The following is a 114219-nucleotide window of genomic DNA, read 5'->3' on the forward strand; positions in this document are numbered from 1 at the left end:
CGCACGAACCGGGCACCTCCGCCCCCGCCCGCGAGCACCGCGGCGACGATCGCGGCGGCGACGGCGATGGTGCGGTGGCGGGCGATCAGGGCACGGATGCCGCGTGGTGCGGCGTCCGCGGCGGCCGGGTCCGCGGCCGGCGCTGCGGCCGGCTCCCCGGCCGGCGCCGCGTCATCCGTCTGATCGGTCACCCGCGGCATTGTACGGACCCGGTCCGGACGGGGCCCGGGAGCCCCCCGCGCGCGGAACGGCCGGCGCGGGATCAGCGCGGTGCGCAGAACCCGTCGATGACGGTCCGCAGGACGGCGACGAGCGTGCGAAGCGAATCGGTCGCGACCCACTCCTCGTCGGCGTGCGCGCCGCCGCCGGCCGGGCCCACCAGCACGACCGGGACGCCCCGCTCGGCGATCAGGCCCGCGTCGGTCCACCACGGATCGCCACGGCGGACGGCCGGGGCCCCGGTGGCGCGCTCGACCGCATCGAGGACGACCCGCGCGATCGGCGCGCCGGGGTCGGCCTCCATGGCGGGTCTGGCGACGAGCGGGACGATCCGGGCTGGGCGCGACGGGGCGAGCATGCTGGCGAGTTCGGCTGCCGGATCGGGCTCGCCCGGCAGGGTACGCCGCTCCACCACGAGCACGCAGCGGTCCGCGACCGTCGCGGCATCCGTCCCTCCCTCGATCGTCGCCACGCGCACGCTGCCGGTGCCGAGCAGCGGATGCCGCGGCCGGGCCGCGAGCTCGGCCCCGAACCCGCGCAGGGCCACCATCCCGTCGAGCGCCCGGTCGATCGCGTCGACGCCGAGCTCGGGCTGCGACCCGTGCGCCGCCGACCCCTCGTACTCGACGCGGTACCAGGCGAACCCGCGATGGGCGAGCGTCACGTCCAGGTCGGTGGGCTCGAGCACGACCGCGCCGTCCGGGCGCGCCGCGTCGAGCTCGGCGAGCAGCTCCTCCATGCCGGCGGAGCCGAACTCCTCATCAGCCGCGAAGCCGAGCACCACGTCACCGGCGACGTCGGCGCCCGCGGCGGCGACCATCGCCGCGGCCAGGCCGCCGGCCATGTCGTACGCCCCGCGGCCCACGACGCGATCGCCGTCGGGCGCGGCATCCGCTCGGCGACCGCCGTCACCCGCACCGCCCACGGTGTCGAGGTGGCCGGCCAGCAGCAGCGTGCGCCCGCCGCCGGCACCCCGTCGCCGGGCCAGCACGCTGGGGCGCGCGGGGTCGGCGCCGACCAGGCGGACGTCGAAGCCGCGGCCGCCCAGCCAGTGACCGATCGCCTCCGCGATCTCGCGCTCGCCCGCGCCGCCGTCGACGAGCGCCGGATTGACGGCGTCGATCGCCACCAGTGCTCGCGTGAGCTCGACGACGTCGTCGGTGCGGATCACGGGACGGCCCCTGGCCCGGTGCCTCGCCGGCTCAGTCCTCGTTCGGGTAGCGGAGCCCGATCTCCGCGCGGATGCGGTCCAGCGTGCCCATGATGGCGACCGATTCCTCCGTCGACAGCACGTCGCCGCCGTCGAGGCGCCCCTCGGCGACGAGCCGCTCGAGCGCGGCCGCCTGGAAGTGCATGCCGCGGCCGTTCACATCGGCCCGGAACTCCTCCAGCACCTGCCCGTCGTGCGCGACCACGCGGAAGCTCGTCGCGGAGTACCAGACCGGATCGATGTCGACGCGCGCCTCGGTCCCGAGCACCGTGGCCGCATTCGGTCCGCGCACGTCGCTCGCCGAGAACGTGGAGGCGATACGGCCGTCCTCGTACCCGAGCTGCACCGCGATCTGCACGTCGGCGCCCGTCGAGCGGAAGACCGCGGTCGATTGGATGCTGGTCGGATCGCCGAAGAGGTCCCATGCGAACGACACCGGGTAGATGCCGAGGTCGAGGAGCGCGCCGCCGCCCAGCTCGAGCGCGTTCAGCCGGTGGGCCGGGTCGTCGGGCAGCTTCTGGGTGTGGTCCGCGATCAGCGTGCGCACGTCGCCGAGCGTGCCGGCCGCGACGATCTCGCGGATGCGCGTCATGTGCGGCAGGTAGCGGGTCCACATCGCCTCGAGCGCGAGCACGCCCCGCTCGCGGGCGGCATCCGCCACGACCCGGGCCTCGGCCTGGTTGAGCGTGAAGGGCTTCTCGATGAGCACGTGCTTGCCGGCCTCGATGGCCAGCAGCGCGGTCGCCGCATGCCACGGATGCGGCGTGGCGATGTAGATCACGTCGACATCCGGGTCGGTCACGAGCTCCTCGTAGCTCCCGTAGGCGGCCGGGATCCCGCGCTCGGCCGCGAAGGCCTCCGCGTTCGCGAGGGTCCGGGAGCCCGCCGCGCGCACGTCGAAGCCGTTGCGGAGCAGGTCGTCGGTGAAGGCGCGGGCGATGCCGCCCGGCGCGAGGATGCCCCAGCGCAGTCCGTCAGTCATGCGCGCCAGCCTAGCGGCGCCCGTCACCGCAGTACCGCTCATCCGGACCGGACCGGACCGGACCGACGGACGCAAGCCCCTCCCCGGGCCGGTGCGTGACGCCTACGGTTGGGCCCATGATGCACGTGACCTTCGCGGACAAGGGCCTGCTCGTCGGCGACCGGGTCGCCGACCTCCTCGTCGAGTACTGCGCCGTCCTCGCGCGCCATGGCGACGCCGACACCGTCCAGCTCAACGCCTACGGCACCGACGGACAGAAGATCGTGGCGAAGTTCGCGCTGAGCGAGGGAGCCGCCCTGCTCGCGGAGTCGACCGAGACCGACCTCCCCGATCCCGACAACGAGGAGGCCGAGCGGTACCTGCTGGCGAGGATCGACCGCCGCACCTCGCCTCCGCCGGCGCGACCGGCGCACGACACGGGCGCTGCCGTGTACGACGAGCTCGGGCTGTGATCGCGGCCGGGTCCGCGTGGTACCGGCCCGGAGACGAAAGGCCCTGATGCGGCGAAGGCCCGGACATCGTCCGGGCCTTCGCGGTGGAGCCGCCTGTGGGAATCGAACCCACGACCTATTCATTACGAGTGAATCGCTCTGCCGACTGAGCTAAGGCGGCGTGGCCTCCGTTGCACTCGGCACCGGACGGCACGAGAGACCATGTTAGCGGATCTCGAGCGTGCTCATGACCACCGGCCGTGCTCCCTCATGGGCGAGCCGATCAGCACTCCGGATCGGCTTCGGGTACCCGGCCGTCGAGCAGGTAGGCCTCCACGGTGGTGTCGATGCACGCGTTCGACTTGCGGTACGCCGTGTGGCCCTCGCCGTCGTAGCTGACGAGCACGCCGCTGTCGAGCTGGTCGGCGAGCGCCACGGCCCACTCGTACGGCGTGGCGGGGTCGCCGGTGGTGCCGACCACGAGGATCGGGGCGGCGCCCTCGGCCGTGATCGCCGCGCGCTCGGACCGGCTCTGCACGGGCCAGACGGCGCAGCCGATGTCGCCGAACCCGAAGTAGGGCCCGATGATCGGCGCCGCCTCGGCCAGCTCGGCGGCTGACTCCCGCATCTCGGCGGGGTCGGCGTCGTAGGTGTAGTCGAGGCAGTTGATGGCCCGGAACGCCTCGGTCGAGTTGTCGAGGTACGTGCCGTCGGTGTCGCGGCCGTAGTACAGGTCGGCGAACGCCAGCGCCGTGTCGGCTTCGCCGAGCATGACCGACTCGAACATGTCGCTCAGGTACGACCACGACTCCGCACTGTAGAGCGGGAAGATGATCGCCGTGACGAGGGAGTCGGCGCCCAGGAAGCGGCCGTCGCTGCCCCGGAGCGGGCTCCGCTCGACGGACGCGAGCAGCCGCGCGACCTCGTCGGCCGCCTCGTCGACGGTGCCCGAGAACGGGCACTCCGAACCGGAGAGGCAGTCGGCGAGGTAGGCGCGCAGGGCCTGCTCGAAGCCGATCGCCTGGGCCTGCGTCACCTCGTGGTTGCTGGCGGACGGGTCGATCGCGCCGTCGAGCACGAGTCGTCCGACCCGCTCGGGGTAGAGCCCGGCGTAGGTCGCGCCGAGGAACGTGCCGTAGGAGTACCCGAGGTAGTGCAGTTGGTCGTCGCCGAGCACCGCCCGCAGCAGGTCGAGGTCGCGCGCGGCGCTCACGGTGTCGACGTTGCCGAGCAGTTCGCCGGTGCCCTCGGCGCACGCCGCGCCGAACTCCTGCGAGGCGGCGCCGACCTCGGCGATCCACGCGTCGGTGCCGCGCTCCGACACGGGGATGCCGTAGAGGAACTCGTCCATCTGCGCATCGTCGAAGCAGGTCACGGCCGTGGACCGCCCGACACCGCGCGGGTCGAAGCCGACGACGTCGTAGCGCTCCTGGACCCGCTTGCCGACGGCGAAGTCGATCGAGTCGGCGATGAAGTCGTACCCCGATCCGCCCGGGCCGCCCGGGTTGACCAGCAGCGAGCCGATCGGGTCGCCGCCGCGGGCGGTCTGCCGGACCAGGGCCAGTTCGGTCTCGCCGGCGCCGGGGTCGCTCCAGTCGAGCGGGGCGGTGGCGGTCGCGCACTGGAACTCGCCGCAGCGCTCCCACTCGAGCACCTGCGAGTAGAACGGCTCGAGCTCGGCATCGACGGACTCGCCGGTCGGCTCGGACCGCTCCGGCTCGGGCTGCAGGAAGCCGGGCACGGTGCACCCGGTCAGGGCGAGCAGGCCGGCCGCGAGCAGTCCGGCGATCGTCACGCGCGTGCGGCTCATGGGCGGGCCGCCCGTGCCGGTTCGGGGCGTCGGATCGCCGAGACGAGCATCGCCTCGAGGGCGAGCGCGGGCTGGACGTTGGCGTCGATGCGGATGCGAGCCTCCTGGATGGCGTCGAGCGTGGCGAGGGTCCGGGCCGGCGTGGCGGATGCCGCGGCGCGGGCGACCTCGTCGGCGATCTCGAGGTTGACGAGCTCGACGCCGGCGCCGAGCTGGGTGACGAGGATGTCGCGGAACAGCGACGCGAGGTCGACGAGGATGCGGTCGATGCCGTCGCGGAGGGTGCGCGTCGCCCGGCGCTTCTGGTCCTCCTCGAGCGCACGCAGTTGCGCCCGGAGCGCGGCCGGCACCGCCTGGCCGGGTGCGACGCCGAGCGACCGCAGCGTGTGCTCGCGCTCCTCGGCGTCGCGGAGCTCGGCGATCGCCTTCGCGTCGTCGCCGGCGATCTCGAGCAGTCGCGCCGCGGTGATGACGGCACCCGGCGTGGAGCGCACCTGCAGCGCGAGGCGGAGGGTCTCGGCGCGGCGGTCGCGCGCCTCGGCGCTCGTGGCGAGCCGGTGCGCCATGCCGATGTGGCTCTGCGCCTCGCGCGCCGCCCGCTCGGCGAGCGCGGGGTCGACGCCGTCGCGGCGCACGAGCAGGTCGGCGACATCCGCCACGCTCGGCACCTGCAGGCGAACCGACCGCACGCGCGAGCGGATGGTGGGGATGAGATCGGCCTCGCTCGGCGCGCACAGGATCCAGACGGTGCGCTCCGGCGGCTCCTCGAGTTCCTTCAGCAGCACGTTCGAGGTCTGCTCGGTCATCCGGTCGGCGTCCTCGACGACGATCACCCGGTGATGGCCGACGGATGGCGCGTAGTGCGAGCGCTCGACGATCTTGCGCACGTCGGCGACCTTGATGATCACGCCCTCGGTCGCGAGGACGTGGAGGTCGGGATGGCTGCGCGCCTCGACCTGGATGCCGGTCGCGCGGTCGCCGTCGGGCTCACCGGAGAGGAGCGCCTCGGCGAAGGCGTAGGCGAGGTTGGACCGACCGGATCCGGGAGGGCCGGTGATGAGCCACGAGTGCGTCATGTCGGCCGAGCTGCGGGAGTCGCGGGCGGCGACCGCGGCGGCGCGCAGCAGCTCGATGGCGGCATCCTGGCCGGTCAGGTCACTCCACACGCTCACGATCCAACGCTACCCTCGACCACCCACGCCGCGCCGGTCACCCCAGCCCCTCGACCAGCTTCCGGATGTCGGCGGCGATCACCTCGACCGGCCGCGAGGCGTCGAGGACCGCGATCCGCGCGGGATCGGCTTCCGCGATCTCGAGGTAGGCGGCCCGGACCCGGTCGTGGAAGGCGGCCGCCTCCGCCTCGAGCCGGTCGTACCGGGTGCGGGCGGTGTCGAGGCGCTCGCGCGCCGCGCGGGGCGTCAGGTCGAGCAGCAGGGTGAGGTCGGGCATGAGGCCCTCGGTCGCCCAGTCGGACAGGCCGCGGATCTCACGGGGATCGAGCACGCGGCCGGCGCCCTGGTACGCCACCGACGAATCCACGTAGCGGTCCTGGATGACGACCTCGCCTCGCTCGAGCGCGGGCCGTACGACGGTCGCCACGTGATGCGCGCGGTCGGCTGCGTAGAGCAGCGCCTCGGCGCGGGGCGCGATGTCGCCGCGGTGGTGCAGGACGATCTCGCGCACGTCCACGCCGACGTCGGTGCCCCCGGGCTCGCGGGTGCGCAGGGTGGTGCGGCCCTGTTCGACGAGCCACCGCTCGAGCAGCTCGGCCTGCGTCGTCTTGCCCGAGCCGTCACCGCCCTCGAGCGTGATGAAGAGCCCTCGGGTCACGACGTCGACTTCTTGGCGCGCGACGTCGTCGAGCGCTTCGCGGCGGGCTTCGCCGTGGACTTCTTGGCGCGCGACGGGGCGGGACCCTTGTCTCGCTTGATCTGCAGCAGCTCGACGGCACGTTCGAAGGTGATGTCCTCGACGGACTCCGCCCGCGGGATCGTCGCGTTCGTGGTGCCGTCGGTGACGTACGGGCCGAAGCGGCCGTCCTTCACCTTGATCGGCTTGCCGCTCACCGGGTCCTCGGGGAACTCCTTGAGGGCGCTCGACGCACGGCGCGCGCCGTACTTGGGCTGTGCCAGCAGCTCGAGCGCTCCGGGCAGGTCGATCTCGAAGATGGCGTCCTCGCTCGGCAGGGTGCGCGTCTCGGATCCCTTCTTCAGGTAGGGGCCGTAGCGACCGTTCTGCGCGGTGATCTCGTCACCGGACTCGGGGTCGGCACCGACCACGCGGGGCAGGTCGAGGAGCTTCAGCGCGGTCGCGAGGTCGACCTCCTCGACCTGCATGCTCTTGAAGAGCGAGGCCGTGCGCGGCTTGACCGCCGCCGCCTTCTTCGCCCCCCGCTTCGGCTTGGCCTCGACGACCTCCCCGGTCGCCGGGTCGACGGATGCCTCGGCCTGCTCCGGCTCGGGCTCGACCTCGGTGACGTACGGCCCGAACCGGCCGTCCTTGACGACGACCTGCTTGCCGTTCTCGGGGTTCACACCGAGCACGCGGTCGCCCTGGACCGGCGCGTCGATGAGCTCCTGCGCCTTCTCGGCGGTGAGCTCGTCCGGCGCGAGGTCCTCCGGGAGGTTGACGCGGCGCGGCGGCGCGTCGGGGCCAGCGTCGGCGTCGACGGTCTCGAGGTAGGGCCCGTACTTGCCGATGCGGAGCGTCACGCCGGGCGCGATCTCCACGGAGTTGATCTCGCGCGCGTCGATCTCGCCGAGGTTGTCGACGACCTGGCGGAGCCCGCGGTGCCGGTCGCTGCCGAAGTAGAACTCGTTCAGCCAGTCGACCCGGTCGGCCTCGCCCGACGCGATGCGGTCGAGGTCGTCCTCCATCTCGGCGGTGAAGTCGTACTCGACGAGATCGCCGAAGTGCTCCTCCAGCAGGCGGACGACCGAGAACGCGACCCAGCTCGGCACGAGGGCCTGGCCGCGCTGGGTGACGTACCCGCGGTCGAGGATCGTCGAGATGATCGACGCGAAGGTCGACGGGCGGCCGATGCCGAGCTCCTCGAGCCGCTTCACGAGGCTCGCCTCCGTGTAGCGGGGCGGCGGGCTGGTCTCGTGGCCCTTCGCCTCGAGCTCGGCGAGGCCCACCGACTGGCCCTCCCTCAGCGGGGGCAGCTTGGCCTCGCCGGGCGTCTCGTCGGCGTTGCGCTCCTCGTCGCGGCTCTCCTCGTACGCGGCGAGGAACCCGCGGAAGGTGATGACCGTGCCGCTCGCGGTGAACTCGGCGGTCGTGCCGCCGATGCGCGTCGTCGCCTCGGCCGGCGCCGCGGCATCCGCGTGGGTCGGCCCCACCTCGATGGTCACCGTCGCGGTCTGCCCCTTGGCGTCGGCCATCTGCGATGCGACGGTGCGCTTCCAGATCAGGTCGTACAGCTTGAATTCGCTGCCGCGCAGGACCCCCTGCAGCTCGGACGGCGTGCGGAAGACCTCGCCCGACGGGCGGATGGCCTCGTGCGCCTCCTGCGCGTTCTTCGACTTACCCGCGTAGACACGGGGCTTGTCGGGGATGCTGTCGGCGCCGTAGAGCTTGGTCGCCTGGGTTCGCGCCGCCTGGACGGCCTGCTGCGAGAGCGACACCGAGTCGGTGCGCATATAGGTGATGTACCCGTTCTCGTACAGCGACTGCGCCACCCGCATGGTGTCGCGGGCCGAGAGCCGGAGCTTGCGCGCCGATTCCTGCTGCAGCGTCGAGGTCGTGAACGGCGCGGCCGGGCGGCGCGAATAGGGCTTCGACTCGACCTTGGCGACGCGACGCGCGACCGTGTCGTCACGCAGCGCGTCGGCGAGCGCGTGCGCCGTCGGCTCGTCGAGCACGACCGCGGAGCCCTTGAGCCGGCCGAGGTCGTCGAAGTCGCGGCCCGTGGCCACGCGCTCGCCGCCGACGCGCACGAGCTTCGCCTCGAATCCGGCGTCGTCGCTCGTGAACCGACCGATGAGGTCCCAGTAACCCGCGGCGACGAAGGCGAGCCGCTCGCGCTCGCGGTCGACGACGAGGCGGGTGGCCGCGGACTGCACGCGACCCGCGGAGAGTCCGGGACCGACCTTCCGCCACAGCACGGGCGAGACCTCGTAGCCGTAGAGCCGGTCGAGGATGCGGCGGGTCTCCTGCGCGTCGACGAGCGACGTGTCGAGCTCGCGCGTGTGGTCCTTGGCCTTCTGGATGGCGTCCTTCGTGATCTCGTGGAACACCATGCGGCGTACGGGCACCTTCGGCTTGAGCTCCTGCAGGAGGTGCCACGCGATGGCCTCGCCCTCGCGGTCCTCATCAGTGGCGAGCAGGAGTTCGTCGGCGTCCTTGAGCGCGCGCTTGAGCTCGGCGACCGTCTTCTTCTTCGAGTCCGAGACGACGTAGTACGGCTCGAAGCCGTTCTCGACGTCGACCGAGAACTTGCCGAGCGAGCCCTTCTTGAGCTCCGGCGGGAGGTTCTTCGGCTCGACGAGGTCGCGGATGTGACCGACGGAGGACAGCACCTCGTAGCCCTCGCCCAGGTATTGGGCGATCGACTTCATCTTCGTCGGCGACTCCACGATCACGAGCTTCTTCGTGCCTGCCACCGGACTCCTCTTGCTTGAAATTCGAGAACGAGAAAACGCACAATGTCGCCGCGCCCCCGAGCGGTGTGCACTGGATCGGCGGATGCCGCCGACAGCCACACCATACACATTCCGACCGTGAGCGCACCCACCGCCGGGGCCGCGACGCACGGGCCGTAGGGCCTTGCGCCTGTGCAGGACAGGAGGACAATGGCGGCATGGACACGTCATCCGGCACCTACACCGCGAAGCTGATCGACGGGCCCCTCGAGGGGAAGACGGTCTCCACCGGCTTCCTCGACTCGGGCGATCCACGGCCGCGGCTCGAACTGCCCGGGGACGGCGGCAAGCGGTACATCTACTCCCGCGGTGCGGGTCTGGAGTTCGACGCTCCGGACGACGATCGCCCCACGGCCGTGGAGTACCGCTTCATCGAGACCGTCTTCGATTGATCCCGCGGGCCGGGGCGGCGCGCTCGTCACCAGCCGCCCCGGCTCCCGGTCGTCAGCGGGCGACCGTGAAGTTGAAGATCGACGTGTCGAACCGGTTGTAGCCCTCGTAGTCGATGAGGTCGTACAGGTCGGCCCGGTGCTGCATCTCCGGCAGCAGGCGGGTGAGGGCACCGGCATCCGTCAACTCGTCGAGCGCACGGCCCGTTGCGCCCATCGCGATGCGCAGCATCGAGACCGGCCAGATGACAAGGTTCATGCCGACGTCGGCGAGCTGCTGCACGGTGAACAGGTCGCTCTTGCCGAACTCGGTCATGTTCGCCAGCAGCGGCACGTCGACGGCCGCGCGGATGGCGGCGAACTCCTCCAGCGAGGCCATCGCCTCGGGGAAGATGGCGTCGGCGCCCGCGTCGACGAGTCGCCTGGCGCGATCGACGGCGGCGTCGAGGCCGTCGACCGCGCGGATGTCGGTGCGCGCCATGATGAGGAAGTTCGGGTCGCGCCGCGCGTCGACGGCGGCGCGGATCCGCTGCAGCGCGGTGTGCTCGTCGACGACCTGCTTGCCGTCGAGGTGGCCGCAGCGCTTGGGGTTGACCTGGTCCTCGATGTGGAGGCCGGCGAGTCCCGCGTCCTCCATCTCCTGGACGGTGCGGGCGACGTTCATCGGCTCGCCGAAGCCCGTGTCGGCGTCGACGATGGCCGGAAGTTCCGTCATCCGCGCGATCTGCTTCGCGCGGCCGGCGACCTCGGTCAGCGTCGTCAGCCCGATGTCGGGCAGCCCGAGGTCGGCCGACAGGACCGCTCCCGAGATGTAGACCCCCTCGAAGCCCTTCCGCTCGATGAGCCGGGCGGAGAGCGGGTTGAACGCGCCGGGGAAGCGGAGCAGTTCGCCGCCGGCGAGGCGCTCGCGGAAGGCGGCGCGCTTGTCGGCGGGCGTGGTCTGGGCGTACAGCATGGGTCCTCCTAGAAGAGGCCGCGCGGGCTCTCGACGTGCGCGAGCACGCCGGGCGCGGCGACGATGGTCAGTCGGCCGAGCTCGTCCGGTCCGAGTTCGGGCAGTCGCTGGGCGAGGTCGAGGAAGCGGTCGATCTCGGTCGGCTCGAGCACGTCGGCGGCGAGGGTGCGGAACTTCTGCACGTACTGCTCGCGCTCGAACGGCCGGGCGCCGAGCGGGTGGGCGTCGGCCACCGCGATCTCGTCGGTGATCGTCTCGCCGTCGTCGAGCGTGATGACGACGCGACCGCCGAACGCCTTCTCGGCGGTGTCGAGCGAGTGGTAGCGCCGGGTCCACTCCGGGTCCTCGACCGTGGTGACCTTGCGCCACAGCTCGACGGTATCGGGGCGACCGGCGCGGTCGGGGGCGTAGGAGTCCGCGTGGTGCCAGGCGCCGTCCTGCAGCGCAACCGTGAAGATGTACGGGATCGAGTGGTCGAGCGTCTCGCGGGAGGCGGTGGGGTCGTACTTCTGCGGGTCGTTCGCACCCGAGCCGATGACGTAGTGCGTGTGGTGCGAGGTGTGGATGACGACGCTCGTGATGCGCGACGGGTCGGCGACCAGGTCGGGGTGCGCGTGGTGCAGCTTCCGTGCGAGATCGATCCACGCCTGCGCCTGGTACTCCGCCGAGTGCTCCTTGGTGTAGGTGTCGAGGATGGCGCGCTTCGCCTCGCCGCGCTCCGGGAGGGGCACCTCGTAGGCGGCGTCGGGCCCGTCGAGCAGCCACGCGATGACGCCGTCCTCGCCCTCGTAGATCGGCGTGGGGCTGGTCTCTCCGCGCAGTGCCCGGTCCACCGCTTCGACCGCCATCTTGCCGGCGAAGGCCGGCGCGTGCGCCTTCCAGCTCGAGATCTCGCCCTTGCGCGACTGGCGGGTGGCGGTCGTCGTGTGGAGCGCCTGGCCGATCGCCTGGAAGATCGTCGGGACGTCGAGCCCGAGCAGCGTGCCGATGCCGGCCGCGGCCGCCGGACCGAGGTGGGCGACGTGGTCGATCTTGTGCTTGTGCAGCGAGATGGCCTTCACCAGGTCCACCTGGATCTCGTAGCCCGTTGCCAGCCCGCGAACGAGGTCGCGTCCGGTGAGCCCTCGGGACGCCGCGAGGTGCTGGGCGACGGCGACGATCGGCGGGATGTTGTCGCCCGGGTGGGAGTAGTCGGCGGCGAGGAAGGTGTCGTGGAAGTCGAGTTCGCGCACGGCGACGCCGTTGGCCCAGGCGGCCCACTCCGGGCTGGTGCGACGCGCGGGGTCCATTCCGAACACGGTGGCGCCATCGCCGCCGATCGACACGGGGTGCGCGAGCGCCTGGCTGCGCGCCGCCACGACCGGGCGACGCGTGAGGGATGCCGCGGCGACGGCGGCGTTGTCGATCACCCGGTTCACGACCATCTCGGCCACGTCGTCGGTCACCTCGACGGGATCGGCCGCCACCTCGGCGATCTTCCAGGCGAGCTGGTCCGCTCGGGCGAGGTTCTCGTCGCTGCGGTGGACACGCACGTGATGGAGCTGCACGGTGGGCCTTTCTGGTCGGGGATGGGGAGGGGGCGGTCGGGTCAGGCGACATCACTCGCGTCCGCCTCGGCCTCCGGAGCCGTGGCGAGCGCGTTCGCGAGGCTGCGGTGGAGGTGGACGTGGGTGGCGTGGGCTGCGAGCTCGGCGTCGCGCGCGAGGATCGCGTCGACGATGAGGAGGTGCTCGCGGGCCGCCTCGAGGAGGCGGTCGGGATTGTGCCGCGAGAGCCTTCGGATGCGCGCCGAGTGCAGCTGCACGCTGCGCAGGGCCGCCCCGAGAAAGCGGTTGGCGGCCGCCTGCTCGATCGCCGCATCGAGGTCATCGACGATCGCGAAGTACTCCGCCAGTCCCGACTCCCCCTCGGACAGGAGTCGCGGCGCGTCGAGCAGTCGGTCCCGAATGGCCCGGAACGGAGCCTCCTCGGCGCGCTTCGCCGCGAGGCCGGCCGCGCGCGATTCGAGCGCCTCACGGAGTTCGTAGAGGGCGGCGATGTCCTCCCGCGACACGGCAGTGACCACGGTCCCGCGACCGGATGCCACCACGAGGCCGTCGGCGGCGAGCTGTCGCAGCGCCTCGCGCACCGGCGTCCGGCTGACGCCGAGCCGTGTCGACTGCTCGACCTCCTGCAGCAGGCTTCCCGGCGGGACGGTTCCGTCGAGGATCTCCGACCGCAGGGTCCGGTACGCCCGATCACTGGCTCGCATCCGACCCCCTCTCGCCCGTTCGCCGCCTTATGTATACACGACGGCCGTCGTGGCGGCAACGCGTCCGCAACCCGCCGCGGCAAGACCACACGGCGTGTATACAACCGTTCATCCGTGCTCGCTCATCCCTCCCACCCGGGAGGACCGGCGCGAGCCTCCGCCGTGACCTCGGCGAACGGGGCTGCGACCGCGACGGCGACGGATGCCGCTGGCCCCGCCAGTTTGCAGTGGACGAGCCGCGCGCCGTTCCGCTCCGCGGCGGTCCTCGCGATGCCGCACGGATCGGCCGGCACGACGCCGGACAGCGCATCGGCTGCGGCGAGCGCTGCCGCATCGGCGGCGTTCGCCGCGACCTGCGAGGCGACGAATCCGCCGAGGACGGCGATGGACGCGGCGGCGAGCGCCACGACCGCGCCGACGATGGCGAGCGCGAGCACCGACGCCGCGCCGCGTTCGGAACCGAGCGGCCCGGGCATCCGGACCCTCGCCCGGCCGGGCGCGACGCCCGGTTGCCGCACCGCGGTCACAGGCCACCCCGAAGCGCGCACGACGATGCGCGGAGCTCGAGGGCGGCGAGCAGGCCGCCCGCGCTGCCCGTGAGCGTCGCGCAGACGAACCGGTCGTCCGCACTCGTGGACAGGCGGGCACCGGCGGCGTTCCGCGCGGCGATCGCGGCGGCGTCGCCCGCGGACTCGCCACGGCCGAGTGCGCGAGCGGCATCGGCCGCGGCATCCGTCAACCGCACCTGCACCGCGGCGACGTGCACCGACGCCATGGCGAGTGCGAGCACCAGTGCGATCGCGGGCAGCGCGACGGCGAATTCCGCCGTCACGCTGCCGCGCTCCGCGTCAGCCCACCGAGAGCGCATTCCGCACGAGATCGGTGAGGATGCCGCGCACCTCGTCGCCCCGCAGGATGACGACGAGGAGGCCGGCGAATCCGACGGCGGCCATCGTCGCGACGGCGTACTCGGCGGTCGCGGCGCCACGCTCGCCCGCGAGGCGGCGTGCGAGCCGGCGCAGCCCCGTGGGCATCGTCGGACGCGGCGAGGGCTCGCCGCCGGATCGGTTCGCGCGGTCGGCGTGGGTCGGGTCGGGGTGCATGTGGTTCCTCTCTTCTGGCCGCGGTCGCGGCGTGATGGCACGAGTCGACGCGCCGTCACGCGGCACCGCCGAGGGTGCCTGTGACGACGGAGATCAGGAGCGGCGCGACGCCGAGGAGCACGAACGCCGGCAGGACGCAGCAGCCGAGCGGGATCATGAGGCGCACGCCGAGCGCTGCGGCACGCATCGCGCCCTCGGCCCGCGCCGTGCCGCGCAGCCGGGCCGCCTCGGCGCGAAGCAGGTCGGCCACGGGCGCTCCGGCGCGTTCGGCGAGGGCGAGCACGGGCGCGGCAGCGCGGGTGCCGTCGATCTCCGGGAGGTGCCGGCGCAGGGCGGCGCCGACGATCTGCTGCGCCCGGTCGAGGGAGGCACCGCTCGACATCGCGACGGCGAGGAGTTCGAGCTCGAGTCCCGGTGCCGGACGGGCGACCGCGGCGCGCGCGATGAGCGCGGCGTTCCATCGCGCGCCGGCCCAGAGCAGCGCCGACCCCGCCAGGAGGCACGCGATGCCGACCGGGTTGCCGAACAGGACGCCCGCCGTGCCGAAGCCGAGCATGGCCCCGAAGCCGAGCGCGATGAGCGGGAGCGCGGCGACGAGCCGGCTGCTCGCGGCCGGGCCCGCGAGGGCGGCCCGAGCCTCGCGTCGCAGCTGTGCCTCGTCGCGGAGCGCCCCGGCGAGGACTGTGAGGCACAGCGCGAGCGGAGATCCGGCCGCCTCGGCGACCGCCCAGGCCGCGGCCAGGACCGACCACGCCGGGCTGGCACTCGGCTGGTCGCGCATCGCCTGCTCGACGGCCGCGGCCACGTCCGCCCCATCGGCCGCCGCCTCGGCCGCGGCGGCGAGCACCGCACGATCGCCGGCCGACACGGTCCGATCGGCCCATCGGAGACGGCGTCCCGTCGTCTCCGGATCATCGAGGCGGACGTTGCCCCACGCCGCCGCGGGCGCGAGGCCGGCGCCGAGCAGGGAGGCGAGACGTTCGGCGACGGCGGCGATGCGATCGATGGCCGCGGCCGGATCGCTGCGCCGGGTGAGCGACTCCGCCAGACGCGCGGCAGCCCTCAGCACGGTTCGACCGCCAGCCGGCCGCCGTCGAGAACGAACCGACCCACCTGCGCCACGCGACGACGCCCGTCGACCCGCTCGAGGTGCACGACGAGGTCGAACGCGCTCACCGCCTGGCGGGCGACCGCCTCGGGCGTCATGCCCGCCGTCGACCCGAGCGCCTCGAGTCGTGAGGGCACGTCGTCGAGCGAGTTGGCGTGGAGCGTGCCGGCCCCGCCGTCGTGCCCCGTGTTCAGCGCCGCCAGCAGCTCGCGCAGTTCGGGGCCGCGGCACTCCCCCACGACGAGCCGATCGGGGCGCATGCGCAGCGCCTCGCGCAGGAGCACGTCGAGCGCGATGCGGCCGCTGCCTTCGAGGTTCGGCTGCCTGGCCTCGAGCGCGACGACGTGCGGATGGTCGAGGCGAAGCTCGGCCACGTCCTCGAGGAGCACGATCCGCTCACGATGCGGGGCCTCGGCGAGGAGGGCACCGAGGAGCGTCGTCTTGCCGGTGCCACCCGCTCCCGAGACGAGCAGGTTCTTCCGCTCGAGCACGGCGCGACGCAGCGCCTGCTCGCGTTCCGCGTCGAGCATGCCCGCCCTCGCCAGTGCGGCGAGCGAGAAGCCGGCCACCCGCGGGATCCGGATCGACAGGAGCGTGCCGCTCGACGACAGGGGCGGCAGCACGGCGTGCACGCGGATGCCGCGGGCCAGGCGCACGTCGACCGCCGGCGTCGCCTCGTCGACGTGACGACCACCCCGCGCGATGAGCCGCACGGCGAGCGCGCGGACCTCGGCCTCGGTGGCCGTCCAGCGCGGATCGCGTTCCGCACCGCCGCCCCGGTCGACCCACAGGCCGGCCTCGCCGTTCACGAAGAGGTCCGTGACGGGCCCGTCGGTCGCGAACTCGGCGAGCGGGCCGAGGGCGTCGAGCTCGTGCGCGGCGACCCCCGCGGCGGGGCGGAGCCGTCCGCCAGCGGCCGGGCCCGACGACGCCCCCGAGGCATCGGGTGCCGCGTCGGGTTCCGGTTCGACGACGTTGCTCGCCGGGCGCGGGGGCACGGGATCGGGCTGCTGCACGACCTGGGAGGCCGCGCCGGCCTCGAGCTCCCACGACGGGACGGCGACGAACGGTGTTGGCATGCCGCCGACGCTAGGCGGCGAGGTAGGGCCGCCGACCGTCGAGACCCCCGGAGACGAATCGAGCCCTCCGCCACGTCGTTGTGGAGGAGGGCTCGACCAGGGGCATCAGCAGACACCCGTTAACGAAGGGGGCGGCACCCATTGGGGGGAACAGGTGCCGCCTCGGCAGCACGACGATTGGGGGGAATCGCAGTGCCGCAGGCCACGAAACGACGTTCGGGCGGTACCCAGTGTATGGGTTGGCGGTTCATGCGCAAGTACTTTTTGTCCTCATTTGTGCGGACACACAGAAATCTCTGCGTGTTCCTCCACCGACGTCGTTGGAAACCCATGAAATCGAACGTGGAGCACCGAGAACTGCACTGATTCCGCAGCCGTCGCGGATCCGAGCATGGCCGTGCGCCCCGCACGACCCGTCATAGCGTACGCCGTCAGACGGCGTCACGGCGACACGACACCCGCCGTGCGAGCGGTATGGTGCTGTGTGGGGCAGGCGACCCACCTTGAAGATCCATTCGCGAAGGAGCGATCGCACCACTATGAACGCGCAGATCGATCACGCGCTCGAGGAGATCCGGCGCTTCCGCCCGAGCCCCGAGTTCGCCGCCCAGGCCGTCGCCGACGAGAGCCTCTACGAATCCGCCCGCGCCGACCGGCTCGGATTCTGGGCCGACCAGGCCCGCACGCTTCTCCAGTGGGAGAAGCCCTTCACCCGCACGCTCGACTGGTCGAACCCGCCCTTCGCGAAGTGGTTCGACGACGGCGAGCTGAACGTCGCCGTCAACTGCCTCGACCGTCACGTCGAGGCCGGCCTCGGCGACCGGGTCGCCTTCTACTGGGAGGGCGAACCCGGCGATTCCCGGATCATCACCTACGCCCAGCTCACCGACGAGGTGAAGCGCGCCGCCAACGCCCTGGCCGACCTCGGCGTACGCGAGGGCGACCGTGTGGCCATCTACCTGCCGATGATCCCCGAGGCGGTCGTGTCGATGCTGGCCGTGGCCCGGCTCGGCGCCATCCACTCGGTCGTCTTCGGCGGGTTCAGCGCCGACAGCCTCGCCTCGCGCATCGACGACGCCGAGGCATCCGTCGTCATCACCGCCGACGGCGGCTACCGCAAGGGGCGGGTGTTCCCCCTCAAGCCGGTGGTCGACGAGGCGCTCGGCAAGGCCGAGGGCGGCACGGTGCGCAACGTGCTCGTCGTCAAGCGCGGCGAGAACGAGGTCGACTGGAACGCCGACCGCGACCTGTGGTGGCACGAGACGGTCGCGACCGCCTCGAACGAGCACGAGGCGCAGGCGTTCGGCGCCGAGCACCCGCTGTTCATCCTCTACACGTCGGGCACGACCGGGAAGCCCAAGGGCATCCTGCACACCTCGGGCGGCTACCTCACCCAGGCCGCGTTCACGCACAAGAACGTGTTCGACCTGCACCCGGAGCGCGACGTCTACTGGTGCACGGCCGATGTCGGCTGGATCACCGGCCACTCGTACGTCGTCTACGGTCCGCTCGCCAACGGCGCGACGCAGGTCATCTACGAGGGCACGCCCGACACGCCGCACCCCGGCCGCTGGTGGGAGATCGTCGAGAAGTACGGCGTCACCATCCTCTACACGGCGCCGACCGCCATCCGCTCGTTCATGAAGCTCGGCCGGCAGATCCCGCACGAGTTCAACCTCCGCACGCTGCGCCTGCTCGGCTCGGTGGGCGAGCCGATCAACCCCGAGGCGTGGATCTGGTACCGCCACGTCATCGGCGGCGGCTCGATCCCCGTGGTCGACACGTGGTGGCAGACCGAGACCGGCGCGATCATGATCTCTGCCCTGCCGGGCATCACCGACCTGAAGCCCGGCGCGGCGCAGGTGCCGGTCCCGGGCATCGAGGTCGCGATCCTCGACGACGACGGCACGCCCGTGCACGGCGAGGGCGGCGGCCTGCTGGTCATCACCGAGCCGTGGCCGTCGATGCTGCGCGGCATCTGGGGCGACCCGGAGCGGTTCAAGGAGACGTACTGGGAGAAGTTCGGCGACAAGTACTTCGCCGGCGACGGCGCCCGCCGCGACGAGGACGGCGACTTCTGGCTGCTCGGCCGGGTCGACGACGTCATGAACGTCTCGGGCCACCGCCTCTCCACCGCCGAGATCGAGTCGTCGCTCGTCGCCCACCCGTGGACGGCCGAGGCCGCCGTGGTCGGCGCGGCCGACGAGACGACGGGTCAGGCGGTCGTGGCGTTCGTCATCCTCAAGCAGAGCCAGGCCGAGGCGGCCTCGACCCTCGAGGACGTCAGCGAGGTGCTCCGCAAGCACGTCGCCTCGCAGATCGGCGCGATCGCCCGCCCGCGGCAGGTGTTCATCGTGAACGAGCTGCCGAAGACGCGCTCGGGCAAGATCATGCGCCGCCTCCTCCGCGACCTGGCCGAGGGGCGCGAGGTCGGCGACACCACCACGCTCGCCGACACCTCGATCATGCAGGTCATCAGCGCCCAGGTGCGCTAGCGCACGAGCAGAGCGGATGCCGCGGCCGGGACGCACCGCCGCGGCATCCGCTCTGCTGCGCCTGCGCCCGGCCTCGCACGAATGAGGACACGTGCCGCGCGCGCAGAAACAGGACGAAGCCCGCAATGTCGGACGATCGCCGTGCGGCGTCGTCCTGCATTGCGGGCTTCGTCCTTCTTTCCCTCGTCAGGAGACGAGGAGGCCGGAGGCGGGGCGGCTAGGCGAACTCGACGACGAGCTCCACCTCGACCGGCGCGTCGAGCGGGAGGACCGCGACGCCGACGGCCGAGCGGGCGTGGCGCCCGGCCTCGCCGAACACCTCGCCCAGCAGTTCGGACGCACCGTTCACGACGCCCGGCTGCCCGGTGAAGTCGGGGGCGGATGCCACGAAGCCGACGAGCTTGACGACCCGGGTGATGCGGTCGAGCGAGCCGAGCTCGGCGCGCACGGCCGCGAGCGCGTTGAGCGCGCAGAGGCGTGCGTACTCCTTCGCGTCGGCCGCGGCGACGAGCCCCTCGCCCTCGCCGACCTTGCCCGACGCGGGCAGCGCGCCGTCGACGAACGGCAGCTGGCCGGACGTGTACACGTACGAGCCCGTGACGACGGCCGGCACGTACGCGGCGACGGGGGCGGCCACGCCGGGCAGCTCGATGCCGAGCTCGGAGAGGCGGGCCTCAGCGGATGCCGCGGCCATCAGGCGTCGCCCTCGAACTGCTTGGCGGCCTGGGCGGCGGCGGCCTGGCCGGCCGATGCCGCGGAGGACGACTCGCCGCCGACCGGGCGCTTGAGGTAGGCCACGAGGCCGCCCTCGGGCCCCTGCACGACCTGCACGAGCTCCCAGCCCTCGGCGCCCCAGTTGTTGAGGATCGCAGCGGTGTTGTGGATCAGCAACGGGGTGGTGATGTACTCCCATGCGGGCATGGCGTCTCCTCGGTATCGGATCGAGCGGCTATTCTGAGGTTCGAGCCGACGGCGCAGCGGCCGTTCGGCATGCCGGATTTTGCCAGCCTTCCTCAGTTAGGCTCCACTCTATGTCTGCCCAAAAACGAACGATGAGCGATGCCGCCGGGGGAATCCTCGGCTTCGTCGGCATGAGCGCGCTGGCGGGCGTGCTGGTCACGGCCGCCGTCACCCCGGCGCTCGCCGTCACGGGCATGGCCGCCAACAACAGCATCACGATGTTCGAGAACCTGCCGGGGTACCTCGAGATCGACGAGCTCGCCGAGAAGTCCACGATCTACGCGATGGTCGACGGCCGTCCCTCGGCCATGGCGAGCTTCTTCGACGAGAACCGCGAGGAGGTGGCGTGGGACTACATCTCGCAGTACCTCAAGGACGCGGCGATCGCGGGTGAGGACCCGCGCTTCTACGACCACGGCGGCGTCGACATCCAGGGCACCGTGCGCGGTGCGCTGAAGACCGTGATCGGCGGCGACACGCAGGGCGGATCGTCGATCACGCAGCAGTACGTCAAGAACGTGCTCATCAACAACGGCGTCTCCGAGGCGACGACCGAGGAGGAGAAGCAGGCCGCGTACGAGGCCGCGACCGAGGTCAGCGCCGAGCGCAAGCTCAAGGAGATCCGCTACGCGATCACCCTCGAGAAGAAGTACTCGAAGGACGAGATCCTCCTCGGCTACCTCAACATCGCCCACTTCGGTGGCCGCGTGTACGGCGTGCAGGCCGCCGCACAGTACTACTTCGGCACGAACGCGCGCGACCTGACGCTCGCACAGGCCGCGAGCCTCATCGCCATCGTCAACCACCCCGAGAAGTTCCGCCTCGACTACCCGAACAGCGAGGCCAACGGGGCCGCGTCGGTCGACGCCGCGGGCAACCCGGTGCCGTACGCCGCCAACAAGGACCGGCGCGACTACATCCTCGGCGAGATGCTGAAGGAGAAGAAGATCACGCAGGAGGAGCACGACGCGGCGATCGCCGAGCCGGTCACGCCGGCCATCACCGAGCCGAGCACCGGCTGCGTGTCGGCCAAGGGCCACGCCTTCTTCTGCGACTACGTCGCGTGGGAGATCAAGAACAAGTTCGACGACGAGTCCACGCCGGATGTCAACGAGGGCCGCGAGATGCTGCAGAAGGGCGGCCTCGACATCTACACGACGCTCGACCTCGGTCTGCAGAACGAGGCGATCAACGCGCTGAACGACAACGTGCCGAAGGTGGCCGAGGGTGTCGACATCGGCGGCACCGTCGTGAGCGTCGAGGTCGGTACGGGCCGCATCCTCGCGATGGCGCAGAACAAGGACTACTCGAACGACCCGGCGGTCCTCGAGTCCGGCCGCAACTACACGGCCGTGAACTACAACTCCGACATCGACTACGGCGGTTCGAGCGGCTTCCAGCCTGGATCGACGTACAAGGTGTTCACGCTCGCCGAGTGGCTGAAGGAGGGTCACGCCCTCAACGAGGCCGTGGACTCGCGCCGTCGCGACAACTGGGGCCAGTTCACGAACTCGTGCGAGGGCAACATGTCCGGCGACGGCTGGAACCCCCGTAACGACGGCGGCGAGGGCGGCGGCTACTGGTCGGCCGTGCAGAACACCGTGAACTCGTACAACACCGGCTTCGTGGCGATGGCCAAGGAGCTCGACCTGTGCGGCATCGCGAAGACCGCCGAGTCGCTCGGCGTGCACCGTGCCGACTACCAGCCGCTGTCGCAGTTCCCGTCGGCCGTGCTCGGCACGAACGAGGTCGCACCGCTCTCGATGGCCACGGCCTTCGCGGGCATCGCCGGCAACGGCGTCGCCTGCACGCCCATCGCGATCGACAAGATCACCGACGCGAAGGGCGAGGAGGTCCAGCCGCCGAAGTCGGAGTGCACCCAGGCGCTCACGCCCGATGTGGCCGCCGGCACGGCGTACGCCATGCAGCGGGTGATGAGCGAGGGCACCGGTCAGAGCTCGGCCTACCGCACCGAGCCGTGGGTCCCGATGATCGGCAAGACCGGTACGACCGACAACGCCGAGGCGACGTGGATGAGCGGCGCATCGTCGAAGGTCTCCACCGTCGTCGGCGTCTTCAACGTCACGGGTCACGTGAACCTGCGCGACACCTACTTCGACTCCGGCCAGGCGGCGCAGTTGCGCCACCAGATCTGGCCCCGGGTCATGTCGTACGCGAACGCCAAGTACGGCGGCGACCCCTTCCCCGAGCCGAAGGGCTCGCTGCTGAACGCCCCGCAGGTGTCGGTTCCCGACGTGATCGGCCTCTCCCCCGAGGCGGCGCAGCAGGCGCTCGAGTCCGCCGGATTCGGCTGGCGCATGGACGGCGAGGTCGACTCGAGCCAGCCGGCCGGCACCATCGGCGCCCAGTCGCCGTCGGGCACGGCGGGTCGTGGCGCGATCATCTCGCTGCAGGTCAGCCGCGGCAACGTGGCGGGTGTCCCGAACGTGGTGGGCATGTCCGCCGACGAGGCCGAGGCCACGCTGTCCGGTGCGGGCTTCCGCGTCGAACGCAAGCAGCAGGATGTCACCGACCAGGCACAGGACGGCATCGTCCTGTCGCAGGACCCGAGCGGCAACGCGAAGCCCGGCGACAAGGTGCAGATCGTGATCGGTCGACTGCAGGGCGGCGGGAACGTCGAGCTTCCCGGCAACGGCAACAACGACTGATGGGTCGTTCCCTGGCGCCCGTCGCCCGCATCGCACTGGCGATCGGCGCGGCGGGCGCCGCCGCGTTCGCGTGGGGATCGCTCGTCGAGCGTCGGCGGTTCACCCTCCGCCAGGTGCAGGTTCCGGTGCTCCCGGAGGGCGCCGAGCCCATCCGAGTGCTCCACATCTCCGACCTGCACATGGCGCCGTGGCAGCGCGACAAGCAGGAGTGGGTGCGCTCGCTCGCGAACCTGCGTCCCGATCTCGTCGTCGACACGGGCGACAACCTGGGACACCGGCGCGGCATCGAGGGCGTCAGGCACGCGCTTGCACCGTTCCGGGGCGTGCCGGGCGTCTTCGTGAACGGGTCGAACGACTACTTCGGTCCGGTGATCAAGAACCCGTTCACGTACTTCGGCGGTCCGTCCGGGCCGGCGTCGAAGGCCGAGCGGCTCGACATCGGCGAACTGCACGACTTCTTCGGCGAGCTCGGCTGGACCGACCTCGACAACACGGCGGCCGCCCTCGAGGTGCGTGGCACGCACCTGGAGTTCTTCGGCGTGGACGACCCGCATCGCGGGTACGACCGGCTCGACCGGGTCGCGGCGGCGATCGACGACCTCCGCGCCGGCGACCCGTTCGCCGATGACGAGTGGCCCGACCGGGAGGGCGGCGTCGAGCGCCGTCCGGCGGTCACGATCGGCGTCGCCCACGCCCCGTACCGGCGCGTGCTCAACTCGTTCGTGAACCACGGCGCCCAGCTGCTGCTCGCCGGTCACACGCACGGCGGCCAGGTGTGCGTGCCCGGCGTCGGCGCGCTCGTCACGAACTGCGACATCCCCCGCGAGCAGGTGAGCGGTCTCAGCGTGTGGCGCCACGGGCTCCGCTCTGCGTACCTGAACGTGTCGGCGGGCCTCGGCACGTCGATCTATGCGCCGGTGCGCTTCGCGTGCCCACCCGAGGCCACGCTGCTCACACTCGTCCCCGCCGCCTGAGGCGCCCGAGCCGCCCGCGCCGCCCGAGCCGTCCGCACCGTCGGGTGGTCAGGAGCATCCGTTTTCTCGGCTATGCTTGTTGAGGCCTTCGGGCCCCCGGGGTGTGGCGCAGCTTGGTAGCGCGCTTCGTTCGGGACGAAGAGGTCGCAGGTTCAAATCCTGTCACCCCGACCGGGTGGTCGATGCGAGAGCATCGGCCGAGAGGCCCCCTCCATGCGAGGGGGCCTTCGTCGTGTCAGGGCGTGCCGTCGATGCGCGCGGCTGCGGCGTCCGTCGGGGTTTCGGCGGTCGCGCGGCGGTGACGGCGTCCGCGTCCGCTCGCCCAGCGCAGCAGCTGTTCGAGCGGGCCGCGACCGACGTAGCGACGCCACAGCCACGCGAACACCATCGATCCGATCGTCAGCCCGATGAGCAGCGGCCACGAGTCGTCGCTGATGAGCCCGTCGGGTCGGCGGTACTTGCCGAGCGAGATGATGACGAGGTGCGCCGTGTAGACGGTGAGGGGCATGGCGCCCATGGCGACGATCGGCGAGAGCAGCACGCCGGCGACGCGTCGCACCCGGGGCCGGGCGAGGGTCGTCAGGGTGACGGCGGCGGCGACGATCACGAGGCCGACGGCGGTGTTGCCGAGGGTCTCGAGCGTGACCCGCACGGGAGCGGCCCACGCGGCCGTCGACGGGTCGAGCGCGGGGTTCCGCGGGTCGGGCAGCGCGTGCGAGAGCGGCAGGGCGACGGATGCGACCAGCGTGCCGACGAGCGCGGACGCGGCGACGACGCGGGGTGCGGCGACGTCGAGCCGGGCGAGGCCGAGCCCGATCAGCATGACGGGTACCCAGATGATGACCGGGTACGCGCCGACGAGGAACCACTCGACGAGGAGGCCGAGCGGCTGGTCGGCGAGCGCGACGGTCTCGGGGTCCCGTTCGGCGATCGTCGCGATGGCGGGCGTCATCGTGAGCAGGGCGGCGCCGAGCCCGACGGCGACGCGTCCGGGGAGGAACAGCAGGGGCAGCATGAGGAGGAACGCGACGCCGTACACGTCGAGGATGACGAACACGAGCGGGGCGAACACCGCGACGACGATGAGTCCCAGCGCGATGAGCAGCAGCGCGCGGATGGCGATCTGCCGGCGCAGCGCCCACCGGGCGGCGCGCTCCACGACCGGCCGGGTGGCGCCGGTGAGCAGGCCGAGGCCGATGCCGGCGGTGAGCGCGAACAGCAGTCGGGGGCGCTCGTCGGCGAGCGCGATGAGTTCCGCGGCGTCGACGGGGACGTCCGCGGGGGCGAGGTGCGCGACGAACATGCCGATGAGGGCGATGCCGCGGGCCGCGTCGACACCATCGACCCGGTCGGGCAGACCGGCGCGTCCCGCCGTGCGGGTGCCTCCGCGGGCGGGGGGCCCGGGCGGCGGCGTCGTGGGCGGAGTGGGCCGGCTCATTCGGGGAGGCAGACGGTGTAGAGGCCGCTCTGCAGCCGGATGTCGCACCGGGGCGGCGGCTCGCCGAACCAGATGCGGGGCAGGTCGGCGGTGACGTCGACGGCGTCGGTGAGCCCCACTCGGGCGCCGGCGAGCACGCCGACGCTCACGGCCGGACCCCACACGGTCGCGACGCGGTCGTAGCCGAGTTCGGCGATGTTACTCGCGGCGGCGCGCTGGTCGGCGAGGGTCTCCCCTGTCGGTCGCGACTGCGTGCCGACGCCGGCGACGCGGCCGCCGATCGACCACGCGAGCACCACGACGGCGATGACGGATGCCGCGGCGGCGGCGATCCGCGCGGGGCGGACCCGCCGTGGGGCGGCCTCGTCGGGGGCCGAACGGTCGCGCGTGCCGAGCAGCACCCGGACCGCGGGCACGACGGCGGCCGCGAGCACCGGGAGGAACGCCAGGACCGCGGGGGCCGGATGCCGCACCCAGGCGGGGGTGTGCCGGGAGACGAGCCACCAGGCGAGGAACGTCGCGAGCGCGAGCCCCGCGGCGAGCACGATCGTGGTGTACTCGGCGGCGGGCTGCGGCATCCGCCTGCGGGCGCGCACGATGACCACGGCGCCGGCGACGACCGCGACGACGCCCAGGAAGGCGACGAGCAGGGCGGGCAGGTTCCAGGAGCCGGCGAGGGTCGCGAGCTTGTCGAGCGGCGACGTGGCGTACCCCTGCTGGCCGCCGGATCGGAGGAACCAGCTGAACTCGCGCAGCAGTTGCCAGTACGCGGCCGGGCCGAGCGCGACCAGCTTGCCGAGCTCGAACAGCACGGTGGGGACGACGGCCGCGCCGGCGGCGGCGAGCACCCGCGGAATGGTGCGGCGCAGGCGCGCCCCCCACGGCCCGGGCGCGTCGAGCAGCACGGCGAGCGCGAACGCGGGCGCGGCGAGCAGGGCGATGAACTTCACCTGGATCGCGAGGCCCAGGAGGAGCCCGGCCAACCAGGGGCGGCGGTGCACGAACAGCAGGGCGGCGGCGAGGAACGCGGCCGCGGTGACCTCGCCGAGGATGTCGGCAGGTGTCTGGATGGGCGAGGGCATCGCCCCGGTCTCGAACGCGAGCGGCACGGCGACCGCGACGAGCGCCGCCCAGCGACCGCCGAGGCGGTGCCCGACGAGCGCGAGCACGGCGAGGAGCCCGGCGTAGCCGAGGGTGGCGACGGCGCGGCCCGCGAGGACCGGGTCGACACCGAGCGCGACGAGCCCGGCGATGGGCAGGAGCATGACGGGCCCGGTGGAGATGCGCACGTCGAACGGGGCGAGTTCGCTGCCCGAGAGGGTGCCGTCGCTGGTGTACCCGAGTCCCTGCACGAGGTTGATGGGCACGGTGAGGTTGAAGGCCTCGTCCTCCCAGAGCCGTACGGTCCCGATGCCGTTCGCGAGCACGACGACGTTCGCCGCGGCGAGGAGGCCCACGGCGAGCCAGAAGGCGATGTCGACGGCGAGGCGGCGTCCGCCGGCGACGCGCCCGCCGCGGCCGCCGCGGCCGACGTCGGTCCCGGCGGGCGCCGCCGTCATCCGGCCGCCCGGGGACGCAGGGAGACCCGCCACAGCTCGGCGGCGGCGTCGCGGGCGAACCGGCGCAGCCGCTTCGGCGGCAGCAGCGGCGGCCGGTCGACGCCCCACATCGTCCCCGTCGGGTTGGAGCCGCGGCGCGGCAGGCTCGCGACCTCGAGGTAGCGCACCCGGAACCCGCGGCGAGCCTCGGCGAGCGAGAAGTGCACGTGCGGCACGAGCGCATCGTCGGGCACGAGCTCGAGCAGCTCGGCGAGCGGCCCCGGGCGGTAGACGCGGAGGGGCGTGTTCACGTCGGGCACGCGGCGGCCGGCGGCGAAGCCGACGACCACGCCGACGATGCCGGTGAGCACGCGGCGGAACCACGGGTCCTCGCGGCCGCGGCGGACGCCGTGGACGACGTCGGCGCGCGTGGCGACCGCGGCGCGCACGGCGCGGGCCAGGTCGATCCCGTGGAACTGCCCGTCGCCGTCGACGTGCACGATCAGGTCGGGGTGGAGCGCGAGTCCGGCGCGGTAGGCGGCGAGGGCGGTGGGACCGTGTCCGCGGTTCGCCTCGGCCTCGATCACGGTGAGGCCCGGGAGGTCGGCGGCGAGTTCGCGCAGCACCGGCACCGTGGCATCCGTCGACCGGTCGTCGACCACGACGAGGTCGAGTCGGCCCGCCAACGGTGACAGGGCCGCATGGAGTTCACGCAGGAACTCCGGCAGACCCTCCGCCTCGTTGTAGGCGGGCATCACGACGGCGAGATGGTCCAGGTCCACGCGGCCTCCCCTGCGGCTGGGCTGCGCGGAAGGGGCGCAGGCTCGTGGAGTAGCGTAGTCGAGGTGTCCCAGCATGCTCGATGGCGTCGTCTCGCCGGTCTCGGCGCACGCTTCCTGACGGTCGGCGCGGTGAGCACCCTCATCGAGATCGTCGTGTTCAACCTGCTGTACCTGGTGGCTGGGGTCGACGTGGTGACGTCGAAGGTCGTCGCGTCGCTGGTCGCCCTCGTGAACGCGTACCTCGGCAACCGCGAGTGGACCTTCCGCGACCGCGGCGGCCACACCCGCACGGTCGAGATCGTCCTGTTCGTGGTGGTGAACGCGGTGTGCACGGCGCTCGGCGCGCTCATCGTGTGGGGCGGTGTGATCGTCGCCTCCGAGCTGCTCGGCCGCGAGGCGGGCCCGTTCGCCGTCAACCTCGTGAACCTCGGCAGCATCGTCGTGGTGGTCGTGGTGCGGTTCCTGCTGTACCACTACGTCGTCTTCCGCGGGGTGCGGCGCCCGCGGGCCGAGCGCGTCGAACGGCTCGACGCCCGCTGACGGCGGCGTCATCCTCCCGAAACGGATGCCGCCTAGGCTGAGCCGATGACGTCCGAGGCGAGTCTGCGCAGGCCCGCCTCGATCCTGCTCGCGATGCACCTCGTGGCCCTCGCGGTGATCGGCGGGTTTCCGACCCCGGTCGATCGAGGTGCGAGTCCGTTCATCGGCTGGTTCGTGCGCTCGGTGCAGGCGGCGGGTGCGCCGTGGTTCTCGTACGACTGGGTCGAGTTCTCGGCGAACGTGGCGCTGTTCGTGCCGCTCGGCGTGCTCGGGGTGATGGTCGTGGGGCGTCGCCGCTGGTGGCTGGCGGTGGCGGGCGGCGTGGCGACGAGCGTGGTGATCGAGGCCGCGCAGTGGATGCTGCTTCCCGAACGCTTCCCGACGCCGTGGGACGTGGTTGCGAATACGCTCGGCGCCGCCGTGGGCGCGGCACTGGGGTACGTGGTGCTGGCGCTGCGGGCGGCCGGCGCGCGGACCGGCCGGTTCGGGGCGAGCCCCGACCGGCCGGTGCCGGAGCAGCCCGGTCAGGGGCGCCCGAGCCCGTGGTAGCGCCATCCGGCCGCTCGCCAGGCTGCCGCGTCGAGCACGTTGCGCCCGTCGATGAGCACCGGGGCGTCGACGAGCTCGGCGGTGGCCGCCGGGTCGAGGTTGCGGTACTCGCGCCATTCGGTGACGAGCACGACGAGCTCGGCGCCGCGCAGCGCCTCGGTGGTGTCGTCGACGTAGTCGAGCTGCGGATGCCGCAGCCGGGCGTTCTCGATGCCCTCGGGGTCGGTCGCCACGACGTGCGCACCGAGGCCCTTGAGCTGCACGGCCACGTCGAGCGCCGGTGAGTCGCGCACGTCGTCGGACTCGGGCTTGAACGTGACGCCGAGCACGGCGATGCGCCGCTGGTTGACGGTGCCGCCGAGCAGCTCGTGGGCGAGGTCGACGACCCGCTGACGACGCCGCAGGTTGATCGCGTCGACCTCGCGGAGGAATGCGACGGATTCGGCGAGGCCGAGCTCTTCGGCGCGTGCGGTGAACGCGCGGATGTCCTTGGGGAGGCATCCGCCGCCGAAGCCGACGCCGGCGTTGAGGAACCGTCGGCCGATGCGGGCGTCGTGGCCGAGCGCGTCGGCCAGCTGCGTGACATCCGCGCCGGTGACCTCGGCGATCTCGGCCATGGCGTTGATGAAGCTGATCTTCGTGGCGAGGAACGCGTTGGCGGCGACCTTCACGAGCTCGGACGTGGCGTAGTCGGTGACCACGCGGGGCGTGCCGGCGGTGATGGCCGTGCGGTAGACGTCGTCGAGCACGGATGCCGCGCGCTCGTCGGCCACGCCGTACACGAGCCGGTCGGGCTCGATGGTGTCCTTCACGGCGTAGCCCTCGCGGAGGAACTCGGGGTTCCAGGCGAGGCTCGCGTGCGGGGCCGCCTCGACGAGGCGATCGGCGAGACGGGCCGCGGTGCCGACCGGCACGGTGGACTTGCCGACGACGAGCGAGCCCTCCCGGAGGTGCGGGATGAGCGCCTCGAACGCCGCGTCGACGAACGTGAGGTCGGCGGCGTCGCGACCGTGCGCCTGCGGCGTGCCGACGGCGATGAAGTGCACCTCGGCGTCCGCGGCATCCGCGATGTCGGTGCTGAACCGCAGGCGGCCGCTGTCGGTCGCGGACCGGAGGATCTCGGGCAGGCCCGGTTCGAAGAACGGGGGCCGTGCCGCGGACAGGTCGGCGATCTTGCGCTCGTCGACGTCGATGCCGACGACGTCGTGGCCGAGTTCGGCCATCGCGGAGGCGTGCACGGCCCCGAGGTAGCCGCATCCGATGACGGAGATCCTCATGCGACGCGTCCTTCCGGGTTGGGGTCGAGCTGGTTCCGGAGCACGGCGACGGTCACGCGTCGATCCCCGCGGCGAGCTGCTTGATCCACGGCCGCAGCTCCGCGCCGAGATCGTCGCGGTCGAGCGCCAGCTGGATGGTGGACTTGATGTAGTCGAGCCGGTCGCCGGTGTCGTAGCGGCGGCCGCGGAACACGACGCCGAGCACCTTGCCCTCCTGGGCGAGCACCTGCAGCGCGTCGGTGAGCTGGATCTCGCCGCCCTTGCCGGGCGGCGTCTCCTCGAGGATGTCGAAGATCTCGGGCTGCAGCACGTAGCGCCCGATGATGGCGAGGTTCGAGGGGGCGTCGGCCGCCGCGGGCTTCTCGACGAGCTGGGTCACCTTCACGACGTCGGGGGTGCCGGTGGGCTCGACGGCGGCGCAGCCGTAGAGGTGGATCTGCGAGGGGTCGACCTGCATGAGGGCGATGACGGTGAGGCCGTGGCCGACGCACTCGTCGAGCATCGGGGTCAGCAGGTCGTCGCGCGCGTCGATGAGGTCGTCGCCGAGGAGCACGGCGAACGGTTCGTCGCCGATGTGCTTGCGGGCGCGGAGCACGGCATGGCCGAGTCCCTTGGGGTCGCCCTGCCGCACGAAGTGGATGTCGGCGAGGCTGGACGAGTGCATGACGCGCTCGAGCTTGGCGGCGTCGCCCTTCTGCTCGAGGGTGTGCTCGAGTTCGGTGACGCGGTCGAAGTGGTTGGCGAGCGCGTTCTTGTTGCGGCCGATGATGACGAGGACGTCGTCGAGTCCCGCCTCGACGGCCTCCTCGACCACGTACTGGATGGCCGGCTTGTCGACGACGGGCAGCATCTCCTTGGGCATCGCCTTGGTGGCGGGCAGGAAACGGGTGCCGAGGCCGGCGGCCGGGATGACGGCCTTGGTGATGACGCTCATGTGTTCGGTGATTCCCCCGGGTGGTGCAGCGGGTCGTCCGCTGCGGATCGTCTTGACTGCACGCCGGATCGACCGGTCATGCGCGCGCAGACCTTCGAAGGGCCCGCATCCTCTCGGATGCGGGCCCTTCGTCGGGTCACACGCGGTTCGCGGTGCCCGTGATCAGGCGTTCGAACGACCGCGGCGAACCGTGGTCATCACGGCGATCAGCGCAGCGCCCAGGGCGAGCGCGCCACCGCCGATCCAGAGCGCGAGCACCGGCAGGTCGAATCCGGTGCTGGCGAGGTCGTCGCCCGAACCGGAGCCGCCGCCGGCGGTGTCGGCCGGGGCGATCGTCAGCGTCGCGGTGGCGACGGACTGCCCGGCGGTGACCGTGATGGTGTAGGTGCCCGGCTGCGTGGCCGAGGCCTGGTAGGTCACCGAACCCGACGCGTCGGTCGGCTTCGAGGCCGTGGCGGCCTTGAGGACGGCGAGCGTGACGGCGTCGGGCGCCGTGGCGGTCGACGGCGTGTTGGCCGGCAGACCGGTGAACGTGAGGCTCACGGCCTCACCCGGAGCGGCCGTCACGGACGGCCCCTGACCGGTGTAGCCGGCCTCGCCTGCCTGAGCGGCAGCGGGCACGGCGATGGCGGCGAGCACCGCGAGGGCCGCGGTGGCGATGGCCTTGCGAATCATGTGTAGGGTCCCCCTCTGATTTGCGATTCGGCGATTTGCCTGTTTACCAGCGGCAAACGAACGTGCCGCCTCCCTCCCCGATGACGGCACCTACTCACCATAGGGCGTCCTCACAGGAAAGCGCTAGTTCCCCCGTTTCGATGACGTGAATCGTAGGTGTCGATTCGATAACGGTGTCCCCCTTTCCGGGGACCTCGGCGAGGAAGCCGAACCTGAAGGTTCGGCTCTCCCCCGGGGAAAGTTCGACATCGACGCCACTCAGCGTGTACCCCGAATCGACGGTGGGATGATACGGAATACGCTCTCCGCTTGAGGAGACGCCCAAGTTGTACGATCCCGGCGGACCGTAGACGTGCACCGACGTGCGGATGTTGCCTGGTGCGACACCGAACGCACCGCCTCCCGTCACGTACGCGGGAAGCGCGGTGGCCGCATCCGGCGGGGCCGTGTTGGTCAGCGTGACCTCCACGGCGGCGTTGCGACGGCCGTCCTGCCGACAGGTGACGCTCCCCGCGGCGAGCTGCACGTCGAGGTGCGCGTCCATCTTCGAGCCGGTCATGTCGTTGAGGTAGACGCCGAGCGTCATCCGGTCGTCGGTCGACGTCGGGCGCAGCCCGGCGAGCGTGGTCTGCTCGAGCACCGCCTGCTCGTCGGGCACCGCCGACCAGATGAGCACGCGACGCTCGGACCCGGCCCGGGCGAGCGCGGTGATGAGCGCCCCGGGATCGGCGCCCTGCTTGACGGCATCCATCACCGAGACGGTGGCGGCGGCGAAGAACAGGTCCTGTTCCGCGGGGTCGGGGTACCGCGCGTACACGTCGGAGAGCAGGAGGCGCACCGCGTTGTCGGCGTCGAGCACGTCGCCGGTCGGCAGCGTGATCGGTCCGGTCGCGCGCAGCAGGTAGCTCAGCGTCACGGGGTCGAGTGCGACCACGGCCGACGGCGTCTGCCCGGTCTCGCGCTTCCACATCTCGGAGGCGATGGTCGCCGCCATGGGGAAGTCGGGGGTGAACGTCACGTTCTGGATGTACCGGGCGGTGTTGTCGCCCCAGAGGGCACGGGTGTCGGTCGGCAGTTCGACGACGGGCGGATCGTAGCGCGGGAAGTCCTGCGAGGAGCGCTGCGCGACGAGGTCGAAGCCGCCGCCCTCGGTGCGGACGACGGCGAGCGCGCCGGGGATGCCACCCAGCGAGCGCAGCTCGGCGTTGTTCTGGAACAGCAGCAGGATGTCGCGCTGGCCCTCTGCGCCGAGGAGCGCCGGCCCCAGGGTTAGCGCACGCGACAGGGCGTCGAGCGACTGGTCCGTCTCGGTGAGCAGCCCCGTGAGCTCGGCCCGCGCGTCGGCCAGCGGGCCGATCACGTCGGCGTCGGCGACGCCGGGCTGCGTCATCGCCTCACGAGCGGCGGCCACCTCCTCCGCCGCACCCGCGACGACCGGCTGTACGTCGATGAGCGGCTGCAGCTCGATGCGTCCGCCGGCCGGGGAGAACATCGACGGGTCGAGCCCCGCAGCCTGCTCGGCCAGTGGCACGACCGCACCCGACGCCACACGGTCGACGGATGCCGCAGCTTCACGCATCACCGTCAGGTTCGCGCCCAGAGACGGAACGAACTCGGCGACCCGCCAGACCGGGTCGCTCGTCAACTCGGCAGCGGATGCCGCGTGCTCCGCGAGTGCCTCCGCGTCGCGCTGCGCGGTCTCGAAGTCCTGTGCGACCAGCGCGGCCTTCGCCGACTCCGCCAGCGGGACAGCGCGCACCAGCTCGCCCGACGCCTGGAGCCCGCGAACGACGACCCACACGCATGCCACCACCGCCGCGAGCGCGACGAGGAAGACGCCGAGCACGATGAACTTGGCCCGGCGCGGGCGTGATCGCTTGGGCCGTCGCCGGCGAGCCGGTGCAGCCGGTGCGCTCCGCATGAGTTTCTCGAGATCGCTCACTGCTTGTTGCCCCTACCCGCGCAGTGCGCCCGCGTGCTCTCGATACCAGTCGACCGTTGAACGAAGCCCGTCTTCGAGACTGATCCCAGCCGTCCACCCGGAGTCGGTCAGCTTGGTGACATCGAGCAGTTTCTGGGGGGTGCCGTCGGGTTTGCTCGTATCCCACTCAGTCAGACCCTCGAAGCCGATCACCGCGGCGACAGTCTCAGCGATCTCGCGGATGGTGACATCCTGACCAGTCCCCACGTTGACATGCTGCGCACCGTCGTAATGCTCCAGTAGATGAAGGCACGCGTCGGCCATGTCATCGACGTGGAGGAACTCGCGGCGCGGGGTTCCAGTGCCCCAATTCGTAACGGTGTCAGCCCCCGAAGCCGCCGCCTCGTCGTATCGCCGGATCAGAGCCGGAAGCACGTGCGACCCGGTGGGTGAGAAGTTGTCGCCGGGGCCGTAGAGATTGGTCGGCATCGCAGAGATCCACGGCAAGCCGTGCTGACGGCGGATCGACTGCACTTGAAGGATGCCCGCGATCTTCGCGATGGCGTATGCGTCGTTTGTCGGCTCCAGGTGCCCCGTGAGCAGACTGTCCTCGGTAATCGGCTGCGGGGCGAACTTCGGATAGATGCAGGAGGAGCCCAAGAAGAGGAGCCGCTCCACGCCGACCTCGAGTGCGGCGTCCATGACATTGAGCTGGATCTGGAGATTGATGCTCAGGAAGTCATGCGGGTAGGTGCTGTTGGCGAGGATTCCGCCCACCTTCGCTGCCGCAAGGACCGCGTATCTGGGTCGAGTCTCACGAAAGAACGCGAACACGGCACCACGGTCGGTCAGATCGAGTTCGGACGAGGTCCGCCCGACCACGTCGGTGAATCCTTCGGACCGGAGCTTCCTCGCGACGGCGGAGCCGACGAGACCACGGTGTCCTGCAACGTAGAACCTCGCATCGCGGTCAAGCGGCTGCGGGGTGTACGAGTCCCCACTCATGCTGCACTCTTCCATGATGAAAGCTTCACTGTGTCGATCCACGGGCGGCCCGCGTGATCGAGCGCCTCGACGTCGGCTTCAACCATGAGCTTTGCGAGTTGGAGACCATCGATGGTGGGCACCCAGCCGAGCTTCTCCCTTGCCTTCGTCGCGTCGCCGATCAGGGCGTCGACTTCAGTCGGACGAAGGTATCTTTCGTCGAACCGGACGTGGTCCCTCCACTTGAGTCCAACATGGCCGAACGAGGTCTCGAGGAAGTCTTGAACGGTGTACCCGACCCCGGTTGCCAGAACGAAGTCCTCCGGTTCGTCGACTTGCAGCATTCGCCACATCCCCTCGACGTACTCAGCCGCGTACCCCCAGTCCCGGATCGCCTCGAGGTTGCCCATATAGACGAATTCCTGGCGCCCTGCCGCGATCGCGGCGACGGCCCGGGTGATTTTCCGAGTAACAAATGTCTCGCCGCGGCGGGGAGACTCGTGATTGAAGAGGATGCCATTGACGGCGAACATGTCGTACGCCTCGCGATAGTTCTTCGTGATCCAGTAGCTGTAGAGCTTGGCAGCCGCATACGGCGACCGCGGGTAGAACGGCGTCTGCTCATCCTGAGGCGGCGGCGTCGCCCCGAAGAGCTCGCTTGAAGATGCTTGATAGAAGCGGGGGCGGATCCCTGCAAGGCGTACGGCCTCCAGGAGCCGAATCGTTCCTGTGCCCGTCGTATCAGCGGTGTGCTCCGGCTCATCGAACGAGACACGCACGTGCGACTGGGCGGCAAGGTTGTACACCTCGTCCGGGTTGATCTCGTTGAGCAAGGTAACGAGGCGCGCCCCGTCGCTCAGATCTCCGTAGTGAAGGAAGAGCCTCGCACTCGGATCGTGAGGATCGACGTATAGGTGATCGATGCGCGATGTGTTGAACGTGGATGCACGACGGATCAGGCCGTGGACTTCGTAGCCCTTGGCGAGCAGGAGCTCTGCGAGATACGAACCGTCCTGCCCGGTGATCCCGGTTATCAGTGCCTTCTTCAAAATTCTCCTCGGGTCATGGCGTGGTGAGTTTCTTGACTTCTCTTCGGTCGTCCGGGCCCGTCCGGGTCGGCCAGGCGCTCGATCAGCGAGGCGAATCCCTCGATCGCCGTCGACTCGGTGAGGACCGACTCTTGATAGGCCAACCCGTTCTTCCCCAGTTGCGCGCACAGATCCGGTCGATCCCGTAGCCGACGCGAACCCTCGATCAGGCTGGCGGGGTCGCCTGCTGGCACTTGGATTCCCGCCCCTGACGCCGCGATCTCGAAGGCGGTGATGCTCTCGCTGTCGGTTGCCGCAATCACCGGTACTCCTGTGCTGAAGTAACTCGTCAGCTTGCTCGGGACCGCCATCTCGCGAACGCCCGGCTTCTCATTCACTAGGAGAGCATCAGCGGCACGGAGGACTGCTCCGAACTCCTCGGTCGGCAACGGCGAAATGAACTGGATACGTCCAACTCCGTTGGCTTGTGCCTTGATCGCCTCCGCCTCGCTGCCGTCGCCGAGAACTACGAATCGCAACCGGGGCTCCCTGGCGTCGGCGAGCCTCGCTGCTTCCACCACGTTTCCGAGGGCCTGCTTCACGCCGATATTGCCTGCATGAACGACGACGAACTCGTCGTCACTCCACCCGAATCTGCGACGGGTGCTCGCCCGAGTGTCGCCGTTGGCGGGGGGCACATGCGTCCAGTTCCGGACGACATGCGCACGTTCCGGTTCTACTCCCAAGGATTCGATCGCCTGCGCACGGAATCGCTCATGGATGACGACCACCCGGTCCGCGCGGCGAAGGAGCCAAGACTCGATGCGTCGGACGACCTTTTCCACCAGGGAGCCGCCTTGCCCGGTTTCGGCCAAGCCGAGTGAGTAGAAGTCCTGAACCCACACGACCACCGGGCGACGTCGAAGGGTCGCGCGCAGCATCGCGATCGCCGATGAGAACAGTGCAGGCGAGACGAGAACCAGCACGTCGAAGCGCCGCCATCTGCTACTCAACAGACGGGCGCCGAACGTCACCTCCGACAGGAGTCGTCGAAGTGGCTTCGGCGAGCTCGGAATGTAGTGCCGCACTCTACGCAGGCCCACGCCGGCATCAACCTCATCGACGGCCCACCGACCGTACCCGTCAGCGACGCGCCATGCCGGGTAGTGCGGTACCGCAACGATCCCTCGAACCCTGAACCCCCGGCGCACGAGCCCTCGGCACAGCCCCGCGGTGTAGGGGGCGATGCCCGTGGGCTCCGGAGCATAGTTCAAGCCGAGCACGAGGACCCGAGGGCCCGACTGGCGCACCGGTTGCCATGGGGTTTCGCTGGTCAGTAAGCCCACTTCTCGCGTCATACCGCAGCCTCTCGGATCTTCGCAATGTGTCGGACAGCGTCATGGTCGGTCAATCGGTCTCCCACGCGGCGCGCCGGATTCCCCGCGACAATCGCGAAGTCCGGCACGTCTCGTGTCACTACGGAACCCGCGGCGATGATGGCGCCGTCTCCGATCCGAACACCGGAGAGAACGATTGCTCCATAGCCGATCCAGACGTCGTCACCGATCGTCACCTCATCGCGCAATGTCGACGGGCGTTCGCCGATCCAGGTCGATTTGGTGATCGGGACCCCCACCTCGTCGATCGCATGGTCATCGCGGCCGACGATCGCAACCGAGGCCGCCATGAGCACATGTCGGCCGATCTCCCCGCTGACTTCGATCGTGCAGTTTCGTCCGATATGGGTTCCGGCGCCGACGCGCAAGCGATGGAGCGAGCGCACCATCGCGCCGCGCCCCACGTGAACGCCATCCTCCAGCACGACGTTTCCGTGCACTGACGACAGGCGCTGCCAACGCTGCCACAGTGCTCGCAGCGCAGCTCGACCCGGCAGACCTTGGAATCTCCCTCGATCAGACATGAGCTGCCCCCTGCACCGCGGACCGGGATGACTGGATCGCCGCCGTGAAGCCGTCCGCCATGGCATCCGCGGAGTAACTTCTCCGAACCGTCTCCACCAACTGATTTCGACGCTTCGCCCACGACTCGCGCTGGCTATTGACGGAGTCGATGGCGGCCGCCAGCGCAGAAGGCGAGTCGGCATGGAAAGTGACTCCGGTCACTTCGGAGAGGAGCTCGATTTCGGGCGCATGCGGTTCGTCGTCGGCAACGATCATCGGAACACCGAACCCCAATGACTGAGTGAGGCTCAAGCCGGCGTAACCAGGCGAGACGGAAGCGACGGTTCTGGAGTAGAGCCCTCGCAGAGCGTCATAGTCCCCGACGTGGCCAAGGAAGTCCACACGCGAGTCGATGCGCAGGTCGCGCGCGCGTCGCTCCAGATACGGGCGCTCCGGGCCGTCGCCGACGATGGTGAGCCGAGGCGGCTGTCCCTGCCCCTCCCACTCCGACAAGAACTGTGAATAGGCGATGAGAAGCAACTCGGGCTTCTTCTCGCGAACAAGTCGGCCGACATAGAGAAGCCGATCTCGCGCCGACTCGTCGCCTTCAGAGCCCAGCCAATCCGACGGATAGATACCGTTGGCCGCTACCCAGACGGGCACGTCGGGATCCTCCTTGCGCACAATGGCGCTGTCCCGCCACGTGTACGAGATGACGCCTGCGGCAAGGCGGCGCATGAAACGACGCAGCGGAACTGTGCGAGCAGCCGCGCCTTTTCGGGGAAGAATGTGCCCCCAGACGAGGACACGCTGACCCCGAATGCGGCCAAGTACGAGAAGTGCCCAGGCGCTGAGTGATCTCGGATTCAGATCCGTGACGACGGTTCGGCGACCGCGAGCCGCAGCGAGCGCGCCGTGCTGCCATAGCAGACGTCTCCCGGCGATCGCGCGGTTCCGTAGGAGCCCGATTCCCAGTTCGCTGCTCGATCCGCTCGTGACCGTCGTCACGAGGTGCTCGGAACCAGCGAAGAAATCTACGCCGGGTTCCCCTATCCGACGCCGCACGCCGTGCAGGAAGTGCTCCCGATACTCCGGGAGCACCGCCACAATGACGGCGCACTCAGCCAGCTGACTCTGCTCGCTCATCATCCCATCCCCTCGACGACGTATCGCTGACTCGCCTGATCCCTGGGCTCGCCGCGCTGGCTGTCAAGGCGCGCCCTGATATCGACACGACATCCCGGTTATCCACGGAGGCACCCCTCGAGATCGTCGCCGAGTCGATTGAGCCGGGCACGAGCTTCGGTGAAGGCGCGCTCGAGGGCGTCGATGTCCCGGTCCTCTCGACGAAGGAGCGTCGACCCATCGATGCCTTTTGCCAGTACGCCATCCGTGTTCACGTGGATGAGTCGGAGGGGGAACTCGGTTCCCAGCGTCGAGGCGATCTTGTGCGTTCCATCCCCGGCGAACGTGATCGGCACGGCGCCTGATCGTGAAGCAAGCAGGATGGAGTGCAGCCGGTTACTCACCACAACGGCGCTTTCCCTATAGACCTCGAGCACCCGCGACTCCTGATGCGCGTGCGGCTCGTCCAGCCAATCCACGAGCCCGACTCCTAGCGCCGTTGCGAGAGCACGATGACCTTCCGCATCGCGCTTCACCTGAGTGACGAATACCATCTGGAGGTTCTGTTCGGACGCCGAGTCACGGAGCTCTTCAAGCAGGGCCAAGCTCACAGGACGGTCCGAACGGAGCGAGACAGCCAGATACCGGCCAGCGTCTTCTACGGGTCTCTCGAAGGGGTGGAGCATCGCGAGGTCGGGCTCCCGCCGGAGCGGCAAACCGATCTCCGCAGACGACACGTCATCCCGCACGGCCACTAGGTCGAACCGCCTGAGGCTGGAGCGCTCAAGTCGGCCGACGCTCTTCGAGTCGACGCGATATGCGCGGCCGGCGGCAACGACCTTTCCGCCCGTCGCCCGAGCAACCCGTACGTTCGCGTGATTGACCAGTGCCTTCGCCATCGCGCCCGCACCGCCCGTAGCGATGTAGGGCCCGGGCGAGAATACGAGAGACGCGCGTCCGAGGAGTGCGTCCCGCAGGAATCGAGCTTGGAACTCTAGCGAATTGGATGTCAGTCGAGTGGTTGTCGGAAGGCGATAGGCCTCCACATACGACGCCGGCATGGTTCCCGTGAATACGACGAGTCGAAAACCCGCGTCCGTGAGTCGGGTGAGTAGCGCCCGTCGAATCTCGATGTCGCCCAAGTTGTCCGCCTGGGCCGCGATGCTGCAATAGACCGTTCGCGCAGACACGGTCAGTCTTCGCTTAATGCTCATAGCGGGCGCTCCTGACCACGTGGACGGCGAGACGGATCGTCAACGCGATTGCCTGAATCGCAAAGGAGAGAATCAGGCCCCATGCCGCGCCAAGGGCGCCCCCTGCGACCGACCCGACTGCGACGAGGACGATGCATGCAAGACTCATCGTCACCGCAGCGCCGGCGACATACCGGGTCTGCCCGATCCCCTGAAGGATTGCCGCCGCCACCGACGCGAGGGCCGCGAAGACTAGTCCCACAACGACGACCTGGATCACAGGAACAGAGGGGACGTACTGATTCCCGAGCAGGAGGGGGACGGCCCACGGTACTGCCAGTGCAACTCCGACGTACAGGATCGACATGGCGGCCACCAGACCACCTGCAGCCGACAGCAAAGGAACGACGTTCCGGCCGGACCTGGTCGACGCCTCCGGGAGAATCGCGGAGGCGAGCGAGGTGGGGATCAATCGAAGCGGGACCGTCAGCCTGCTCGCAACGGCATAGAAGCCAGCCTGCGCGCCCCCGGCGACTGCGGAGACGATCACGACGTCGATGTTCCGGACCTGGGTGCCCAATGTGTTCAGCCAATACGGCCAAGTACTCCGCAGTACCTCCGATGCTGGAATCCGCGCGTCAGGCTCAGTGAGACGAGCATGCACCCAGCGGCGTGCGAAGGCGGATGAGAGAACCGCCGCCACGGCGAGTGCCACGCTGTATCCCAACAGCGGTTCAGTCCCAGCGATACTGAGCCCGACGAACAACAAGACGGTTGCCACCCGGCGCACGACGAGAGCAAGGGAGGAAACGTCTGCACGACGATCGGCAACCGCGATCCCCATCCATGCGTCGGCGTTTCGCTCGGCGGCAGCCCAGACAGCCAACGGGAGGATGAGGAGATACTCGGCCTCGATGAGGGCGAGCAAGGCAAGCGCAAGCGCCGATGCGCCTGCTAGTCCAGCAGAAAGCCGGTTGTTCAGGCGGAGCGCTGCTGCCACGAGTCCACTGCTCGGGTGAGCGCTGCGCTCCCGGATCGCGAATGTGGAAATGCCCAGGTCAGCGGCAGCCTGCGCCACCATCAAGACGCCGAGGGCAACGGAGAAGATCCCGAATTCAAATGGACTCACGAGACGCGCCAGCAGGATCAGCGACACGGCTTGGAGGAGGGCAGCAACCACCCGGCCGCCGCTCACCCAGGCGAATTGTCCGAACACCCGACGATTCGACACGCTAGCTCGCACCCCTCGACCGCAGCGGACCGCGCGATTCGGGGACAGCTCCCAAGCACACTGTCTCGCCCATCAGTACGCTCCATCGCTTCCGAGCACGGCCTTCGCCGTCCGCCAGAGGATCACGAGGTCTCCCGTCATGGACCAGTTCTCGACGTAGTAGAGGTCGAGGCGCACGGTGTCCTCCCACGACAGGTTCGAGCGGCCGCTGACCTGCCAGAGGCCGGTGATGCCGGGCTTCACGAGGAAGCGGCGGTGCACGTGGGAGTCGTACACGTCGGTCTCGCGAGGCAGCGGCGGCCGCGGGCCCACGAGCGACATCGAGCCGCCGAGCACGTTGAACAACTGGGGCAGCTCGTCGAGGCTGAACCGGCGGATGAATCGGCCGATCGGGGTGACCCGCGGGTCGTCCTTCATCTTGAACATCACCGCGTTGCCGGCGTCGCGCTGCGCCGCCTGCAGTTCGGCGAGGCGAGCTTCGGCGTCGATCACCATCGAGCGGAACTTGAGCATTTCGAACGGGCGGCCGTTGATGCCGACCCGACGCTGCCGGAAGAGCACCGGGCCCGGCGACGAGAACTTGACGATCGCCGCGATGGCGACGAGCAGCGGCGAGAGCAGCAGCACCAGTCCCCCGGCGACCAACAGGTCGAAGGCGCGCTTCGCGACGAGCTTGCGCCCTTCGAACTTCGGCGTCTCGACGTGGATCAGCGGCAGGCCGGCGACCGGGCGCGTGTGGATCCGCGGGCCGCCGATGTCGATGAGGCTCGGTGCGACGACGAGGTGCTCGGCGCCGGGGTTCAGCCCCCAGGACAGCTGCTTCACCTGGTCCGGGCCGAGCTCGTCGGCGCTGGTGATGACGACCGTGTCGGCGCCGAGGTCGCGCATCACCGCGAGCGCATTCGTCGTCCCCGACCACGCCGGCACCTCGAGGTCAGGAAGCCGGCCGCCGGTGACCCCGGTCGGCACGCACGCGCCCATGACGCGGTAGCCCGCTTCGGGGTTGCGCTTCAGTTCGCGGGCGATCGTGATCGCCGACGACGTCGAGCCGACGAGCAGCACCCGAGACACGAACCGACCCGCGCGACGCTGCACGCCCAGCCACTGCCGCCACATCCAGCGCGAGAACACGAGCACCATGAGCCCCAGCGGGAACGCGATGAGGATGTACCCGCGAGCGAGGTCGACCTTGAACAGGAACGCGACGATCGCGACGATCCCGAACCAGCGGATCGTGGCATCCGCCACACCTCGGTACTCCTGCGTGCCCACCCCGAGGTTGCGGTGCTCACGGGTGTCGAAGAGCTCGAGGGCGACCATCCACCCGAGGATGATGACCACCGACACGAGCGTGTAGCTGACGGCGATGTCGCCGCGCGACCCGCTGAAGCCCATGGCCGAGCTGTCGAGCCCGAGCCACGCGATCTGCACGCCGAAGACCACCCACGAGAGCACCAGCAGGTCCGTGATCGCGACGCGACGCGCGAGTCGGATCGACCACTGGCTCGTCGGCACCCTGGTCATCAGGTACGTCGACGCGATCGCGCTCACCATGTCGCTCCCCCGTCCGATGAGCGCAGCACCTGAGCGCCGGTCCACAGCCAGAGGCCGCCGCCCGAGTCGACCGCGATCGTCGACGCACCCGGCGCGGCATCCGTCGTCACGCACTCGCCGAGCGCGCCCGGGCTCGTGGCTCCCGACGCGAGCACACCCGCCTGCACGCCGTCGACGCAGTCGCCCTGCCCCGCGACGAGCAGACGGATGCCGCTGCCCGCGTCGCCGGCACTCATCGCCAGCGCGATCGCACCGGGCACCGGAGCGGTCGCCGCCCACGTCGCACCGCCGTCCGCGGTCGTCGCGACGGTCGAGTCCCCGCAGAGCACGGCCGCCGACGCGGCATCCGCTGCACTCACCTGCGCCGGTGCGGCGCACGGTGCCGACCGGGTGCCGGATGGCGCGACCACCTCGGCCCCGTCGAGTCGCCACGCGGAGTCGAAGCTCGGGCCCGGGGCCCAGTCGGCGCCCTGCACGAACGTGCGGAACGCCACCGCATCGCAGTCGTCGACGGTCGCGGCGAGTACCGACGCCTCCACCTCGGAGATGACCGTGATGGCCGCCGGCGCACTCGCGTCGGCGAGCTGGGCCGGCGCCCAGGTGGCCCCGCCGTCGGTCGTCACCTCGACGACGCCGCGCGCGGTCGGGCACGCGCCCATCGCCGCACGGTACGCGACCCGATCGTCGAACGCCGCGAGGACCACCGAGACCGGCGCGACGGCCGCCACGGCGGTGGGGGTGGGAACCGGCGTCGGCGCGACCTCCGTGGGCGTGCTCTCGGGCAGCACCGGCAGTTGGGCGGGCGACCCGGCCGCGGATGCCGGAACCACCGACGGTCGCGACGCGTCCATCGCGTACCAGATGAGCGCAGCATCCGCCGCGAGGAGCAGCACGAGGCCGATGATCGGCCACCAACCGGTGCCCTGGCGGATGGAAGGACGAGACGACCTACGCGGCACCGCGACCTCCCGAAGCAGTCGCGGCGAGCGCCCGGGCCACACCGTCGACGGCGACGGTGATCAGGCGCTCCGCCTCGGCATACACCTCGGGTGAGCGGCGATAGGGATCGACGACGTCGTCGTCCTGCGGAGTCGCGGGGGGTTCGGCGAGGCCGCGCGACAGTGCGATCTCCTCGACGCGAGCCGCCGGGTCGTCGGAGGCGAACGTGAACGACGGATCGACGGTGCGCGCCCGCGCGACGAAGTCGGCGATGCGCGCGAACTCGCGGAGCGTGAAGGTGCGCCGCGACGCGCGCGGCACGAGCTGCAGCACCCGGGCACGGTGTTCGCGGGCGGCGACGAGGATCAGGTCGGACGCCTGCACGAGGTCCGCGGTGAGCTGGCGACCCGCGTGCGCGTCCGGATCGACACCGGCACGCCGCGACATCGCGGCCGCCTCCGGGGTCATCGGGCTGTCCACCAACGCGTGCGTCCCCGCGCTCGTCACCTCGGCGTCGATGCCCGCCTCCGCGAGTCGCGCCGCGAGCAGCTGGGCCGCGAACGGCGACCGGCAGACGTTGCCCGTGCAGACGGAGAGGACATGGAACGTCATGGAGCCGTCACCGCCGGCGCCTCGGAGGCGTACCCGTAGCCGTAGCCGTACCCGTAGCGGCCGTACCCGTAGGCGTCCGGACCCTTGGTCGGCAGCATCGTGATCACCACGCCGGACACCGGCGCGTCGACGTTCGCGAGGGCCGCCATGGCGCCCTTCAGCTGACCCCGGTGCGTCCGGCCGGCGGCCACCACGACGATCGTGCCGCCGACGTTGCGCGCGAGGATCGCGGCATCCGTCACCGGGAGCAGCGGCGGGCAGTCGAAGAGCACGACATCGAACGACCGGTTCGCCTCGGCGATCAGCTCGACCATGGCGGTCGAGCCGAGCAGCTCGCTCGGGTTCGGCGGGATGGCGCCGGCGGGCAGCACGAACATGCTGTTGCGACCCCAGCGCTGCACGACGTCCTGCAGGTCGGCGCGGCCGATCAGCACGTCGGAGAGTCCCACGGCACCCTCGAGACCGAGGTAGTCGGCCTGCTTGGGACGGCGCAGGTCGGCGTCGACGAGCAGCACCCGAGCACCGGCATCCGCCAGGGCGATCGCGAGATTCGCGGTCGTCGTGGACTTGCCCTCGGACTCGACCGAGCTCGTGACCACGAACGCGCGGTTGGTGCGGTCGGCGTCGAGGAAGTAGAGGTTCGTGCGCAGGGTGCGGAACGACTCGGCGCGCGGCGACTGCGGGTCGGCGTGCACGATGAGCGGGCGTTCGTTGGCCTTCGGGTCGAAGACGATGCCGCCGATGATGGGCGTCTCCGTGACGAGCTCCACGTCGCGCTCGTTGCGGATGCGGGTGTCCAGGGTCTCGCGGAGGACCGCGAGGCCGATGCCCAGAGCGAGGCCGACCAGCCCGCCGAGCGCGACGTTGAGCGGCACGTTGGGGCTCACCGGTGTCTGGGGCACGGCGGCGTGCTGCACGAGCGTCAAGCGCACGGGACTGGTCGGCTCGCCCTCGGGGGTCTGCGACGCCTCGATGGACTCGACCACCTCGGTGAGGCTCTCGCTCACGGCCGTCGCGATCTCGGCGGCGAGCGCGGGGTCGACATCCGTGACGGTGATCTCGATGAGGGTCGTGTCGAGCGGAGCGGTGGCCGTCACCTGCTCGGCGAGCTGCTCACCGGTGAGGTCGAGGCTCAGCTGGTCGATCACCGGCAGCAGCACGATCGGGGTGGTGACGAGGTCGGCGTAGGTCTTCACGCGCTGCTGGGTGAAGGTGTTGCCCTGCTGCAGCTCGGTGACCGTGGTGCCGTTCGACGTCGACACGAAGACCTTGGCCGACGAGCTGAACTTCGGCGTGGTGACGATGGAGTAGGCCGCGCCGGCGCCGATTCCGAGGAGCGCGAGCACCGAGATGAGCACCCACGATCCGCGAAGGATGCGCAGATAGTCCCGCAGCTCCATGTGTGCCACCCCTCATGTCCGCAGACAACGAAAAACGTCGGTCGGCGCTCCCCCCTTGCGCCGCCGACGTCCCCCAATGGTGCCATACGGGCAAAACCTGAACTGACGCCGGGAGAACTCGCCGACCTGCCCGCGGCCCACGCTTGCACACTCCGAGAGGAGACGCATGTCCGCATTTCGTGGGACTCTTGTCCCCCCTTCCGGGGACAATTTCGCCTGATATCGCCGCGAATTGGCCCCCGAACGAGGGGCGAGTAACGGTTCGATAACGACGGCGGCATGCATCGGCGCGGCGGCGTGTCCCCCGCCCCGGAGCCACCTCGCTACAGTGGCGACATGTCCCCCATTTCGCCACCGCGCGCGACACGGTCGACCGAGCTGGCGATCGCCGCCATCGCCGTGGTGGCGGCACTGGTGCTGACCCTCGCGTTCGCCGACCTCACGCGCCGCGTCATCATGCCGACGTGGGTGCAGGTCTCGGGCGCGTACCTCGCGGTATGGGTGCCGCTCGGCGCGGCCGTCGCCGTGTCAGCGCGGCGGAACCCGGTGCGGTGGCGCCGCCTGCTCCGTATCACGCCGCTCGACGTGCTCCTCGGCATCGGCATCGGCCTGCTCGCCCGCGCCACGGCGACCCTGATCCAGGCCGGCCTCACGGGCGTCATGCCGGGAGGCGGCATCCGCCTCGAACTCGACCCGGTCACCTGGTGGGTGGGCCTGCTCATCGCACCGGTGCTGCTCGCGCCGCTCGTCGAGGAGCTGTTCTTCCGCGGACTCACCCAACCCGCCGTCACCGACGCCGCCCGCGCGGCCGGCAGCCGACCCCGCGCCGCCGCGGCCACCGGCGTGGTGGTCGCCGCCGCCGTGTTCGCGCTCCTGCACACGCTCGACGCCGCCACCCCGTCGGGTGCCTGGACCGTGGGGCTCAGCACCTTCGTCCTCGGCTGCGCGGTCGGCGCGCTCGTCGCGACCACCGGTCGTCTCGGGGGTGCGATCGTCGCGCACGCCGTGTTCAACCTGACCCTCGTGCTGCTGCTGATGTGACTGCGGGAGCGCGAAGCTAGAGCGTCCCAGCCAGTGAGGTATGGCGCAAGATTGTCGCAGTCGGGTTCGACGAAGCGTGAAGTGTTTCGCGCCGATGACCGCAGGGACTCGTTCCGGAGCGTTCGCGCGCGTGGACCATCCAGCGAGAACAAGGCTGCGATGCGTTTCGAACGTACGGCACAGGCCTTGAGCACGGGCAGATGGTCTGTGTGATCGCCGAGCTCGTCATGGCGAGCTGGAGCTGAAGAGACCTTGCGCTGCGCCCCCATTGTAGGGTGGTCGCTCATGGGGGAACTGTGAGTAGCGGCTATGCCTTCTGGCCCGCGATGACCATCTTTGTGGTCGTCGTCGCGGTTGCCGCGGGAACAGGGTTCCGCCGAGGTTCGATGCTCAGCCCATTTGTTCTGGTGCTGCTCACCCTCCTATCGATCTTCGGTATTCGCCCGCTCCTCATGCCTGCCCAACCCGAGTCCTTCAATTTCTACGGGTACAACACGACCGCGGGCTTCGAAGCCGCCGCGCTGATGGGATTCGTTGGGACTCTCTCGTTCGTGATGGGATACGCGTTTCGGCGATTGACCCTCTCCAGACGACGTGCGGCAGGAATGATCGAGCTGGCCTCCCCCTGGGAGATTCCACCCGAGTGGGCGCCAGGCCGATCGATGCGGATTGCTTGGGGTTTGTTTGGCGGCTGGTTCCTCATGATGATCGTGATCGGAGGCGGCGTTGGGTTCCTTGCTGAGATCTTCGGCGGGCGATCCCCCGAGGTGATGGCGAACCTAGCGGGTGTCCCCGCCGTGGTTTCAGCGCTGCCTGTGATCGGCTGCTTGACCATCGCCGTGGTGCGATTCAGACACGAGCGCTACCTGAGGTACTCGAGCGTCCAGAACTTCAGCTACTGGTTGATCGCAGCGCTTTCCGTCGTTCCCCCGTCAGCGATCGGCACACGACGATTCTTGATCCCCTCCCTCCTAATGGCGGTCCTCGGGGCGCTCGCCAACTCATGGCACAGCCGCATCAAGCCGAGCTGGGTGATCGGCGGCGTAGTCGGTTTCTTCGCCCTCGCGATCGTCCCATTCATCCGTTCGTCAGGCAGCCGGGCCCCAGGCACCGACCTCCTGGGCGCGATGCGTGCGTATTTCGGAGAACAAGGGGTCGGCGGCATCCTCGATGGATTCTTCCTGTCCTACGACACCGAGATGTTCAACTATGTCTCGTACCTGTCGCAGTCAATGGGAACCAGAATCGAGTTCGGCTTCGGCAGAGGCACGGTCGGCGAGGTCTTGGCCCTCCCTATCCCCGCTGCGCTCAGCCCTTTCGAGCGATGGAATGACGTCCTGCTTCTTCAGATGTTCGGCACGGTCTGCGACTACCAGCAGGCATGCCCTGTCCCGAGCATCATCGGGGTTCTATATTCGGACTTCGCGTGGGCAGGGGTCATTGGAGGGATGGTCCTCTTGGGTATCTGGTCGGCCCGGTTCGAGGGAAGCCTGATCACGGCGACCGGCACCCGTCTCGGCGCCCTGCTGCTCGCCGCCGGTTGGACGATCCTCTTCACGCGCGGCAACTCGATGGCCCAGGTATGGCTTGCATTCCAGGTCTTCGTCGTGTGGTGGGTGCTCGACAGATTCCTGCTACGGCCGACGCGAGGAGCCTCGGCCACACACGAGCCCGCTCCTCCGAATCGTACGCAGAGCCGGGTGTGAGCCGCACCGACCGCGGCGCTTCCCGTGGGAGGGCGATCTCTGCGCAAGTGCCTGCCTCCGCGAACGGCAAAGCGGTCGTAGGAGACGGGTATCACGCTCCCACCCATCCGGTCGACCGCGGTTAAAGGGCCGCCGTCTGTCAATCGCTGATGCCGAGCACCAAGCAGACACCTCTGCGATCGCTCTCCATGGCGGTGAGATTGCCCAGCGCCTGCGGGCGGTAGCTCGATCGTGCAGTCATCACAGACGCACCGTGTTGACTCGGTATCGGCCGGCGGTCGTCCCTCGAGCCGTGAATGCCTCCGAACCGACCTGCGCGCCGTGGATGCCTCCGAACCGACCTACGCGCCTCGTCAGTGACGGCCGTTCAGCACCCCGCCGCTCTCCTGCAGGTAGCAGACGCCGCACAGCGACTCGTACGTCACCTCGACGCCGTCGATCGCGACCTGGTCGCCGTCGAAGATGTACCGCCCGTCGACCCGCCGCCCGTTGAAGATCGCCTTGCGGCCGCACCGGCAGATCGTCTTCAACTCCTCGAGGCTGTGCGCGACCTCGAGCAGCCGCCGGCTCCCCCGGAAGGCGGCCGTCTGGAAGTCGGTGCGGATGCCGTACGCGAGGACCGGGATGTCGTCGAGCAGGGCGATGCGCAGCAGGTCGTCGACCTGGTCGCCGGTGAGGAACTGCGCCTCGTCGACGAGCAAGCAGCTCACGTCACGGCCGTGCGCCTCGATGACGGGCGTGCGATACCGCTGGAACACCTCGAGCACCTGGTCGTCGGGCCCGATCGTGAAGTCGACCTCGCGCACGACGCCGAGCCGCGACACGATGTCGCGGTCGCCCTTCGTGTCGACCGCCGGCTTCGCCAGCAGCACCCGGTGCCCGCGCTCCTCGTAGTTGAAGGCGGCCTGCAGCAGCGCGGTCGACTTGCCGGAGTTCATCGCCCCGTACCGGAAGTACAGCTTCGCCATCTATTCGAGGATCCCGTCCTCCGCCGCGCGACGGATGAGTTCGGAGCGTCGACCGGCCGGACGGCCGACCTTCGCGTACTTGTCGCGCGCGCGGCGCAGGTAGGTCTTCGCGGTCTCGTACCCGATCTCCATGCGACGGGCCACCTCGTTGGTCGACAGGCCCTGCACGTACAACGTCACGGCGCGCTGCTCGGCGGCGCTCAGCGCAGCGTCGGCGACCTCGGCACCGGTGGGGGGCGCGGATGCCGCAGCCGACTGCTCGTCGCGAACCCGCGGCCGCTTCGGCACGCGCTCACCGCGCGCCACCCGACGCACCACGTCGATGACCTCGCGCACCGGGAGCGTCTTCGGCACGAACGCCACCGCACCGGCGGCGAGGGAGCGCTCGCGCGACTCGGCGTCGTCGAGCGCGGTCACGACGACGACCTCGCAGCCCGCGGCGCGGCACGCGCGGATGCGGGACTCGATCGACACCGACTCGGGCAGCTGGAGGTCCATCAGGACGATGTCGACCGGGAACGCCTCGTCGCGGATCAGGTCGATCCAGCGGGTCGCACGGATCGCCACCTCGACATCGGGGGCGTTCTCGGCGATCCAGAACGCGATGCCGTCGACGATGACGGCATGGTCGTCGAGGATGCCCACCCGAACGAGCGGGCGAGCCTCGCGCTCGTCGCCCGGTTCGCGCCGGACATCATCATCAGGCGTCATGTCGGAACTCCACACGGATATTCTCCCCCGTGGAGGACACCTCGCCGCGCAGCCCGACGGCGCGTGCCACGGCCACGAACCGGTCGATGTCGCGACGCCCGAGCGCGCCCGCCCCGGGGCGTGCCGTCACCGTGATCCGCGACTCCCCCTTGGTCGGCGTGGCGAACGCGATCGTGATCGCCGCGGCCCGGCGCTCGTCGGCCAACCACACGATGAGGGCGGTGATGGCCGCGCGCTGCTCGACGCGCAGTCGGGCCGCCGCGGCCGCCTCGTCATGGACCGTGACGGGCACGCCGCGCATGGCCGTGGTCGACGAGGCGAGCTCGTCGAGCCAGGTGGATTCGATGCCCGCCCGGAGCGCGCGGCGGAGGGCGTCGGCGAGCTCGCGCGCGCGGTCGGCATCCGCCACGGAGATCCGGTCGGCGGTCATGACCTGGGCGAGGAACGGGAGCACCTCGCGGCTCAGGACCGAGACGCGGCCCTGCTGCACCGACCGGGCGATGCCCGTGCGGAGCGCGGCCTCGTTCTCGAGCGCCACCGCGTTGGTGCGCCGCTGCCACGCGAGCGTCTCGGAGACCACCGACGCGGAGTAGGCCGCCGCCGCCGCCGCCGGCGCGAAGACCGCCACCGCGTTGAGCAGTGCGAACGACAGCGCGGGCGCAGCCGTGACCGCCGGACCGGCCGAGCCGAGGCCGAGGATCGCCACGACGACGGCGCCGAGCGTGCCGGCGACCAGCAGCGCCACCCACGAGCAGAACGGGGCCAGCGCGAGCAGCAGCAACCCCACCGAGAGCGGACCGAAGTCGTCGTACAGGTACCGGTCACGTCCGATCGTGCTCACGTACTCGGCGACCGCACCGCCCAACGCGAGCAGGACCACGAGTCCGAGCCGTTCCAGCGTGAAGGGCGCGCGAGCGGGCAGTGCCGACACCCACGCCACGAGTCCCGCCACGGCCACCAGCGCGATGGCGAGGATGGCGGCGGCCGGCGAGTTGATCTCCTCACGGTGCCACCAGGTCAGGGCGATCGCCATCGTGGTCGTGCCGATGGCGCCGGCACCGACCAGCGGGACCGCGGCGATGCCGCCCAGGGGGTCGACCTCCTGCTGCGTCATCCGGATCGTGCCCCTCATCGGCCGACCCCCTCGACCGGAACGCTGAGGAGCACGGTGGTGCCCACGCCGGGACGCGACCACACCTGGACGGTGCCGCCCTCCTGCTCGATCCGCCCGCGGATCGAGGTGCGCAGGCCGATGCGATCCGGCGGCACCCCCGCGACGTCGAATCCGGCACCGCCGTCGACGACGGCGACGGTCAGCTCGGAGTCCCCCGGCCCCACGGCGACCTCGACCTCGTCGACGCCCGCGTGCCGCACCACGTTCATCAGGCACTGCGCCACGGCCGCCTCGAGCGCCTCCCGGCGTGCCGGGTCGATCCGGCGCAGCGCCGACGGATCCCCCGACAGGTGCACTTCGAGGCCGGCGTGCCGCGCGACGTCGATGGCATCGGCCAGCGGTGCCGGCCCGGTGTCGGCCTCGGCGTCGACCGTGCCGGCCGCGTCGGCGGCCGTCGCAGTCAGCGTCGATGCAGCGAGCGGCGAGCGACCGCGCGCGGCGTCGGCCCGGGCGCTCGATGCGGGACGGCGGGTGCCCTGCCCCACCTCGTCATCCGCCTCGTGGTCGGCGTGGTCGATGGCCCAGTCCCGCCCGACGATGAGCGCGAGGTCGTGACGGATGTCGGAACGCAGCCGTTCCGCGATCGGCCCCGACCCGGCGGTCGCCACGGCGATGAGGTGGCTGAGCGCGGTGTCGTGCAGGCGTGCGATGGCGCGGAGCTCGTAGTCGTGCCGGATGGCGAGTTCGCGGGTCTGCTGCGTCGCCCGGTAGAGGCCCGCTTCCTGCCTCGCGGCGCTCCGTCGGGAGATGCCGTCGAAGGTGCGCACGATGGTCATGATCACCAATGCGGCGGCGGCGGTCACGTTCGGCACCCAGACGCCGGCGCCGGACCAGTCGACGGCGGCCGCATCGTTCAGCGCGACCGCGAGGAGTGTGGCCGCCTCGCCGATGCCCCAGCCGAGCGCCGCCCACGTGATGGCGATGCGAGAGCCGAAGCCGGCGCCGCCGAGCAGCACGAGGGCCACCCGGGGCAGCGCCAGCATGGCGTTGTTCGTGCTCTCGAAGTCGCTGCCCGGCTGCATGATGAGCTCGGTCAACGCGAACGCCACCCCGCCGCCCACCACGAGCGTGACGACCGTGAGCGTGACATTGGGCCACCGCATCAGCGCCGCCTGCGCCGCCGCCTGCGCGGCCAGGAGCAGCAGCACGAGCATGGCCGAGGCACGCGGCTCGGGCAGGCCCCACGCCCGACCGTCGACGACGGAGGCTGCCGCGATGGCCATCGCGGCGAGCAGGCACACCGCGGCGGCGCTGTGGCCGGCGCGGGTGAGCGCTCGACCCAAGGACGCTCCCGCGAGATGCTCGGGAAGGCCCAGGGTCATCGTGCTCCCATCCGCCGGCGGGTGTTCGCGTCCTGCCTTGAAGGATTATCCCAGTTGTCAGAACAGCATGGTGGGTGATGCCGCCGCAAGGCCGGAGGAGGGGGCGGCGGTTCGCCTCGGGGCCGTCGATGCCACCCCGCCCGTCACGACGTCTTCACGGCCGCGCTCGAGCCGGTGCGCGCGGAGCAACGGCCGCATCCGCTCGGCCAGCCAGGCACGGTACTCCTTCGGCGCATAGGCGCTCGCCCCCGGGTACATGGCGCGATAGCGGTCGACGAGATCCGGGTGCTCGCGCGCGAGCCACGAGAAGAACCACGGCTTGACCGACCCCCGCAGGTGCAGCGCCGAGTAGACGAGCCTCGTGGCGCCGGCCGCCTTCGCCCGGCGGACCGCCTCATCGAGGTGGGCTCGCGTGTCGGTCAGGTACGGCAGGATCGGCATCAGGAACACCGAGCAGTCGAAGCCCGCCTCACGCGCCGCCGTGACCGTCGCCAGCCGTGCCGCAGTCGTCGGCGTGCCCGGCTCGATCGACCGCTGCACCTCGTCGTCGTACACGGCGATCGACATCGCCAGGTCGATGGGCACATGCTCGCGCGCCGCCTGCAGCAGCGGCAGGTCGCGCCGCAGCAGCGTGCCCTTGGTGAGGATGCTGAACGGCGTGCCGCTCGATGCGAGCCCGTCGATGATGCCCGGCATGAGCGAGTACCGCCCCTCGGCACGCTGGTAGGGGTCGGTGTTGGTGCCGAGCGCGACCGGTTCGTGCTGCCACGACGGCCGCACGAGCTCGCGCTGCAGCACCTCGGCGACGTTGACCTTGACGATGATCTCGCGATCGAAGTCATCGCCCGCGTCGAGGTCGAGGTACTCGTGCGTCGGCCGGGCGAAGCAGTTATGGCTCACGACTCCGTTCGCGATGAAGTCGCCAGTACTCGTCGTGATGTCGAGCAGGTCGAGTTCCGCCCCGAGCGGTTCGACGGACATCACCCTCAGGTCGGCATGGGTCTTGACGGTCGATCCGATGATCCCGCGCTTCCGCGAGATGGCAGGCTGCGTCATCCCGAAGAAGCGCTGGCGTGACGGTAGGCCTCCTCGAAGCCGGACCGAGTACACCCCGTTCGGCGCGGGCCCCCCCAGGACGGCATCGAAGCCGAGCTCGGCCAACGCGAGGACGGTCGCCTCCAGCATCGTCTGGTTGCTGTTCGAGATCTGGACGATCCCGCGCGAGTTGGATCCCTCCGCGTCGAAGATGCCGGCCAGAAAGCCGGCGCGCCACGCGGCTGAGGGATCGGCCGGCCAGGCGATCAGGGCGCTGATCTGCTGGTAGTGCTGCCGACTGCTGGTTCGGATCGCGCGCATCGGCCGGCGATTCGTCGCCCCTGTGGAGAACACGAACTCGGTGGTCCTCACGCCGAAGTGGCTGAGATACGCCCCGGTGCGCTCGAGCGCCTCGTCATCGCAGAGCGCGAGGCGGAATCGGTATGCCCGGTACGTCTTGTCGCTCTTGCCGGTTCGCGGATAGTCGCGTTCCAACATCATTCCGTCACCGCGCACCATGCCGGTCAGGTATCCCAGCCGGTACTCGTCTGAAACGTGATCCGCGAATTGCGGCGAGGGGCCCACCCCGAACCCGATGAGCGAGTTCCCGGTGGTCAGGTGCGGTCGCCGATCAGTCCCGTTCATTGCGCCGGTCACGTACTTCCAGCCGCGTTCAGTGAGGAATCGGTGATCGCCGCTCGCCACGATCGTCGTCCCGTCCGCGAGGCGGATGCGGTAGGCGGGCTTGCGCGTCGACCACTTCGCCAGCACGGTCGATGGGGTGTACTTGCGGTATCGACCCACACGAGTCGTTCCCACCAGGACGTCGCCGACCTCGACATCGCGCAGCGGTCGGTTCGATCCGTCGGCGAGGGTGATCGACGTGTCGGGGTCCAGGCAGTAGGCGCATGCGTGCTGGCAGCCCCGGTAGGGGTTGATGGTCCAGCCGAACGGCACGTAGGACTGGCCGGGCACCTTGTTCAGCGCCGACTTGGCCAGCACCTCGTGGAACGTGACCCCGGCGAACTCCGGCGTCTGCACCGACCTCACCAGGTTGTTCAGGCGCGCGAGGCCCGGCAGCGTGCCCTGCTGCTCGACGCCGAGCTCCTGCGTGTTCCACCTCACCCAGCTATTCGAACACACGTTCGAACCGAGGGCAAGCGGATGCCGCGGCGCGCCGTGCTACGGCATCCGCTCGAGTGTCCTACGTCGCGGCGAGCGCCCCGACCGGATGCGGGCGGAGCGCGAGCTCCTCCCCCTCCCACCGGCGACGAAGCCACCGGTCGTGACTCGCCACGAGCACCGCGCCGGGATACGCGCCGAGCGCCTCCTCCAGTTCGCCGGCCAGGGCCAGCGACAGGTGGTTCGTCGGCTCGTCGAGCAGGAACACGTGCGGCGGCGCGGCGATCACCAGCGCGAGCGCGAGCCGCCGCTGCTGCCCCACCGACAACCGGCCCACGGGCCGATCGAGGTCGCGCGAGCCGATGAGCCCCAGGTCGGCGAGCGGCACGCGCTCGGCGCGCCGCTCCCCCAGCGCCCGCGCGTACAGCGCCCTCGGCGTGGCATCCGGATCGGCGAACCGCACGTCCTGCTCGAGCAGGCCGACGCGCAGCCCGCGGCGCCGGCGCACCGTGCCGCGATCCGGCGCGAGACGCCCCGCGAGCAGGGCGAGCAGGGTGGACTTGCCGGCGCCGTTCGCGCCCGTGATGAGCAGCCGCGTGAGCGGTCCGACCTGCAGCGCATCGAGCTCGAGACGCCCGTCGACCGCCACGCCCGACACCTGCAGCAGCTGCCCGTCGTCGCCCTCGAGCGCGTGCGACCCCGACGGGATGCCCGCGAACGCCATCGGCGACGGCGGCCGGGCCACCTGCGTGCGCTCCAGCTCCGCGAGGCGCAGCTCGGCGTTCCGCACCCGCCGCGAGACCGCCTGCTCGACGTTCTCGCGCTTGAAGTGCTTCAGGAACTTGTCGTTGTCGCGCGCCGCACGACCGTGCGCGACGTCGCGGGCGCGCTCGGCGACCACGACCCGCAGCCGCCGCAACTCGGACTGCTCCTCGTCGTGCTGCCGCGCCCAGCGTGCGCGTTCCTCCGCGCGCACCGCCAGGTACTCGCTGAACGACCCGCCGAACACCGTGCCGACGGATGCCGCGAGCACCGCCTCACGCGACCCGGCGCCCGCCGGGGCCGCCCCGGTTCGCGCGAGTGCCGCAGCACCCGCCCGCCCCGGATCCAGGTCGAGCAGGCCCGTCGCCACGCGGTCGAGGAACGCCCGGTCGTGACTGGCGAACACGACCGGTCCGCGCCACGCAAGGAGGCGCTCCTCGAGGAACCCGGCGGCGTCGTCGTCGAGGTGGTTCGTGGGCTCGTCGAGCAGGAGCGCATCCGGCGACGACAGTAGCAGCGCCGCGAGCGCGAACCGGCTGCGCTGACCGCCGGACAGCTCGCCGATGCGCCGGTCGCGACCGAGCCCGGCGAGCCCGAGTCCGTCGAGCAACTCGTCGCGGCGCCGCTCGACCGACCACACGTCGGCGCGCTCGGCCGCCTCGAGGGCGACGGCGTACCGGTCGGCCGCACGGGCGGCTGCGGCATCCGTCGACTCGGACTCGGGCGCCGACAGCGCCGAAGCCGCGGCGTCGAGTTCGACCTCGATCGCCCGCACGTCGGCGACGGATGCCTCGAGCACCTCGTCGACGCGGTCCGCCGGGTCGAACGGCAGCTCCTGGAAGAGCAGGCCCGTGCGCGGCGGCCGGGCGATGCGCCCGCCGACGACGGCGCCCGGGAGGACGTCGCCCGCGATGACGCGCAGCAGGGTGGACTTGCCCGCGCCGTTCTCGCCGATGAGCCCCAGGCGACGGCCCGGGGCGACGGTGAGATCGAGGTCGGACAGCACACGACGATCGCCGAACGCGACCGAGAGGCCGTCGACGCGGAGGTGGGATGAGTGGGAATGGGTGACTGACATGAGGCGGAGCCCCTTCGCGAGGAGGCTCCCGGGCCGTCGGCGTGCGAACGCGCGCTTCAGCGGGCGCGGACGACGCGTCGGACACGGCCCGACGTCACGCGTGGACGGCGACGACGGCCCGGGAGCGGGTGATGGATCCCGCCGGGCATCTGCCGTCGCCTGGGTGCGCGCGAACACTGTCGCGATCAGTGGAAGGAGCGCACCCCGGTGTCAACGGCGCCTCGGGCGCGGGACGATGGGATGTGCTCACTTCATAGCGGGGTCGACTGTAGCAGACCCGCGCGGGTTGGTCGAGGTTTGGCTTGGGGGGGTCTCGATACGGGCGCTTCGCGTCCTACTCGACCAGCGGGCGCTTCGCGTCCTACTCGACCAGCGGGGCGCTGCGCGCTACTTGGCGACGAGCGCCGTGCTCGGGGTGAGCTGCAGCACGGCCGCGGTGCGCGCGAGCGATTCCGCCGCCGCCTCCGGGTCGTCGGAGAGGTTCGTGCCGAGCGACGGGATCATCTCGCGCAGCTTCGGCTCCCACTCGCCCATGCGGTCGGGGAAGCACTTGCCCATGACCTCGAGCATGATCGGCACCGACACCGAGGCCCCCGGCGACGCACCCAGCAGGCCGGCGATCGTGCCGTCGGCGCCCGAGATCACCTCGGTGCCGAACTGCAGGATGCCGCCCTTCTCCGGGTCCTTCTTCATGACCTGCACGCGCTGGCCGGCCGTGATGAGCTCCCAGTCCTCGGTCTTCGCCGTGGGCATGAACTCGCGCAGCGCCGCCATCTTCTTCTCGCGCGAGGCGAGCAGCTCGGAGATGAGGTACTTCACGAGGTCGAAGTTGCGCAGGCCCACCTGCAGCATCGGCCCGAGGTTGTGGGTGCGGATGGAGAACGGCAGGTCGAACCACGTGCTCGTCTTGAGGAACTTCGGCGTGAAGCCCGCGTAGGGCCCGAACAGCAGCGACGTCTCACCGTCGACCACTCGGGTGTCGAGGTGCGGCACCGACATCGGCGGGGCGCCGACGGCGGCCTTGCCGTAGACCTTCGCCTGGTGCTGCGCCACGAGCTTCGGGTTGGTGGTCCGGAGGAACTGGCCCGAGATCGGGAAGCCGCCGTAGCCGCGGATCTCGGGGATGCCCGAGTGCTGCAGGAGCGCGAGCGCCCCGCCCCCCGCGCCGACGAACACGAACCGCGCGCGCACGGTGTGCACGTTGCCGCCCACGAGGTTGCGGACGCGGATCCGCCACGTGCCGTCCTCCTGGCGCTTCAGCCACGTCACCTGGTGATCGGTGCGGATCGACGCCCCGCGCGACTCGAGGTCGCGCATGAGCTGCACGGTGAGTGCGCCGTAGTCGACGTCCGTTCCGGACTCGATGCGGGTCGCCGCGACCTTCGCCTTGGGGTTGCGCTTCTTGGCGAGCAACGGCGCCCACTCGGCGATCGTGTCGAGGTCCTCCGTGTACTCCATGCCGGCGAACAGCGGCTGGCCCTCGAGCGCCTTGACGCGCTTCTTCAGGTATTCGACGTTGGCCTTGCCGCGCACGAACGTCATGTGCGGGGTGGAGTTGATGAAGCTGCGAGGCTCGGGCAGCGAGCCGTCTTCGACGAGGTGGGCCCAGTACTGCCGGCTCACCTGGAACTGCTCGTTGATCTGCACGGCCTTCGCGGCGCTCACGCTGCCGTCGGGCGCCTCAGGCATGTAGTTCAACTCGCACAGCGCCGCGTGGCCGGTGCCCGCGTTGTTCCAGGGGTTCGACGACTCCTGCGCCACGCGACCCAGCCGCTCGTAGACGCGGATGCTCCAATCGGGCTGCAGCCTCGAGAGCAGGGAGCCGAGCGTAGCGCTCATGATGCCCCCGCCGATCAGCACGACGTCGACGGTCTCCTCGGAAGTCACGGGTTCCAGTGTAAGTGGGCGCGGATGTGTGCTTCGACCAGGTGGTCGTCCGTGACGAACGGATGCCGCACAACGGCCGACCGGCCCGCCCCGCGCGATGCGGGACGGGCCGGTCGGCCGTGATGCGGACGGATCAGCGACGCTTCGCCGCCGCGATGCGCGGCGCGGCGATCGCGCCACCGAGCGCCATCGCGCCGAGGCCGGCGAAGAGCAGCCAGCCGTTGTCGAAGCCGGTCTCGGCGAGCTGCTCGCCGCCGCCCTTCGGCGCCTCGGAGTGCTTGCCGCCACCGTCACCGCCACCGGCCGGGTCGGTGTGGACCGGCGTCGTCGGCGGGGTCGTGTGGGTCTGCTCCTTCTCGTACGCGAACGAGTAGTGGCTGACGTCCTTCGTCGACGAGTGCGTGATCTCGAGGGACTTCACGGGCGGGTCCACGGTGACGTACTCGGGCCCGAGACCCTGGTTCGCCGAGCCTGCCTTCACGCAGTACTCGGTGATGAGGTATCCCTCGGGGGCCGTGATGGTCACCGACGAGACGTCGCCCTGGGTGTCGATCTTGCCCGAGTCCAGGCCGGCGCAGACCTGGTCGTTCTGAGCGGCGTAGGCGGGCGCGGTGGAGAATGCGACCGCCCCGCCGGCGAGCAGCAGGGCAGCAGCGAACAGACGGGTTGACTTCATGAGGGGCTCCTGGCGGGTGACGGGTACTCGGATTTGTCGGCCAGTGGGCAGGGTGAGACCGGCGGCTGGGGAGTCCGCCGATCACCATTGGACGGTTGCGCTCAGCCTAGGTGTCCTCACAAATGAGGACAGCCCCCAGAAAGGGAGGCAGACCGCCGCTTGCCGGTCGCGGATGCGAAACGGCCCGCCCCGCGGAGCGGGACGGGCCGTTGTGAGAAGTCGGGTCAGCGACGCTTGGCCGCGACGATGCGCGTGGCTGCGAGGCCGCCGCCCAGGACGATCGCGCCGAAGCCCGCGAAGAGGAGCCAGCCGTTCTCGAAGCCGGTCGCCGCCAGCTGCGCCTTCGTCTCGGTGGCCTCGCCGCCGCCGACCGGGTCGGTCTCGCCGTCACCGCCGCCGATCGGGTCGGTCTCCCCGTCGATCGGCTCGCCGACGACCGGCTCGCCGTCGCCGTCGCCGCCGCCCACGGGGTCGCCGTCACCGTCGCCGCCACCCACCGGGTCGCCGCCACCCGCCGGGTCGCCGTCGCCCGGCGTCGCCGGCGGCATGGTCTCGGTGACCTCGACGTACGCGACCGAGTAGTGGCTGATGTCCTTGCCGGAGCTGTGGCGGAAGGTGACCGACTCGGCGTAGGGGTCGAGCGTGATCAGCTCGGGCCCGAGGCCCTGCTTGGCCGAACCGGCCTTCACGCAGATCTGGGCGATCAGCTGCCCCTCGGGGGCGACCGCGGTCCACTCCTTCTCGCCGTTCGCGGAGAGGTGGCCGGTGTCGAATTCGGGGCAGACGTTGGTGCCGTCGGGGGTGGCGTAGGCCGGGGCGGCGGTGAATGCGACGGCGCCGGCAGCGAGGATCAGGGCAGCAGCGAACGCACGGGGTGACTTCATGGAAGGGGGCTCCTGGGGGGAAGTGGGTGTTCGGTTACGGAGTCGACCGGGCGCGTGGGCAGGGTCGAACGGCGGGTGGGAAGGCCGCCGATCACCACGTCAGGGTCATGCTCAGCCTAGGGCTCGCGCGAAGCGGAGAGATATGCCCTGAACGGAGTCCGACCGGGCGTCTCGATCACGATTCGGTCACGGCACGCGAACGCCCCGGGCGCGGCATCCGTCTGCCTCGCCCGGGGCGTGAGTTCGCGGGTCGTCAGACCTTGGCAGGCAGCTCCGCGGCGACGAGTTCGGCGATCTGCACGGCGTTCAGCGCCGCACCCTTCCGCAGGTTGTCGTTCGACACGAAGAGCACGAGTCCGCGGCCCTCAGGCGCCGACTGGTCGCGGCGGATCCGCCCGACGTAGCTCGGGTCGGTGCCGGCGGCCTGCAGGGGCGTCGGGATGTCGCTGAGCTGGACCCCGGGCGCCTCGGCGAGCAGTTCGGTCGCGCGCTCGGGGGTGATGTCGTTGGCGAACTCGGCGTGGATCGACAACGAGTGCCCCGTGAAGACCGGCACGCGCACGCAGGTGCCCGCGACGCGGAGGCCCGGGAGCTCGAGGATCTTGCGGCTCTCGTTGCGGAGCTTCTTCTCCTCGTCGGTCTCGAGGTCGCCGTCGTCGACGATCGAGCCGGCGAGCGGGATCACGTCGAACGCGATGGGACGGGGGAACTTCTTCGGCTCGGGCATCGTCACGGCCGAGCCGTCGTGCACGAGCTCGATCGCATCCTGCTCGACGGCCGCCTTGGCCTGCTCGAGCAGCTCCTCGCCGCCCGCGAGCCCGGCGCCGGACACGGCCTGGTAGGTCGCGACCATCAGTCGCTCGAGGCCGGCCTCGTCGTGCAGCACCTTCAGCACCGGCATCGCGGCCATCGTCGTGCAGTTGGGGTTCGCGATGATGCCCTTGCGCGCCTCGGCGATCGCGTGCGGGTTCACCTCGCTGACCACGAGCGGCACGTCGGGGTCCATGCGCCATCCGCTCGAGTTGTCGATGACGGTGACGCCCGCGGCGGCGAACCGCGGCGCCTGCGCCTTCGACAGGGTCGCGCCCGCCGAGAAGATCGCGATGTCGAGGCCCGTGGGGTCGGCCGTCGACGCATCCTCGACGACGACGTCCTCGCCGCGGAACGGCAGCGTCGTGCCCGCCGAGCGCGCCGAGGCGAAGTAGCGGATCGACGCGACGGGGAAGTCGCGGTCCTCGAGGAGCCGGCGCACGACCGCGCCGACCTGTCCGGTGGCGCCGACGACGCCGATGTTCACTCCGTGTGGCATGGTGCTCCCTCTCGTGGCATCCAGTATTCAGGAGTTCGTCCGGGCGTCCGCCGAGAGCGGGGCGCTCGGTCCTGATCTGGCAGCCTTCTCCTCAAATCCGGCAGTCGTTCGACGGATGCCGCGCGGGACGCCGCGTCGCGGCATCCGTTCGCGACTAGCGGCCCGTGCCCGCGTAGACGACCGCGTCGGCGTCGCCGTCGAGCTCGAACGCGGTGTGCACCGCGCGCGCGGCCGCGTTCACCGAGTCGGCGCGCGTGACGACCGAGATGCGGATCTCGGACGTCGAGATCATCTCGATGTTGATGCCCGCGTCGTACAGTGCCTCGAACAGCTTCGCCGAGATGCCCGCCGCCGAGCGCATCGCGGCGCCGACCAGCGACAGCTTGCCGATCTGGTCGTCGTACTGGAGCGACTCGAAGCCGAGCGACTCCTGCGCCTCGGACAGCGCCTTCAGCGACCGCTCGCCGTCGGACTTCGGGACGGTGAACGAGATGTCGGTGCGACCCGTCGCCGCGGCCGAGACGTTCTGCACGATCATGTCGACGTTCGCGTTCGTGTTCGCGACGATCTTGAAGATCTTCGCCGCGGCCCCCGGCACGTCGGGCACGCCGACGACCGTGATCTTGACCTGGCCCAGGTCGACCGCCACACCGGCGATGACGGACTCTTCCACAGCTTCTCCTTCGGGAAGGCGCTCGGGGTCGTAGACGACGGTCCCCTCGCTGTTGTTGAACGACGAGCGCACGTGCAGGGTCACCCCGTGACGGCGCGCGTACTCGACGGCCCTGATGTGCAGCACCTTGGCACCGGACGACGCGAGCTCGAGCATCTCCTCGCTCGTGATGCGGTCGAGCTTGCGTGCCTTCTTCACCACGCGAGGGTCGGACGTGAACACGCCGTCGACGTCGGTGTAGATCTCGCACACGTCGGCGTCGAGCGCCGCCGCCAGCGCCACCGCGGTCGTGTCGCTGCCGCCACGGCCGAGGGTGGTGATGTCGCGCGTGTCGCGGTTGAAGCCCTGGAACCCGGCGACGATGACGACCGCGCCCTCGTCGAGCGCCTCGCGCAGGCGGACCGGGGTGACGTCGACGATGCGGGCGGCGCCGTGCGTGGCATCCGTGATCATGCCCGCCTGGCTGCCCGTGAACGAGCGCGCCTCGTGGCCCATGCTCTTGATCGCCATCGCGAGCAGCGCCATCGAGATGCGCTCGCCCGCCGACAGCAGCATGTCGAGCTCGCGGGGTGCCGGGAGCGGCGTGACCTCGTTGGCCAGGTCGAGCAGCTCGTCGGTCGTGTCGCCCATCGCGGAGACCGCGACGACGACATCGTTGCCCGCCTTGCGGGTCTCGACGATGCGCTTCGCGACCCGCTTGATGCTCTCCGCATCGGCGACGGACGATCCGCCGTATTTCTGCACGATCAAGCTCACGTGGGCGCTCCCGGGGGTGTGTCTGGGCCGGGGAGATGATCACCCGGCGCCGGAACGTCCATCATACGGCGGGCCGCATTCTCGCCCTGCCATGTGACGACCGGCCCCGGACCGCGCGCGTCGGCGGGAGTAGAGTGCGGCCATGGCGGAGGCGCTCGAGGGCTGGACCGACTTCAACGTCGCGATGGTCGGTGCGGCCGCGGCGCTCGCGGGCCTGCTCATCGTCGCGATGTCGGTGAACATCAGCGCGATCATGTCGTCGCCCGAGCTCACCGCCCGCGCCGGGGCGTCGATCGCAGGGCTGGCCCTCGCGATCGTCGCATCCGCCGTCGGCCTCATGCCCGGCGGCTCGACGGCGGTCTACGCAATCGCCGTCCTGGTGGCCGCCGTCGGGGCCGGGGCCTTCCAGGTGGCGGCGATCCGTGCCATCCGTCGCGGCGGTCGCGACAGCGTCGGCGAGCGGATCGTGCGGGGCGCGATCGGCATGGTGGCGGTGGCGGCGTTCGCCGTCGGAGCGGTGCTCGTGCTGGCGGGGCCGATCGATGCGGGACTCGTCGTGATCGGCTTCGGCGCCGTGATCGCCGTGATCGCGTCGATCCTCATGGCGTGGGTGGTGCTCGTGGAGGTCCTCCGCTGACGTGCGTGGCGAGGGGCGGCTCGCGCCGCCGCCGGTTCAGCGGTCGCGCTCCATGTACCACTCGGTGAAGCGCGTCGCCCGACCGTCGGGCGCGAGCCGGATGACCCAGAGGTTGTCGTAGAGCTTCGAGTCCGGGTAGTCGGTGCGGCCTTGGACGATCACGAGATCGTCGGTCTCGGTGAGGACCTCCCAGTCGAACTCCCAGTCGTCGGGCTCGTCCTTGGAGTCGAGCCACCCGGCGATGATCGCCTCGCGACCCCGCAGGGCATCGGGATCGTCGGGACTGAACTCGTACACCGCGTCATCCGTGAAGATCGCCGCGATGTCGTCGGGATCGTTGGTCTCCCACGCTCGGACGTAGCCTTCGACCCAGTCGCTGCCTGCGCTCATGTGGTCCGTTCTATCGGCGCGGCATCCGGTCGTCAATGGGTGGCGCGGGCGTCAGCCGACGACGCGCCGACCCTCGAACGCTCGGCCCAGGGTGACCTCGTCGGCGTACTCGAGGTCGCCGCCGACGGGCAGGCCCGAGGCGAGGCGCGTCACGCGGATCTCGAGGGTCGTGAGGAGCCGGCTGAGATACGTGGCCGTGGCCTCGCCCTCGAGGTTGGGGTCGGTGGCGATGATGACCTCGGTGACGGTGCCGTCGGCGAGGCGCTGCATGAGCTGTCGGATGCGGAGCTCGTCGGGCCCGATGCCGTCGATCGGGCTGATCGCGCCGCCGAGCACGTGGTAGAGGCCGCGGAACTCGCGCGTGCGCTCGATCGCCACGACGTCCTTCGCCTCCTCGACCACGCAGATGAGCGACGCATCACGGCGCGGGTCGCGGCAGATGGAGCACGTGGACTGCTCGGCCACGTTGCCGCAGATCTCGCAGAACTTCACCTTGTCGCGCACCTCGAGCAGGATCTCGGCGAGCCGCGACACGTCGAACTGCTCGGTCTGCACGATGTGGAACGCGATGCGCTGCGCCGACTTCGGACCGATGCCCGGCAGCCGGCCGAGCTCGTCGATCAGCTCTTGGACGATGCCCTCGTACACGCGCTAGCTCCGCTCGCCGAATCGAGCGGGCGGCGCCTCGACCTCTTCGAGGAAGGTCGCGCCGAGCAGGTCGCGCACCACCGCCTCGCCGTAGCGCTGGATGGGAGCGCCACCCGAGGACGCACGCGGCGGGGTCGCGGCGCGCGCCGGTCGGGCCGCCGGCGCGGACGGCTCGGGGGCCGGGGGCGGTGCTGCGTCGAACGGCGGCTCGTCGTCGGCCGGAGGCGCATCGGCGTCATCGGGCGGCGGGACGTCGTCGATCGGTGCGGCATCGACGCCGGGCCGTTCGGCGCCCGCGGTCGCCGAACGACGATCGGGCGTTGCGCCCTCGGCGGCGGCGGGGGTCGTCCACTCGGGAGCCGACCGGCGTGCCGGCGCCGCGTCGGCCGACGGGGCGCCGACGGTCGGATCGGAGGTCGGTATCGCCACGGTCGCCCATGAGTCGACCGGTCCGGACGGCGCAGCCGCAGGAGCAGGAGCAGCAGCGGATGCGGCCGGGCCGCCGGTCGGGTCGGAGGACGCGGAGCCGGCCGCAGCCACCCGGTCGCTGCCCGCCGGACGCGACTCGGTCGCCGGTGCCGACGACGGCGACGCGGACGCAGGTGCACCACCGCGAGGCGCCGCGCCGCCCTCGGGACGGTCGGATGCCGATGGGGCCGGAGTGCGGTCGCCCATCACGCGCGGCACGAACTTGACCTGCACGCCGAGCACCTCGGCGATGGCGCCCCGCAGGAGCTCGGCCGGGCTCTGCAGGCCGGTGGCGCCGCGAAGCTCCTTCACGTCGTTCTGGCTCGGGAATCCGAGGACGAGCACGGCGTCGTCGGAGCGGTAGTCGATGACCTTCGCCGTCAGCGCGGCCATCCAGGCCGTGCGCTTGGTGCGTTCGAGCACGCCGAGGATCTCGGGCCACGCGTCGCGCACCTGCTCGAGCGTCACCGGCCCGACCGGGACCGCACGCGCAGCGGGCTCGACGGGCGCCGCGGGTTCGGCCGGGGGCACCGGGGTCGGCGGCACGCCCGGCGCCGACGCCTCCACCGGCGCGGATGCCACGGGCGCGGGCGCATCGGCCCGGGGCGAGCTCGCCTGCGGAGCACGCGCGCGCGCGGCCGGCGCGGCGGGCGTCGGCTCGGCCGGCGCGGCGGCGGGCGCCGGAGCCGGCGGCGCGACCGAGGCGCGCATCGGCGGCGCGGCGTCGCCCGCGGCATCCGTCACGCCGACCCGGCGTTCGAGCCGCTCGACCCGGGCGAGGGCGCCCCGCTCGGTCTCGTCGCTCGCGGGCACGAGCACGCGCGCGAGCATGAGCTCGAGGTGCAGGCGCGGCGAGGTGGCGCCCGTCATCTCGGTGAGGGTCTGGTTGACCAGGTCGGCGACCCGCGAGAGCTCGGCCGGACCGAACGCGGCCGCCTGCGCGGCCATGCGCGTGAGCTCGTCGGCCGGCACGCCGCGGAGCACCGCGGCCGCGGCCTCGGGACTCGTCGCCGCGACCACGATGAGGTCGCGCAGGCGCTCGAGCAGGTCTTCGACGAATCGCCGGGGGTCCTGGCCCGTCTGCATGACCCGGTCGGCCGCCGCGAACGCGCCCGCCGCGTCGGCCGAGCCGATCGCGTCGACGACCTCGTCGAGCAGGGCGCCGTGCGTGTACCCGAGCAGCGCGACCGCGCGCTCGTACCCGACCGTCGACCCCTCGGACCCCGCGATGAGCTGGTCGAGCAGCGAGAGCGTATCTCGCGGCGAGCCGCCGCCGGCCCGCACGACGAGCGAGAGCACGCCGGGCTCGACCGTGACGCCCTCGTCGTCGCAGAGCTGCTGCACGTAGTCGAGCATCGGCGCCGGCGGCACCAGCCGGAACGGGTAGTGGTGGGTGCGCGAGCGGATGGTGCCGAGCACCTTGTCGGGCTCGGTCGTCGCGAAGATGAACTTGACGTGCTCGGGCGGCTCTTCGACGAGCTTCAGCAGGGCGTTGAAGCCCTGCGGGGTCACCATGTGCGCCTCGTCGAGGATGAAGATCTTGTAGCGGTCGCGAGCGGGGGCGAACACGGCGCGCTCGCGCAGGTCGCGCGCGTCGTCGACGCCATTGTGGCTCGCCGCGTCGATCTCGACGACATCGAGCGAACCGCCGCCCGCACGTGAGAGCTCGACGCAGCTCGGGCACGTGCCGCAGGGCGTGTCGGTCGGCCCCTCGGCGCAGTTCAGGCAGCGCGCGAGGATGCGGGCCGAGGTCGTCTTGCCGCAGCCGCGTGGACCGCTGAACAGGTAGGCGTGGTTCACGCGGTCGGTGCGCAGCGCCGTCATGAGCGGCTCGGTGACCTGCGACTGGCCGATCATCTCGGCGAAGGTCTCGGGCCGGTATCGGCGGTAGAGGGCGGTGACCACGCGTCAATGCTAGTCGCGCCGTCCGACAGCGCGTCCGGCGTGGATCGGCGCCCGTGACGGCGGGCGGGCATAGGATCGGTGGACCGCATCGGCGCGGGCTCCGACATCCGCTCGACCGGTGCACGACGACGGAGGTGGTCACGTGACGGGGATCCGCAGCGCGGAGCAACTCGAGCGCTTCCGGGAGCTGCTGCTCGCCGAACGCCGGGAGGCCGAGGAGCGTCTCGCCGAGCAGAGCGAGGGCATCACGGCGGTGCGCGAGGCGAGATCCGACGGCTCCGTCGACGACGAGCACGATCCCGACGGCCCCACCATGAGCCAAGAGTGGTCGCAGCGCACCGCGGTGCTGCACGACGTCGAGCACGAGCTCGTCGACGTGAAGCGGGCGCTCGCGCGCATCGACGACGGCACCTACGGCGTCTGCGAGAAGTGCGGCCAGAAGATCTCGGTCGCCCGGCTCGAGGCGCGGCCCACGGCGACGCTCTGCATCGACTGCGCGCGCAAGGTCCGCTGAACCGCGCCGCACCCCGCGGGGCGACCGGTCAGCGCACCGCCTCGGCCGCCGACCGCGGGGCATCCGCTGCCGCCCCGGCCTCAGCCTCGTCGTCACGATCGACGACGGATGCCGCGCGCCCGGCACTCGACAGCCCGTCGAACGATCGCAGCAGCAGCGGGCTCGCCCCGAGCACCGCGTAGAGCACGGCCGCGCCCGCGAGCACGCCGCCCAGGCCGAACGCCTCCACCGTGACGCCCGCGAGGAGCGCGCCCACCGGCATCGACGCCGCCACGCCCGCCGTGAGCGCGCCGAAGACCCGTGCGCGCATGCCGTCGGGCACCACCGAGTACAGCGCCGTCGCGATCATCGGGTTGATGGCGCCGGCCGCGAGGCCCGACGCCGTGAGCACCGGGAACAGCACCTCGACGGGTGCCCCGAGCGCCATCGCGGCATAGGGCGGCGCGCCGGCGAGCACGAAGCAGATCGCGAACATCGTCCGTCCCGACGCGCGGTGGCCGATGATGCCGAACAGCGCCGAGCCGGTGAGGGCGCCCGCGGCGAAGCAGCCGACCATGAACCCGAGCACCGCCGGGTCGCCGAGCACCTGCGACGCGTACACGGGCTTCAGCACGGTCATCCCGGCCGCGTCGATCGCGTTGGTCAGCGTGACGAGCAGCACGACCCCGCGCGCGAGCGGGGTGCGCCAGACGAAGCGGATGCCGGCGATGAACGCCTGCACGCTCGAGCCCGCGGTCTCGGCCGCCTCGTCAGGCTCGAGGACTCGGTCGCCGCGGAGCGCCGCCGGCCGCGGCACGAGGAGCGCGACGAGCAGGGCGGACACGGCGAAGCCGGCGGCATCCGCCACCAGCGCGGTCATCGGCCCCGCGAGCGCGACGAGCGCCCCGGCCACGCCGGCCCCGACCATGGTCGCCGTGCGCTGCACCGCCGACTGGGCGCCGGCCGCACGGGCGAGCGGGATCCGGGCCAGGGCGGCGAGATCGGGCATGAGGACCGTCTTCGCCGTGTCGCCCGGGGCGTCGAGCAGCCCGCCGAGGAAGACGAGCGCGAGCAGCGCGCCGAACGAGAGCAGCCCCGCGGCATCCAGCAGCGGGATCGCGAGCACCGTCACGCCGCTCGCGATGTCGGCGGCGATGCTCGATGCGCGGTACCCGAACCGGTCGACGAGCACGCCGCCGAGCGCGCCGCCGACCACGAGCGGCACGGTCGCGAAGATGCCCGCGACGCCCGCCGCGAGCGGGGAGCCGGTCTGCTGCAGCACGATGATCGGGATGGCGACGAGGGCGATCGCGTTGCCGGCGAGCGAGCACAGCTGCGCCGCGTAGAGCGCGAGCAGCGGGATGCGGCGACGAGGCGCCGTGGCCGGCCGCGCGGCATCCGCTCGGGAGGTCACGCGTCGGCCCTCGGGAAGACGTGGGTGATCCAGCGCACCGGACGCGCTCCCTCGCGCGGCTCGCGACCGCGCGCCCACCAGCGCTCGCGCACCGCGGCGAGCTCGGCCCCGAGCTCCTGGAACTCCTCGAGCGTCAGGTGCGCGGCGCCGTCGCTCGAGTCGGAGGCGGCGACCCACTCGGGTTCGAGCGCGGCCTCAACGTCGAGCGCGCCCAGCAGTTCGCGATGGTAGGCCTCGAGCACGGTGCGGCGCAGGGCGTCGGATGCCGCGCGGCGGTCGGGATCGTCGACGAACTCCGCCGACTGCCAGCTCGTCACCTCGTGGGCCGACCGCCACCACCGCTCGCGCCGGTCGCGCGCGAGCTCGGGCGCCTCCTCGACGAAGCCGTGCTTGGCGAGCGTGGACACGTGGTAGCTGATGGAACCCGCGGCCTCGCCCGTGCGCTCCGCGAGCATGCCGACCGTGGCCGGGCCGTCGATGCGCAGCAGGCCGAGCAGTCGCAGGCGGACGGGGTGCGCGAGCGCGCGCATGGGCCCCGCGTCGTGCAGTTGGATGCGGTTCGAGTCCGGGCGGCGGTCGTCCATGCCGCGAGGCTACATCTACAAGAAGTCTTGTACAAGTGTTGTTGTGAAATTGACCGCCCGCCGGCCGGCCGGGTCAGCGGCCGACGACCTCGACGGTCTGGCGGGCGATCTCGAGCTCCTCGTCGGTGGGTACCACGAGCACCTCGACCCGCGCGCCGTCCGGCGAGATGCGGCGCGCTCCCCCGCGAGCCGCATTGCGCTCCGCATCGACCTCGATGCCGAACCACTCGAGCCCCGCGAGCGCCCGCGCCCGCACCGGCGCGGCGTTCTCGCCCACGCCGGCCGTGAAGACGACCGCGTCCAGCCGCCCGAGCTGCGCGGCGTACGCCCCCACGTACGAGCGGATGCGGTGGCAGTACACCTCGAGCGCGAGCTCGGCGCGCGCGTCGCCCGACTCGGCCGCCGCGACCAGGTCGCGCATGTCGCCGTGGCCGCCCAGCCCCAGGATGCCGCTGCGCTTGTTGAGCAGGTCGTCGACGCCGGCGACGTCGAGGCCGGCACGTCGCTGCAGGTGCAGGAGCACCGCCGGGTCGAGGTCGCCCGAGCGGGTGCCCATCACGAGCCCTTCGAGCGGGGTCATCCCCATGCTCGTCTCGACCGAGCGACCGCCGTCGACCGCGCACGCCGACGCCCCGTTGCCGAGGTGCAGGACGATGAGCTTCAAGTCCTCGACCGGCCGCCCGAGGAAGGCCGCGGCCGCGCGCGAGACGTACTGGTGGGACGTGCCGTGGAACCCGTACCGCCGGACCCGGTGCCGCGCCGCGACCTCGGCGTCGATCGCGTACGTGTACGCCGCGGGCGGCATGGTCTGGTGGAACGCCGTGTCGAACACCGCGACATGCGGCACCGACGGGAAGGCACGCTCGGCGGCGACGATCCCCGCGAGGTTCGCCGGGTTGTGCAGCGGCGCGAGCACCGACAGCTCGTCGATGTTGATCTTCACGAGCTCGGTGATCACCGTCGGCTCGAAGAACCGCGCGCCGCCCTGCACCACGCGGTGGCCGACGGCCACGGGGGGACGTTCCTCCAGCGACGGGCCGTGTTCGGCGAACGCCCGCAGCATCCACGCGAAGGCGGCGTCGTGGTCGGGCACGTCGAGCTCCTCGCGGAACGTCGCGCCCGAGGCATCCGTATGCCTGGCGGTGCCCGGGGGCCGCCCGATGCGCTCGACGAGGCCCGTCGCGAGCGCCTCGGCCGACTCGACGTCGACCAGCTGGTACTTCAGCGACGATGAGCCGGAGTTGACGACGAGGACGATGCTCATGCAGGGCTCCCGGGTCTCGGTACGCGCGCTCCGCGGGCTACTCGACCACCGGGGGCGCTCATGTCGCGGCCGCCTGGACCGCCGTGATCGCCACCGTGTTCACGATGTCCTGCACGAGCGCGCCCCGCGACAGGTCGTTCACGGGCTTGCGCAGCCCCTGCAGCACCGGGCCGATCGCCACCGCGCCGGCCGAGCGCTGCACCGCCTTGTACGTGTTGTTGCCCGTGTTGAGGTCGGGGAACACGAACACGGTCGCCCGCCCCGCGACATCCGATTCGGGCATCTTCGTGCGCGCCACCGCCGCATCGGCCGCCGCGTCGTACTGGATCGGTCCCGCGACCGGCAGCTCGGGAGCGCGCTGCCGCACGAGCTCGGTCGCGAGCCGCACCTTGTCGACGTCCGCCCCCGACCCCGACTCGCCCGTCGAGTACGACAGCATCGCCACGCGCGGCTCGATGCCGAACTGGGCCGCCGTCTGCGCCGACGAGATCGCGATGTCGGCGAGCTGCTCGGCCGTCGGATCGGGCACGATCGCGCAGTCGCCGTACACCAGCACGCGGTCGGCGAGCGCCATGAGGAACACGCTCGAGACGACCTCGACGCCCGGCCGGGTCTTGATGAGCTCGAACGCCGGGCGGATCGTGTGCGCCGTCGTGTGCATCGCACCGGAGACCATGCCGTCGGCGAGGCCGAGCTCGACCATCATCGTGCCGAAGTAGGACACGTCCTGCACGGTGTCGCGCGCCTGCTCGAGCGTGACGCCCTTGTGCGCGCGCCGTCGCTGGTACTCGTCGGCGAACCGGTACACGAGCACGTGGTCGTGGTTCGACAGCACGGTCGCCTTCGAGATGTCGAGGCCCAGGCCGATCGCGCGCGAGCGGATCTCGATCTCCTCGCCGAGGATCGTGAGGTCGGCGACGTCGCGCGCGAGCAGCGTCGCCGCGGCGCGCAGCACGCGGTCGTCGTACCCCTCGGGCAGCACGATGTGCTTGCGCGCCTCGCGCGCCCGCGCGAGGAGGCCGTACTCGAACATGAGCGGCGTGACCACGTCGGTGCGGGCCACGTCGAGCCGGTCGAGCAGCTCGTGCCCGTCGACGTGCTTCTCGAACAGGGCCAGCGCGGTGTCGCGCTTGCGCTGCGACTCGGCGGCGAGCCGGCCGCGCGTGTGGGTGATCGCGAGCGCGGTGTCGTAGGTCGTGAGCTCGGTGCGGATGATCGGCAGGTCGGACTTCAGGCCCTCGATCAGCCGCTGCACCGTCTCGGAGATCGGGAACCCGCCGTTCAGCACGATGCCCGAGATCGACGGGAACGTCGCCGACGCGTGCGCCGTCAGCACCCCGAGCAGCACCTCGCTGCGGTCGCCCGGGACGACCACGACCGAGCCCTCGATGAGCCGCGTCAGCACGTTCTCCATCGACATGGCCGCGATCACGGCGCCGAGCGCCTCGCGCTCGAGCAGCTCCGGGTCGCCCGCGTACAGCTCGCCGCGGAGCGCGTGCATGATGCTGCGCATCGACGGCGCGACGAGGAACGGGTCCTCGGGCACCGCCCACACGGCGACGGATGCCGCATCGACCGACGCACGACCGGCGGATGCCGCGGCCTCCGCTGCCCGCCGCACCGCCGCGCGCAGCGCAGCCACCACATCATCGAGCCGGTCGGGGTCGGCGCGGTTCGCGACGATCCCCAGGACGGTCGCGTGCTCCCGCTCGAGCTCCTCGAGCGCCAGCTCGGTGAGCTGCGCGAGCTCCTCGGGGGTGCGCGAATCGGTGTAGCCCAGCCGCTCGCTCGCCCCTCGGCCCTGCGGCACCCGGCCGCCGACCGCGAGGAGCACCGGGGCGCCGAGGTTCGCGGCGATGCGCGCGTTGTAGGCCAGCTCGGTGGGGCTGCCGACGTCGGTGTAATCGGAGCCGATCACGACCACGACGTCGCAGCGGGACTCGACGGCCTTGAAGCGGCGGACGATCGTGGCGAGCGCCGCCTCGGGGTCGGCGTGGACGTCCTCGTAGGTGACGCCGATGGCCTCGTCGTAGCCGAGCCCGATCACGCCGTCGTGCGCGAGGAGCAGCTCGAGCACGTAGTCGCGCTCCTGCGTGGACCGGGCGATCGGCCGGAACACGCCGACCCTCGTCGCCCGGCGGCTCAGCGTGTCGACCGTGCCGAGCGCGACCGTCGACTTGCCGGTGTTGCCCTCGGCGGAACAGATGTAGATGCTGTGCGCCACGCGAGCCAGCCTATTGGGCGGCCGAGACGTCGAACTGGGAATCACGGGCGAGTCAGGTCGGGCGAGCGGATGCCACGGGCCCGGGCCGGCACGGCCTCGCCCGACGCGGTTCGCGGTCGGCGCTGGCTCGGGTAGACTGTCTCAGGCTCCTCACGTGGCGCCATCCAGGCCAACTCCCCCAGGGCGGAAACGCAGCAAGGGCAACCGGGCTCTGGCGGGTGCGTGAGGAGTCCCAGGAGGATTCGCCTAGTGGCCTATGGCGCACGCTTGGAAAGCGTGTTGGGTGAAAGCCCTCGGGGGTTCGAATCCCCCATCCTCCGCTGACGAAATGAGCGCCGTGCCCGAAGGGTGCGGCGCTCGTTTCGCGTTCAGCGAGGCCGCGCGAACGTGCTCCCGGGACTCGATCGGAGGGCGCTCTCCGAGAGCGGTCCCCCTTAATGCCGATAGCGGCGCATGAGGGAACGTCGGATCATTGGAAACGATGACAACGGCACCGGTGAGCACGACGCGTGGGGACGCGGGGGACTCGTCCGCCGGTGCCGCGACGACCGCGGACCGGGGCCTCGGGGTGCTCATCCTGCGGCCCCGGCCCACGCTCGCCCGCAGCATCGGACTGCCCGTCCTCGCCATGGCCGTGCCGCTGTTCGTCACCGTCGTGTGGGTGCTGGGTCCGCTCGGCCCGGCCGCCCTCGCCGCCGCGATCGCCGGCGTGCTCGTGTTCGCCGGGTTCGCGGCGCTCGCGTGGCACCAGTACCGCCGCACACGCATCCAGGTGAGCCGACTCGGCCTGGTCGAGTGCGGCTTCTTCGGCCGGCTCCAGCGCGTCGCACGCGACGAGGTCGCCGGCGTGCTGCGGCTCGACACCTACCGCGGCGACACGCTCGAGACCGTGCACCAGCTCTTCGTGGTCGATCGCGCGGGCCGATGCCTGGTCCGCATGCGCGGCACGTTCTGGGACGACGACGCCATGGACGCCGTCGCCCCCGCGCTGGGCGTGGAGCAGGCGCTGCGCAACGAACCCGTCACCCTCGCCGAGCTGCGGGCCTCCGACCCGGGCCTCCTGTACTGGTTCGAGGGGCTCGGGCTGCATCGCCCCTGACTCACGGAGCCGGCGGCGTCTCCTCGGTGACCGCGCCCTCGCGCTTCAGCTTCTCGGTCGGGGCGGGCGTCGTCGTCTCGGGCACCGCGTCGGCCGGCGGCGACTCGAGCTGCTTCGCGTTCGGGGCGAGCGCACGATCGAACACGTTCTTCAGCAGCTGCGACATCCGTGAATCGGAACCGAGCCCGAGCACGAACGTGAGCGAGCCGGCGCTGAACACGAACCCGCCGTTCGGCCGCTCCATGAACACCATGTGCGACTTGCGCGAGTGCTGGCCCTCGGCGATGGTCTGCGCCGCGGTCGCGTCGCCGCCCAGCCCGAGGCGGGCGTCGACCTCCCACCCGCTCGCGGGCCCGTTGAGGCCGCTCGAGCCGAACGTGTCGCCGACCTTGAGGCCGGTGCCCGCCCAGAGCGGATGATCGCGGGTGACCTTGAACGGCGCGTAGCTGCCCCAGAGGTTGCCGTCGTAGGCGACGCCGAAGATCTGCGACTCCGGGAGGCCGATGCGGCGGTACTCGTCGCGCGCGCCGTCGGCCCGGCGGAACGTGACGGTCTTGGCCGCGGAGTCGTACGTGACCCGCTCGTAGATGCCGTTGCCGCCGAGGTACAGCAGGCGACCGCCCGTTCCGAGCCAGGCGATGAGGTTGGACCGCATGGTCTCGGTCCAGTACTCCGGGTGCGTGGTCAGGACGAGTGCCTGGTAGCCGTTCAGCCAATCGGCGGACTCGTGCAGGTCCTGGTCCTCGTACATGTCGTACGAGATGCCGCGCTGCGTCATCCACCGCAGCAGCGTCACGTCGCTGTACCACAGGTGGTCCCGGATCCCCGGCGGGGTGAAGGGGACCTTCGCGTGCGGCGTGAGCATGGACATCGTCCGCCGACTCGACCCGTTCCCGACGGTGTACTGGTTGTGGCCGCCCCAGTGGTTGTAGGAGCGATAGGTCAGCGTGGGCAGCAGGACCGCGATCGGCGCCGTCGGCTGCGTCGGGCGCACCGTGAACGGGATGTCGCGCGTGAGCCCCTCCGCGGCCTGCAGTCGCACCGAGTAGAGCCCCGAGGGCCAGTCCGCCGGCACGTCGAACGTGAGCGATACGGGCCAGTTGCAGCCGGCGGTGCGGTAGTTCGAGGGCAGGATGCGGATGCCGCCGTTCAGCGTCACCGGCTGCCGGACGGTCTCCGGGGAGGCGCCCGCCGGAGCGACCCGGACGACCGAGGCCTGATACGTGGCGAAGCTCGTCGACACGGCCACCGAGGCCGTGCCGCCCTGCCGGACGTCGAGCGTGGTCGCGTAACCCTGCAGCGCCGCCGTCGCCTCGACCGTGAAGCCGCTGCCGATCTGCTTGCCGCTGCCGGCGTACCAGGCGCCGCCCTGCGTTCCGGCGTTGGTCCACGTCGTGAGCCGGTACGCGAGCAGCTTGTCGTCGAGGTTCGGCACCTCGTCCTTGTCGAGCTGGACGCGGTAGAGCGCGCCGGATCCCGCGCAGATCGCGGTCTTCTGGGTCGTCTCGGCCCAGCCGTTGCCGATCGCCTTGCCGCTGCCCGTGGCCCACTTGGTGCCGTCGTAGCGGTACCACTTGAGCGTTCCCGCCATCGCGTAGATCACGCCGCCGGAGTCGCCGACGAGGTCGCTCATCGCCTGCCATCCGTTGCCCACCTTGCCGCGGCTCGTCCAGGCACCGCTGCCGGTCGTGCCATCGGTGCGGTTGTAGCGGAAGTAGTGCAGGTCGCCGTTGCCCGCGACGCCCCAGATGACGCCGTCGTAGCCGCCGAAGAGCCGGGAGAACGAGGTGAAGCCGTAGCCGATGCGCGACCCGCTGTTCGCCGCCCACGACCCGGCGCCGGTGTTCCAGTCGCTGACCACGTACCGGTACCAGATCAGGTCGCCGTTCGGCCGAAGCCCGAAGAGAGTGCCGTTCGAACCGGCGAGGACCGTCACGAAGCTCGCCCAGCCCGTGCCGATCTGACGCGCGATGCCCGAGTTCGCCCACGACGAGCTCACCGTCGCCCAGCCCGCGTGCCGGTACCAGAGCAGCCGGCCGTCGGCCTGGATCGCGTAGATGACGCCGTTGCCGCCGCCGATCAGGCGGATGAACTTCTGGCGGGGATCGATGCCGTCGATGGCCGAAGCCGATGATGCGCCGATCCCGAGGGTCGTACCGCCGATCATGGGGGCGGCGACGCCGATCGCCGCGCCGGCCTGCAGTACGGTGCGCCGGGAGAGGGTGGGTCCGCCGTCGACCTCGGGTGGGGTCGCGGTCTCGTTCGGGTTCATGAGGCCTCCTCGTCGTTCGGGTACGACGTGAGGGCCACTCTGCCACCGGCGCCCCTGCGGCGAGAGCCCCGGTTCGGGGGACGTTTCCGCCGTCTCGTCGGGCCTTCTCGCTCAGCGCGCGGCGATGCCGAGCAGCGGCGCGTCGGGCCGGCTCGACGGCAGCTCGTGGAAGCCCAGCCGCTCGTAGAACGCCCGGGCGCCCGCGTTCGCCGGGTCGAGCCCGAGGTGCAGGGCGGGGACGCCCCGCTCGGCGAGCGCGGCACGGAACGTGTCGATCAGGCGCCGTCCGAGGCCCTGGCCCTGCAGGTGCGGCAGCAGGTCGATGTGCAGGTGCGCGGGGTACCGCGCGAGTTCGGCGATCCGCATCCGTTCGGGGTCGCCGCCGTCGGCGATGAGCTGCGCCTCGCGATACGCGGGCCGGTGCGAGGTGGGCGGCCCGGGCGACGGATGCCGCTCCCGGAAGCCCGGCGCCCACGCTCGCGCGTACCAGTCGATGAAGGCGGCGGTGTCGGCGACGCCGAGCACGTACCCGCCGACCCGCCCCGCGTCGTCGACCGCGACGAAGGCGAGGTCCGGGGCGAAGGCGACGTACGGCAGCGCGTAGACCTCGGGCATGAGCGCGTCGTCGGAGTAGACGCCCCTCGCGTCGCCGCCGGCCGCCGCCGTCCTGAGGCAGATCTCGGCGACGGCATCCCGGTCGTCGGAGCGGTACGGACGGATGCCGGGCACGGGCGGCCCGCTCACCGCCGCTTGGCCATGCCGAAGATGCCGGTGAGCACCTGCGTGATGACCTTCTGCGTCGACTTCGACCCCAGCACCTGCTCGAGTGTGGAGCGCTGCGGCGAGCGCGAGCGCGACGTGCCGGAGGTCTTCTTGAGCAGCCGGTCGTACTCGGCCTGCGCCTTCTTCTGCGCCTTCTCCTCCTCGGCGCGGATCTTGGCCTGCATCTTCTCGTACTCGGCGGCGGCTTTGGCCTGCGCCTGGGCCGCCTCTTCCGCGTCGGCGGCGGCCGCGGCATCCGCCATGCGCTTGGTGAGGAGCTCGTGCGCCGACTCGCGGTCGATCGCAGTGCCGTACCGGGCCATGAGCGGGGATGCCGCGACGGCGCGCTCGACCGCGTCGTGCGGACTCGGCGACATGGAGGCCTGCGGTGCCCGGAGGCGGGTCCAGGCCACCGGGCTCGGCGCGCCCTTCTCGTTCATGACGGTGACGATCGCCTCGCCGGTGCCGAGGATCGTCAGCGTCTCCTCGAGGTCGTACCCGGACCTGGGGTACGTCGACACGGTCGCTCGGAGCGCCTTGGCGTCGTCGGGCGTGAAGGCGCGGAGCTGGTGCTGCACGCGCGAGCCGAGCTGGGCGAGCACGTCGGCGGGTACGTCCTTCGGGGTCTGGGTCACGAAGAAGACGCCCACGCCCTTGGAGCGGATGAGCCGGACGGTCTGGACGACCTGGGCGAGGAACTCCTTCGACGCGTCGCGGAACAGCAGGTGCGCCTCGTCGAAGAAGAACACGAGCTTGGGCTTGTCGAGGTCGCCGACCTCGGGCAGGGCCTGGAAGAGGTCGGCGAGCAGCCACATGAGGAACGTCGAGTAGAGGGCGGGCTTGTCGGCGACGCCCGGCACCTCGAGCATGCTGATGACGCCGCGTCCGTCGGGTGCCGTGCGGAGGAACTCGGCCGTGTCGATCTCGGGCTCGCCGAAGAAGACGTCGGCGCCCTGGTCGGCGAACGCGATGAGCTCGCGCAGGATGACGCCCACCGTCGCCTTCGACAGGCCGCCGAGTCCCTCGAGCTCGGCCTTGCCCTCGTCGCTCACGAGGTAGGCGAGCACGGCGCGCAGGTCGTCGAGGTCGAGGAGCGCGAGTCCGTTCTTGTTGGCGTAGTGGAAGACCAGCCCGAGGCTGGACTCCTGGGTCGCGTTCAGGCCGAGCACCTTGCTGAGCAGGAGCGGCCCGAATCCCGAGATGGTGGCGCGGATCGGCACGCCCGTGCCGACGCCGCCGAGCGAGAAGAACTCGGTCGGGAAGCTGGCGGCGGTCCAGTCCTGCCCGATGCCGGCGGTGCGCTTCAGCAGCTTCTCGTTGCCCTCGCCGGGGGTCGCGACGCCGGAGAGGTCGCCCTTGATGTCGGCGGCGAAGACGGCGACGCCGTTCGCCGAGAGCTGCTCGGCGAGCACCTGCAGGGTGCGGGTCTTGCCGGTTCCGGTCGCGCCGGCGACGAGCCCGTGGCGGTTCGTCATCGCCAGCGGGATGCGCACGGGCACGTCGGGCCGAGCCTCCCCGTTGACGAGCGCACCCATCTCGAGCGCGGGACCCTCGAAGGCGTAGCCGGCGCGGATGGCCTCGACGGCGGCGTCGTCGAGCGGGCCGGCCTCGGAGATCGCCGGGTCTCCCGGTGCGTCCGGCGCCGGCGGGGGCCCCTGCTGCGCTTCGAGAGCGGCCTTCGCGAGCCCGGCCGCCTCCTCCGCCCTGCGTATGGCTTCGGCAGCCTGTCGCTGCAGTTCCTCGGCCGCGCGGGCCGCCTCTTCCGCTGCCTGCTGCGCCTGCTGGACCGCGTCATCCGCCATGTCCGGATCCTAGCCCGACCGAATGCAACACGACCGGAACGCGATTGTTACGTGTATTACATCTAGCGCACATGTAATGCAGGTTGTAACGTGACGGGCACTCAATGACGAGAGGAGTGCGAATGCGCACACCACGGGCCGCGGCGATCATCGCCGTCGCGAGCACCATCCTGATCTCCCTCCTGGGCACCGCCGCCCCCGCGCACGCGGCGGGAAGCTCCGGCAACCTCATCCTCATCGGCGGCGCGCTGAACGAGAACGCGCAGATCCTGCAGCGGATCGTCGCCGATGCCGACCCCGACGGCAGCGGCCCCGCACGGGCGCGGATCGCGATCGTCACCGCCGCCTCCGCCCCCGCCGCGAACGCCACCGAGGCGGCCGACCCGAACGCCAGCAACGCCGCTGCGAACGGGCTCTACTACGCCGACCTCTTCCAGCGGTTCGGCGCCGACACGTACCGGGTGCCGATCGACGTCGCCACGAACTACAGCGGCGACCCCTACGTGCCGTCGAACGCGTTCAGCACCGCCGTCGCCGACCAGGTCCGCGCCTCCACGGGCGTGTTCCTCTCCGGCGGCGACCAGTCCCGCTACGTCGCCACGCTCATGCAGTGCGCGCCCGCGAGCGGCAACGCGTACACCAGCTGCAGCGATACGCCGGTCCTCGGCGCCATCCGGTCGGTGCTGAACGGCGGCGGCGTGATCGCCGGCTCGAGCGCCGGACTCACCATCCAGAACGGCGCCGCCATGGTCACCGGCGGCGAGTCGTACGAGGCTTGGCGGTACGGCGCGTACGCCGGCACGGGCGTCGGGTCGAAGGACCTCACGTACTCCCCCTTCGGCGGCTTCGGGTTCTTCACCGAGGGACTGCTCGACAGCCACTTCGGAACGTGGGGCCGCCAGGCGCGCATGATCGCGCTCGCCGACCACGTGGGCCGCGACCTCGTCGTCGGCGTCGACGAGACCACCGCGCTCGTCTACGACCGGGCCACCCGCCAGGGCGCGGTGATCGGCGCGAACGGCGTCTCGGTGCTCGACCTGTACGGCGCCGACATCGTGGGCAGTCGCGCCGAGGGCGTGCGCTGGCACTACCTCGTCAACGGCGACCGCATCGACTTCGGGACCCTCGCCGTCACCGCCGGCGCGACGAAGCGCACGGGTGCCGGCACGGGTTCCGGTCCGGCCGTGAAGCGCGACATCTGGGACTCGCCATCCGGTTCCGGGGGCACCTCGTCGATGGTGAACCAGGCCAAGGCGCTCGTGAAGAGCTCCGCATCGGTCGCGCAGGGCACGACCTGGGAGCGCCGGCCCACCTACCGCACCTACCTCGACCGCGTGAGCGGCACCCGCTGGTGGTCGACCGGCGGGTTCGAGGGACTGGAGGTGTCCTTCATCCCCGAGTAGACGCACCGCACCCCGCAGACCCGCATCCCGATCGAGAGGAACCCATGACCCCCCGCACCACCGCCGCCGCGACCATCGCGGCCACCGTCGCCGTCGCCTGCCTCGTCGGCGCGAGCCCCGCCGTCGCCGCGCCGAAGCACGGCACGACGTCGGCGCCCGCCGGCAGCCTCGTGCTCATCGGCGGCAACCTGAAGGAGAACGCGACGATCCTCCAGCGCATCGTCGACCTCGCCGATCCCGACGGCGACGGGCCCGCGAAGGCGCGCATCGCGATCGTCACGGCCGCGTCATCCGCTGCGAAGACCGCCGCGGAGGCCGCCGACGACACGCTCAACAACGCGTCGGCGAACGGCCTGTACTACTCGGCGCTGTTCGAGCGGTTCGGCGCCGAGACGTACGCCGTGCCGATCGACACGGCCGTGAACTTCGCGGGTGATCGGTACAAGCCGTCGAACGCGAACGACCCGAAGGTCGCCCGCGAGGTCGCGAAGGCGACCGGGGTGTTCTTCGGCGGTGGCGACCAGATGCGATACGTCCGCACCCTGTTCGACTGCAAGAACGCTGCGAGCGAGGCGTTCACGTCGTGCACCGACACCAAGGTCATGAGCGCCGTCCGCGGCGTGCTCGACCGGGGCGGCGTGGTCTCCGGCGTGAGCGCGGGCACCACGATCCAGCAGGGCGCCGACATGGTCACCGGCGGCGAGCCGTACCAGGCGTGGCGCGACGGCACCACGCCGGGCTACCTCGACGACGCGTCGGCGCTCGCGCACCTGCCCTACGGCGGGTTCGGGTTCTTCCCCGAGGGCCAGCTCGACAGCCACTTCGGTACGTGGGGCCGCCAGGCGCGCATGATCAAGCTCGCCGACCAGACCGGCCACGACCTCGTCGTCGGCGTCGACGAGACCACCGCGCTCGTCTACGACCGCGCCACGCGACAGGGCGAGGTCATCGGCCGCAACGGCGTGTCGCTGCTCGACACCTCCGAGACGGTCATCGAGGGCGCGGTCGGCACCGGCACGCGGTGGTCGTACCTCGTCGCCGGCGACCGGGTCGATTTCGGCACGGGGGCGATCACGCCGGCCTCCGAGCGGCGCACGGGGGCGGGCACGGATGCCGCGCCGGCGCCGGTCGCGGACGTGTGGGACTCGATCGACAACCCCGACGCGGGCGTGTACTCGCTCGTCGACCTCGGCGTGGCGCTGGTCGCCTCCGTCGCCGACCGTGCCGAGGGCACGACCTTCGAGACCGACCCGCAGTACCGGACGGTGCTCGAGCGCACCGACGGCACCTCGTGGTGGGACGGCGGCTTCGAGGGGCTGGCGATCACCATCTCCCCCGCCGACTGAGCGGAGGACGCGCGGACCTCGCGCAACGGCGACGGCCGGGCCCCGATCGGGCCCGGCCGTCGTCGTCGCCGCCCGGTGGCGCCCGGCGTCAGGCGAGGATGGTGAGCGGATGCTCGATCCGCGCCTGGAACGCCGCGAGCCAGCGCGCGGCGACCGCGCCGTCGAGCACGCGATGGTCGGCGGAGAGGGTCACGCTCATGACCGTGCCCACCTCGAGGACGCCGTCGACCACGACGGGGGCCCGCCGGGCGGCGCCGACCGCGAGGATCCCGGCGTGCGGCGGGTTGATGATCGCCGTGAACTCGCGCGTGCCGTACATGCCGAGGTTCGACACCGAGAAGCTGCCGCCCTCGATCTCGTGCTGGCGCAGGCCCCCGCTGCGGGCCCGTTCGGCGACGTCCGCGATGCGCCGGCCGAGCTCCGAGACGCTGAGCGCCTCGACGCCGCGGACGACCGGCGTCACGAGCCCGTCGTCGAGGGCGACCGCGATCGCGATGTCGGCCGCCCGGTGCTGGAGCACGCCGTCGTCGCTCCACGTGCGGTTCGCCTCGGGCACGTCGGCGAGCGCGCCCGCGACGGCCTTCACGACGAGGTCGTTGACCGACACCTTCACGGTGCCGGCCGCGTTGAGCTCGCGACGCAGCTCGAGCAGCCGGTCGACGCGGCACTCCGCGGTGAGGTAGAAGTGCGGCACCTGCGTCTTCGACTCCACGAGCCGTCGCGCGATGGTGCGCCGCATCCGGGTGTGCGGGATCAGCTCGGCGTCGGCGCCGGGCGCCGTCGCAGGGGCGGGCGGTGCCGGCGGCGTCGAGGCGGCGGATGCCGCGGGCGCCGCCTCCTGCGCGGGCGCCGCCTCGGCTCCCGGAGCCGCTGACTCGGCCGGCGCCGTGCCCTTCGCCGCGATGAGCGGCTCGACGTCGCGCCGGACGATGCGCCCCTCGGGTCCCGACCCGGTCACGCCGGCGAGGTCGATGCCGTGCTCGCGGACCAGGCGCCGCACGAGCGGGCTCATGAACCGACGACCCGCGTCGGGCGCCGGCCCGGTCTCGCCGCCGCCGTCGGGCGATGCGACGTCCTCCTGCGAGGCGGTCGACTCGTCGAACGCCGGCTCGGCGTCGGCGACCGGTGCCGCGGACTCGGGGTCGGCGGGTGCGTCGCCGGCGGGCCGGTGCGGGCGCGGCATCCGTCGACGTCGTCGCCTCGCCGGGCTCGCCGACGACCGCGATCGGCGCGCCCACGTCGACCAGGTCGCCCTCGGCGACGAGCAGTTCGAGCACCGTGCCCGACACCTCGGCCGCGTACTCGACGACCGCCTTGTCGGTCTCGATCTCGGCGAGCGGCTGGCCGACGGCGACCTCGTCGCCGACCGCCACCGACCACGACTGGATCGCGGCCTCCGTCGTGTTCGCGAGCACCTCGGGCATGCGGACCGTGGTGGCCATCACGCACCTCCCGCGTTCGCGCGGACCGTCTCGAGGGCCGCGACGACCTCCTCGGTGCGGGCGATCGCCGCGCGCTCGAGCACGCGCGAGATCGAGGGCGACGTCTCGGAGCCGGTCACCCGCTGCACGGGTTGGTCGAGCCAATCGAACAGCCGCCGCTGGATCTCGTCGGCGAGCCAGCCGCCGTACGACGTGCCGCGCGCGCCCTGCTCGACGATGAGCACGGCGTTCGTCTTCTTCACGCTCGCCTCGATGGTCGCCCAGTCGATCGACGCGCGGTCGAGCCAGCGCAGGTCGATCAGCTCGGCGTCGACGCCGGTCTGCTCGATGGCCTCGAGGCTGTGCCGCACCATCGAGAGGTAGCTGATGACGGTGACCTCGCTGCCCTCGCGACGGATGGCGGCGGTGCCGGGCGGGATCACGTAGTCCAGGTCGCCGGCGATGACCGTGTCCTTCTCGTTGTACAGGTCGACGTGCTCGATGACGAGCACCGGATCCTGCAGCGCGAGCGCCGCGTTCATGAGCCCGACGTAGTCCTCGGCGGTCGACGGGGCGACGATGCGCCATCCGGGGCTGGTGGCGAAGACGCCCGCCGGGTCCATGAGGTGCTGGGAACCGTAGCCGGAGCCCATGGCGACCTTGGTGCGCAGGACGAGCGGCACCGGGTTGTCGCCGCCGAACATGTGCCGGGCCTTCCCGATCTGGTTGAAGACCTGGTCGGCGGCCACCCACATGAAGTCCGGGTACATGAACTCCACGACCGGGCGGAAGCGCCCGTCGAGCGCGAGCCCGCCGCCGAGACCGGCGAACGCGTTCTCGCTGATGGGAGTGCCGAGCACCCGGTCGGGGTAGGCCGTCGACAGCCCCTTCGTGGCGCCGTTCGTGCCGCCCTTCAGGCGGTGCACGTCCTCGCCGAGCACGATGATGCGCTCGTCCTCGCCCATGCGCCGTTCCATGACCCCGGCGACCGCGTCGACGAACTTCATGCCCTCGCGCTCGCGGTCGTCATCCGTGGGCTCGAGCGCGCGCAGCGACTCCAGCTCGGTGCCGTCGCCGCGCACGCCGACGTCGACGAATGCGGGATCGGGCCAGAGCTCGGGGCGGATGCGTCGCCGCCCCTGGTGCTCGGGGTCGGCCTCGAGCAGCTCGCCCGTCGCGGCATCCATCGCGGCGACCGCCTGCGCGCGGACCGACTCGACCTGCTCGCGGCTGAGCCGCCCCAGCTGCACCAGTTCGGACGCCACGCGCTCGAGCGGGTCGCGTGCGCGCCACTCCTCCTCCTCCTGCTTGGTGCGGTAGCCGAACGCGCTGCCGGGGTACGGGCCGTTCTGGTGGAAGTAGCGGTAGACCTCGGCCTCGACGATGACCGGTCCGCCGCCGGAGCGCATGACCTCGGCGGCCTCCTGCATGGCGAGGTGCACGGCGAGCGGGTCCATGCCGTCGACCCGCCACGACGGGATGCCGAAGCCCTGGCCACGGACCGAGAGCCGGGTGTCGGCGACGGCCTCCTCGATGCGCGTCGAGACGGCGTAGAGGTTGTTCTCGATGAAGAAGCAGACGGGCAGCTTCCAGGCTGCGGCGAGGTTCATCGACTCCAGCACCGAGCCGATCTGCGCGGCGCCGTCGCCGAAGTAGTTGATGGTGAGGTCGGTCGTGCCGGCGTGCTTCTGCGCCCACGCGTTGCCGGTGGCCATCGGGGCGCCGCCGCCGACGATCGCGTTGGTGCCGAGCGCGCCGGCCTCGAACCACTGCAGGTGCATCGAGCCGCCCCGACCCCGGCAGTAGCCCTGCGCGAGGCCGAGGATCTCGGCGAGGGTGCGTTGCAGCACCTCCTGCACCTCGGGCGTGACGAGCTCGCCGAGGTCGAGCCGGCCGCCCGACACGTGCGTGATGGCCTTCGCCAGGAACTGGTGGTGGCCGCGGTGCGATCCGTTCACGGCATCCGTCGACCGGAGCCCGACGATCGAGCCGACCGCGCCGCCCTCCTGGCCGATCGACGAGTGCGCCGGACCGTGCACGAGACCGTCGGCGGCGAGGTCGAGCACGCGCTCCTCGAATGCGCGGATGAGGTGGAGCTGGCCGAGCATCGTCTCCAGCAGGGCCGGATCGGCGGCCTTCCAGTCGGCTGCGGTGGTCGTGAGCTCGACCCACTCGGGGGTGGGCTCGAGGCGTCGTCGTCTCGGCATGGCGGTGGTCCTCCGTCGGCGGCCCGGCGCGCGTCGGTGCGGCGGGCGATGCGGCCATCGTACGACAGGATTGGATCCAATCCAAGGGCCGCTGGCCGTTCGGTCTCGGAGAATCGCATCATCCGAGTTACGATTGCATCCAGTCACCGACGACGGGAGGATGCGACATGGCACTGCCGGGCCTCAGGGGAACCGAGCACATCGGCTTCACGGTGCCCGACCTCGACGAGGCGCACCGCTTCTTCGTCGACGTGATCGGGTGCGAGTACGTCTACACGCTCGGCCCGTTCCAGCGCGATGACGACTGGATGGCGGAGCACCTCAACGTGCACCCGCGATCCGTCATGCGCGAACTGCGGTTCTTCCGCTGCAAGCACGGACCCAACTTCGAGATCTTCCAGTGGGAACCCGCCGACGGCCAGTCGGACCAGCCGCGCAACAGCGACCTCGGCGGCCACCACCTCGCGTTCTACGTCGACGACCTCGACGCCGCCGTCGCCTACCTGCACGAACAGGGCGTCCGCGTGCTCGGCGAACCCACCGCGAGCCGCAACGCGAGCGAGGGACAGCGCTGGGTCTACTTCCTCAGCCCATGGGGCATGCAACTCGAACTCGTCAGCTTCCCGAACGGCAAGGCCTACGAGGCGGATGCCGCGGTGAAGCTGTGGGACCCCCGGGACCCCGCCGCATGAGCGCGACGGACGTGACGGCGCCGGTGGCCCGCGACGGCAACGCGAGCTCGAGGGTGGCTGCGGGAATCCGCGACGCGATCGCGCACGGCGAGTACCCGCCGGGCTCGCGCCTGCGCCAGGAGGAGATCGCCGAGCGGTTCGGAGCCAGCCGGGTGCCGGTGCGCGAGGCGCTGCGCGCCCTCGAAGCCGAGGGACTCGTCACCCTCGTCGCGAACGCGGGCGCGTGGGTGTCGCGACTCACGCTCGCGGAATGCGAGGAGGTCTACCAGACGCGCGAGCGACTGGAACCGCTGCTGCTCCGCCACTCGGCCCCGCACCTGCTGCCCGAGGACCTCGACCGGCTCGAGGCGCTCGCCACCGCGATGGCCGCGACCGACGACGTCGGCGAGTTCCTGCGCCTCGACCGCGAGTTCCACATGCTGAGCTATTCGCGCGCCGACACCCTCATGCTCGGCGACCTCGTCGAGCGCCTCTGGAACACCACCCAGCCGTACCGTCGCGCCTATACGATGCTCGCCGACGCCGACACCCGCCGCATCATGCACGACGAGCACCACCTCATGGTCGTCGCGCTCCGCGAGGGCGACGTCGAGGGCGCCGAGCGAACGATCGAGGGCCACATCAGGCGCACGCGGCGACTGCTGTCGCGGCATCCGGAGGTGTTCTCGGCGGAGTGAGCGCACCCCGGCCCGCCGCTACCGCGCGGGCTCAGACCTCGGCGGCCTCCGGCCCCGACTGCGCGGTGCGCATGGACTTCATCGCGTGCAGGACGTCGACCGCCGACGCGATCGGCCGAGCCTCCGAGGGCTGCTCGTGGCCGAGGTCGGCGAGCGACTGGTACGACATGTCGCGTCGGCCGATCACGAACCAGATGCCGCGGGCCGGCTGGTCGGACTGGTTGACGTAGAGGTGTGGACGGCCGGAGTCGAAGCAGAAGGAATCCCCCGGCTCCAGGTCGTACGTGTCGAAGTCGATGCGGAGCGTGAGGCGCCCCTCGAGGAGCACCCCGTACTCCAAGCCGGCGTGGCGCATCATCTTGCCCTCCATGGAGCTGGAGGCGGATGGCTCGTACGTGACGATCAGCGGGTCGGCGACGGTGCTCTCGCCGACCGCCAGGCGCTCCCAGGTGACGCCGTTCTCCATCTCGATGACGGGGTTGTCCTCGCGACGCTGCACGACCCCGTCGCTGAGGCGCGACCCTGCGGGCCCCCCGTCCGAAGTCGCGTTGGCGGTCCCGAGGGGCGGCACGCCGGCCCGGCTCGTACCCATGAGCCCGTCGAGCGAGATGCCGAGGTAGTTCACGAGCGCGTACAGCGTGCTGACGGACGGCTGCGTCTTGCCCGTCTCGACCTGCGAGAGGAGGCTGGCCGACACCCCGACGGCCGACGCGACGTTGCGAAGGCTCAGCTTCCGCGATTCCCGCACGCGGCGGAGCTCCGAACCCACATCGAGCTGCATGGCCGACCCTCCGCCTGTGAATCGCGGCGCTGCGTTTCAGCGCCGCTGAACATGTTCTGGTGGGCCCATGATAGCTGCACTTCGCAGGAATCCGATGCGCGCAGGCGATTGCGTGTCCTCGTGTTCATCGTTACTGTACAGATGGGATGCGGCCGAGCATCCCGTGACGGGGAGGTCGCCATGGGTTCGGACGCAGGGTTCCTCGGCCTCGGGGCCATGGGGCGCGGGATGGTGGAGCGTCTCGCCGATGAGGGCGTCGGCGTGATCGCGTGGAATCGGAGCCCGGGACCGGCGACCGAGCTGGCCGAGCGCCTCGGCACGACGGCGGCCGACTCGCCCGCCGCGGTCTTCGGCGCGGCATCCGTGGTGCACTCGATGCTCGCCGACGACGAGGCCGTGCTCACCGTCTTCGACGACGAGCTGCTCGCCACCGTGCCCCCCGGTCGTGTCCACGTGAACCATGCCACCATCAGCCCGTCCGCCGCGGCCGAGCTCGCCGAGCGGCATGCGCGGCACGGCGTCGGATACGTCCAGGCGCCCGTGCTCGGACGCTCGACGATCGCATCGACCGGCGCGCTGCTCGTCGTCGTGTCGGGCGAGCCGTCGGCCGCCGAGGCGGCGATGCCGACGCTGGAGCGGCTCGGCCAGCGGGTCTGGAACCTCGGCGCCGACCCGCGCATGGCGAGCATCGTGAAGATCGCGGTGAACTACTCGATCGTGAACGCGCTCCAGTCCATCGCGGAGTCCGTGGTCCTCGTCGAGTCCGCGGGCATCGATGGCGAGCAGTTCACGGAGATCCTCACCCACACGGCGTTCAGCGGCTCCGTGCACCGCGGCTACGGCCCGCTCATCGCCGGCCGCCGCTACGAGCCGGTCGGCTTCTCGATGGCGCTCGGGCTGAAGGACCTCTCGCTGGCCGAGGACGCCGCTGACGCGCTCGGCGCCGCGCTGCCGATCGCGCCGGTGCTCAGGGAACTGTTCGAGGCGGCCCTCGCGGACCCCGAGCTGCGCGACCTGGACTGGTCGGCTGTCGCCGAGGTCACCCGTCGCCGCTCCGATCGCAGGGGGTCCGCATGATCCGCCACATCGTCCTGTTCAAGTTCGCCGACCGGTCGCCACGCGCCGCGGCGGAGCAGGTCGAGACGCTCCGCAGCGCGCTCCAGCCGCTCGCGGCATCCGTGCCGGGCGTGCTCGGGCTTCGCGTGTCGGCCGACACGACCTCGATCGCCACGCACTGGGACGCCGCGCTCGAGACCGAGCACGCGTCGTGGGAGGACCTCGCCGCCTACCAGGCCCACCCCGAGCACCGGCGCGCCGTCGAGGCGATCGATGCGGTCGTGGCCGAGCGGGCGGTCGTCGACTACGAGGTGACCTGAGCGGCGACGTCCGACTCGGCCGACGCCGCCGCCTCGACGAGCCGTGCGGCGTTCTCGGGCGAGGGCGACAGCTCGCCGGCCTCCACCCGCTCGGCGAGCTGCAGGATCGCCTCGTTGACCGGCGCCCGCCCGCCGATCTCGGCGCGCTTGGCGACGATGTAGCCGCTGAACGCGTCGAGTTCGGCCCGCCGTCCCTTGTCCCAGTCCTGCAGGACGGCGACGCGCGTGTCGGGCAGGGAGAAGCGCTCGAGGACGACATCGAGCAGGTCGAGCGCGTACCGGTCGGAATCCGGGATCTGCTCCGCCGTCTTGCCGAGCACGGGCAGCATGCGGATCCCGAGGTCACGGGCCAGGGCGTAGGCCTCGCGTGAGGCCGCATCCATGACCGGACGCACGCCCTCGAGCCCCACAGCGGTGAGCAGCGGGACGCCGAGGATGGCCGACGGCAGCATCTCCGGGATGTTGGCGATGAGCTTCATCCACTTCGACGCGCGGATGTCGTCGCTGACCTCGGTCACGCCGGCGTGGGCGAGGGCGGCAGCGACCTGCTCCAGCCGCTCGGTGCGGCGGCCGTCCATGGAGCCGACCGTGAACCACGTACCGGACGGCGGGACCTGCCGCACGACGACACCCGGCTCGAACATGTTCGCCGCGATGCCGAGGACCGCGCCGATCGAGCGCTCCGCACCGAGGATCTCGGCGACGGCGTCGATCGTCATGCCGTTCTGCAGCCCGACCATGACCGAGTCGTCGCGCATCACGGGCTTCATCAGCTCGCACACCCAGCGCGTGTCGTACGTCTTCACCGAAGTGAAGACGAGGTCGAAGGTCGTGCGCAGCTCGGCCACCTGGCAGAGGTGGTACGCCTCCACCGGGGTCACCTGGGTCTCGTCGGGCAGGTGCACGGTCAGCCCGTCGGCGCGCATCGCCTCGACGTGGGCCGGCCACTGCTCGATGAAGGTCACGTCCAGCCCGGCGCGGATCAGGTCCGCGCCGATCGACGCCCCGTTCGCGCCGGTGCCGACGACGGCGATGCGGAGTCGGGTCAGGTCCATCGGGGTCCTCCTCGTTTTGCATGGTTCGGGTCGTCGAGGCGACGCCATCAGGCGGATGCCGCCGGTCGCCGCAGCTCGGCGATGCGAGCCTCGAGCACAGGCTGCAGGTGCGTTCCGGGCACGCGGCGCCCGGCCTCGATGTCCTGGGCGAGCTCGACCACCGCCCGGTTCACGGGGGCCGGCTCGCCGAAGCGGGCGAGCGCCTCGACGACCGCCCCGTTGATCTCGTGGACCTCCGCGCGACGCCCCTTCGACCAGTCCTGCAGCACCGTCGAGCGGGAGTGCGGCAGGACGTAACCGGCCAAGAGCTCGTCGAGGACGGTCGCCACGAAGGTCTCCGGCGACGACGCCGCCTCGCCCGTCATGCCGAAGATCGGCCGGATCGTGAGGCCCATGAGCTGCGCGGCGCGGATCGCCTCGTCGCCGGCGTCGAGCATCACCTCGCGCATGCCCTCCCGGCGCGCGCAGTCGGCGATCGACAGGTCGAGGATGGCGGACGGCACGAGCTCCGCCGCGTTGAGGACGAGCTTCATCCACTTGGCGGAGGCGATGTCGTCGGTGACCTCGACGACGCCCGCGTGCCCGAGGATCGCGGCCACGGTCCCGAGGTGGTGGGCGCTCGCGGGGTCTGGCGCACCCACGGCGAACCACGAGCGGTCGTGCCCGGAGTGCCGCAGGACGGTGCCCGGCTCCTCCATCGCGGCGGTGATCTCGATGACCGCGCCGACGGCGCGGTGCGGCCCCATGATGTCGACGATGTCGCCCGCGGTCATGCCGTTCTGCACGCCGACCACGACGCCGTCGTCGGCGACGTACGGCTTGATCAGCTCACACGCCCACCGCGTGTCGTACGCCTTGACGAGCAGCAGCACGACGTCGAAACGGGTGCGCAGCTCGGCGGCCTGGCACAGGTGCAGGACCGGGACCTCAGTGACCTCGACGTCCGTCGGCAGTTCGACGCGGACGCCCCGTTCGCGGATCGCCTCGACGTTCGCCGGCCACTGGTCGACGAAGGTCACGTCGAGACCGGCCCGTGCGAGGTCGGCGCCGATGCCCGAGCCGTTGGCGCCGGTACCGAGCACCGCGATGCGCAGCCCGGCGAGGGGCGCGGCAGCCGTCGCATCGCCGGTCATGCGACCACCGCCGACTCGAGCAGTTCGGCCAGGTTGTGCATCCCGGGGGTCCGGCGCCCGGCCTCGATGTCGCGGGCGAGGGCGACCACCCGGTCGTTGCACGGCGCGGCGACGCCGGTGCGCTCCGCCTCGCGGACGACGTGGCCGTTCAGCTCCTCGACCTCGGCGCGCCGGCCCTTGCGCCAGTCCTGCAGGACCGTCGTGAGCGTGCTCGGCAGCGTGTACACGTCGAGCACGATCTCGAGCAGCCGGTCGGCGTAGCCGTCCGGGCCCGCGAGGTCCGCGTCGGTCATGCCGAAGATCGGCATGAGGCGGCCCCCGGCGGCCAGCGACGTCCGCACCGCCTCCCGACCGGTTCGAACCATGAAGTCCCGCATGCCCGGTACGCGCACTGCCTCGTCGAGCGGAAGGTCGAGGATCGCCGACGGCACGAGCTCGGCCGCGTTCACGACGAGCTTCATCCACTTCGACGAGCGGATGTCGGCCGACACCTCCGCCCGACCAGCTGCTCGCAGCACGGCGACGACCTCCTCCGCGCGAGCGTCGGCCCCCGGATGGATGCCGCCGACGGCGAACCAGGTCTCCTCGCGCGTGTTCTGCCGCTCGACCACGCCCGGCACGAACAGGTTCGCGGCGATCTCGATGACCGCACCCAGCGTCCGATGCGCGCCGACGATCTCCGCGACGTCGTCGACCGTCATGCCGTTCTGCAGGCCCACCACGAGGCCCTCCTCGGCCAGCAGCGGCCGGATCAGCTCGCACGCCCACCGGGTGTCGTACGCCTTGACGACGAGGAACACCAGGTCGAACGGTTCCCGCAGCTCGGCGACCTCGCAGAGATGGTGCACCCGCACGGGCGTGAGCTCCACGCCATCCGGCATCTCGACACGGATGCCGCGTTCGCGCATCGCCGCGACGTGTGCGGGCCACTGCTCGATGAAGGTCACGTCGTGGCCCGCACGGACGAGGTCCGCTCCCACGCCGGCGCCGTTCGCCCCCGCGCCGAGCACGGCGATGCGCGGTGCGCCCGCCACCCGGTCAGACCTTCCGCGCGGCGCGCCGACGACGCTTCGACCGGGCGACCGCGTAGAGGATCGCGGCTGCGAGGATCAGGATGCCCTGCAGGATGTACTGCCACATCTGGTCGAGCCGGAGGAACACGGTCGCGTTGAGCACCTGGACGAGCAGCATCGCGCCGAAGAGCGTGCCGACGAAGGTGCCTCGTCCGCCGAGGAGGCTCGTGCCGCCGAGCACCACCGCGGTGATGCTGGAGAGCGTGTACGCGACGCCCTGCGCGGGGTCGCCCACGCCGATCTGCGTCATGAGCATGATCGCGCCGAAGAAGGTGAGCACGGAGGTCGCGACGTAGGCGAGCACGACGGTGCGGTTGATCTCGACGCCGACGCGGCGCGCGGACTCCTCGTCGGACCCCGCCGCGCGGAGCCGCCACCCCCACGGCGTGCGGCGGAGCGCGTACTCGAGCGCGACGACGACGAGGACGAGGACGATGAACGCGACCGGGATCGGTCCGATCTTCGTCGTGATCGCCCGCGAGATGTCGGCGTTGATGTAGCCGCCCGCGGTCGGGCGGAGGATGAAGCTCATGCCCTGGAGGGCGATGTAGACCGTCAGGGTCGCCGCGATCGCGGTGAACTTCACGTACCTGATCAGGGTGCCGTTCACGAGGCCGACCACGATCGAGGTTCCGAGCATGGCCGCGAAGCCGAGCAGGATCGAGGCGGTCGACGACTCGTTGAGGATGAAGAACGAGCCGATGACGACGAGGAACCCCACGAGCGGCCCGACCGACAGGTCGATGCCGCCGGTCAGCAGGGCGATGGTCTGGCCCATGGCGATGAACCCGAGCGCCGAGACGAGCAGGAGCATGGCGGAGATGTTGAACGCGCCGAGGTACCGGTCGTTCTGGGCGAAGATGAACGCCCCGAGCAGCACCATGACCGCGACGAGCAGCACCGCCGGGGCGTAGTCGCCCTGCACGAAGCGGCGGATCTTCGCCCGCCGGACGGCGGTCCGCTCGTCGACGTCCGCGTCCGTGATGTCCTCGACGCCCACGGTGGACGTGGTCGAGCTCACCGCGGCGTGGATCATCCGCTCCTCGGTGAGGTCGTCGCCGCGGAGCACGTCGACCACGTGGCCGCGCGACATCACGATCACGGTGTCGCACAGCCCCTCGAGTTCCTTGGCGTCCGAGGAGGCGACGATGACGGGGATGCCGGACGCGGACACCTCCCGGAGGATCTGGTAGATCTCGGCGCGGGCGCCGACGTCGACGCCCTGCGTCGGCTCGTCGGCGAGCACGAGCTCCGGCTCGGAGAGGAGCGCCCGCCCCACCATGACCTTCTGCTGGTTGCCACCCGAGAGCGACGAGACCGGGGCGTCGAGCGAGGCCGCCTTCACGGAGAGCGAGCCCAGGGTGTCGCCGACCATGCCGAGCTCGCGCTTGCGGTTGAGCAGCCGCCCGGTGCGGAACCGCTCGAGCGCGGAGATCGCCGCGTTCTCCCGGACGGTGAGCCGCATCATCAGGCCCTCGCTCAGGCGGTCGGCCGGCAGGTACGCGGCCTCGCCGAGGAGTCGCTTGGAGGTGACCTGCGTGCCGTTGATCGACACGGACCCCTCGAAGTGGGAGAGCCCGGCGAGGGCGCGGAGCAGGTCGCTCTGGCCGTTGCCGACGACGCCCGCGATCCCGATGATCTCGCCGCGGCGGGCCGTCAGCGAGACGTCCTTGAAGCCGGGACCCGTGAGCCCCTCGATGATGAAGTTGGGGGCCTCGTCGGGCCCGTCGTGCTTGGGCGGGAACGTGGAGTCGAGCTGGCGGCCCACGATGAGCGCCAGGAGCTCCCGGTCGCTGATCTCGTCGACGACCGCTGTCGCCCGAAGTCGACCGTCGCGCAGCACCGTGACGCGGTCGGCCAGCTCGCGGACCTCGGCCAGGCGGTGGGTGATGTACACGACCGAGGTGCCGCCCGCGACGAACTCGCGCACGAGACGGAACAGCATGCGCACGGCGTCCTCGCCGAGCGGCGCCGTCGGCTCGTCGAGCACGAGGAGCGCCGGCTTCACCGCGATCGCCTTGGCGATCTCGAGCAGGTGCTTCTGCGCGACCGAGAGGGTCTCGACGCGATCCGACAGGTGGGCGCGGAGGTTCACCCGCGCGAGGAGCGAGCGGGCGAACTCCTCGCGCGACGGCGCCTCGGCGAAGACCGCCGGCGGCAGGGCGACGAGCAGGTTCTCGTACACCGTCATGTCCGGCAGCACGGCGGGGTGCTGGTGGACGAAGGCGATGCCGAGGCGCGTCGCGTCGCGCGGGTCGATGCCGTCGATGGGCTCGCCCCGGAACACCATCGAGCCGGCGTCCGGACGGATGGTGCCCGTCGCGACGTTCATCAGCGTGGACTTGCCGGCGCCGTTCTCACCGAGCAGCGCGTGCACCTCTCCGGGGCGCACCTCGAGCGACACGTCGGTCAGCGCGGCGACGCCGCCGAAGCTCTTCGAGATGCCGGACATGACGAGGGTGGCGACGGTGGCGGGTGCTTCGGCGGCTTGGATGTTCACGTGAGGATCCTCACTCCGGGCTCGGGGGTCTGGTCGGTGGTTCGGGGGTCTCCCGGTCCGCTGCGGGCGCGCGGACCGGGAGACCGTGGGGCGGGCTGCGCTACTCGAGCAGCGCGGCCTGCTCGTCGGCGTCCATCTCGGCCGACAGGTAGATGTCGCCCGGGAGGTCGTCACGGCACTGGACCTCGCTGGGATCGCCGTCGACCGAGTCCTCGAACTGCGGTGCCTCGAAGAGCGTGTCCTCGGGGATCTCGCCGCCCGTGGCCCGGGCCACGGCGTGCTGCACGGCGAGCCGCACGTTGTCGTTGCCGGTCGCGACCGTGGTGAGCTTGAAGTCGGGGTTGTCCGGCGACTTCTCCTGCCAGAAGCAGGCGAGCACGTTGCCGTCCGACGTGGCGAGCGCCGGGATCGACCGGCCGCTCTTCTCGAACTCGGGCAGTGCGCCGACCAGCGACGGACCGAAGTCGGAGACGATCACGTCGATCTGGTCGTACTTCGCGATCGCCGCGGTGAGGACCTGCTGCGTGAGCGCCGGGTCCCAGTTCGTGACCTCGTACGGCTGCTCGCCGATGAACTCGTACTTCGGGTCCGTGAGCACCGACTCGAAGCCCTCGCGCTCGTCGAGGCCCTGGCTGTTGCCGGCCGGACCGCTCAGGAACAGGATCTTCGCCCCGTCGGGGAAGTTCTCCTGGATCCACTCGCCCCACGCGACGCCGTCGGCGACGAAGTCCGCACCGACCCAGACGTCGTAGTCCACGCCGGCCTCGCCGCCCGGGTCGACCCGGTACGGCACGGTGACCACGCCGGCCTCGTACGCGCTCCGAAGCGCGGGCAGCATCGCCTCGCCGGCATCCGGGAAGACCACGATGGCGTCGGCGCCCGACGCGACCATGCCCTGGATGTCGGAGATCGCCTTCTGCGTGTCGCCCTGACCGTCGGCGTACAGGTACTCGACGACGCTCGGGCACTTCTCGACCTCGTCCTGGCCGGCCGCGGTCGTGACCAGGCGCCAGCTGTTCCCGCCGAAGCCGTCGAGCAGGCCGACCACGGCCTCCTCGGGGCCGCACCAGGCCGGTGCGCCCTCGACCGAGCCGCCGTCGCCGCCGCCGCCGCCCTCGCCGCCGCCGCCGTCGCCCGAGGAACAGCCCACGAGGGCCAGTGCCGAGACGCCAGCGACGGCGATCGCCGTGGTGATTCTGCGACGAATCATCTTGTCCTCCATCTCCGCGCGACCGCTATGTCGCACGTCTCTCTTGGTGCACCTCGCTCCGAAGGAGCGGGGGTCTCATGGTGTGGCTGTCGCGGCATCCGATCTCGCGACGAGCCGGCGGCGGAGTGCCGCCCAGTCGACGGTGTAGATGGCCACGCCGATGGCCAGGGCCGCGGCCTGGACCAGAGTGCGCACGGCGAAGGGCACGCCGAGGGCGAGCACGAACTGGTCGAGCTGGCTGAGGAACAGGGCCGCGACGACGGTCGCGACCGGGTAGCCGCGACCGCCCAGCAGGGACGTGCCGCCGAGGACCACGACCGCGACCGACGTCAGCAGGTAGGTGTTGCCCTGGAAGGCGGTCGGCTGGTTGGTGATTCCGGCGAGCATGATGCCCGCGGTCGCGAAGAGCAGCTGCGCCCACACGTAGGCCGCGCCTCGGTGCGTCCGGTACCGCAGTCCGGTCGCCCTCGCCGCCGCCGGGCTCGCGCCGACGGCCTCGAACCGGCGTCCCGCCACCGTCCGCTTCACGAGGATCGTGACCAGCAGGAGCACGACGAGCGCGATGAGCAGCGCGTTCGGGATGCCCATCGTCCTGCCGCCCGCGATCGAGCTGAGCAGACGGGTCGTGGTGCGCGGGATGCCGCCCGAGATGCCGAGCACCGCACCGAACAGGAGCGCGTTCGTGCCGAGCGTGGCGATGATGGGGTTGAGTCCGAGCCGGCCGACCATGAAGCCGTTCAGGACACCGGCGCCGATCGCCCAGGCGTACACGGCGAGGATCGCGGGAACGAGCATGGCGTCGTTCTGGTTCGGGATGTGGGTCGAGAGCACGACGGCGAGGGACACGGCGCCCGGCACCGAGAGGTCGATCCCGCCCTGCTGGACGACGAGCATCTGTCCCAGGCCGACGATGGCGAGCACGGAGGCGAACGGCAGCATCCCGAGCACGGCCCCTTGCGACACGCTGCTCGGCGCGATCGCGAAGCCGAGGATCACCAGAACGACGGTGGAGACCGCCATCGTCACGAGGCCCTTGGAGACACTGAACCGGGCGCTCGTGAGACGTCGTGATGTCGAGTCGTCGGTCATGCTCTCCCCTTCGAATGCGATGCCGATGTCCGGCTCAGCCGAACAAAGTGTTGAGCCACACTTTATGGATTTCGTCTCGTGTTCACAAGCGTTGTAGGTAACGATTCCGCGCCACGCCGCGATTCCGCCGAGATCGCGCGGCGCCCCGACACGTCCCGTCGACCGGGGGCATGCCGCGGAGAGGCCGTTCGGTCAGGGCCAAAAGTCCCGGAAACACGCCGAAGTCACGGGGCTTGCCCGAGGCGGGCTGCCCCACGGGGCCACTCGCCATCGCCTCGGGCGCTGCCGTGCGCTAATGTTTACCCCAACTGAACAACGCCGTTCGAGAGAGGTTCATTGATGAACACGGAGCAGCAGCGCCGGGCGCTCGTCGTCGGTGCCACCGGCATCGCGGGCCAGACGGTGTCCCGTCAACTGGTCGACGCAGGCTGGGAGGTGCACGGGCTCGCCCGGCGCGCACGACGCCTGCCGGAGGGCGTGACGCCGATCCAGGCCGACCTGCTGGACGCCGACGCCACGCGAGCGGCGCTCGCCGGCCTCCGTCCGGAGATCGTGATCGTCACCGCCTGGATCCGCAAGGACACCGAGGCCGAGAACATCGAGGTCAACACCCGGACGCTGCGGAACCTGTTCGCGGCGCTCGAGCCCGACGGCGGCGTGCGGCACGTCGCGCTGCTCACCGGGCTCAAGCACTACCTCGGGCCGTTCGAGGACTACGCCACGGGGGTCAAGGCCGAGACGCCGTTCCACGAGTCGGAGCCGCGCCTGCCGAGTCCCAACTTCTACTACGCGCAGGAGGACGAGCTCTTCGACGCGGCCGGGCGCATGGGCTTCACCTGGAGCGTGCACCGATCCCACACCATCTTCGGCTTCGCCGTCGACAACGCCATGAACATGGTCCTGACGCTCTCGGTCTACGCGACCATCTGCAGGGAGCTCGGCCGGCCGTTCGTCTTCCCCGGGTCGGTGGCACAGTGGAACTTCGTGACCGACGTGACCGACGCCGACCTGCTCGGCGAGCAGCTCATCTGGGCGTCCACGAATCCCGAGGGCGAGAACGAGGCGTTCAACATCGCCAACGGCGACCAGTTCCGCTGGCGCTGGCTGTGGCCGCAGATCGCCGACCACTTCGGCGTGGACTGGGAGGGCCCGGGCGAGACGCCGCGCACGCTCGTCGAATCGATGACCGACCTCGCGCCCGACGTCTGGCGCCGGATCGCCGAGCGCGAGGGCCTGGTCGAACCGGATGTCGCGAAGCTCGCCTCGTGGTGGCACAGCGACAGCGACCTCGGCCGGGAGGTCGAGTGCATCACCGACATGACCAAGAGCCGCGAGGCGGGCTTCCTCGGCTTCCGATCGACGCCGAAGAGCTTCTTCGACAAGGTCGAGCGCTATCGCGAGGCCGGCCTGATCCCCTGACCGGGTGGGCGCGCGAAGGGGGCGGGACCCGTCGGTCCCGCCCCGCTTCGTCCGCTCGGGCGTGCGCGGCTAGGCCGTGGCCGTGAACTCGATGTGCGCCTTGATGTTCTCCGCGGGCCGCTGGGCGGCTTCGAGCGCTGCGGTCGCCTCGTCCACGCTGAAGCGGCGCGTCACGAGCGACGAGAGGTCGATGCCCGCCTGCGCCATGAAGCGCAGCGTCTCGGGCCACACGCCGGGCGATCCGATGGACCCGGTGATCGTGAGCTCCTTGGACTGGATCAGGCCGAGCTTCGCCGGGGCCTCCCGCCCCACGTCGATGCCGATGTAGCCGATGCGCCCCTTGAACGCGGCGATCTCGAGCGCCCGCGCCATCACCTCCGGGCGGCCGCTCGCCTCGATCACCACGTCGGCGCCGCGGCCATCGGTCTCGGCGGCGAGCACGTCGTCGAGCTCGGCGGGGTCGACCGCGCGGTGCGCTCCCAGCGCGAGTGCCTGGTCGCGTCGTGAGGGGCTCGGCTCGGCGACGATCGTCCTGGCGCCGAGCGCCGCCGCGGCGGCCGTCACGCACAGTCCGATGGGGCCGGCGCCGAGGACCACGAGGGTGTCGCTGGCGTTGACGTTGCCGACGCGCATGAGCGCGTAGTACGCCACGCTGAACGGTTCCACGAGCGCGCCGTTCGTCCACGAGACGCCGTCGGGCAGCCGGTGCAGCCAGCTCTCCTTGGCGACGAAGAACTCCGCCGCGGCCCCGCTGATCGAGAAGCCGAAGTGGTCGTCGCCGATGACGCATTCGCCGACGACCCGGTCGCCCTTCGCGAGTCCGCTCACCTTCGACCCGGTCGCGACCACCTCGCCCGACCACTCGTGCCCGGGGATGATGGGGTACTCGAACGGGATGATGTACCGGCCCTCGAGCAGCTCGATGTCGGAGTGGCAGACGCCCACCGACCGGGCCGCGACGAGCACCTCGTCGTCGGCGATCTCGGGGATCGGCAGCTCCTCGACCGACGGCGTGCCGACGGCGGTGTACTGCAGTGCCTTCATGTTCGGATCTCCTTCGTTCACTCGGCCCGGACCAGCACCTTGACCTGGTCGCCGGTCGGCGAGAGCAGCGTCTCGAAGCCCTGCTCGACGATGTCGGCCATGTCGATCCGGGCGCTCACCACCTTCTCCACGTCCATGCGCCCGCGGCCGATCAGGTCGATGATGCGCGGCCAGTCGGTGACCGGGTAGCACCAGGTGCCCCGCAGGGTGATGTCGCGTTCGGACAGCACCATCGGGTCGATGGCCGCCGGCCGCGTGTGCAGGCCGGTCTGGGAGACGTTCCCCGATGCGCGCACGGCCGCGAGCGCCGTCTGCAGCGCGATCTCGTTGCCCGAGCACTCGATCACCGCGTCCACGCCGATGCCGCCCGTGCGGTCCTTGAGCTCGGCCGCGACATCCGTCGACCGGGGATCGAACAGCTCGCCCACGTCGAGCGATCGTGCGAGCTCCTGGCGCTTCGGGTTGACCTCGGAGAGGTACACGGTCGCCCCGAGCGACGCGGCGTACAGCGACGCGAGCGCGCCGATGGGGCCGAGACCGGTGACCAGGACGGTGTCACCGGGGCGCACGTTCGCACGGTCGACGCCGTACGCGGCCACCGCGGTCGGTTCCACGAGCGCGCCCTGGATGTCGCTCATCGAGTCGGGCAGCTTCGCGACCTTCGACTCCGGCACCACGCACTGCTCGGCGATCCCGCCCCAGGCGTCGCTGAGGCCGACGCACGCCATCGACGTGCACAGGTGGTTGAGTCCGCGACGGCAGAAGTAGCACGCACCGCAGAACAGCAGCGGCATGACCGAGACCCGATCGCCCACGCGCACCGAGGTCACCTCGGCGCCCACCTCGAGCACCTCGCCGGAGAACTCGTGCCCGAGGATCTGCGGCGCCGTCGAGCCGTTCAGCGGATGCGGCGACGTGGGGATGACGATCGGCCCGACCGCGTACTCGTGCAGGTCGGTGCCGCAGATGCCGCACCAGAACGGCTTCAGCCGCACCTCGTGCGGACCGACGGCGTCCGGTTCGGCGACGTCCTCGACGCGGATGTCCTTGGCGTCGTGGAAGACGGCTGCTCTCATGGCGCTCGGCCACCTTTCTCTGTTCGGGTTCGCACGCCGGGCACCGACCCGGCGGCGCTGGTCAGGAGGATCGGGTCGGGTCGAACAGGACCTTGCCGCGGATCTCTCCGCGGGCGAGCCGCTCGATCTGGTGCGGCGCCTCGGGCAACGGGAACACGGCCTCGACGAGTTCGTCGCCGAGGTCGGTGGAGGCGAGGATCTCGAGCGCGGGCGCGAGATCCTCGTCGCAGACGTGCGCGACCGTCGTGACGATGGTCACCTCGTTCATGACCAGGCGGTGCACGTCGAGATCCTGGTGCGCCGACGGCAGGCCGACGCCGAGGATCGTGCCGCCCTGGCGGACCAGGTCGAGCGCCATCGACAGTTGACCCGGAGCGCCGGTCGCCTCGATGACGACATCCGCCCCGCCCGGCCCGACCACCGATCGCAGTGTCGCGACGAGGTCGTCGTCGACCGGCACGGTCCGGGTGGCACCGAGCCGCTGCGCGCGTTCGAGCCGCTCGCCGGCGAAGTCGACGACCGTGATGTCCGCGTCGACGAGCGAGACGAGCCCCGCGAGGATGAAGGTTCCGATCGCGCCGGCACCGAACAGGATCACGCGGTCGCCGTCACGGGCGCCGGCGCGGCGGGCGGCGTGCAGGCCGACGGCGAGCGGCTGCGCGACCCCGGCGTCGTCGAGCGAGCAGCCCTCCGGGATCGGCACGAGGGTCGACGTCTCGACCGCCACGTACTCCGCGAGTCCCCCGTCGGCGTTGAGGCCGTGGGTGACATAGCGGGCGCAGAGGTTGGTCCGTCCCTCCCGGCAACGGTCGCACTCGCCGCACGAGACACCGGCGCCGGATGCCACGTGGGTGCCCACGCCGAGCCCGTCCACGGGCCCGCCGGGCAGGTCGACGATCTCGCCGACGAACTCGTGCCCGATGACCAGCGGACCGGTGTGGCCGCTGTTGGGATGCACGCGGTCGATCGGGAAGATGATCGGGCCGGACTTCCACTCGGTGGCATCCGTCCCGCAGATGCCGCTGCGGAGCACCCTGACGAGCGCCTGGCCCTCGGTGGCGATCGGGATCGGCCGCCGCTCGACGCGGACGTCGCCGCGGCCGTGGTACACGACGGCGTCCATGGTGCCGATCGGCGTGGTCATCTCGCCGCTCCTCACGCCCCGGGCCGTCCCCACTCGGTGTTGAGGTGCGACTGCGAGTCACGCGTCAGGTCGAGCGGGCCGCCGACCGCGTAGTACCGCTGGCCGGCGACCAGCAGCTCCTCGGCGGGGAACTTCGTGATGACCTCGCAGCCGTCCGCGGTGACGACGACCTCCTCCTCGATGCGCGCGGCCCCCCAGCCGTCGGCCGACGGCCAGTACGTCTCGAGCGCGAACACCATGCCCTCCTCGATCACCTCCGGGTGGTCGAACGAGACCAGACGCGAGAAGATCGGCTTCTCCCAGATCGAGAGGCCGACGCCGTGCCCGTACTGCAGCGCGAAGGCGGCCTCCTCGTCCGGGAACCCGAACTCCTCGGCCTTCGGCCACACCGACACGATGTCGGCGGTCGTCGCCCCCGGCCGCACGAGCGCGATGGCCCGGTCCATGTACTCCCGCGCGCGTGTGTACGCGTCCTTCTGGGCGGAGCTCGCGGAGCCGACCGCGAACGTGCGGTAGTAGCAGGTGCGGTAGCCGTTGAAGCTGTGCAGGATGTCGAAGAACGCCGGGTCGCCGGGCCGGATGAGGCGGTCGGAGAACACGTGCGGGTGCGGCGAGCAGCGCTCGCCCGAGATGGCGTTGACGCCCTCGACGTACTCGGACCCGAGGTCGTACAGGGTCTTCGCCACCAGGCCGACCGCCTCGTTCTCGCGGACGCCCGGCCGGAGGAAGCGGTACAGGTCCTCGTAGGCGGCATCCACCATGGAGGCGGCCTGCGTGAGCAGCCGGATCTCGTCGCCGGTCTTGATCCGGCGGGCCTCCATGAACACCTGCTGGCCGTCGACGACCTCGATGCCCTCCTTCTGCAGGGCGAAGAGGATCGGCAGCTCGATGACGTCCACCCCGAGCGGCTGGTCGGCCAGGCCGAACTTCTCGAGCTCGCGCTTGATCTTCCTTGCGACGCCCTCGGCGATCTCGGCGTCCGGCGGGAACGCCCCGCGGAGCGTGGAGATCCCCGCGCGAGCGCCGCTCTCGAGACGGGGGCGCTTGGCGCCCTCGTGCGGCGCGTTCGGGTCCGCGTCCATCTCGGCGGTCGTCACGTCGAGCCACGGGTTGTACAGCTTGTGGTGCTTCGCGGCCGATCCGAAGTCCCACGAGATGGGGTCGGTGTTGCGCGTCAGGAGGCTGAACCGGATCAGCTTGTCCATCGCCCAGGTGCCGATGTGGGTGGCCGTCATGTACCGGATGTTCGAGAAGTCGAAGGCGAGCAGCGCGCCGAGGTCGGACCGCTCGAGTTCGGCCTTCAGACGTGCCAGCCGGTCGTCGCGCAACCGGTCCATGTCGACCCGCGCCTCCCAGTCGACCGCGTTGGTTCCCGTGGTGCCCGTGCTCTTCATGTTGATCGCTCTCTCGGTGTAGGGCCGGTCCTCGTCAGACGAGGATCATGCCGCCTTCGATGGGGATGATCTGGCCCGTGATGTAGTCGGAATCGGCCGCCGCGAGGAACACGCCGGTCGGCACGATGTCGACCGGGTCGGCGGGGCGGCCGAGCAGGATGCTGCTCGACATCGAGTCGAAGCCGTTCTGGCCCTCGCCGATCTCCTCGAGTTCCTTGTCGAGCTTGGTCCAGAGCGGCGTCGCCACGACGCCCGGAGCGAATCCGTTCACGGTGATGCCGTGCTCGGCGAGCGCGCGTGCGCCCGCCTGCGTCAGCGAGATGACGGCGGCCTTCGCGGCGCTGTACGGGGCGAAGCTCGAGAAGCCCTGTCGCCCCGCGATCGAGGCGGTGTTCACGACCTTCCCCCCGCCGCCCTGGGCGATGAACTGCCTGGCGGCCTCCTGCGTGCCGATGAGGACGCCGAGCGCGTTCACGCGCATGACGAGTTCGAAGTTCGCCTCGGTCACGTCGAGGAACTTCATGGGCGAGTTCATTCCGGCGTTGTTGAAGTAGGCGTCGAGCCGACCGAAGCGCTCGACGGCGCGCTCGATGCCGGCGCGGACCGCCGACCGGTCGGCGACGTCGACGCGCACGGCGAGCGCGCTCCCGCCCGAGTCCTCGATGCGGCCGGCGAGCTGCTCGGCAGCCGCGAGGTCGAGGTCGGCGATGACGACGTTCGCCCCTTCGTCGGCGAACCCACCGGCGAGCGCCGCACCGATACCCGATGCCCCGCCGGTGACGACGATCGTGCGACCCTCCAGTCGACCCGTCATGTGGATGCTCCTTCGCTTCCGAGTCCCGGTCCGCCGGGAGCGGCCTCCGTGCCGCCTGTTCACTATAACTGAACTTACTGCCGACCGATCGGTGAATCAAGTGAACGGCTCGTCCACATTCGGACGCTCGCCTCGACCACCCATCGCGCCGGGCTGGCGCCGCTCGGGCGCGAAATTCCGGAGGATGCAGGCTGGCTGATGGCCCCCTCGGCCCTTGCCAAGGGCGGCATCCGTGGTGTTGAGTCTGAATGGAAACCGTTCAGTGCTACCGAGCGCTGGCTGCGAACGGAGCGACACGAAGGAGTGGAGATGACGTTCACCATCGACGGCGTGCATCACGTCGGAATCACGGTCCGCGACATGCGGCGATCGTTCGACTGGTACTCGCGGATGTTCGGGTTCGAGCCGGGACCCGTCAACCACGGTGCCGGGCCGGAGCTCGAGCGGGGCGTCCAGGTCGAGGGCGCCGAGCTGTCGTTCGCGATGATCCGCGTGGGCAACGTCAACATCGAGTTCCTCGAGTACCACCAGCCCGAGGGGAAGGACTGGGACCGGGCGAACGGCGACGTGGGTTCGGCCCATATCTGCTTCGTGGTCGACGACATGCAGCGCGCCTACGACGAGCTCATCGAGCGCGGCGCCGTCTTCAACGGGCCGCCGACCACGATCACCGACGGCGACCTGGCCGGGTCGCAGTGGGCGTACCTCCGCGACCCCGACGGGATCCAGCTCGAGATCTGGCAGTACCCCAAGGAGTGACGAGGCCCGGCTCCCGGGCGCGGGGGAACCGGCGCGCCCGGGAGCCGGCCGGTCAGTCGTCTTCCTTGTACTGGTACGGGTTGGCGATCGGCTCGTCCTCGGGGATCTGCGGGTGCATCCACTCGTCCCACGCCTGCTCGCCGAGGCTGCTGCGCACGTACTCGACGGATGCCGCGACCTTGTCGCGTACGGGCGCGAGCGGCAGGTCGATCCGCCTGCCGTCGTACTTCACCACCCTGCCGTTGACGACGACGGTGTGCACGTCGGCGGTGCCCGCCTGGAACACGACGTGGGCGTACGGGTTCAGGATCGGCGTCATCGCGGGCGACTCGTCGTTCTTGATGAGGACGACGTCGGCCTTCTTGCCCACGGTGAGCGATCCCAGCTTGTCGGTCATGCCGAGCGTGGTCGCCCCGCCCATCGTGGCCTGCCAGACCACGTCCTCGGCGCGGAGCCGGTTGACGTTGACCGTCTCGCCCTTCGACTGCATCTCGAGGTGGTCGCGCGAGCGGAACGCGCTGAGGGTCGCGCGCATCGCCGAGAAGAAGTCCGCGCTCCACCACACGCTCGTGTCCATCGAGAGCGACGTCGGGATCCCGTACTTGCGGACCGCCCACGTCGACGGGTAGCCCTGGCCCGCGCTCTGCTCGCTCTCGGTGGCCACCGAGACGGTGCCGCCGGTGGCCGCGATCTTCTGGTAGCTCTCGGGGCCGAGCGATGCCGCGTGCACGTAGGTGACCTTGTCGGTCATCCACCCGCCGTCGTACATGTGGGAGATGCTCTGGTCGGTCGTGGCGCCCCACACGCCCGCGTGCGTCGTGACCCGGAGGTCGAGGTCGCGGGCCGCCTGGAAGGCGGCCTGCTCGGGGAAGTCCTCGCTGGCCGGGACGTCGAACGCCAGTTGCAGGCCCAGCATGTCGTCGGGCGCGTTGAAGTTGTCGGTGACGAACTTCCGGAACTCGGGACTGTTCGCCCATTCCCATGGCGCCCCGAGGTAGTTGCCGTAGGCGAGCACGAACCGGCCGGGGATCTCGCGGAACGCCTGCAGTGCCGCCTCGCCGTATTCGGGCGTGCGGAGCGCGTGCGACCAGTCGAGGGTCGTCGTCACGCCCTGGTCGATCGACTCGAGCGCGCTCAGGAGGTTCCCCGCGTAGATGTCCTCGGGCCGGAACACCTCGCCCCACGTCAGGTAGTAGAAGACGAAGTACTGGCTGAGGCCCCAGTCGCCGCCGTACCCGCGGAGCGCGGTCTGCCACATGTGACGGTGCGTGTCGATCATGCCCGGCATGACGATGCCGCCCGTCGCGTCGATCTCGAGGGTGCCCTCGGGCACCTCGAGCCGGGGTCCGACGCCGGCGATGGTCTCACCGTCGATGAGCACGTCGGCGTTCTCGAGCACGCCCTGGGAGTCGACGGTGATCACCGTCGCGTTGCGGAAGACGACGGGACGACCGGAGGCGAACTCCTCCGGGCGTGGCCGTGCTGCGGCGTCGGTCATTGGTTCCTCCTCGTTGAGTGTTCCGGCCTGGCCCGGCCGGTCAGGTGATGCGCCAGCCGCGGTCGACGCACAGGTTGATGCCCGAGACCCCGCGGTTCTCGAGCAGGAACATCGTGGCGCCCACGATGTCGGCCATGGTGGCGAGGGCGCCGCCCGGCGTGCGCGACTCGTACCCGGCGAGCACGCCCTCGGGTTTGCCCGCCCAGAAGGGGCTGTCGCCCACGATCCCCGGGTGCAGTCCGTTCACCCGCATGGGCGCGAGCTCGAGCGCGAGGCTGTGCACCAGGCCCTCGACGCCGCCGTTGATCGTCGACACGGTGGTCGAGCCCGGGTACGGCGCGTCCTTGGCCCGCCCGCCGAACAGGACGATGCCCGTGTCGTTCGATTCCTCGAGGCGTCCGAGCAGCGTGTGCACCGTCTCGGTGTAGCCGACGAGCTTGAGGGTGACGAGCCGCTTGGCGCGGGCGATGTCGTAGTCGCGGACGGTGTTGGCGTCCCGCTCGATCGCGGCGAGCACCAGGCCGTGCACGGCACCGATGCCGGCCAGGCTCGCCGCGATGGTCTCGGGCTCGGAGATGTCGACGGCGACGCCGGTGGCTCCTTCACCGACGGATGCGGCGACCTCGCGGGTGCGCTCGGGGTCCCGCCCGGTCAGGACCACCCGGTCACCCCGACGCACCACCTCCTTCGCGACCTCGAGGCCGATGCCGGACGTGCCCCCGACGACCACCACGGTGCGTTCGCTCACGACTCCTCCTCCAGTCGCTCGGCGAGGTAGTCCCAGTCGCGCACGAACCGGTAGGCATGCCGTGCCGGCATCTGGGGCGACTGCGTCTCGAGCCAGCGCACCGGCGCACCGGTGGCCTCGAACGAGTGGATGCACCCCACGCCGGCCCAGGCGATGTCGCCCGGGCGGAGCCGGACGGTCTCGCCGTCGAAGCTCGCGTCCACCTCGCCCTCGAGGATCAGGTAGGCCTCTTCCAGCGGATGGTCGTGCGGCCCCGCTCGCCCGTCCGGCTCGTACTGCACCATGAACATGGTCGACAGGGTGGAGCCGAGGTCGGAGTCGACCATCATCTTGAGCGAGATGCCGCTGTAGACGAGCAGCGCCGTGCGCATGCTCGCCGACTGGGCGAGGAGCTCCTGAGACTGCCTGCCCGGGTCCATCTGCTCGGTCGTGATCGCGCCGAACGAACGCGTCCGCGGGTCGCGCGGGTCGACCGGGATCGGCTCCCGGGCCGGAAGTGCGGGGACGCGGTAGGTGTCGGAACCGTAGCGCTTCCGGGGCGGCGGCGCGAAGATGTCGGCCCAGACGGCCTCCGCATCGCCGGAGGCGTGCCACTCGTGCGGCACGCCGACGGGGATGACGCCGTAGTCGCCCGCGACCAGCCGGACGGTGGCCTCCGGCGTCGCGAGGATCACCTCGCCCTCGAGCACGTGGAACGACTCCTCGAAGGAGTGGACGTGCGCGGGCACCGACCCGCCCGGGGCGAGACGGGAGATGCCGAAGTCGGTGTGCGCCGACCCGTCGTCGTACCCGACCGCGCACCAGCGGGTGAGGCCCTCCGACCCGGGCGCGAGTCCCTCGGGGACCTCGTACTCTGCGGAGTCGGATCGACGGACGAGATGGCGAACGGTCATGTGTGCCTCCGGCTGCTGAACATCTACGTTCAGTTACGGTGAACATTCCATCCGGATGCATAGAGCTTGTCAAGGGCCCTTGGGCACTTCACAGCCGCGTGCCGCACCGATCTCCACGGACGGCACCGATCCGCCGGTTCACTCGTGGCGGATGGCGACCAGCCTCACTGCACGATCGGCAGCCCCGTGGCATCCGCCGCCTGCTGCATGGACCCGGCGTCGGTGACGTCGAGCCCGGCCTCCTCCATCAGCTGCGTCGCCTGGGCCGACCGGTTGCCGGACTTGCAGTACACGACGTACTCATCGTCGGCGTCGAGCGCGGGGATCTCGGCGGCGAGCTCGCCGGAGGTGAGGTCGAGGTTCACTGCACCGTCGAGGTGGCCGGCGGCGTACTCCCCGGCGGTGCGCACGTCGATGACGACGGTGTCGGAGGTGAGCTCGATCGGGTCGGCGGAGGCGCACCCGGTCAGGGCCAGCGCCGTGGCGCCGACGAGGGCGACGAGGGTGGAGCGGAGTCGTGACATGCGGACGATAATACCCCAGGGGTATCGTCTGCTAGAATCGAGGCATGGCTTCCGTGAACATCACCCACGACACCATCGAGTCCACGATCAAGGACAACGACATCGTGCTCCTCGACTTCTGGGCCGAATGGTGCGGCCCCTGCCGCATGTTCGGCCCCATCTTCGAGCGCGCCTCGGAGCAGCACACCGACGTCGTCTTCGGCAAGGTCGACACCGAGGCCGAGCAGGCCCTCGCCGCCGGATTCCGCATCACCTCCATCCCGACGCTCGTCGTCTTCCGCGAGGGCATCATCGTCTTCGCGCAGCCCGGCGCCCTGAACGGTGCGCAGCTCGAGCAGGTGATCGAGGCGACCAAGTCCCTCGACATGGAGGACGTGCGCCGGCAGATCGCCGAGCAGCAGGCCGCCCAGGCCCAGCAGGCGTGAGCCTGCCGGGTCGTTCGGCGGGCGCGCGTTCCTGCGCCGTGGGCCGCGGCGAACGCGGCATCCGCGCCGTCATCGCCGTGTTCCTCGCGGCCTTCGCGCTGAACAACCTCGACAACCCCTGGTGCGCGATCCCGGCGGGCGTGTGCTCGGGCTTCCTCATGATCGGCGCCGTCACCGGATGGTGCCCCACCGACCTCTTCGCCCGTGCACCCGCGGCGACCGAACCGAACCTGCTCGGCTACCCCGAGGCGCGTCAGCCGCAGCTCCTCCCCTGATCCGCGCGTACGCTGGGCGCATGACGGATGCCGCCACGATCGGACCGGTGACGGCGCCGAACGTGCACGTCATGTCGTTCAACATCCGACGACGCATCCCGTCCGCCCGCCGCGGCGGCCCCGACCGCTGGTCCGCGCGCCGACCGCTCGTGAAGCGCCTGCTCGCGGCGGAGCAACCGACCATCGTGGGCGTGCAGGAGGCCCTCGCCGACCAGGTGCACGTCATCGCCGAGGGCCTCGGCCCCGCGTACCGATGGGTGGGAATGGGCCGCGACCCCTCCGGGCGCGGCGAGCGCTGCCCGATCTTCTACGACGCCGACCGCCTCGACCTCACCGCGTGGCGTCAGCGCGCGCTCTCCGCGACGCCCGATCTGCTCGGGTCGCGCACGCGATCGTGGGGCAACGTGACGCGACGCATCCTGGTCTCCGCCGCGTTCGCCGACCGGGCGACGGGCGCGCGCATCGTCGCGTTCAACACGCACCTCGACCACCTCTCGTGGCGGTCGAGGCTGCACTCGGCGCGCCTCATCCTCGAACTCGCCGCGGCCTCGCACGCCGCCGACCCGGACGCGGCGATCGTCGTGACGGGCGACTTCAACGCCAACGAGCGCTCCGCGGTGTACCGCGCGCTCACCGCCGACGGGATGCTCCGCGACACGTGGGAGGCGGCCGCCGAGCAGCTCACCCCGCAGTGGGGCACCTATCACGGCTATCGTCGACTGCGCCGGGGCGGCCCGCGCATCGACTACGTCTTCGCCGGGCCCAGCGTCGAGGTCGAGAGCGTGGCCATCAACGCCGCGCGCTTCGACGGGCGCGCGGCATCCGACCACGAACCGGTGCAGACGGTCATCCGACCGCCGGCACCCGACCACCAGCACGAGGAGGCCTGATGCGGGAGCTCTGGGAGGGCATTCGCCGTCGCGCGCACGGACCCGGCGAGGTGACCGCCGACCTCATCCGACTCGTGGGGGCGATCTGCATCCCGATCGCCGCGATCGGGTGGGGGCCGCTCGGCGGCGTCAGCCTGGCGTTCGCGACGGGCGGCATGGTCATCCCGCGGGCGCTCCGCGTACGACCCGCCCTCGACATCGCGTTCGGCATCGTCACCCTCATCGCGGTGTGGAGCAGCGTCACCGACCTCTACGTGACGGTGAAGTGGTGGGACCTCCCGGTGCACGCCGTGCTCAACGGGCTCGTCGCCGCGATCGGCTACCTCACGCTCGTGCACTTCCGCATCGTGGCGGATGCCGCGACGCTGCCGCGTCCGAGGCTCTCGACGGCGGTCGTCACCACCGCGCTCGGCTTCACGTTCGGCGTGTTCTGGGAGATGTTCGAGTGGTTCGGCAAGAACTTCATCGACGACGCGATCTACGTCGGGTACACCGACTCGATCGGCGACCTGCTGTGGGGCGGCATCGGCTCGCTCGTCGCGGGGCTCGCGATGCCGTGGCTCGCGGCCCGTCCGGGCGAGCGCGCGACGGATGCCGCGGCGGAGCCCGGCGCCGGGGCCGGCTCCCGCTCCGGGCGCGACCTCAATCGCGGCTGACCGTCACCGGCGGCCGCGCCGCCCAGTCGCGCACGAGCTCCTCGCGCACGTCCACGCCCGTGCCCGCGGCATCCGGGACCCGCAGCCGGCCGCGGTGCTCGCCGTCGCCGAGCACGAACGGCTCGGTGAGGTCCTCGGCGAAGTACCGGCCCGATGCCGATGTGTCGCCGGGGAGCACGAACCCGGGCAGCGCGGCGAGCGCGACGTTCGCCGCTCGTCCGACGCCGGTCTCGAGCATGCCGCCGCACCACACCGGCACCTCGCGCGCCAGGCACGCGTCGTGCACGCGGAGCGCCTCGAGGTAGCCGCCCATGCGGCCGGGCTTGATGTTCACGATGCTCGTCGCGCCGCGCTCGATCGCGTCGACGGCGGTGGTCGCGTCGAGGATCGACTCGTCGAGGCAGACGGGCGTCGCGCTCGCCTGGGCGAGGCGCACGTGCGTGGCGAGGTCCTCCTCGGCGAACGGCTGCTCGACGAGCAGCAGCTCGAACGGGTCGAGGCTCGCGAGCAGCGGGATGTCGTCGGCGGTGTACGCCGTGTTCGCGTCGACCTGCAGCATCGCGTCCCGGCCGATGAGTTCGCGCACCGCCGCGACCGGCACGAGGTCCCAGCCCGGCTTGATCTTCAGCTTGATGCGCCGGTAGCCCTCCTCGAGGTAGCCGGTCACCTCGTCGAGCAGTTCCTCGATCGTCGGGGCGATGCCCACCGAGACGCCGCAGTCGACCCACTCGCGCACGGCGCCGAAGCACTCCCCCATCGATCGCCCCTGCGCGCGCAGCTCGGCGTCGAGCACGGCCGCCTCGAGCGCGCCCTTGGCCATGCGGTGGCCTGCGACGAACGCGAGGGCGGGGGCGACGGATGCCGCGAGCGGCACGCTCGCGATCGCCGCCGCCGCGCGCCCCGCCGTGGCATCCGCTGCCGGGTCGTCGACGTGCTGCTCGCGGTCGTCGACCCAGATGCCCGCCGAGTGCGCCGGATCCTCGATGAGCACGCCGGACACGCGCCCGTCGTCGACGACGCGGGGTCGCGGCGCGCGAAGCAGCGCCGGCGCCAGGTACCGCTCGATGACGGATGCCGCCCCGTCGACGTACTCGGCCGAGTAGAACGGGTCGCGGCCGGCCACGCACTCGCCCCAGCCGTCGCCGCGGTCGGTTCGCACGCGCACGAGGAGCACCTCGCGGGCCGTCTCGCGGCCGAACGAGGTCTCGAACGGGCGCACGAGCGGCACCTCGAGCCGGTGCAGCTCGATCGCCTCGATGGTGGGCGTGGACTCGTTCATCGTGGCTCCCCGGGCGTCGTCGGCACTCCCAGTCTGGCGCAGGCCGGCACGGACCACGGGGTGGAACCAGGTTCTCGCCGTCGAACCGGGATGGGATGCGGTTCCGGGGCCGGGACCTGGTTCCGGTCGGAGGCGGTCACGCGGCCCGGTCGGGATCGTCGACGGTGAAGACGTAGTCGCCGGCGCCGTCGAGCTCGGGACGCAGGCGTCCGTCGGCGAGCGCGGCGAACGCCTCGCGCGACGCGTCGCGCAGCGCCGCGGCCGCCCGCGGGTCGGCCGCGCGCACCGCCTCGAAGTCGGCGACGAGCGGCAGGCCGCCCTCGCGGCGCCAGTCCGGCTGCGGCATCCGCTCGAGCGCGCGCTCGACCCTCGGCGACGTCAGCCGCCAGCGCACCTCGAACCGGTCGCTGCGGTCGCCGCCGGAGATCGCGTCGCGCAGTTCGCCGTAGAAGTCGGGGTGGTACGCGATCACCTCGGCGCCGAGCCGCACCAGGTTCATGCGCGCGTTGCGGCGGATGAGCGGGTCGTAGGTCCATCGCACCTCGTCGATGCCGTGCTCGAGGCAGAGGGCGCGTTGACGCAGCTTCAGCGCGACGCCGACCCCGCGCCCCCGCGCCCGCGGGTCGACGGCGTTCATGTGCGAGTGCACGTGGAGGCCGTCCGCCCAGCCGAGGAACCCGAGGGCCGCCCCGATCGGCGGGTCGCCGGGTGCCGCGAGCTCGGCCGCGGCATCCGCTCGCCCGGGTTCGGGCACCGCCACGAGGACCGTGTTGCCGGCGTGCGCGATCGCCGTGAGCGATGCGAGGTCGACCGTGCGACCCTCGCCCCAGGTCGCGTCGAACCGGGCGAGGGCGCCGGCCAGCTCGTCGGGCTGCGCCTCGCGGGTGCGGATGCCGCCGCGCCGGTCGGCCTCGTCGGCGAGCGCGTGCGCACGGGCGAGGGTCGCGGCATCCGTCATGGCATCGGACCCTATCGCGCGGTCGCAGACGCCGCCCGCCCCGGTGGAGTCCCACGGCGCGGCGTCGCCGGCGGCTCAGCGGGCGAGCCGGTCCTCCATGCCCCACGGCTGGCCGTACCCGCCGTCGGCCTCCGCGCGCGCCATGAGCTCGAGGAACGGCTGCGCGTCGAACGCCTCGGGGCCGAGCACGCCGACGCCCTGCCAGGCACCGGTCGCGAGCAGCTCGAGCGCGATCACGGGGTTCAGCGCGGTCTGCCAGACGACGCACTGCGCCTCGTACTCGCGCATCGTCCACTCGTTGTCGCTCACGTGGTACAGGTACACCTCGCGGGGCGCGCCATCCGTACCCGTGCCGGTGACCCACAGCCCGGCGCACGTCTTGCCGGTCATGCGCGGGCCGATCGACGCCGGATCGGGCAGTGCGGCGGCGACCACGTCACGCGGCGCGACCTCGACCGGGCCGTTCGCGCTCCGCACGCGGATCGGCGTCGTCGAGTCGAGCCCCAGCAGGTGCAGCGTCTTCAGCACGCCGATGAACTCGTCGCCGAGGCCGTACTTGAACGTCACGCGCTTGGCGTCGACCCAGCGCGGCATGAGGAGCACCTCCTCGTGCTCGACGTTCACGCACTCGACCGGGCCGATGCCCTCGGGGAACTCGAACACCTCGGGCTCGCTGAACGGCGGGGTCGTGTACCAGCCGCGGTCCTTCTCCCACACGACCGGCGGGTTCAGGCACTCCTCGATCGTCGTCCAGATCGAGAACGAGGGGGCGAAGATCTCGTTACCGGCGTCGTCGCGAACGACGAGGTTGGCGCCGTCGCGCGTGCCGAGCTCGTCGATCTCACTGAAGAGGTGGTCGGCGGCGTACCGGGCGAACACGTCGGAGAGCCCGGGCTCGACGCCCATGCCGACGAGCGCGAGCCGGCCGGCCGTCTCCCAGTCGTCGGCCTGCGCGAACTGGTCGTCGCCGAGCTTCACGCCGGTCTCGGCGTACGGGTCGGTGGGGTGCGGCTCCGACAGGCTCATGGCCATGTCGAGGTAGTCGGCACCCGCGGCGAGCGCGCCGCGGAAGATCGACGGCACGAACTTCGGCTCGACGGCGTTCATCACGTGGGTCGCGCGGTGCTCGCGGGCGACGGATGCCACGACCTCCGGGTCGCTCGCGTCGACCTGCGCCGTGGCGAACCGGGCCGCCACGGCGTCGCCGTGCTTCGCGGCGATCCAGTCGACGGTGCGGCGGGCACGGAACTCGTCGTAGTCGCTCACGACGATCAGCTCGAAGAAGTCGCGGCGGGCGGCGATCTTGGCGATGGCGTCGCCCACGCCCCCCGCGCCGATGAGGAGGATTCGCATGGTCGGTACGGTAGCCGGATCCGCCACAATTGTCCAGATGGACAACGGGCCGTGGAGCGGCGAGCGGGCCCACCGCCCGGCGTAGACTCGCGGCAAGGGGGTGCGGATGCAGCACATCGTCGTGACCGTCAACGGAGTCGAGCTCGCGGACGGGGAGGTGGCCGCCCACACGACGACGCTCGACTGGCTCCGCGCGAGGGGACTCACCGGCGCCAAGGAGGGCTGCGCCGAGGGCGAGTGCGGGGCCTGCTCGGTCCTCGTCGCCGCCCCCGACGACGACGGCGGCACCGCGTGGACGGCGGTGAACGCGTGCCTGCTTCCCGTCGCGGCGCTCGACGGGCAGGAGGTCGTGACGGCCGAGGGCCTCGGTACGCCCGACGCGCCGCATCCGGTCCAGGCGGCGCTCGCGGCCGACGGCGCCTCCCAGTGCGGGTACTGCACCCCCGGCTTCGCGTGCAGCATGGCCGCGCAGTTCTACCGCCCGGGGCGCGCCGACCACGCCCACCACGCCCCGAACGGCTTCGACCTGCACGCCCTCTCCGGGAACCTGTGCCGCTGCACCGGATACCGCCCGATCCGCGACGCGGCCTTCGCACTCGGGCAGCCGGACGCCGACGATCCGATCGCCGCTCGCCGCGCGAGCCCGCCGCCCGCTCCGCGCCCCACTCGCGTCGAACACGACGGCGAGCGGTTCGTCCGCCCGGCCGATCTCACCGAGACGCTCGGACTTCTGCGCGACGAGCCCGATGCGACCGTCGTCGCCGGCTCCACCGACTGGGGCGTCGAGGTCAACCTGCGCGGCCGGCGCACGCCGCTCACCGTCGCGATCGAGCACCTGCCGGAGCTGCGCGAGGTGCACGTCGACGAGTCCGCGATCGAGATCGGCGCCGCGCTGAGCCTCGCCGAGGTCCAGCGCCGGCTGGGCGGACGGGTGCCGCTGCTCGAGGCGCTGTTCCCGCAGTTCGCGTCCCCGCTCATCCGCAATCGGGCGACGCTCGGCGGCAACCTCGGCACCGCCTCCCCCATCGGCGACGCGGCGCCCGCGCTGCTCGCGCTCGAGGCGCGGCTGCGGCTCGCGTCGGCCGACGGCGAGCGCGAGGTCGACCTCGCCGAGTACTTCACGGGCTACCGGCAGACGGTGC

Annotated in this window: 101 protein-coding genes, 3 tRNA genes, 1 other RNA gene and 2 pseudogenes (1 of these 107 only partly in view); 28 read left to right on the forward strand and 79 right to left on the reverse strand. The window is 71.2% G+C overall.

Annotation, left to right across the window (positions count from 1 at the left end):
• The 3 genes and pseudogenes from AVP42_RS10425 to AVP42_RS10435 all read right to left on the reverse strand — a co-directional run.
• Window positions 1-191, reverse strand: a pseudogene (locus AVP42_RS10425) (hypothetical protein); the annotation flags it as partial.
• A 71-nt stretch (window positions 192-262) separates the two neighbouring features.
• Entirely contained in the window at window positions 263-1390 is a 1128-nt protein-coding gene (locus AVP42_RS10430; protein WP_067948769.1) for a M20/M25/M40 family metallo-hydrolase, read from the reverse strand.
• A 31-nt stretch (window positions 1391-1421) separates the two neighbouring features.
• Complete coding sequence (locus tag AVP42_RS10435) at window positions 1422-2411, reverse strand: Gfo/Idh/MocA family protein (RefSeq protein WP_067948771.1); 990 nt, start codon at window positions 2409-2411, stop codon at window positions 1422-1424.
• 116 nt (window positions 2412-2527) lie between these two features.
• On the opposite strand from AVP42_RS10435, the gene AVP42_RS10440 reads away from it, so the two are divergent.
• On the forward strand, window positions 2528-2863 hold the full coding sequence (locus AVP42_RS10440) for a hypothetical protein (protein WP_067948773.1): 336 nt from the start codon (window positions 2528-2530) through the stop codon (window positions 2861-2863).
• An 84-nt stretch (window positions 2864-2947) separates the two neighbouring features.
• Here the strand turns inward: AVP42_RS10440 and AVP42_RS10445 are convergent.
• From AVP42_RS10445 to topA, 5 genes are all read right to left on the reverse strand, one after another.
• Window positions 2948-3023 (reverse strand) — tRNA-Thr (locus AVP42_RS10445).
• A 102-nt stretch (window positions 3024-3125) separates the two neighbouring features.
• A complete protein-coding gene (locus AVP42_RS10450) occupies window positions 3126-4652 on the reverse strand; it encodes an alpha/beta hydrolase (RefSeq protein WP_067948775.1) in 1527 nt (508 codons plus the stop codon).
• Window positions 4649-5824 carry a DNA polymerase III subunit delta' gene (locus tag AVP42_RS10455; protein WP_067948777.1) on the reverse strand — a complete coding sequence of 392 codons (1176 nt, stop codon included), beginning with the start codon at window positions 5822-5824 and terminating at the stop codon, window positions 4649-4651. Before AVP42_RS10455 ends, AVP42_RS10450 begins: the two co-directional genes overlap by 4 nt.
• A 37-nt stretch (window positions 5825-5861) precedes the next feature.
• Window positions 5862-6482 carry a dTMP kinase gene (gene tmk / locus AVP42_RS10460; RefSeq protein WP_067948779.1) on the reverse strand — a complete coding sequence of 207 codons (621 nt, stop codon included), beginning with the start codon at window positions 6480-6482 and terminating at the stop codon, window positions 5862-5864.
• Window positions 6479-9256 (reverse strand): type I DNA topoisomerase, encoded by a 2778-nt coding sequence (gene topA / locus AVP42_RS10465; RefSeq protein WP_157356796.1) that lies wholly within the window; start codon window positions 9254-9256, stop codon window positions 6479-6481. Before topA ends, tmk begins: the two co-directional genes overlap by 4 nt.
• Window positions 9257-9453: 197 nt before the next feature.
• Between topA and AVP42_RS10470 the strand changes: the two genes are divergently transcribed.
• Entirely contained in the window at window positions 9454-9687 is a 234-nt protein-coding gene (locus AVP42_RS10470) for a hypothetical protein (protein ID WP_067948780.1), read from the forward strand.
• Window positions 9688-9739: 52 nt separating this feature from the next.
• On the opposite strand, the gene prpB is transcribed toward AVP42_RS10470, so the two are convergent.
• The 8 genes from prpB to AVP42_RS10510 form a co-directional block, all read right to left on the reverse strand.
• The gene (prpB, locus tag AVP42_RS10475) at window positions 9740-10639 is read right to left on the reverse strand and encodes a methylisocitrate lyase (protein ID WP_067948782.1); all 900 of its coding nucleotides are present in this window, start codon (window positions 10637-10639) and stop codon (window positions 9740-9742) included.
• 8 nt (window positions 10640-10647) lie between these two features.
• Window positions 10648-12186, reverse strand: coding sequence for an MmgE/PrpD family protein (locus tag AVP42_RS10480; RefSeq protein ID WP_067948783.1), 1539 nt, complete (start codon window positions 12184-12186; stop codon window positions 10648-10650).
• Between the two features lie 41 nt (window positions 12187-12227).
• Window positions 12228-12890 carry a GntR family transcriptional regulator gene (locus tag AVP42_RS10485; RefSeq protein ID WP_067948785.1) on the reverse strand — a complete coding sequence of 221 codons (663 nt, stop codon included), beginning with the start codon at window positions 12888-12890 and terminating at the stop codon, window positions 12228-12230.
• A gap of 122 nt (window positions 12891-13012) precedes the next feature.
• Window positions 13013-13366 (reverse strand): Rv3654c family TadE-like protein, encoded by a 354-nt coding sequence (locus AVP42_RS10490; RefSeq protein WP_067948787.1) that lies wholly within the window; start codon window positions 13364-13366, stop codon window positions 13013-13015.
• Window positions 13367-13413: 47 nt separating this feature from the next.
• Window positions 13414-13722: a TadE family type IV pilus minor pilin gene (locus AVP42_RS10495; protein WP_231878605.1), complete on the reverse strand. Its 309-nt coding sequence runs from the start codon at window positions 13720-13722 to the stop codon at window positions 13414-13416.
• A gap of 16 nt (window positions 13723-13738) precedes the next feature.
• Complete coding sequence (locus AVP42_RS10500; protein ID WP_369798140.1) at window positions 13739-13993, reverse strand: DUF4244 domain-containing protein; 255 nt, start codon at window positions 13991-13993, stop codon at window positions 13739-13741.
• A gap of 55 nt (window positions 13994-14048) precedes the next feature.
• Window positions 14049-15062: a type II secretion system F family protein gene (locus AVP42_RS10505; RefSeq protein ID WP_067948791.1), complete on the reverse strand. Its 1014-nt coding sequence runs from the start codon at window positions 15060-15062 to the stop codon at window positions 14049-14051.
• Window positions 15056-16180 (reverse strand): TadA family conjugal transfer-associated ATPase, encoded by a 1125-nt coding sequence (locus tag AVP42_RS10510; RefSeq protein WP_082847168.1) that lies wholly within the window; start codon window positions 16178-16180, stop codon window positions 15056-15058. The genes AVP42_RS10505 and AVP42_RS10510 overlap by 7 nt, the downstream gene beginning before the upstream one ends.
• A 539-nt stretch (window positions 16181-16719) precedes the next feature.
• Here AVP42_RS10510 and acs point away from each other — a divergent pair.
• The gene (gene acs, locus AVP42_RS10515) at window positions 16720-18675 is read left to right on the forward strand and encodes an acetate--CoA ligase (RefSeq protein WP_067948792.1); all 1956 of its coding nucleotides are present in this window, start codon (window positions 16720-16722) and stop codon (window positions 18673-18675) included.
• Window positions 18676-18892: 217 nt separating this feature from the next.
• Here acs and AVP42_RS10520 read toward each other — a convergent pair whose 3' ends face one another.
• On the reverse strand, window positions 18893-19369 hold the full coding sequence (locus AVP42_RS10520) for a RidA family protein (RefSeq protein WP_067948794.1): 477 nt from the start codon (window positions 19367-19369) through the stop codon (window positions 18893-18895).
• Entirely contained in the window at window positions 19369-19596 is a 228-nt protein-coding gene (locus tag AVP42_RS10525; RefSeq protein WP_067948797.1) for a hypothetical protein, read from the reverse strand. Before AVP42_RS10525 ends, AVP42_RS10520 begins: the two co-directional genes overlap by 1 nt.
• A gap of 131 nt (window positions 19597-19727) precedes the next feature.
• Here AVP42_RS10525 and AVP42_RS10530 point away from each other — a divergent pair, with 131 nt between their 5' ends.
• The 3 genes from AVP42_RS10530 to AVP42_RS10540 all read left to right on the forward strand — a co-directional run bounded on the left by AVP42_RS10530 (window position 19728) and on the right by AVP42_RS10540 (window position 23449).
• Window positions 19728-22304 carry a transglycosylase domain-containing protein gene (locus tag AVP42_RS10530; RefSeq protein WP_067948799.1) on the forward strand — a complete coding sequence of 859 codons (2577 nt, stop codon included), beginning with the start codon at window positions 19728-19730 and terminating at the stop codon, window positions 22302-22304.
• Complete coding sequence (locus AVP42_RS10535) at window positions 22304-23278, forward strand: metallophosphoesterase (protein ID WP_067948801.1); 975 nt, start codon at window positions 22304-22306, stop codon at window positions 23276-23278. The genes AVP42_RS10530 and AVP42_RS10535 overlap by 1 nt, the downstream gene beginning before the upstream one ends.
• Before the next feature lie 97 nt (window positions 23279-23375).
• Window positions 23376-23449: transfer RNA gene (locus AVP42_RS10540), tRNA-Pro, on the forward strand.
• 64 nt (window positions 23450-23513) lie between these two features.
• Here AVP42_RS10540 and AVP42_RS10545 read toward each other — a convergent pair.
• The 3 genes from AVP42_RS10545 to AVP42_RS10555 are packed head-to-tail and all read right to left on the reverse strand — an operon-like array spanning window position 23514 to window position 27036.
• Window positions 23514-24716, reverse strand: coding sequence for a DUF418 domain-containing protein (locus tag AVP42_RS10545; protein ID WP_067948803.1), 1203 nt, complete (start codon window positions 24714-24716; stop codon window positions 23514-23516).
• Window positions 24713-26275, reverse strand: coding sequence for a glycosyltransferase 87 family protein (locus AVP42_RS10550; protein WP_067948805.1), 1563 nt, complete (start codon window positions 26273-26275; stop codon window positions 24713-24715). The genes AVP42_RS10545 and AVP42_RS10550 overlap by 4 nt, the downstream gene beginning before the upstream one ends.
• Window positions 26272-27036, reverse strand: a complete 765-nt coding sequence (locus AVP42_RS10555) for a glycosyltransferase family 2 protein (protein ID WP_067948807.1) — start codon at window positions 27034-27036, stop codon at window positions 26272-26274. The genes AVP42_RS10550 and AVP42_RS10555 overlap by 4 nt, the downstream gene beginning before the upstream one ends.
• Window positions 27037-27099: 63 nt before the next feature.
• Between AVP42_RS10555 and AVP42_RS10560 the strand changes: the two genes are divergently transcribed.
• Together AVP42_RS10560 and AVP42_RS10565 are read left to right on the forward strand one after the other, a co-directional pair.
• A complete protein-coding gene (locus tag AVP42_RS10560; RefSeq protein ID WP_067948809.1) occupies window positions 27100-27576 on the forward strand; it encodes a GtrA family protein in 477 nt (158 codons plus the stop codon).
• Between the two features lie 45 nt (window positions 27577-27621).
• Window positions 27622-28125: a VanZ family protein gene (locus AVP42_RS10565; RefSeq protein WP_067948810.1), complete on the forward strand. Its 504-nt coding sequence runs from the start codon at window positions 27622-27624 to the stop codon at window positions 28123-28125.
• On the opposite strand, the gene AVP42_RS10570 is transcribed toward AVP42_RS10565, so the two are convergent.
• From AVP42_RS10570 to AVP42_RS10640, 15 genes are all read right to left on the reverse strand, one after another.
• Window positions 28101-29402, reverse strand: coding sequence for a UDP-glucose/GDP-mannose dehydrogenase family protein (locus AVP42_RS10570; protein WP_067948812.1), 1302 nt, complete (start codon window positions 29400-29402; stop codon window positions 28101-28103). The genes AVP42_RS10565 and AVP42_RS10570 overlap by 25 nt on opposite strands.
• Before the next feature lie 52 nt (window positions 29403-29454).
• Complete coding sequence (galU, locus tag AVP42_RS10575) at window positions 29455-30336, reverse strand: UTP--glucose-1-phosphate uridylyltransferase GalU (RefSeq protein WP_067948814.1); 882 nt, start codon at window positions 30334-30336, stop codon at window positions 29455-29457.
• 162 nt (window positions 30337-30498) lie between these two features.
• Window positions 30499-31011 carry a hypothetical protein gene (locus AVP42_RS10580; RefSeq protein WP_067948816.1) on the reverse strand — a complete coding sequence of 171 codons (513 nt, stop codon included), beginning with the start codon at window positions 31009-31011 and terminating at the stop codon, window positions 30499-30501.
• A gap of 94 nt (window positions 31012-31105) precedes the next feature.
• Window positions 31106-32953 (reverse strand): DUF4012 domain-containing protein, encoded by a 1848-nt coding sequence (locus AVP42_RS10585; protein ID WP_157356797.1) that lies wholly within the window; start codon window positions 32951-32953, stop codon window positions 31106-31108.
• A 12-nt stretch (window positions 32954-32965) separates the two neighbouring features.
• Window positions 32966-33952 (reverse strand): GDP-L-fucose synthase, encoded by a 987-nt coding sequence (locus AVP42_RS10590; protein ID WP_304439346.1) that lies wholly within the window; start codon window positions 33950-33952, stop codon window positions 32966-32968.
• The gene (gene gmd / locus AVP42_RS10595; protein WP_067948972.1) at window positions 33934-34968 is read right to left on the reverse strand and encodes a GDP-mannose 4,6-dehydratase; all 1035 of its coding nucleotides are present in this window, start codon (window positions 34966-34968) and stop codon (window positions 33934-33936) included. Before gmd ends, AVP42_RS10590 begins: the two co-directional genes overlap by 19 nt.
• Complete coding sequence (locus AVP42_RS10600; RefSeq protein WP_082847170.1) at window positions 34962-36302, reverse strand: glycosyltransferase; 1341 nt, start codon at window positions 36300-36302, stop codon at window positions 34962-34964. Before AVP42_RS10600 ends, gmd begins: the two co-directional genes overlap by 7 nt.
• On the reverse strand, window positions 36299-36781 hold the full coding sequence (locus AVP42_RS10605) for a DapH/DapD/GlmU-related protein (RefSeq protein WP_231878606.1): 483 nt from the start codon (window positions 36779-36781) through the stop codon (window positions 36299-36301). The genes AVP42_RS10600 and AVP42_RS10605 overlap by 4 nt, the downstream gene beginning before the upstream one ends.
• Window positions 36782-36857: 76 nt before the next feature.
• Entirely contained in the window at window positions 36858-37991 is a 1134-nt protein-coding gene (locus tag AVP42_RS16270) for a glycosyltransferase family 4 protein (RefSeq protein WP_197467001.1), read from the reverse strand.
• Between the two features lie 98 nt (window positions 37992-38089).
• On the reverse strand, window positions 38090-39112 hold the full coding sequence (locus AVP42_RS10615) for a polysaccharide pyruvyl transferase family protein (RefSeq protein ID WP_197467002.1): 1023 nt from the start codon (window positions 39110-39112) through the stop codon (window positions 38090-38092).
• Between the two features lie 61 nt (window positions 39113-39173).
• Complete coding sequence (locus AVP42_RS10620; protein ID WP_067948824.1) at window positions 39174-40379, reverse strand: lipopolysaccharide biosynthesis protein; 1206 nt, start codon at window positions 40377-40379, stop codon at window positions 39174-39176.
• 87 nt (window positions 40380-40466) lie between these two features.
• Window positions 40467-41948 carry a sugar transferase gene (locus AVP42_RS10625; RefSeq protein WP_082847182.1) on the reverse strand — a complete coding sequence of 494 codons (1482 nt, stop codon included), beginning with the start codon at window positions 41946-41948 and terminating at the stop codon, window positions 40467-40469.
• Window positions 41942-42841: a hypothetical protein gene (locus AVP42_RS10630; protein WP_067948826.1), complete on the reverse strand. Its 900-nt coding sequence runs from the start codon at window positions 42839-42841 to the stop codon at window positions 41942-41944. The genes AVP42_RS10625 and AVP42_RS10630 overlap by 7 nt, the downstream gene beginning before the upstream one ends.
• 55 nt (window positions 42842-42896) lie before the next feature.
• Window positions 42897-43499, reverse strand: a complete 603-nt coding sequence (locus AVP42_RS10635) for a low molecular weight phosphatase family protein (protein ID WP_067948828.1) — start codon at window positions 43497-43499, stop codon at window positions 42897-42899.
• The gene (locus tag AVP42_RS10640) at window positions 43496-44899 is read right to left on the reverse strand and encodes a polysaccharide biosynthesis tyrosine autokinase (RefSeq protein WP_067948829.1); all 1404 of its coding nucleotides are present in this window, start codon (window positions 44897-44899) and stop codon (window positions 43496-43498) included. The genes AVP42_RS10635 and AVP42_RS10640 overlap by 4 nt, the downstream gene beginning before the upstream one ends.
• A 336-nt stretch (window positions 44900-45235) precedes the next feature.
• Here AVP42_RS10640 and AVP42_RS10645 point away from each other — a divergent pair, with 336 nt between their 5' ends.
• On the forward strand, window positions 45236-45940 hold the full coding sequence (locus AVP42_RS10645; RefSeq protein WP_067948831.1) for a CPBP family intramembrane glutamic endopeptidase: 705 nt from the start codon (window positions 45236-45238) through the stop codon (window positions 45938-45940).
• A 326-nt stretch (window positions 45941-46266) separates the two neighbouring features.
• Window positions 46267-47646, forward strand: a complete 1380-nt coding sequence (locus AVP42_RS10650; protein WP_157356799.1) for a hypothetical protein — start codon at window positions 46267-46269, stop codon at window positions 47644-47646.
• A 353-nt stretch (window positions 47647-47999) separates the two neighbouring features.
• On the opposite strand, the gene AVP42_RS10655 is transcribed toward AVP42_RS10650, so the two are convergent.
• The 11 genes from AVP42_RS10655 to AVP42_RS10705 all read right to left on the reverse strand — a co-directional run bounded on the left by AVP42_RS10655 (window position 48000) and on the right by AVP42_RS10705 (window position 62003).
• Entirely contained in the window at window positions 48000-48614 is a 615-nt protein-coding gene (locus AVP42_RS10655) for a thymidine kinase (RefSeq protein ID WP_067948835.1), read from the reverse strand.
• On the reverse strand, window positions 48615-49325 hold the full coding sequence (locus AVP42_RS10660; protein WP_082847175.1) for a response regulator transcription factor: 711 nt from the start codon (window positions 49323-49325) through the stop codon (window positions 48615-48617). It abuts the gene before it with no gap.
• A complete protein-coding gene (locus AVP42_RS10665; protein WP_157356800.1) occupies window positions 49315-50457 on the reverse strand; it encodes a hypothetical protein in 1143 nt (380 codons plus the stop codon). The genes AVP42_RS10660 and AVP42_RS10665 overlap by 11 nt, the downstream gene beginning before the upstream one ends.
• Window positions 50454-51821 (reverse strand): sensor histidine kinase, encoded by a 1368-nt coding sequence (locus tag AVP42_RS10670; RefSeq protein ID WP_157356801.1) that lies wholly within the window; start codon window positions 51819-51821, stop codon window positions 50454-50456. The genes AVP42_RS10665 and AVP42_RS10670 overlap by 4 nt, the downstream gene beginning before the upstream one ends.
• 57 nt (window positions 51822-51878) lie before the next feature.
• Window positions 51879-53999, reverse strand: coding sequence for an intein-containing Rv2578c family radical SAM protein (locus tag AVP42_RS10675; RefSeq protein ID WP_369798141.1), 2121 nt, complete (start codon window positions 53997-53999; stop codon window positions 51879-51881).
• Window positions 54000-54060: 61 nt separating this feature from the next.
• Window positions 54061-55818: an ATP-binding cassette domain-containing protein gene (locus AVP42_RS10680; protein ID WP_067948843.1), complete on the reverse strand. Its 1758-nt coding sequence runs from the start codon at window positions 55816-55818 to the stop codon at window positions 54061-54063.
• 387 nt (window positions 55819-56205) lie between these two features.
• Entirely contained in the window at window positions 56206-57705 is a 1500-nt protein-coding gene (locus tag AVP42_RS10685) for a malate:quinone oxidoreductase (RefSeq protein ID WP_255361447.1), read from the reverse strand.
• A gap of 133 nt (window positions 57706-57838) precedes the next feature.
• The gene (locus AVP42_RS10690) at window positions 57839-58381 is read right to left on the reverse strand and encodes an LPXTG cell wall anchor domain-containing protein (RefSeq protein WP_067948845.1); all 543 of its coding nucleotides are present in this window, start codon (window positions 58379-58381) and stop codon (window positions 57839-57841) included.
• 224 nt (window positions 58382-58605) lie between these two features.
• Window positions 58606-59265, reverse strand: coding sequence for a hypothetical protein (locus tag AVP42_RS10695; protein ID WP_067948847.1), 660 nt, complete (start codon window positions 59263-59265; stop codon window positions 58606-58608).
• Window positions 59266-59518: 253 nt separating this feature from the next.
• Window positions 59519-60574: an aspartate-semialdehyde dehydrogenase gene (locus AVP42_RS10700; RefSeq protein ID WP_067948849.1), complete on the reverse strand. Its 1056-nt coding sequence runs from the start codon at window positions 60572-60574 to the stop codon at window positions 59519-59521.
• 154 nt (window positions 60575-60728) lie between these two features.
• On the reverse strand, window positions 60729-62003 hold the full coding sequence (locus tag AVP42_RS10705; protein ID WP_067948850.1) for an aspartate kinase: 1275 nt from the start codon (window positions 62001-62003) through the stop codon (window positions 60729-60731).
• Window positions 62004-62145: 142 nt separating this feature from the next.
• Here AVP42_RS10705 and AVP42_RS10710 point away from each other — a divergent pair, with 142 nt between their 5' ends.
• Complete coding sequence (locus tag AVP42_RS10710) at window positions 62146-62640, forward strand: hypothetical protein (RefSeq protein ID WP_067948852.1); 495 nt, start codon at window positions 62146-62148, stop codon at window positions 62638-62640.
• A gap of 36 nt (window positions 62641-62676) precedes the next feature.
• Here AVP42_RS10710 and AVP42_RS10715 read toward each other — a convergent pair whose 3' ends face one another.
• From AVP42_RS10715 to AVP42_RS10725, 3 genes are read right to left on the reverse strand one after another with little or no spacing between them, the layout of a single operon-like run.
• Complete coding sequence (locus AVP42_RS10715) at window positions 62677-63030, reverse strand: nuclear transport factor 2 family protein (RefSeq protein WP_067948854.1); 354 nt, start codon at window positions 63028-63030, stop codon at window positions 62677-62679.
• 51 nt (window positions 63031-63081) lie between these two features.
• Window positions 63082-63678, reverse strand: coding sequence for a recombination mediator RecR (gene recR, locus AVP42_RS10720; RefSeq protein ID WP_067948856.1), 597 nt, complete (start codon window positions 63676-63678; stop codon window positions 63082-63084).
• A 3-nt stretch (window positions 63679-63681) separates the two neighbouring features.
• The gene (locus AVP42_RS10725) at window positions 63682-66051 is read right to left on the reverse strand and encodes a DNA polymerase III subunit gamma and tau (RefSeq protein ID WP_067948858.1); all 2370 of its coding nucleotides are present in this window, start codon (window positions 66049-66051) and stop codon (window positions 63682-63684) included.
• 142 nt (window positions 66052-66193) lie between these two features.
• Between AVP42_RS10725 and AVP42_RS16905 the strand changes: the two genes are divergently transcribed.
• Window positions 66194-66565 carry a TraR/DksA C4-type zinc finger protein gene (locus AVP42_RS16905; RefSeq protein WP_067948859.1) on the forward strand — a complete coding sequence of 124 codons (372 nt, stop codon included), beginning with the start codon at window positions 66194-66196 and terminating at the stop codon, window positions 66563-66565.
• Window positions 66566-66593: 28 nt separating this feature from the next.
• Here the strand turns inward: AVP42_RS16905 and AVP42_RS10735 are convergent, their stop codons facing one another.
• The 4 genes from AVP42_RS10735 to pta form a co-directional block, all read right to left on the reverse strand.
• Window positions 66594-67958: an MFS transporter gene (locus tag AVP42_RS10735; RefSeq protein WP_067948861.1), complete on the reverse strand. Its 1365-nt coding sequence runs from the start codon at window positions 67956-67958 to the stop codon at window positions 66594-66596.
• Entirely contained in the window at window positions 67955-68542 is a 588-nt protein-coding gene (locus AVP42_RS10740) for a helix-turn-helix domain-containing protein (protein WP_067948863.1), read from the reverse strand. The genes AVP42_RS10735 and AVP42_RS10740 overlap by 4 nt, the downstream gene beginning before the upstream one ends.
• 73 nt (window positions 68543-68615) lie before the next feature.
• Window positions 68616-69806, reverse strand: coding sequence for an acetate/propionate family kinase (locus AVP42_RS10745; RefSeq protein WP_067948865.1), 1191 nt, complete (start codon window positions 69804-69806; stop codon window positions 68616-68618).
• Between the two features lie 58 nt (window positions 69807-69864).
• Window positions 69865-72030 (reverse strand): phosphate acetyltransferase, encoded by a 2166-nt coding sequence (gene pta, locus AVP42_RS10750; protein WP_067948867.1) that lies wholly within the window; start codon window positions 72028-72030, stop codon window positions 69865-69867.
• 141 nt (window positions 72031-72171) lie between these two features.
• Here pta and ffs point away from each other — a divergent pair.
• The 3 genes from ffs (at window position 72172) to AVP42_RS10765 (ending at window position 73129) form a co-directional block, all read left to right on the forward strand.
• An RNA gene (ffs, locus tag AVP42_RS10755) (signal recognition particle sRNA small type) lies at window positions 72172-72268 on the forward strand.
• Window positions 72266-72350: transfer RNA gene (locus AVP42_RS10760), tRNA-Ser, on the forward strand. The genes ffs and AVP42_RS10760 overlap by 3 nt, the downstream gene beginning before the upstream one ends.
• 176 nt (window positions 72351-72526) lie before the next feature.
• Window positions 72527-73129: a hypothetical protein gene (locus AVP42_RS10765; protein ID WP_067948869.1), complete on the forward strand. Its 603-nt coding sequence runs from the start codon at window positions 72527-72529 to the stop codon at window positions 73127-73129.
• A gap of 1 nt (window position 73130) precedes the next feature.
• Here the strand turns inward: AVP42_RS10765 and AVP42_RS10770 are convergent, their stop codons facing one another.
• From AVP42_RS10770 to AVP42_RS10780, 3 genes are all read right to left on the reverse strand, one after another.
• Entirely contained in the window at window positions 73131-75401 is a 2271-nt protein-coding gene (locus tag AVP42_RS10770) for a N,N-dimethylformamidase beta subunit family domain-containing protein (protein WP_067948871.1), read from the reverse strand.
• 111 nt (window positions 75402-75512) lie between these two features.
• Entirely contained in the window at window positions 75513-76130 is a 618-nt protein-coding gene (locus AVP42_RS10775; protein ID WP_082847184.1) for a GNAT family N-acetyltransferase, read from the reverse strand.
• A gap of 11 nt (window positions 76131-76141) precedes the next feature.
• A complete protein-coding gene (locus tag AVP42_RS10780; RefSeq protein WP_067948875.1) occupies window positions 76142-77965 on the reverse strand; it encodes a helicase HerA-like domain-containing protein in 1824 nt (607 codons plus the stop codon).
• 122 nt (window positions 77966-78087) lie between these two features.
• Here AVP42_RS10780 and AVP42_RS10785 point away from each other — a divergent pair, with 122 nt between their 5' ends.
• Together AVP42_RS10785 and AVP42_RS10790 are read left to right on the forward strand one after the other, a co-directional pair.
• Complete coding sequence (locus tag AVP42_RS10785; RefSeq protein ID WP_067948877.1) at window positions 78088-79368, forward strand: cyanophycinase; 1281 nt, start codon at window positions 78088-78090, stop codon at window positions 79366-79368.
• A 44-nt stretch (window positions 79369-79412) separates the two neighbouring features.
• On the forward strand, window positions 79413-80714 hold the full coding sequence (locus tag AVP42_RS10790) for a cyanophycinase (RefSeq protein WP_067948879.1): 1302 nt from the start codon (window positions 79413-79415) through the stop codon (window positions 80712-80714).
• An 88-nt stretch (window positions 80715-80802) separates the two neighbouring features.
• Here AVP42_RS10790 and AVP42_RS10795 read toward each other — a convergent pair whose 3' ends face one another.
• From AVP42_RS10795 to AVP42_RS10800, 3 genes and pseudogenes are all read right to left on the reverse strand, one after another.
• The gene (locus AVP42_RS10795) at window positions 80803-81897 is read right to left on the reverse strand and encodes a dihydrolipoamide acetyltransferase family protein (RefSeq protein ID WP_231878607.1); all 1095 of its coding nucleotides are present in this window, start codon (window positions 81895-81897) and stop codon (window positions 80803-80805) included.
• 94 nt (window positions 81898-81991) lie between these two features.
• Window positions 81992-82156, reverse strand: a pseudogene (locus AVP42_RS16910) (biotin/lipoyl-containing protein); the annotation flags it as partial.
• On the reverse strand, window positions 82156-84342 hold the full coding sequence (locus AVP42_RS10800; protein WP_067948881.1) for a thiamine pyrophosphate-dependent enzyme: 2187 nt from the start codon (window positions 84340-84342) through the stop codon (window positions 82156-82158). The gene AVP42_RS10800 and the pseudogene AVP42_RS16910, both read right to left, overlap by 1 nt.
• 167 nt (window positions 84343-84509) lie before the next feature.
• Here AVP42_RS10800 and AVP42_RS10805 point away from each other — a divergent pair, with 167 nt between their 5' ends.
• Both AVP42_RS10805 and AVP42_RS10810 read left to right on the forward strand, forming a co-directional pair.
• Window positions 84510-85034 carry a VOC family protein gene (locus AVP42_RS10805; protein ID WP_067948883.1) on the forward strand — a complete coding sequence of 175 codons (525 nt, stop codon included), beginning with the start codon at window positions 84510-84512 and terminating at the stop codon, window positions 85032-85034.
• Window positions 85031-85711, forward strand: coding sequence for a GntR family transcriptional regulator (locus tag AVP42_RS10810; protein WP_067948984.1), 681 nt, complete (start codon window positions 85031-85033; stop codon window positions 85709-85711). Before AVP42_RS10805 ends, AVP42_RS10810 begins: the two co-directional genes overlap by 4 nt.
• A gap of 31 nt (window positions 85712-85742) precedes the next feature.
• Here the strand turns inward: AVP42_RS10810 and AVP42_RS10815 are convergent, their stop codons facing one another.
• Window positions 85743-86492 carry a cupin domain-containing protein gene (locus AVP42_RS10815; RefSeq protein ID WP_067948885.1) on the reverse strand — a complete coding sequence of 250 codons (750 nt, stop codon included), beginning with the start codon at window positions 86490-86492 and terminating at the stop codon, window positions 85743-85745.
• A 141-nt stretch (window positions 86493-86633) separates the two neighbouring features.
• Between AVP42_RS10815 and AVP42_RS10820 the strand changes: the two genes are divergently transcribed.
• Window positions 86634-87569, forward strand: a complete 936-nt coding sequence (locus AVP42_RS10820) for an NAD(P)-dependent oxidoreductase (protein ID WP_255361450.1) — start codon at window positions 86634-86636, stop codon at window positions 87567-87569.
• The gene (locus AVP42_RS10825; RefSeq protein ID WP_067948889.1) at window positions 87566-87868 is read left to right on the forward strand and encodes a Dabb family protein; all 303 of its coding nucleotides are present in this window, start codon (window positions 87566-87568) and stop codon (window positions 87866-87868) included. The genes AVP42_RS10820 and AVP42_RS10825 overlap by 4 nt, the downstream gene beginning before the upstream one ends.
• Here AVP42_RS10825 and AVP42_RS10830 read toward each other — a convergent pair.
• The 6 genes from AVP42_RS10830 to AVP42_RS10855 all read right to left on the reverse strand — a co-directional run bounded on the left by AVP42_RS10830 (window position 87853) and on the right by AVP42_RS10855 (window position 95928).
• On the reverse strand, window positions 87853-88923 hold the full coding sequence (locus AVP42_RS10830; RefSeq protein ID WP_067948891.1) for a ketopantoate reductase family protein: 1071 nt from the start codon (window positions 88921-88923) through the stop codon (window positions 87853-87855). The genes AVP42_RS10825 and AVP42_RS10830 overlap by 16 nt on opposite strands.
• A gap of 47 nt (window positions 88924-88970) precedes the next feature.
• Window positions 88971-90056 carry a ketopantoate reductase family protein gene (locus AVP42_RS10835; protein WP_067948893.1) on the reverse strand — a complete coding sequence of 362 codons (1086 nt, stop codon included), beginning with the start codon at window positions 90054-90056 and terminating at the stop codon, window positions 88971-88973.
• Window positions 90053-91090: a ketopantoate reductase family protein gene (locus AVP42_RS10840; RefSeq protein WP_067948895.1), complete on the reverse strand. Its 1038-nt coding sequence runs from the start codon at window positions 91088-91090 to the stop codon at window positions 90053-90055. Before AVP42_RS10840 ends, AVP42_RS10835 begins: the two co-directional genes overlap by 4 nt.
• 4 nt (window positions 91091-91094) lie before the next feature.
• A complete protein-coding gene (locus tag AVP42_RS10845) occupies window positions 91095-93629 on the reverse strand; it encodes an ATP-binding cassette domain-containing protein (protein WP_231878608.1) in 2535 nt (844 codons plus the stop codon).
• Window positions 93630-93729: 100 nt separating this feature from the next.
• Window positions 93730-94839 carry a substrate-binding domain-containing protein gene (locus tag AVP42_RS10850; protein ID WP_067948988.1) on the reverse strand — a complete coding sequence of 370 codons (1110 nt, stop codon included), beginning with the start codon at window positions 94837-94839 and terminating at the stop codon, window positions 93730-93732.
• Window positions 94840-94914: 75 nt separating this feature from the next.
• Window positions 94915-95928, reverse strand: coding sequence for an ABC transporter permease (locus AVP42_RS10855; RefSeq protein WP_067948897.1), 1014 nt, complete (start codon window positions 95926-95928; stop codon window positions 94915-94917).
• A 339-nt stretch (window positions 95929-96267) separates the two neighbouring features.
• On the opposite strand from AVP42_RS10855, the gene AVP42_RS10860 reads away from it, so the two are divergent.
• Window positions 96268-97347: an SDR family oxidoreductase gene (locus AVP42_RS10860; RefSeq protein ID WP_067948899.1), complete on the forward strand. Its 1080-nt coding sequence runs from the start codon at window positions 96268-96270 to the stop codon at window positions 97345-97347.
• 69 nt (window positions 97348-97416) lie between these two features.
• Here the strand turns inward: AVP42_RS10860 and AVP42_RS10865 are convergent, their stop codons facing one another.
• From AVP42_RS10865 to AVP42_RS10885, 5 genes are all read right to left on the reverse strand, one after another.
• Complete coding sequence (locus AVP42_RS10865) at window positions 97417-98391, reverse strand: zinc-binding dehydrogenase (protein ID WP_067948901.1); 975 nt, start codon at window positions 98389-98391, stop codon at window positions 97417-97419.
• 17 nt (window positions 98392-98408) lie between these two features.
• On the reverse strand, window positions 98409-99467 hold the full coding sequence (locus tag AVP42_RS10870) for a 2,3-butanediol dehydrogenase (RefSeq protein ID WP_067948903.1): 1059 nt from the start codon (window positions 99465-99467) through the stop codon (window positions 98409-98411).
• A 61-nt stretch (window positions 99468-99528) separates the two neighbouring features.
• Window positions 99529-100611, reverse strand: coding sequence for a zinc-binding dehydrogenase (locus tag AVP42_RS10875; protein WP_197467003.1), 1083 nt, complete (start codon window positions 100609-100611; stop codon window positions 99529-99531).
• 11 nt (window positions 100612-100622) lie between these two features.
• Window positions 100623-102005, reverse strand: coding sequence for a Xaa-Pro peptidase family protein (locus AVP42_RS10880; protein ID WP_067948906.1), 1383 nt, complete (start codon window positions 102003-102005; stop codon window positions 100623-100625).
• A gap of 34 nt (window positions 102006-102039) precedes the next feature.
• Window positions 102040-102819: an SDR family NAD(P)-dependent oxidoreductase gene (locus tag AVP42_RS10885; protein ID WP_067948908.1), complete on the reverse strand. Its 780-nt coding sequence runs from the start codon at window positions 102817-102819 to the stop codon at window positions 102040-102042.
• A 309-nt stretch (window positions 102820-103128) separates the two neighbouring features.
• On the opposite strand from AVP42_RS10885, the gene AVP42_RS10890 reads away from it, so the two are divergent.
• On the forward strand, window positions 103129-103578 hold the full coding sequence (locus AVP42_RS10890; protein WP_067948909.1) for a VOC family protein: 450 nt from the start codon (window positions 103129-103131) through the stop codon (window positions 103576-103578).
• A 52-nt stretch (window positions 103579-103630) separates the two neighbouring features.
• Here AVP42_RS10890 and AVP42_RS10895 read toward each other — a convergent pair whose 3' ends face one another.
• The 4 genes from AVP42_RS10895 to AVP42_RS10910 form a co-directional block, all read right to left on the reverse strand.
• Window positions 103631-105076, reverse strand: coding sequence for an amidohydrolase family protein (locus AVP42_RS10895; protein WP_067948911.1), 1446 nt, complete (start codon window positions 105074-105076; stop codon window positions 103631-103633).
• Window positions 105077-105116: 40 nt separating this feature from the next.
• Window positions 105117-105824: an SDR family NAD(P)-dependent oxidoreductase gene (locus AVP42_RS10900; protein WP_067948913.1), complete on the reverse strand. Its 708-nt coding sequence runs from the start codon at window positions 105822-105824 to the stop codon at window positions 105117-105119.
• Complete coding sequence (locus AVP42_RS10905; RefSeq protein WP_067948915.1) at window positions 105821-106717, reverse strand: cupin domain-containing protein; 897 nt, start codon at window positions 106715-106717, stop codon at window positions 105821-105823. The genes AVP42_RS10900 and AVP42_RS10905 overlap by 4 nt, the downstream gene beginning before the upstream one ends.
• Before the next feature lie 164 nt (window positions 106718-106881).
• A complete protein-coding gene (locus AVP42_RS10910) occupies window positions 106882-107241 on the reverse strand; it encodes a rhodanese-like domain-containing protein (RefSeq protein WP_067948917.1) in 360 nt (119 codons plus the stop codon).
• Between the two features lie 44 nt (window positions 107242-107285).
• Between AVP42_RS10910 and trxA the strand changes: the two genes are divergently transcribed.
• The 4 genes from trxA to AVP42_RS10930 are packed head-to-tail and all read left to right on the forward strand — an operon-like array spanning window position 107286 to window position 109487.
• Window positions 107286-107666, forward strand: a complete 381-nt coding sequence (gene trxA / locus AVP42_RS10915; RefSeq protein WP_067948919.1) for a thioredoxin — start codon at window positions 107286-107288, stop codon at window positions 107664-107666.
• Window positions 107663-107941, forward strand: a complete 279-nt coding sequence (locus AVP42_RS10920; protein WP_157356802.1) for a DUF2892 domain-containing protein — start codon at window positions 107663-107665, stop codon at window positions 107939-107941. Before trxA ends, AVP42_RS10920 begins: the two co-directional genes overlap by 4 nt.
• Before the next feature lie 20 nt (window positions 107942-107961).
• A complete protein-coding gene (locus AVP42_RS10925) occupies window positions 107962-108831 on the forward strand; it encodes an endonuclease/exonuclease/phosphatase family protein (protein WP_067948923.1) in 870 nt (289 codons plus the stop codon).
• Complete coding sequence (locus tag AVP42_RS10930; RefSeq protein WP_067948925.1) at window positions 108831-109487, forward strand: hypothetical protein; 657 nt, start codon at window positions 108831-108833, stop codon at window positions 109485-109487. Before AVP42_RS10925 ends, AVP42_RS10930 begins: the two co-directional genes overlap by 1 nt.
• Here AVP42_RS10930 and menC read toward each other — a convergent pair.
• The 3 genes from menC to AVP42_RS10945 form a co-directional block, all read right to left on the reverse strand.
• Window positions 109474-110766 carry an o-succinylbenzoate synthase gene (menC, locus tag AVP42_RS16915; protein ID WP_067948927.1) on the reverse strand — a complete coding sequence of 431 codons (1293 nt, stop codon included), beginning with the start codon at window positions 110764-110766 and terminating at the stop codon, window positions 109474-109476. The two genes, AVP42_RS10930 and menC, sit on opposite strands and share 14 nt — an antisense overlap.
• Before the next feature lie 136 nt (window positions 110767-110902).
• Window positions 110903-111724, reverse strand: coding sequence for a hypothetical protein (locus AVP42_RS10940; protein WP_067948929.1), 822 nt, complete (start codon window positions 111722-111724; stop codon window positions 110903-110905).
• Between the two features lie 75 nt (window positions 111725-111799).
• The gene (locus AVP42_RS10945; protein WP_067948931.1) at window positions 111800-113077 is read right to left on the reverse strand and encodes a saccharopine dehydrogenase family protein; all 1278 of its coding nucleotides are present in this window, start codon (window positions 113075-113077) and stop codon (window positions 111800-111802) included.
• 106 nt (window positions 113078-113183) lie between these two features.
• Between AVP42_RS10945 and AVP42_RS10950 the strand changes: the two genes are divergently transcribed.
• Window positions 113184-114219: the 5' portion of a xanthine dehydrogenase small subunit gene (locus tag AVP42_RS10950; RefSeq protein ID WP_067948933.1), read on the forward strand. Its footprint extends 392 nt past the window's final position; only the first 1036 of its 1428 coding nucleotides appear in the window; its start codon is at window positions 113184-113186; its stop codon lies beyond the right edge, outside the window.

This window comes from Agromyces sp. NDB4Y10 (genome assembly GCF_001620055.1).
Taxonomy (GTDB): Bacteria; Actinomycetota; Actinomycetes; order Actinomycetales; family Microbacteriaceae; genus Agromyces; species Agromyces indicus.

Excerpts from the sequence above, each read along its gene's own strand:
- AVP42_RS10485 (WP_067948785.1), bottom strand. The coding sequence starts at position 12,890 with ATGCGAGCCAGTGATCGGGCGTACCGGACCCTGCGGTCGGAGATCCTC.
- AVP42_RS10880 (WP_067948906.1), bottom strand. The coding sequence starts at position 102,005 with ATGAAGAGCACGGGCACCACGGGAACCAACGCGGTCGACTGGGAGGCG.
- AVP42_RS10790 (WP_067948879.1), top strand. The coding sequence starts at position 79,413 with ATGACCCCCCGCACCACCGCCGCCGCGACCATCGCGGCCACCGTCGCC.
- AVP42_RS10870 (WP_067948903.1), bottom strand. The coding sequence starts at position 99,467 with ATGAGAGCAGCCGTCTTCCACGACGCCAAGGACATCCGCGTCGAGGAC.
- AVP42_RS10635 (WP_067948828.1), bottom strand. The coding sequence starts at position 43,499 with ATGACGTTCCATGTCCTCTCCGTCTGCACGGGCAACGTCTGCCGGTCG.
- AVP42_RS10700 (WP_067948849.1), bottom strand. The coding sequence starts at position 60,574 with ATGCCACACGGAGTGAACATCGGCGTCGTCGGCGCCACCGGACAGGTC.
- AVP42_RS10945 (WP_067948931.1), bottom strand. The coding sequence starts at position 113,077 with ATGCGAATCCTCCTCATCGGCGCGGGGGGCGTGGGCGACGCCATCGCC.
- AVP42_RS10665 (WP_157356800.1), bottom strand. The coding sequence starts at position 50,457 with ATGAGGGGCACGATCCGGATGACGCAGCAGGAGGTCGACCCCCTGGGC.
- AVP42_RS10525 (WP_067948797.1), bottom strand. The coding sequence starts at position 19,596 with ATGCCCGCATGGGAGTACATCACCACCCCGTTGCTGATCCACAACACC.
- AVP42_RS10855 (WP_067948897.1), bottom strand. The coding sequence starts at position 95,928 with ATGACCGACGACTCGACATCACGACGTCTCACGAGCGCCCGGTTCAGT.
- AVP42_RS10835 (WP_067948893.1), bottom strand. The coding sequence starts at position 90,056 with ATGACCGGCGATGCGACGGCTGCCGCGCCCCTCGCCGGGCTGCGCATC.
- AVP42_RS10890 (WP_067948909.1), top strand. The coding sequence starts at position 103,129 with ATGACGTTCACCATCGACGGCGTGCATCACGTCGGAATCACGGTCCGC.
- AVP42_RS10930 (WP_067948925.1), top strand. The coding sequence starts at position 108,831 with ATGCGGGAGCTCTGGGAGGGCATTCGCCGTCGCGCGCACGGACCCGGC.
- AVP42_RS10740 (WP_067948863.1), bottom strand. The coding sequence starts at position 68,542 with ATGGACGACCGCCGCCCGGACTCGAACCGCATCCAACTGCACGACGCG.
- AVP42_RS10470 (WP_067948780.1), top strand. The coding sequence starts at position 9,454 with ATGGACACGTCATCCGGCACCTACACCGCGAAGCTGATCGACGGGCCC.
- menC (WP_067948927.1), bottom strand. The coding sequence starts at position 110,766 with ATGAACGAGTCCACGCCCACCATCGAGGCGATCGAGCTGCACCGGCTC.
- AVP42_RS10710 (WP_067948852.1), top strand. The coding sequence starts at position 62,146 with ATGGCGGAGGCGCTCGAGGGCTGGACCGACTTCAACGTCGCGATGGTC.
- AVP42_RS10670 (WP_157356801.1), bottom strand. The coding sequence starts at position 51,821 with ATGACCCTGGGCCTTCCCGAGCATCTCGCGGGAGCGTCCTTGGGTCGA.
- acs (WP_067948792.1), top strand. The coding sequence starts at position 16,720 with ATGAACGCGCAGATCGATCACGCGCTCGAGGAGATCCGGCGCTTCCGC.
- galU (WP_067948814.1), bottom strand. The coding sequence starts at position 30,336 with ATGAGCGTCATCACCAAGGCCGTCATCCCGGCCGCCGGCCTCGGCACC.
- AVP42_RS16270 (WP_197467001.1), bottom strand. The coding sequence starts at position 37,991 with ATGAGCGAGCAGAGTCAGCTGGCTGAGTGCGCCGTCATTGTGGCGGTG.
- AVP42_RS10530 (WP_067948799.1), top strand. The coding sequence starts at position 19,728 with ATGAGCGATGCCGCCGGGGGAATCCTCGGCTTCGTCGGCATGAGCGCG.
- AVP42_RS10550 (WP_067948805.1), bottom strand. The coding sequence starts at position 26,275 with ATGACGGCGGCGCCCGCCGGGACCGACGTCGGCCGCGGCGGCCGCGGC.
- AVP42_RS10600 (WP_082847170.1), bottom strand. The coding sequence starts at position 36,302 with ATGACGCGAGAAGTGGGCTTACTGACCAGCGAAACCCCATGGCAACCG.
- AVP42_RS10800 (WP_067948881.1), bottom strand. The coding sequence starts at position 84,342 with ATGCCGAGACGACGACGCCTCGAGCCCACCCCCGAGTGGGTCGAGCTC.
- AVP42_RS10875 (WP_197467003.1), bottom strand. The coding sequence starts at position 100,611 with ATGACCACGCCGATCGGCACCATGGACGCCGTCGTGTACCACGGCCGC.
- AVP42_RS10805 (WP_067948883.1), top strand. The coding sequence starts at position 84,510 with ATGGCACTGCCGGGCCTCAGGGGAACCGAGCACATCGGCTTCACGGTG.
- trxA (WP_067948919.1), top strand. The coding sequence starts at position 107,286 with ATGGCTTCCGTGAACATCACCCACGACACCATCGAGTCCACGATCAAG.
- AVP42_RS10435 (WP_067948771.1), bottom strand. The coding sequence starts at position 2,411 with ATGACTGACGGACTGCGCTGGGGCATCCTCGCGCCGGGCGGCATCGCC.
- AVP42_RS10490 (WP_067948787.1), bottom strand. The coding sequence starts at position 13,366 with ATGCCCGGGCCGCTCGGTTCCGAACGCGGCGCGGCGTCGGTGCTCGCG.
- AVP42_RS10440 (WP_067948773.1), top strand. The coding sequence starts at position 2,528 with ATGATGCACGTGACCTTCGCGGACAAGGGCCTGCTCGTCGGCGACCGG.
- AVP42_RS10910 (WP_067948917.1), bottom strand. The coding sequence starts at position 107,241 with ATGTCACGACTCCGCTCCACCCTCGTCGCCCTCGTCGGCGCCACGGCG.
- AVP42_RS10500 (WP_369798140.1), bottom strand. The coding sequence starts at position 13,993 with ATGCACCCCGACCCGACCCACGCCGACCGCGCGAACCGATCCGGCGGC.
- AVP42_RS10565 (WP_067948810.1), top strand. The coding sequence starts at position 27,622 with ATGACGTCCGAGGCGAGTCTGCGCAGGCCCGCCTCGATCCTGCTCGCG.
- AVP42_RS10780 (WP_067948875.1), bottom strand. The coding sequence starts at position 77,965 with ATGGCGGATGACGCGGTCCAGCAGGCGCAGCAGGCAGCGGAAGAGGCG.
- AVP42_RS10895 (WP_067948911.1), bottom strand. The coding sequence starts at position 105,076 with ATGACCGACGCCGCAGCACGGCCACGCCCGGAGGAGTTCGCCTCCGGT.
- AVP42_RS10810 (WP_067948984.1), top strand. The coding sequence starts at position 85,031 with ATGAGCGCGACGGACGTGACGGCGCCGGTGGCCCGCGACGGCAACGCG.
- AVP42_RS10905 (WP_067948915.1), bottom strand. The coding sequence starts at position 106,717 with ATGACCGTTCGCCATCTCGTCCGTCGATCCGACTCCGCAGAGTACGAG.
- AVP42_RS10815 (WP_067948885.1), bottom strand. The coding sequence starts at position 86,492 with ATGCAGCTCGATGTGGGTTCGGAGCTCCGCCGCGTGCGGGAATCGCGG.
- AVP42_RS10795 (WP_231878607.1), bottom strand. The coding sequence starts at position 81,897 with ATGCCGCGCCCGCACCGGCCCGCCGGCGACGCACCCGCCGACCCCGAG.
- AVP42_RS10535 (WP_067948801.1), top strand. The coding sequence starts at position 22,304 with ATGGGTCGTTCCCTGGCGCCCGTCGCCCGCATCGCACTGGCGATCGGC.
- prpB (WP_067948782.1), bottom strand. The coding sequence starts at position 10,639 with ATGCTGTACGCCCAGACCACGCCCGCCGACAAGCGCGCCGCCTTCCGC.
- AVP42_RS10450 (WP_067948775.1), bottom strand. The coding sequence starts at position 4,652 with ATGAGCCGCACGCGCGTGACGATCGCCGGACTGCTCGCGGCCGGCCTG.
- AVP42_RS10645 (WP_067948831.1), top strand. The coding sequence starts at position 45,236 with ATGTCCCCCATTTCGCCACCGCGCGCGACACGGTCGACCGAGCTGGCG.
- AVP42_RS10690 (WP_067948845.1), bottom strand. The coding sequence starts at position 58,381 with ATGAAGTCAACCCGTCTGTTCGCTGCTGCCCTGCTGCTCGCCGGCGGG.
- AVP42_RS10545 (WP_067948803.1), bottom strand. The coding sequence starts at position 24,716 with ATGAGCCGGCCCACTCCGCCCACGACGCCGCCGCCCGGGCCCCCCGCC.
- AVP42_RS10885 (WP_067948908.1), bottom strand. The coding sequence starts at position 102,819 with ATGACGGGTCGACTGGAGGGTCGCACGATCGTCGTCACCGGCGGGGCA.
- AVP42_RS10715 (WP_067948854.1), bottom strand. The coding sequence starts at position 63,030 with ATGAGCGCAGGCAGCGACTGGGTCGAAGGCTACGTCCGAGCGTGGGAG.
- AVP42_RS10580 (WP_067948816.1), bottom strand. The coding sequence starts at position 31,011 with ATGATTCGCAAGGCCATCGCCACCGCGGCCCTCGCGGTGCTCGCCGCC.
- AVP42_RS10820 (WP_255361450.1), top strand. The coding sequence starts at position 86,634 with ATGGGATGCGGCCGAGCATCCCGTGACGGGGAGGTCGCCATGGGTTCG.
- AVP42_RS10745 (WP_067948865.1), bottom strand. The coding sequence starts at position 69,806 with ATGAGCATCGTCCTCGTCGTCAACTCCGGCTCATCGTCGCTGAAGTAC.
- AVP42_RS10850 (WP_067948988.1), bottom strand. The coding sequence starts at position 94,839 with ATGATTCGTCGCAGAATCACCACGGCGATCGCCGTCGCTGGCGTCTCG.
- AVP42_RS10825 (WP_067948889.1), top strand. The coding sequence starts at position 87,566 with ATGATCCGCCACATCGTCCTGTTCAAGTTCGCCGACCGGTCGCCACGC.
- AVP42_RS10650 (WP_157356799.1), top strand. The coding sequence starts at position 46,267 with ATGACCATCTTTGTGGTCGTCGTCGCGGTTGCCGCGGGAACAGGGTTC.
- AVP42_RS10940 (WP_067948929.1), bottom strand. The coding sequence starts at position 111,724 with ATGACGGATGCCGCGACCCTCGCCCGTGCGCACGCGCTCGCCGACGAG.
- AVP42_RS10660 (WP_082847175.1), bottom strand. The coding sequence starts at position 49,325 with ATGACGCCTGATGATGATGTCCGGCGCGAACCGGGCGACGAGCGCGAG.
- AVP42_RS10520 (WP_067948794.1), bottom strand. The coding sequence starts at position 19,369 with ATGGCCGCGGCATCCGCTGAGGCCCGCCTCTCCGAGCTCGGCATCGAG.
- AVP42_RS10865 (WP_067948901.1), bottom strand. The coding sequence starts at position 98,391 with ATGAAGGCACTGCAGTACACCGCCGTCGGCACGCCGTCGGTCGAGGAG.
- AVP42_RS10510 (WP_082847168.1), bottom strand. The coding sequence starts at position 16,180 with ATGCCAACACCGTTCGTCGCCGTCCCGTCGTGGGAGCTCGAGGCCGGC.
- AVP42_RS10695 (WP_067948847.1), bottom strand. The coding sequence starts at position 59,265 with ATGAAGTCACCCCGTGCGTTCGCTGCTGCCCTGATCCTCGCTGCCGGC.
- AVP42_RS10590 (WP_304439346.1), bottom strand. The coding sequence starts at position 33,952 with ATGGAAGAGTGCAGCATGAGTGGGGACTCGTACACCCCGCAGCCGCTT.
- AVP42_RS10680 (WP_067948843.1), bottom strand. The coding sequence starts at position 55,818 with ATGTCAGTCACCCATTCCCACTCATCCCACCTCCGCGTCGACGGCCTC.
- AVP42_RS10830 (WP_067948891.1), bottom strand. The coding sequence starts at position 88,923 with ATGGACCTGACCCGACTCCGCATCGCCGTCGTCGGCACCGGCGCGAAC.
- AVP42_RS10625 (WP_082847182.1), bottom strand. The coding sequence starts at position 41,948 with ATGGTGAGCGCGATCGCGTCGACGTACCTGATGACCAGGGTGCCGACG.
- AVP42_RS10640 (WP_067948829.1), bottom strand. The coding sequence starts at position 44,899 with ATGGAGCTGCGGGACTATCTGCGCATCCTTCGCGGATCGTGGGTGCTC.
- AVP42_RS10785 (WP_067948877.1), top strand. The coding sequence starts at position 78,088 with ATGCGCACACCACGGGCCGCGGCGATCATCGCCGTCGCGAGCACCATC.
- AVP42_RS10570 (WP_067948812.1), bottom strand. The coding sequence starts at position 29,402 with ATGAGGATCTCCGTCATCGGATGCGGCTACCTCGGGGCCGTGCACGCC.
- AVP42_RS10925 (WP_067948923.1), top strand. The coding sequence starts at position 107,962 with ATGACGGATGCCGCCACGATCGGACCGGTGACGGCGCCGAACGTGCAC.
- AVP42_RS10770 (WP_067948871.1), bottom strand. The coding sequence starts at position 75,401 with ATGAACCCGAACGAGACCGCGACCCCACCCGAGGTCGACGGCGGACCC.
- AVP42_RS10655 (WP_067948835.1), bottom strand. The coding sequence starts at position 48,614 with ATGGCGAAGCTGTACTTCCGGTACGGGGCGATGAACTCCGGCAAGTCG.
- AVP42_RS10860 (WP_067948899.1), top strand. The coding sequence starts at position 96,268 with ATGAACACGGAGCAGCAGCGCCGGGCGCTCGTCGTCGGTGCCACCGGC.